Genomic DNA, 115,343 nt, shown 5'->3' on the forward strand with positions numbered 1-115,343 from the left:
CTCGGCGTTAGCCTGCTGCTGTTCCAGTTTACGCGCTTTGGCGCGGGCAATAGCGGCCTCGACGGCAGCCTTGCGCGGATCAGCAACGGTTGTTGCGTCGTTGATCTGTTGTAATTCTGCCTGCTTCGCTCTGGCTTGCGCTTTACGCGCTTCCCGTGCTGCAATAATTGCGCTGTTATCCGGACGTTCGCCAGCTTTGATCACAATAGGCTGCGTGGCCTGGGCCTGCTTCTCTTTCACACGTGCCAGTGCGGCAGCAATCGCGTCTTTGTCTTTGGCTGCAGGTTGTACCGCCGCGCTCTTATGTCGTTCAAGACGCGCGGCTTTTTCGCGCTCCAGACGTGCCTGACGGGCTTCAAAACGCGCTTTTGCTTCTGCGGCGCGTTTCTCTTCCTGACGAATGGCGGCAATTTCTGCTTTTTCCTGACGGAAATATTGCACCAGTGGAATGTTGCTCGGGCAAACCCAGGCGCAGGCCCCACATTCAATACAGTCGGCAATGTTGTGCGCGGTGGCTTTATCGTGCTGCTGACCTTTGCTGAACCAGTACAACTGTTGCGGCAGAAGATCGGCAGGGCAGGCGTCAGCACAGGCGCTACAGCGGATGCAGCTTTGTTCTTCCTGCGGTTCACCGAGTTCACTGGCCGACGGCGCCAGCAGGCAGTTAGTGATTTTGACGACCGGCACATCCAGCCACGGCAATGTAAAGCCCATTAGCGGGCCGCCCATAATCACCATTTGATCAGCAGAAGGACGGAATCCGGCATCATCCAATAAATGACGCACAGGTGTACCCAGTCGCGCCCAGACGTTGCCCGGACGTGCAATGGCTTCACCAGTCAGCGTCACCACGCGCTCGGTAATGGGCTCGCCATCGATAACAGCGCGTTTCACCGCGTAAGCGGTGCCGACGTTTTGCATTAACACACCGATATCTGATGAACGGCCGCCGTGTGGCACCTGCTTCCCGGTCAGGATGTACGTTAACTGTTTGGCACCGCCGGAAGGATATTTAGTTGGAATAACCCGTAGAGCGATATCGCGGGAGTCTGCCAGCACTGCGCGCAGCATGGAAATTGCCTGTGGTTTGTTATCTTCAATACCGATAAGAATTTCGCGCGGCTGTAGGATATGTGCAAGAATGCGAATGCCTTCTACCACCTGAGCGGCGCAATCCTGCATCAGACGGTCATCGGCGGTAATATATGGTTCGCACTCGGCAGCATTGATAATCAAGGTTTCGATTTTATCGCCGCCACCCTGCAATTTAACACCCGTAGGGAAGCCCGCCCCCCCCAGCCCGGCGACGCCAAACTGATGAATACGTTCAATTAACTCTTCCCGGCTACGTGAGCGGTAATCGCTCCAGCCATCACGTGGGATCCAGCAGTCTTCACCATCAGCATCAATAATCACGCTTAATTCAGCTAATGCTGAAGGATGAGCCGTAGAGTGGGGGGCAATAGCTGTAACGGTGCCGGAGGTTGGTGCGTGAACCGGCAGCATTTTGCCGCGACCGCGAGTGAGTGGCTGACCGCGCAGCACTTTATCCCCGACGCTAACACACAGCTCACCTTCAGCGCCAATATGTTGCTTCAGCGGAATGACAAATCGCTGCGCCAGTGGCACCTGGCGTAGAGGCGTACCGTTGGACTGGGTTTTCATTTCCGGTGGATGAATACCGCCGTTGAAGTCCCAGATTTTATTTTTTTTGAAAGCAGAAAATAACTTAAACATGGTGTTCCACGGGAATGATGCGCACGGGAATGGTGTTCAGATCCCATTTCCAGGAGTCAGGCGTTTCTGCGACCGGTTGTAAGGAGATGCAGTGTGTAGGGCATGGGTCAACGCAAAGATTGCAGCCCGTGCACAGATCGCTCATCACTGTATGCATTGCGCGGGTAGCGCCAACAATGGCGTCTACCGGACACGCCTGAATGCACTTAGTGCAGCCAATACAGTTATTTTCATCAATAACTGCCACCATGCGCGCAGGCGTCAACTCTTGCGCTTCGCCATCCAGCGGCTGTGGCTCGACATTAAGCAACTCGGCAATTTTCAACATCACAGCTTCGCCACCAGGTGCGCAGCGGTTGATTTTTTCGCCATTACAACTGATGGCTTCCGCATACGGACGACAGCCTGGATAACCGCACTGACCACACTGGCTTTGCGGTAAAATTTCGTCAATTTTCTCAACGACCGGATCGTCTTCCACCGCAAAACGGCGGGAGGCATAACCCAGAATGGCGCCAAACACCAGGCCCAGCAGGCTCACGGCGGCAACGGCAATCCAGATAGCATTCATTACAACTTCACCAAACCACTAAAGCCCATAAAGGCCAGAGACATAAGACCCGCAGTAATCAGCGCAATGGCATTACCACGAAAAGGGGCCGGAACATCGGCCACAGCAAGACGTTCGCGAATGGCGGCAAAAAGCACCATCACCAGCGAGAAGCCGACAGCAGCAGAAAAACCGTACAGCGCCGACTGCAAGAAATTGTGCCCGAGGTTGATATTCAGCAACGCTACGCCGAGCACCGCACAGTTGGTGGTGATAAGCGGCAGAAAAATCCCGAGTAGTCGATAAAGTACCGGGCTGGTTTTACGCACCACCATCTCGGTGAACTGCACGACTACGGCAATCACCAGAATAAACGCCAGGGTGCGCAGATAAATCAGATTGAGTGGGATTAAAATCCACGTGTCGATAAGCCAGGCGCAAATAGACGCCAGCGTCATCACAAATGTTGTTGCCAGCCCCATGCCCATCGCGGTTTCCAGCTTTTTGGAAACCCCCATAAACGGACAGAGCCCCAGAAACTTGACCAGTACAAAGTTATTGACCAGTACAGTTCCGACAAACAGTAACAGGTAGTCAGTCATTTTTCGGCCTGAAATAAAAAAGCCGCCTATTATCCGTTAATCCAGAGCAGGCGACAACAGGTTAACTGTAAGGTTATTACGGATTCACAAACGTCGCTTTCACCCGCGACGAGCGTTTGAAATAGGGGACGATCAATGCAGTTGCCAACAAAGTAAACAGCAACTGGCGAACGGCTACACCATCTTCAACCGGAGAAAACGCGAAGGCTTTAACTGCCAGTAATACGGAAATCAGTAGCCAGATAATATAATGTTTAGGAACACAACGCCGACGTTTAAAGAAAGCGATGGTTAACCACAGTGTGTAATACCACATAGCGATGGCGGTAATAAACGAAACGCCCCATGAGATTTGCGTTGTCAGGGATTGTTCGCTGAGCGTTTTAAATGTTTGAGGAGAAGATAACGCTGCGGAGTACAGCAACAGCGCCAGCGTCGTACTCAGTAAGGCAACTAACAGCCAGGCTAACGGGCCAAGCAACCAGCCTCCAATACGTTGTGGCGTTGTGGTGGTCATAAGTTCTCCAGAATAGCGACAGCAAACGGGCAAATCTAATTTTAGGGGCGTCATTATAAAGCTTTTATAACCGATCGCTACTTTCTTTATTGAACGTAGTGCCAGACCGATTTCGGAACCTGCCCGAGGTCAAACAAACGCCCGCCAGAAACCAGCTCTGCTCGGCGGTGATCGGCTGCACGATACATATTTATAATATCCTGATCGTCCGTCAGGGTGTAATTAAGATGATCGTAGAGTTTTTCCAGGCTTTCGAGTGAATTGATTTTACGAAATTTTAATAAGTATTCCTGAGCTGTCATAAAAGATCCATTAAATAACTAATACCAAAGTGGTAGGCATTATATGTAATGATAAAATCTCACCATAGGTGAACGTTAAAGCAATAATAAGAATGTGCTGATGGCAAATAATTCTGGGATGAAATACTGCTAATAAAAGAGTAACGCGCTTTACTATCCCTGACAATCGTCAACAACACCGTGCAAAATAATAAATTCCTGGTTTAAATACCCGACAAGTCAAAACATGCACCCGGACGGGCTGCATGTTGCCCTGCAAACGCAGAGATTACTTGTGTTGTACCGGGGTACTCTGTTCAGGCGGCTGGTAGTTGTCAATGTGACTCGCCACGCCAAGAAGAATGACTGAAACGATAAGAACGATCCAACCTGTTAATTCAATAAGACGATTCATTACTGCCCACATCTATGTTGATTGATCCATTAACTAAGGCCGTAAATGTTACTTAGCAATAATTGCTCCAGCAAGATTTTTACTGATGTTTTTGCGATATTTATCTTTTGCCTTCAGAAAATTCGCTCTTTTTTTGACTTAAGTTAAATAACCCCCCGTATTGCAGGCAGGTTATTAAACTGTTGAGAGAGGGTAAAGGATAGTGTCAAATAGCATCATACTTCAATGAGAGGCAATGACATGAGCGACAACATCCGTGTTGGGTTGATTGGGTACGGTTATGCGAGCAAAACCTTCCATGCTCCCCTGATTGCGGGCACGCCCGGGCTGGAGCTGGCGGTGATCTCCAGCAGTGACGAAACAAAAGTGAAGGCTGATTGGCCAACAGTTACGGTTGTCTCTGAACCGAAGCATCTCTTTAATGATCCTAATATTGACCTGATTGTCATTCCTACGCCCAACGATACCCATTTTCCGTTAGCAAAAGCGGCACTGGAAGCGGGTAAACATGTGGTTGTTGATAAGCCTTTCACCGTGACACTGTCACAAGCACGGGAGCTGGATGCTCTGGCAAAGAGTCTTGGGCGCGTGTTGTCAGTGTTTCATAACCGTCGCTGGGATAGCGATTTCCTGACGCTAAAAGGTTTGCTCGCGGAAGGCTTGCTGGGGGAAGTGGCTTACTTTGAGTCTCATTTCGACCGCTTCCGTCCACAGGTGCGCGATCGCTGGCGTGAACAGGGCGGCCCCGGTAGCGGTATCTGGTACGATTTAGCGCCGCATTTGCTCGATCAGGCTATTACGCTGTTTGGCTTACCCGTCAGCATGACCGTAGATTTAGCACAGTTACGCCCGGGAGCGCAGTCGACAGATTATTTCCACGCCATTTTGTCCTACCCACAGCGGCGGGTCATTTTACACGGCACTATGTTGGCGGCAGCAGAGTCGGCACGCTATATCGTTCATGGTTCTCGCGGCAGCTACGTTAAGTATGGACTCGATCCACAGGAAGAGCGGCTGAAAAATGGCGAACGTTTGCCGCAGGAAGATTGGGGCTATGATATGCGTGACGGCGTACTTACCCGTGTTGAAGGTGAGGAACGCGTCGAAGAAACACTGCTGACGGTGCCGGGAAATTATCCGGCTTACTACGCTGCTATTCGTGATGCGTTGAATGGTGACGGAGAAAATCCGGTGCCGGCAAGTCAGGCGATTCAGGTGATGGAACTCATTGAACTTGGTATCGAATCCGCCAAACATCGCGCGACGCTGTGCCTGGCGTGATAATCGATTTTTGGAGCCGGATAAAGCGACTACACTGCATCCGGCGATGAATTCAAATGCCTGATACGACGCTTACGCGCCTTATCAGGCATGTTCTTACTTCGCAGTCACTTTTTCTCTCAGAGCACGTTTCTCATCGGCGCTCAAAAACGCCATTTCCAGACCGTTAATCTGCGCCTGGCGAATTTGCTCGCGAGATAAACCCGCAGCGGGTGCGGCGACGGTATATTCGTGAATGATATCTACGCCCTGAACCCCCGGATCATCAGTGTTAATGCTGGCGCAAATACCATGCTCAAGGAACGTTTTCAGTGGATGTGCCACCAGAGAGGCTACGGTACTGGTCTGAATATTTGAGGTCAGACAGGATTCAATACCAATTTGCTGTTCGGCAAGAAAATCCATCAGCGCCCGATCTTCAATGGCTTTTACGCCATGTCCAATACGTTCCGCCCCCAGTTCACGAATAGCCTGCCAGATGCTTTCCGAGCCAGCAGCTTCACCTGCATGAACAGTAATATGCCAACCCGCATCACGTGCGCAATTGAAGTGAGAAAGGAACAGACTACCCGGGAAACCAAGTTCATCACCGGCTAAATCCAGCGCGGTAATCTGGTCACGGTGGGCTAAAAATGCCTCCAGTTCTTGCTGGCAGGCGGCTTCGCCAAAGGTTCGACTCATAATGCCGATAAGATTCGCCTGCACACCAAAAGTGCGGCAACCTTCACGCACGCCATCAATGACGGCTTCGACCACGCCCGCAACAGGCAACTGATGCGTCATCGCCATGTAGCCTGGCGAAAAACGTAGTTCGACATAGTGCAGGCCGTTTCGAGCGGCATCTTCAATATTTTCAAATGCCACGCGACGGCAGGCATCAAGAGAAGCGAGAACTTTAACGCCCCAGTCAAGTTTGCTCAGGAAGCTGACCAGATCGGGTTCGTTGGCGATGACCTGAACGTGGGGGATCAGCGTTTCCAGCGATTGTGCAGGAAGTGAAATATTATACTGGCGGCCAAGTTCAAGGATGGTCTGGGGACGAATGTTGCCATCAAGGTGGCGATGGATATCAGTTAATGGCAGGGTGGTATCAATCATGGTCGCACTCTTTTTCTGGATATAAAAGTGCGCACCATTATAAAAACAAAGCAGGGTAAAAATCTACGATTGCGCAACGATTATTTGCGTTGCGCAATCGCAATCAACGTACAGTGCGGATGGCGTTAATTAATCCGGCGACACCTTTTTCCAGTTTCGAACGAGGGCATCCGGCATTGAGACGAACAAAGCCACGGCCTTCTTCGCCGTAGGTATATCCCGGCATGATCGCCACTTTTTCTTGCTCAATCAGGACTTTTTGCAGTGCATTGTCATCAATGTTCAGAGGCCGTAAATCAAGCCAGGCGAGATAAGTGGATTGTGGGGGCTGCCAGTTGAGTTCCGGGAACGCGGCGTTCATTGTATTGGCGATATACCTCAGATTGTCTTTCAGATAGACACGTAAGGCATCCAGCCACGCTGCGCCTTGCTGATAGGCGGCGATATGTGCTGTTAATGCCAGTACAGAAGGGGAGGAAAGCCCATCACGACCTTTCAGTGCTGATAAATACGTCTCGCGGCTCTCGCTGTTTTCAATGATACCGTAAGCTCCGGTCAGGGCAGGAATATTGAAACTTTTCGAACCAGAAGTCAGCAGCGCCCAGTCTCCGCGCGCCACGTTGCTCCAGGGAATATGTGGTTGCTCATCCCATACCATATCCATATGGATTTCATCGGAGATAACGCGTACACCATAGCGTTCGCAAAGGTCTGCCATTATCTCCAGTTCATCGCAAGTCCAGACTTTACCCGTGGGGTTCTGCGGGCTACACAGGAGCATAATTTTACATTCTGGTTTCGCCAGTACAGCTTCCAGTTTTGCCATATTGCAAAACCAACCGTCCTCCCGCTTCTCTAAAGCAACGGGCATCACGGTGCGCTGATTACCTTCAATGGCTTTGTAAAATGCGTCGTAAGCGGGGGTATGGATCATCACGCCTTCACCGACGGCAGACCACTGGCGAATCAATTCCGACACCATATAGATAACAGAAGGGCCATAAACCACCGACTGCGTATCAATGGCGGTGTTATGTTGGGTGGAAAACCAGTGGGCAATTGCCGCGAGAAACTCATCGTTTTTCCAGCGGCTGTAGCCAAACACACCGTGCATCAGGCGCTGATTCAGCGCCTCGATAATGCAGGGTGCGGTGGCAAAATCCATGTCTGAAATCGTGAACGGCAGCAGATCCGCAGAGCCGAAACGGTCAGCGACATAGTCCCATTGTGTACACCATGTTCCATGACGATCCACGACCTTTGAAAAATCGAACATATTTTATCCTTATGCCTGAACAGTGCGCATCAAACCGGCCATTTCATCTTTTACCGATTGAACTTGCGGCCCAATAACAACCTGCAGGTTATGTTGATTCAATTGAACTACGCCAATTGCCCGATTGTCCTTCAGCGCCTGCACATTCACAAGCGACATATCTTTCACAGACAAACGCAGGCGAGTAATACAGTTATCAAGGCTGACAATATTGTCGGCACCACCCAGGGCTTCGAGGATTGCCGGAACGTTGTAACCTGATTTACCCGGCGTACCGACAACGGCTTTTTCGATTGAGCTGGCGATTTCACTGTCGCGCCCCGGTGTTTTCAGATTGAAGCGGGTGATAGCGAAACGGAAGATGACGTAGTAAACAACAAACCAAATTGCCGCCACCACTGGCACCATGTACCACTTAGTCGACAGACCATGCAAAATACCGAATACCACAAAGTCGATGATATTACCGTCGGTATTACCGATGGTGACACCGAGAACGGACATGACAGTGAAGCCGAGGCCGGTTAACAGTGCGTGGATGACATACAGGACTGGCGCAACGAACAGGAACAGGAACTCCAGCGGTTCTGTGGTGCCGCCAACGACACAGGCGATCAGGCCAGAAATCAGCAGGCCTTTAATTTTATGGCGATTTTCCGGGCGTGCGCAGTGATACATGGCTAATGCCGCACCAGGCAGGCCGCCGAGGAAGGCAGGCATTTTTCCCTGGGAGAGGAAACGCGTAGCGCTTTCAGAGAAACCGTGTGTGGTCGGGCAGCTTAATTGCGCCTGGAAGATAGTCAGCGCGCCGCTTACGGTTTGACCGCAGACTTCCTGCGTGCCGCCCGCATCAGTAAAGCGAATTAATGCCACCAGAATGTGATGCAGACCAAACGGCAACAGCAGACGTTCGCCAGTACCAAACAGCATCGGTCCGAAATCGCCTGCGCTATTGATCATATGACCTAATCCACTAATGCCCATAGCAAATATCGGCCAGACTAACGGAATTACCAGACCGACAAGTCCCATCACCAGTGAGGAGATAATGGGCACGAAGCGGGTGCCGCCGAAGAACGCCAGCGCATCTGGCAGGCGGATATTATGGAAACGCTCATGCAGCATCCAGACAATGATACCGGCGATCACTGCACCGAGGATCCCGGTGTCGATCGACTGGATCCCAAGAATACTCTGGATATTATTGGCTTTCAGAACGGCTGCATCGGTGGTTGGTAGAATGCCTTTATTGGTCAACCAGAAGTTAACCGCAAGGTTCATGACCGCGTAACCGACAAAACCCGCGAATGCTGCAACACCTTTGTTTTCACGCGCCAGCCCGAGTGGGATTGCAATACAGAACATCACTGGCAGAAAGCTAAAAGCAAACGAGCCAACCTTACTCATCCAGGTAAAGATGGCCTGCAACACGGGGTTACCCAATGCCGGGATTAGGGTGATGACATCGTGGCTGCTAAGGGAACTGCCAATTCCGAGCATAATGCCGCAGAACGACAATAACGCCACGGGTAACATAAAGGTTTTGCCTAACTGCTGGAAGAATTCCCACAGCGTGACTTTCGGTGCTGCTTTCGCCGTCATAAAACGACTCCTTGTTGAGAACAGTCTGGATTCAATAAATTGCGCGAGAAGATAAAACGTTTTATCAAATTTTAGTGAGGCATAAATCACATTACGCAACGATAATAGCGGGTATAAGATAAATTAAAGGTAAAACGTTTTATCTGTCACATAATCAGGGAGTAGGTCATCTGCATGGCTACCGCCAAAAAAATCACCATTCATGATGTTGCGCTGGCTGCGGGCGTGTCAGTCAGTACCGTTTCGCTGGTGCTTAGTGGCAAAGGGCGAATATCTGCCGCCACGGGAGAACGGGTTAACGCGGCCATTGAAGAGTTAGGCTTTGTGCGAAATCGCCAGGCATCTGCGCTGCGCGGCGGGCAGAGTGGCGTAATTGGCTTAATTGTGCGCGACTTATCTTCGCCGTTTTACGCTGAATTAACGGCCGGGCTGACAGAGGCGCTGGAAGCACAGGGGCGGATGGTTTTTTTGCTCCACGGCGGTAAAGATGGCGAGCAACTGGCCCAGCGATTTTCACTGCTACTGAATCAGGGTGTCGATGGTGTGGTGATTGCCGGTGCGGCAGGAAGCAGTGATGACCTGCGGCGCATGGCAGAAGAAAAAGACATCCCGGTGATTTTTGCATCCCGTGCCAGCTATCTTGAAGATGTGGATACTGTTCGCCCGGATAACATGCAGGCAGCGCAGTTATTGACGGAACACCTTATTCGCAATGGGCATCAGCGTATCGCCTGGCTGGGAGGGCAAAGTTCCTCTTTAACCCGCGCGGAACGAGTGGGTGGATATTGCGCAACACTATTAAAATTTGGTCTGCCGTTTCACAGCGATTGGGTACTGGAATGTTCTTCCAGCCAGAAGCTGGCTGCGGAAGCTATAACGGCGCTTTTGCGCCATAACCCGACCATCAGCGCGGTGGTGTGCTACAACGAAACCATTGCGATGGGCGCGTGGTTTGGTTTACTGAAAGCAGGGCGGCAAAGCGGCGAAAGCGGGGTCGATCGTTATTTTGAGCAACAGGTTTCATTAGCGGCATTTACTGATGTAACGCAAACTGCTCTTGATGATTTTCCGATTGTCTGGGCCTGCACACCTGCGCGGGAACTGGGCTTTACGCTTGCCGATCGCATGATGCAAAAAATCAGTCACGAAGAGAATCACTCTCGAAATCTGATTATCCCCGCGCGGCTCATTACGGCGAAATAATCTCTCTTTATCTGCTATACCTGGTAGTGTCTTTTCCCCGAGGTTAATGATAAAAAATGTGGCACACAGGCGGTGCCTTTTAATTTATTTACTGAAGTTCACAGGAGGTTTATGTGTTTAATTCTGACAACCTGAGACTCGACGGAAAATGCGCCATCATCACCGGTGCGGGTGCTGGTATTGGTAAAGAAATTGCCATTACATTCGCGACAGCAGGTGCATCTGTGGTGGTCAGTGATATTAATGCCGATGCAGCAAATCATGTTGTTGATGAGATTCAACAGCTTGGTGGACAGGCATTTGCCTGGCGTTGTGATATTACTTCCGAACAGGAATTATCTGCTCTGGCAGACTTTGCCATCAGTAAGTTGGGCAAAGTGGATATTCTGGTTAACAACGCGGGTGGCGGTGGTCCTAAACCGTTTGATATGCCAATGGCGGATTTCCGCCGCGCTTATGAACTGAATGTGTTTTCTTTTTTCCATCTGTCACAACTCATTGCGCCAGAAATGGAAAAAAATGGCGGAGGCGTTATTCTGACTATCACTTCTATGGCTGCAGAAAATAAAAATAAAAACATGACTTCCTATGCGTCATCTAAAGCTGCGGCCAGTCATCTGGTGAGAAATATGGCATTTGATCTGGGTGAAAAAAATATTCGGGTGAATGGCATTGCGCCGGGGGCAATATTAACTGATGCTCTAAAATCCGTTATTACGCCAGAAATTGAACAAAAAATGTTGCAGCACACGCCAATCAGACGTCTGGGTCAACCGCAAGATATTGCTAACGCGGCGCTGTTTCTGTGTTCACCTGCTGCCAGTTGGATAAGCGGGCAAATACTCACCGTATCCGGCGGTGGGGTACAGGAGCTTAATTAATCGCTAGCAGGCCGGTAAACAACTGAGTGAGTGTTGTTTACCGGTACAGCGAGTTCAGCAGTGAAAAAACGCCAGAAAACTGGTAACCAGGTTATGTTCATTGGTTGACCAATTATCGTGTGAATAGTAAACGAATCGGGTGTGCCTTCGCACTATTCAACAGCAATGATAGGCGCTCACCTGACAACGCGGTAAACTAGTTATTCATGCTAACTATATTGGTTTAACGATGGATAACATGCAGACTGAAGCACAACCGACACGGACCCGGATCCTCAATGCTGCCAGAGAGATTTTTTCAGAAAATGGATTTCACAGTGCCTCGATGAAAGCCATCTGTAAATCCTGCGGTATAAGTCCCGGGACGCTTTACCACCATTTCATTTCTAAAGAAGCCTTGATTCAGGCAATTATCCTCCAGGATCAGGAGAGGGCGCTGGCCCGCTTCCGGGACCCTATCGAAGGGATTCATTTTGTAGAATATATGGTCGAGTCGATAGTCTCCCTGACGCATGAAGCCTTTGCCCAGCGGGCGCTGGTGGTAGAGATTATGGCGGAAGGAATGCGCAATCCGCAGGTTGCCGCTATGCTCAGGAATAAGCATCTGACAATCACCGAATACATCGCCCAGCGTATGCGCGATGCCCAGCAAAAAGGTGAGATAAGTCCTGACATTAACACGGCGATGACCTCTCGTTTATTGCTGGATCTGACCTATGGCGTACTGGCCGACATCGAAGCCGAAGACCTGGCGGGTGACGCGTCATTTGCCCAGGGATTACGTGCGATGATTGGCGGTATTTTAACCGCATCCTGATATCTTCTTGCCGCGGGCCGGTGACCACTGCGCCCGCATTTAATGTCCTTAACAGCACCATACCAAAACGTTCTCGCCTGATCGCAAAATCCCGTTAACACATACACCACAACCATATGTCACGGAAATTTAGCGTTTTAAATCACTCGAACGAGCGTTCGGTTGCTTATTTTGCAGCTTCTGTCAACGTTGTTTTAGAGATTAATGCGATCCATGTCACGCTGTGGGTATTGCAGTTTTTGGTTTTTTGATCGCGGTGTCAGTTCTTTTTATTTCCATTTCTCTTCCGTGGGTTTCTCACAGATAACTGTTTGCATTGCTTAATTGGTTAACTAATCAAATTAAAGGTTGACCAGTATTTTTATCTTAATGAGGAGTCCCTTATGTTACGTCCTGTAGAAACCCCAACCCGTGAAATCAAAAAACTCGACGGTCTGTGGGCATTCAGCCTGGATCGCGAAAACTGTGGAAATGATCAGCGTTGGTGGGAAAGCACGTTGCAAGAGAGTCGGGCGATTGCCGTACCAGGCAGTTTTAACGATCAGTTTGCTGATGCGGATATTCGTAATTATGTGGGCAATGTCTGGTATCAGCGCGAAGTCTTTATACCCAAAGGTTGGGCGGGCCAGCGTATCGTGCTGCGTTTCGATGCGGTCACTCATTACGGCAAAGTGTGGGTTAATAATCAGGAAGTGATGGAGCATCAGGGCGGCTATACGCCGTTTGAAGCCGATGTTACTCCATATGTGATTGCCGGAAAAAGTGTGCGTATCACCGTTTGTGTGAACAATGAGCTGAACTGGCAGACTATCCCGCCGGGAATGGTGATTACCGACGAAAACGGCAAGAAAAAGCAGTCTTATTTCCATGATTTCTTTAACTACGCCGGGATCCACCGCAGCGTAATGCTCTATACCACGCCGAACACCTGGGTGGACGATATCACCGTGGTGACGCATGTAGCGCAAGACTGCAACCACGCTTCCATTGACTGGCAGGTGGTGGCCAATGGTGATATCAGCGTCGAACTGCGTGATGCTGATCAGCAGGTTGTCGCAGCCGGACAAGGTCACAGCGGAACCTTGCAAGTGGTGAACCCGAATCTCTGGCAACCCGGTGATGGGTATCTCTATGAACTGTGCGTCACCGCAAAAAGCCAGACAGAGTGCGACATCTATCCACTGCGCGTTGGTATCCGCTCGGTGGCAGTAAAGGGTGAACAGTTCCTGATCAACCACAAACCGTTCTACTTCACTGGCTTTGGTCGTCATGAAGATGCGGATTTGCGTGGCAAGGGATTCGATAACGTGCTGATGGTGCACGATCACGCATTGATGGACTGGATTGGTGCCAACTCTTACCGCACCTCGCATTACCCTTACGCTGAAGAGATGCTCGACTGGGCTGACGAACATGGCATTGTGGTGATTGATGAAACTGCCGCCGTCGGCTTTAACCTTTCTTTAGGAATTGGTTTCGAAGCGGGCAACAAACCGAAAGAACTGTACAGCGAAGAGGCGGTCAATGGGGAAACCCAGCAGGCGCACTTACAGGCGATTAAAGAACTGATTGCGCGTGACAAAAACCACCCAAGCGTGGTGATGTGGAGCATTGCCAATGAACCAGATACCCGCCCGCAAGGTGCCCGGGAATATTTCGCGCCACTGGCAGAAGCAACGCGTAAACTCGACCCGACACGACCGATCACCTGCGTCAATGTGATGTTCTGCGACGCTCACACCGATACCATCAGCGATCTCTTTGATGTGCTGTGTCTGAACCGTTATTACGGCTGGTATGTCCAAAGCGGCGATCTGGAGACGGCAGAAAAGGTACTGGAAAAAGAACTGCTTGCGTGGCAGGAGAAACTGCATCAGCCGATTATCATCACCGAATACGGGGTGGATACGTTAGCCGGTCTGCACTCGATGTACACCGATATGTGGAGTGAAGAGTATCAGTGCGCGTGGCTGGATATGTATCACCGCGTCTTTGACCGTGTTAGTGCTGTCGTTGGTGAACAGGTATGGAACTTCGCTGATTTTGCGACTTCGCAGGGCATTCTGCGCGTTGGCGGTAACAAGAAAGGGATTTTCACTCGTGACCGCAAACCAAAATCGGCGGCTTTCTCGCTGCAAAAACGCTGGACTGGCATGAATTTCGGTGAAAAACCGCAGCAGGGAGGCAAAAAATGAATCAACAACTCTCATGGCGCACCATCGTCGGCTACAGCCTCGGTGACGTTGCCAATAACTTCGCCTTCGCCATGGGGGCGCTCTTCCTGTTGAGTTACTACACCGACGTCGCTGGCGTCGGTGCCGCTGCGGCGGGCACCATGCTATTACTGGTGCGGGTATTCGATGCTTTTGCTGACGTCTTCGCCGGACGGGTGGTAGACAGCGTAAATACCCGTTGGGGTAAATTCCGCCCCTTCTTGCTGTTCGGCACTGCACCGTTAATGATCTTCAGCGTGCTGGTTTTCTGGGTGCCGACCGACTGGAGTCATAGCAGCAAAGTGGTGTATGCATATTTGACTTATATGGGGCTGGGGCTTTGTTACAGCCTGGTCAATATACCTTATGGCTCACTGGCAACTGCCATGACCCAACAACCACAGTCCCGCGCCCGTCTGGGCGCGGCTCGCGGGATTGCCGCTTCGCTGACCTTTGTCTGCCTGGCTTTTCTGATTGGCCCGAGCATTAAGCACTCCAGCCCGGAGGAGATGGTGTCGGTATACCATTTCTGGACGATTACCCTGGCGATTGCCGGGATGGTGCTTTACTTCATTTGCTTTAAATCGACGCGCGAGAATGTAGTGCGTATCGTGGCGCAGCCGTCATTGAAGATCAGCCTGCAAACGCTGAAACGGAATCGTCCGCTGTTTATGTTGTGCATCGGTGCGCTATGCGTGCTGATCTCGACCTTCGCGGTCAGTGCTTCGTCGTTGTTCTACGTGCGCTATGTACTGAATGATGCCGGGTTGTTTACTGTGCTGGTGTTGGTGCAAAACCTGGTCGGCACAGTGGCATCGGCACCGCTGGTGCCGGGAATGGTTGCCAGAATCGGTAAAAAGAATACCTTCCTGATTGGCGCTCTGCTGGGAACTTGTGGTTATTTGCTGTTCTTCTGGGTTTCAGTCTGGTCGCTGCCGGTGGCACTGATCGCGTTAGCCATCGCTTCAGTTGGTCAGGGCGTTACCATGACGGTGATGTGGGCGCTGGAGGCCGATACTGTAGAATATGGTGAATACCTGACCGGTGTACGCATTGAAGGGCTTACCTATTCATTATTCTCATTTACCCGAAAATGTGGACAGGCAATAGGGGGTTCAATTCCCGCCTTTATTTTGGGATTAAGCGGATATATTGCGAATCAGGCACAAACGACGGAAGTTATTATGGGGATCCGCACATCAATTGCCTTAGTCCCTTGCGGATTTATGCTACTGGCATTCGTTATAATTTGGTTTTATCCGCTGACTGATAAAAAATTCAAAGAAATTGTGGTCGAAATTGATAATCGTAAAAAAATGCAGCAGCAATTAATCAGCGATATCACTAATTAATATCTTATAAAAATAATCAGAACATCAAAGGTGCAACTATGAGAAAAATAGTGGCTATGGCCGTTATTTCCCTGACGGCTGCCTCTGGCCTTACCTCCGCTTACGCTGCACAACTGGCTGACGATGAAGCGGGACTACGAATCAGACTGAAAAATGAATTGCGCCGGGCTGACAAGCCCAGTGCTGGCGCGGGAAGAGATATTTACGCATGGGTGCAAGGAGGATTGCTCGATTTTAATAGCGGTTATTACGCTAATATTATTGGCGTCGAAGGTGGAGCCTATTATGTTTATAAATTAGGTGCTCGTGCTGATATGAGTACCCGATGGTATCTTGATGGCGATAAAAGTTTTGGCTATGCATTGGGTGCGGTAAAAATAAAACCGAGTGAAAAGAGTTTACTTAAATTAGGTCGTTTCGGGACAGATTATAGTTATGGTAGTTTACCTTATCGTATTCCGTTAATTGCTGGCAGTTCGCAACGTACATTACCGACCGTTTCTGAAGGAGCATTAGGTTATTGGGCTTTAACGCCCAATATTGAACTGTGGGGAATGTGGCGCTCCCGGGTATTTTTATGGACTGATTCAACAACCGGTATCCGTGATGAAGGTGTTTATAACAGCCAGACCGGAAAATACGATAAACATCGCGCTCGTTCTTTTTTAGCTGCCAGTTGGCATGATGATACCAGCCGTTATTCTTTGGGGGCATCGGCACAGAAAGATGTTTCTAATCAGCTACAAACTATTTTTGAGAAAAGCATTTCGCTCGCCCGGGATTATGCGCTGAAAGGGGAGTTGCTCGGCTTTTATGCGCAACTGGAAGGCTTAAGTCGTAACACCAACCAGCCCAATGAAACGGCGCTGGTTAGCGGCCAACTGACGTGGAGCGCGCCGTGGGGAAGCGTGTTTGGTAGCGGTGGTTATCTGCGTCATGCGATGAACGGAGCCGTGGTGGACACCGATATTGGTTATCCTTTCTCGTTAAGTCTTGATCGTAACCGGGAAGGTATGCAGTCCTGGCAATTGGGTGTCAATTATCGTTTAACCCCGCAATTTACGCTGACATTGGCACCGATTGTGACTCGCGGCTATGAATCCAGTAAACGAGATGTGCGGATTGAAGGCGCAGGTATCTTAGGCGGTATGAACTATCGGGTCAGCGAAGGGCCGCTACAAGGGATGAATTTCTTTCTTGCAGCCGATAAAGGACGGGAAAAGCGCGATGGTAGTACGCTGGGCAATCGCCTGAATTACTGGGATGTGAAAATGAGTATTCAGTATGACTTTATGTTGAAGTGAAAAAACGCCGGAGAGAAAACTCTCCGGCGTTTTGGCTGTGAATTACTGTTGCGGGATGGCCGGTACAGCCGGAACGGTAAGTGCTGGCATCGCAAACATACCGACAAAATCTTCCAGCGACATTTTCTGACCATTCAACGTGATCTGACCGTTAGCATATTGCAGGCTGGTGGTGATGGCATTGTCCTGCAAGGTGGTCAGACGGAACATCTGGCCCATTGCTGATGCACCTTCAACTTGCTGTTTCGCCAGCTTTTTAGCTTGATCTTCCTGATAGCCTTCCAGCTTCGCCACCTGAGTCATCAGTTCGGTTGCCATATCGACCGGAATGGTCAGTTTTGCATCCAGAGATTTAACCGAGCGATCAACTTCCTGCGCCAGTGTTTGCGGCGCTTCTTTAGTCGCTGCCGGATCTTTCAGGAACAGCGACAAATTCAGCGCGCTTTCACCCTGACTGTTTTTCCAGCTTAACGGCGCAATCGTAATTACCGGATCGCCTTTTAACATCAGCGGCAGGGCGCTAAAGAAGGCTTCCGTCACTTTCTCCTGATAAAGTTCGGCATTGTTGGCAATCTCTGGCTGTGCCAGTAACGCCTGTGTTTGCGCGTTATATTGCTGGCTAAACTGATGCCAGGCTTCACCGTCAATCTGACCGACTTTTAAAGTCAGCTTGCCGCTGCCCAGATCCTGATTCTGTACCTTCAGGCTGTTTAGCGAGTAATCCAGTTGGCTATTGATCGTTTTACCGTCATTAACCAGGTCTGATTTACCACTGATCTCCATGCCTTCCAACAGAGCCAGTTCTTTGCCTTCCACTGAAATGGTCATTTTTTCCAGCGACAGTTTTTGGTTACCCACGCGCTCACCGAAACTTGCCAGCGTGCTGGAACCATCGGTTTTCAGATTATTAAAGGTCAACTGCACTTTCTGGTTGTATTCGTTAACTGCATCGACCCGACCGCTTTGCGCCTCCCCGGAAAGGGAGATGGCTTTACCGTCTCGGTCAGCATTTAACTGGAACTCACCGCCGCTAAAGGCGACTTTTTCATCTTTTTGCTCGTAATTCAGTGGCTTGAGCGAGATATCTGAACTGGAATCGCCGCTGTAACCGATGCGAGAGTTAATCTCAAAAGGTGTATCTCCTTTTGCCATATCAAACAGTGGCTTGCTCACAGCGTTATTGACCAGCGTGGTTTGAATCGACGCCATCGACGGGATCAAATTCAGTTTTTTAAGCTGGGCCAGAGGGAAGGGACCGTGGTCAACAGATTCATTGAAGATGACGCTCTGGCCACTTTTAATCCACGGATTTTCTTTCCCGGCGATGGGCTTCACCACTAATTGCAACTGGCTGCTGAACACGCCGCGATGATAGTTTTGATAACTCACTTCCAGGTTGGATTCAGGAGCTGTCAGTTTGAGTTGCGCGTTCGCCTGTGCGACCATGTCTTCGAGATGGGTTTCAATCTTCTTGCCTGTGTACCATGCGCCGCCTGTCCAGACTACGCCGAGCGCAACAATGACGCCTACCGCTACCAGCGATTTATTCATAATGATTATCCATAAATGAAATCAGGCGGACTGGCCGCCTGAAGTGTTATAAGCCTTTAATAAGCTTAGCAAGAGATGTTAATTATTTCAGTAAGCTCTTACAGCTTGTTGTAAACACGCGCTAAACGTCCGTGGCCTTTCACCGTCACCGGCGACTCATTGGCGGCAATAAATGCGGACTCACCCGGTTTAAGCGCTAACTGTTGAGAACCTTTACCCAGTGTTGCTTCGCCTTCAACGCAGAACAAAATGGCGGCACTTTGCTGGCTGATGGTAGTTTCTTCATCGCTAAGGTCATGCAGCGAGAAAGCAAAATCATCAACCGGAATCGGGAAGTCCAGCTCTGCACCTTGTTTCACCGGCTGGGTCAGCAACTGGCTGGCCGGTTTGGCTTCAAACTTAACGTTGGCAACCAGCTCCGGAATATCAATATATTTTGGCGTCAGACCCGCACGCAGCACGTTATCGGAGTTCGCCATCACTTCCAGCGCCACGCCTTGCAGGTAGGCGTGTGGTGTTTCTGCGAACAGGAACATCGCTTCACCAGGGTTCAGTTTTACCACATTCAGTAACAGTGGGGAGAACAGGCCGCTGTCATCCGGGTAAAATTCAGCAATTAAACGAATCGTTTGCCACGGCTCACCCTGTTGGCTGTCGAGCGCCGATTTCAAAATCGCCAGCGCGCGGGATTTCTCTTCACCCTGCATATTCAACAGGCTGGCGAACAGTTCGCTTAAACGTTCGGCATTGGGCTGCTGTAAAAAATGAGCAATCGCCGGATGCGCGCCCGCGACGGGCTGGAGCAGGGAAACAATCTCGGAAAACTCACGAAACGCGTTCATCGCGAGGAAAGGGGTCAGGGCAAAAACCAGCTCTGGCTTGTGGTTAGGATCTTTATAGTTACGCTCGGCGGCATCCATTGGAATGCCGGCGGCATTTTCTTTGGCAAAACCGATTTCAGAATTGCGTTTATTTGGATGAACCTGAATGGAGAGCGGCTGGGCTGCGCATAACACTTTGAACAGGAAAGGCAGTTCGCCAAAGCGCCTGGCAACGGCATCTCCCAGCAGAGTTGATTTATCACCCTCAATCTCATCACGCAGTGAAACGATATCTCCGGCGGCATTGTGCACACGTGAACTGCTCTTCGGATGTGCGCCCATCCACAATTCAGCCATCGGCTGGTTGGATGGATTTTCCATGCCATAAAGTTCAGTCAGTGCCGTTTTGCTTCCCCAGGCATAGTTTTGCACTGAGTTAATAAGTTTTTGCATGATCAATCCCTGTTTGAATGTGGAAATTAATCCCGCTATTAAAGCAAGAATCCTACGGGAAGTAACCTGGAGCCGCAAAAAGTCGTACTAGTCTCAGTTTTTGTTAAAAAAGTGTGTAGGATAATGTAACTCGCTTTTAACAGGGCAATGGAACACCCGCCCAGAGCATAACCAAACCAGGCAGTAAGTGAGAGAACAATGTCAAACAAACCCTTTCATTATCAGGCTCCTTTCCCACTCAAAAAAGATGATACCGAGTACTACCTGCTGACCAGCGAACACGTTAGCGTATCTGAATTTGAAGGGCAGGAGATTTTGAAAGTCGCGCCAGAAGCGTTAACTTTGTTGGCGCGTCAGGCGTTTCATGATGCGTCATTTATGCTGCGTCCGGCTCACCAGCAGCAAGTGGCCGATATCCTGCGCGACCCGGAAGCCAGCGAAAACGACAAATATGTGGCGCTGCAATTCCTGCGCAACTCCGACATCGCCGCAAAAGGCGTTCTGCCAACCTGCCAGGATACCGGCACCGCGATAATCGTCGGTAAAAAAGGGCAGCGTGTATGGACCGGTGGTGGTGATGAAGCGGCGCTGGCGCGCGGTGTCTATAACACCTATATCGAAGATAACCTGCGCTACTCGCAAAACGCAGCGCTGGATATGTATAAAGAGGTGAATACTGGCACCAACCTGCCAGCGCAGATCGATCTTTATGCTGTTGATGGCGACGAGTATAAATTCCTCTGTATCGCCAAAGGTGGCGGTTCCGCAAACAAGACGTATCTCTATCAGGAAACCAAAGCGTTACTGACGCCAGGGAAACTGAAAAATTATCTGGTTGAGAAAATGCGTACGCTGGGCACGGCGGCGTGTCCTCCGTATCACATTGCCTTCGTGATCGGTGGTACATCTGCGGAAACTAACCTTAAAACAGTAAAACTGGCTTCCGCTAAATACTATGACGAGCTGCCAACGGAAGGGAATGAGCACGGTCAGGCGTTCCGTGATGTGGAGCTGGAAAAAGAGTTGCTGATTGAAGCGCAAAATCTTGGTCTGGGGGCGCAGTTTGGCGGTAAATATTTTGCCCATGATATCCGCGTGATTCGTCTGCCACGCCACGGCGCATCCTGTCCGGTTGGTATGGGCGTTTCCTGTTCTGCTGACCGTAATATCAAAGCGAAAATCAATCGTCAGGGGATCTGGATCGAAAAACTGGAACATAATCCAGGCAAATATATCCCGGAAGAATTGCGTAAAGCAGGGGAAGGCGAAGCGGTGCGCGTTGACCTTAATCGTCCGATGAAAGAGATCCTCGCACAGTTGTCGCAGTATCCCGTTTCTACCCGCTTGTCGCTGAACGGCACGATTATTGTCGGTCGTGATATTGCCCACGCCAAACTGAAAGAGCGCATGGACAACGGCGAAGGGTTACCGCAATACATCAAAGATCACCCGATTTACTATGCTGGTCCGGCAAAAACGCCAGAAGGTTATGCCTCCGGCTCTCTTGGCCCAACGACCGCCGGACGGATGGATTCTTACGTCGATCAACTGCAAGCGCAGGGCGGCAGTATGATCATGCTGGCGAAGGGTAATCGCAGTCAGCAGGTGACCGATGCTTGTAAAAAACATGGTGGCTTTTACCTTGGCAGTATCGGCGGCCCGGCAGCAGTGCTGGCGCAGGGCAGTATTAAGAGCCTGGAATGTGTTGAATATCCGGAACTGGGTATGGAAGCTATCTGGAAAATTGAAGTGGAAGATTTCCCGGCATTTATCCTTGTTGATGATAAAGGGAATGACTTCTTCCAGCAGATTCAACTCACGCAGTGTACCCGCTGCGTGAAATAAGCGGGCGGATAAGGCGTTCACGCCGTATCCGGCATGAACAAAGCGTACTTTGCAAACAATCTGAGCCGCCCTTTACTTCGGGGCGGCTTTTTTACATGGCACGAAAGACCAAACATTTGTTACCAAATAGTAAATAATGAGTGAGCTAAAAGTTGCTTAACGAAAGCAAAACAGAAAGAAAAAATTAATCAGGTGAGGAGCAGGCCATGAATACAGTACGCAGCGAAAAAGATTCGATGGGTGCGATCGATGTCCCGGCAGATAAGCTGTGGGGCGCACAAACTCAACGCTCGCTGGAGCATTTCCGTATTTCCACGGAGAAAATGCCCACCTCACTGATTCATGCGCTGGCGCTGACTAAGCGTGCAGCGGCAAAAGTTAACGAAGATTTAGGTTTACTCTCTGAAGAGAAAGCGAGTGCTATCCGTCAGGCAGCGGATGAAGTGCTGGCGGGACAGCATGACGATGAATTTCCGCTGGCTATCTGGCAGACGGGTTCCGGCACGCAAAGCAACATGAATATGAACGAAGTGCTGGCCAATCGGGCGAGCGAACTGCTCGGTGGCGTGCGCGGAATGGAACGTAAAATTCACCCTAACGACGACGTGAACAAAAGCCAAAGTTCAAATGATGTCTTTCCGACAGCAATGCACGTTGCGGCGCTGCTGGCGCTACGCAAGCAACTCATCCCGCAGCTTAAAACACTGACACAAACGCTGAATGAGAAATCGCGCGCATTTGCCGATATCGTCAAAATTGGTCGTACCCATTTGCAGGACGCCACGCCGCTGACACTGGGCCAGGAGATTTCCGGCTGGGTAGCGATGCTGGAGCATAATCTCAAACATATTGAATACAGCCTGCCGCATGTGGCGGAACTGGCGCTGGGCGGTACAGCGGTAGGGACGGGGCTGAATACCCATCCGGAATATGCCCGTCGCGTAGCGGATGAGCTTTCGGTAATTACCTGTGCGCCGTTTGTTACTGCTCCGAACAAATTTGAAGCACTGGCGACCTGCGATGCACTGGTTCAGGCTCATGGCGCGTTGAAAGGGCTGGCGGCGTCACTGATGAAAATTGCGAACGATGTCCGCTGGCTGGCTTCAGGCCCTCGCTGTGGCATTGGCGAAATCTCAATTCCGGAAAACGAGCCGGGCAGCTCAATCATGCCAGGGAAAGTGAACCCAACGCAGTGTGAAGCGTTAACCATGCTTTGCTGTCAGGTGATGGGAAACGACGTGGCGATCAACATCGGTGGCGCTTCCGGTAATTTCGAACTGAACGTCTTCCGCCCGATGGTGATCCACAATTTCCTGCAATCGGTGCGCTTACTGGCGGATGGCATGGAAAGTTTTAACAAACATTGTGCAGTGGGAATTGAGCCGAATCGTGAGCGAATCAATCAATTGCTCAATGAGTCGCTAATGCTGGTGACTGCGCTCAACACCCACATTGGCTATGACAAAGCCGCTGAGATCGCTAAAAAAGCACACAAAGAAGGGCTGACTTTAAAAGCCGCAGCCCTTGCGTTGGGGTATCTTAACGAAGCCGAGTTTGATAGTTGGGTACGACCAGAACAGATGGTCGGCAGTATGAAAGTCGGGCGTTAATCTGCAACATACAGGTGCAGCCGTGGAATGATTAAGCGAAGCGGCTGCGCCTGGGGTTTGTAACGGTGCTGCACATTGTCGGCATCATAATTTAGCAGCTCGCCAACGTCCGGCACACCAGCACCATTATCCCGATTAACCAACGCGATAAGCGGCGTAGGGCAGGCATGTTGTACCTGTTTTTGATCTCCCTTATACCAGACACGGGCAATTGGCTGCACCTTCACCGGACGTTTGATTTTTAATTTCGCATCCTGCGGCAGGGCGGCGATATCCTGATACTCACGCTCCAGTTTTCCTTGCCACTCCTCGCGCGTCCACGGCGCGACGCTGCGTGGTGATTTCAGGCTTTTTTCCAGTTGAGCCAGTACTTCATCACGATGCAAATTCTTAATGATATGCTTATTCGCCCAGCCAAAACGTAAAGTGGCAGGATCGTGAAGAACCGTGAGCGTGCGGTAAGCGTTAAGGGTAATCAGTCCCGGCAAATGACGATGTACCCATTCAAAACGCGCCGCCGTGGGGAGTTCTGACTCAACCGTGACGATATGTTCAAAAGTGGTTTTGAGTTGATTGATGCGCTGAATATGACTTGCCAGCGCCGCTTGTGAAAGATTATCGACCTGATAACACAGCACGCCAGGCAGACGAACAGCGGCCTTGCTGCTGCGGTTTTCGGACTGTTGCTGAATAAACAAATGGCGGAAATGACGTAGTGCCAGCGCCTGCGCCTCTTTGCCGAGATGTTGCTTAACTTCAATGCAATTCAGCGGATTATGCTCATCCGCTTTTTTGACTTCCGGTAAAGAGAACACGCGGGCAACCAGCAACTTGTGCTGCTCAAGCTCAGCGGCAAACGCGGCCAGTTCTTGCTCCATCTGACGAAAGGTAGTATTGAGTCGGTCAACGAGATCGTAACGAGCCATAAAATCACCACTTTAGTTACAACATACTTATTATATAACACAATGGCGGTAACTTGACCACCGTGCGCGTAGTGTCAGGCAGAGGTAAATTGCGGGATGTTATGCCATAACGGCCAGCTAAACGAGAAGCGGGCACCACCCAGTTCGCTGGAGTCACAGTTAACCGTGCCGCCCATTGCCAGTGCAATAGAGTGGACAATCGCCAGTCCCAACCCACAACCGCCGGTTGAACGGTCACGGCTAGGATCGAGACGCACAAAGGGTTCAAAGACATGCTCGCGATCCTGTGGGGCTATTCCTGACCCATCATCTTCGACAATTAATGTCGCTCTGTTTCCTGCCAGTAGCAGGCTGGTTTCTACGGTTGAATGGCAGTAGCGCAGGGCGTTATTGATCAAGTTATCCAACACGCGCGCCATTAAGCGCATATCCAGCGCCGCATAATGACCTTGCATGAGCGTTTTTATCCGTACCGTTTTGTCGGGGTTAACAGCCTGGATATCGGCCAGATGTGTTGACAGCCATAACGGTAGGTCTGGCTCGCTAAGATGCAACTCATTTTGCGGGCGGTCTAATCGGGCATAGGTCAGCAGTTCTTCGATCAAGGCTTCCAGTTGGCTGATATCACGATTCAGAGCCTGAGACTCTGTTTCACTCAGGTTATCGCTCATCTCCAGCCGATAACGCAGGCGCACTAACGGCGTTCGCAGTTCGTGAGCAATCCCGTCGATAAGCTGTTTTTTGCTGGCAATTAATGCATTGATATTGTCCGCCATCTGGTTAAATGCTACGCCCAGTCGTTCAAAGCTCGAACCATCATCAAAGTGAATGCGTTCATTGAGATGGCCATCGCCAAATCGTTGCGCCGCTGCTTCCAGTTTTAACATGTCCTGCCAGTGCGGACGCATCCAGATAAACACTGGAAAGGCGAGAGAGATGGCAATAAAGGCAATCAGCGCGATATCCAACAAACGCATTTGATGGAGGTAATAGAGATAAGGAACGGGACCGACGGCCAGCACGTAGTGGCTGCGTGGGATGCGTTGCAAAAAAGTGTACTGATCATCCAGAGCAACAATCTCACCGCCACGCAGTCGGTGCATGGAAATTTCATCGAGATGATACTTACTCAAGGGTTCGACGCGCAGATCGAAAGAGAGATTTAAATCCATCTCCTTCAGCGTTTTTCCCCAGTCGTGCGGGGGGATCTCCCGCAACTCGCTACGCATCAGGTACAGCGAACTGTTCATCAAATCATCCAGCGACTGTTTGCCCGCGCGTTCGGCGGTAAATTTGTACACCAGTCCAACCAGCAGGGACATCACCAGAAAGCAGACAAACAGTAAAAGATAAAACTGGATAAACAGTTTTTTCATCGCTTACTCCCATGCATGGGGCGCAAAAAGATAGCCTTTGTTACGCACAGTTTTAATACGATACGGTTCAGCAGCGTTATCGAGCAGTTTTTTTCTTAACCGCGAAATAGCCACGTCCACGCTACGATCCAGACCGTCATAACTGACGCCGCGTAAATTTCGCAACAACGCATCGCGATCCATAATTTGCCCCGCATGAGTGGCTAATTCCCAGAGCAGTTCGAAATCGGCGGTAGAGAGTGAAATCTCAGTGTTAGCAAGGGTGACTACGCGGTTAATAGGGTCGATGGTCAACGTGCCGAAATGCAATGCTTTGTAGGGCGTCAGAGGCGTTTCCTGAATGCCTTTGGTCAGCGTCGCTTGCTCATTCTGACGCAAATGTAAACGTAGCCGAGCCAGCAGAACTGCAGGAGGAGTCGTTTTGAGAATATAGTCGCAGGCACCCATTTCCAGCGCCAGAATGTGGTTCATATCACTGTCGAGGGAGGTCAGCAGAACGATTGGTCCGGACCACTTAGAACCTAAATCGCGACAGATAGTCATGCCGTCTTTGCCTGGTAGCATGATATCGAGTAGCACCAGATCCGGATTTTCCCGCAGGATCGTTTCTTCTGCATGGTCGCCGCGAGGTTCTATGGTTACCTGCATATCATGTTTCGCCAGGTATGCGGCAATCAGTGAACCAACTTCTGCGTCATCTTCCACAAATACGATAGTGTTCATATTATTCACGGTAGATATAAAAACGTCACAATACACTGCACCGTTTTTACTTACTATCAATCGTTTCTAAACAAGTTTGCATCAGGTATTCTACTAAGGACTTGTTATGGAAGTGTTAAGGTAAAAAGATGGGGCTGGTAATCAAAGCCGCGCTTGGTGCGCTGGTGGTGGTGTTGATTGGTGTATTAGCAAAAACGAAAAATTACTACATAGCCGGGCTGATCCCGCTTTTCCCAACCTTTGCGCTCATCGCGCATTATATTGTTGCCAGCGAACGCGGCATTGAAGCCTTACGCGCAACCATCATTTTCAGTATGTGGTCGATCATTCCTTATTTTATTTATCTGGCGTCGCTGTGGTATTTCACTGGAATCATGCGCTTGCCCGCGGCTTTTGTAGGTTCTGTGGTGTGCTGGGGACTAAGCGCATGGGTGCTGATTATTTGCTGGATGAAACTGCATTAACGCAGATGTCGACCTCCATCAAGCGGGAAACTGCGCCCGGTAACAAAGCAACTGGTGAGCAAGTAATCGACCAGATCGATCACCTCTTTCTCGCCAGGCGCGGTTTTCATCAGCGATTTATTCAGCGCCTGTTGGCGATATTCAGCATCATCATGTTCATTAAACAGGATCAGCGACGGTGCAATAGAATTCACTTTCACTTCCGGTGCCAGCTTGCGGGCAAATGAGCGGGTCATATTATCCAGGGCTGCTTTGCTTGCTGCATAGGCGATATGGTTGTCGCTGCCTCGTTCCACCACATAATCGGTGAAGTGAATAATATCGCTGGCGGCGTGCCCGTGACCACGCAGTAATCTTTCCAGAGCGTGGTTAAGAAGGTATGGGGTATTAACGTGGATTTGCATCATGCAGGCCAGCACGTCAGCCAGTGGCGTACCTGGTTTTTCTGCCATCCACGCGCTGGCATTGTGCAAAATGGCACGCAGGCCGTGGGTGCTTTTTAATACTTTATCGGCAAACGCCATCACGCCATCATTCGTCGAAAAATCAGCCTGAATACACTGTGCTCCCGCCTGAATCAGGCTATCAATGGCAGGATAGTGCGTCCGATAGCTGACAATCACCGGTTGCTTTTGATTAATAAAATGCCAGGCGAGGGCGAGGCCGATGCGACGGCCTCCGCCAGTGATTAATATTGGCAAGGGCTGGGTATTACCCATCGTTATCTCCTTTGCTATCCAACGATGGGACGAACGTTATCCCACCAGCATCCAGGTCGCCGGAACTGCGGCAATTAACAGCATGCCAATCAGAACCATTTCCTGACGATTCAGAACATTATCATGTGTATGCGTTTTACGCGCGTACAGGAATACCAGCAACCCCGGCGCATACAGAACGACGGACAACAACAGGTGCATTGGACCAGAGGCGTACAATAACCATAAGCCATAAATGCAGGCACCGACACCTACCGCTTTATGCAGCGGGCGGGTTGCGATTTTCAGCAAGAACGCGCCAACAAGGAAATAGGGCACCAGAATCATTTCTGAGGCAATGGTTAGCAACGTGTTGTAATCGGAACCGGTCAGCCAGATTAGCACCAGACAAATTTGCACGCAGATGTTGGTCAGCCACAGCGAGGCGGATGGCGCAGCCTGTGCGTTCTGGCGGGCAAAAATGCGCGGGAATGCTTTATGGGTCGCTGCCAGGAAGGGGACTTCTGCCGCCATAATGGTCCAACTTAAATATGCGCCACAAACGGAAACGATCAATCCGGCAGCGATGATAATCTCGCCCCACGGCCCCATCATTTTCACCATCAGGCCCGCCATAGACGGGTTACGAATTTCCGCCAGTTCAGGACGCGCAACCACGCCCAGCGAAAGCAGAGTGACCAGTAAATAAACGCCCAGCGCGGAAAGTACCGCCAGGAGTGTCGCTTTGCCGACATCATGTTTATTACGCGCACGCGCAGAAACCACCACCGCACCTTCCACACCAATGAATACCCACAGGGTGATCAGCATGGTGTTTTTCACCTGTTCCCACACCGGTACACCAAGTGCAAGGCCAGAGAAGTCGAGTCTGAAGGTGTCCAGTTTGAACATCATCAGCGCCAGTACAATAAACAGTCCCAATGGCAACAATTTTGCCAGCGTTGCCACCAGGTTAATGCTGGCAGCGGTCTGTACACCGCGCAGGATCAAAAAGTGAACAATCCACAAAAGTGCGGATGCACCGACGATCGATTGCCAGGTGTTGCCATCGCCAAACAGGCGCAGTTCCGGCGTATCGGTGAAGAAACTCAATGCAGAAAAGACGATCACCAGATAGGAGACGTTAGCGATAACCGCGCACAGCCAATATCCCCATGCGGAGCAGAAACCAATGAGTTCGCCAAAACCTTCACGAGCATAGGTAAAGATGCCGCCGTCAAGATCGGGACGAATGCGTGTCAGGATCAGCATGGCAAAGGCGAGTAATAAAATGCCAGCGCCAGTAATGCCCCAACCGATGAGCAGTGCTGCCGGGCTGGCAACCGCAGCCATATTTTGTGGCAGACTGAAAACACCTGCGCCCAGCATTGAGCTTAATACCAGCGCGGTGAGTGCGCTCAGTCCCAGTTTCTTTTCCATCGATATCCAGTGTTTAAAAGGTGTTCAAAAGAATAAATATTAGGGCAGGACGCATAAAAATGGTGTTTGCCACTGAAGCGCGGGATTTTACGAAGAGATGTGTCTGCATGCAATGGTCACGGGGAAATTTGTGACTAAAAATGCTAAAGGCGGCATAAAGCCGCCTCATTGGGATACTGAATAGTTATTTATACAGGTCTGCGCTGATGGTCAGATTATTACCACGTTCCTGCCACTGGCGGGTGATGTGGTAATACTTCGCACCTTTCTTCGCGGCACGTTTAGCAACCTGGTAGGAGACTTCGGTCATGTTACCGTAGTTACCTGAGAACTTAATGCTGTCGAACGGCACCATCATCGCTGCGGTTGCCTTGTTCAGTTCTTCGACTTTAGTGCCGTCAGGAAGCGTGACAGTGTAACGTCCGCCTTTTGAGGACTGAGTTTCGAAGAAACGACCAACTTCGGAACTTGGTGATGCGGTAGTGGCAACACCCGGGATTTCAACTTTCTTCGCGGCTTCGCCACCGGCAGCCAGGGCTGCACGTCCGGCTTCGGAGTCTGCCGGGATCACATCCGGGCTTTGGACTACACGTTTCTTAGCATCTTTTTTATAGATGAACGCTGTAATGCGTTGGTTACCGCCCTGGTTGGCATCGATTTGGCGAACGATGTAGAAAGAGTATGCGCCTTTTGCTTTCGCCGCTTTGGTGATGGCGTCATTCACTTCCGGTTGGCTACGGTAGAAGCCCTGGACGGTGACAGTGTCAAACGGCTCAATCAGAACGGCCTGGTCTTTTGGCAGTTCAACCACACCGTTAATCACGCGATTTTTTTCGGTTTCTGCTTTTTCAGCATCAGACTTATAGAGATCGGCAACCACTCGCCAGTTACCGCTGTTACCGAAATCTGACGTGTCGACAACATAAAAGGAGGCTGCACCTTCTTTATCAGCACGACGGGAAACGGCTTTCACCGCCTCGCCAATGGCATTGAAACGTCCGGTAACCACTACACGATCAAAAGGTTTAACCGCTGCCGCTTGCTCCGGTGTCAGTTCTGTTGCTGCGTTAACGGAGAATGCCGTAGCAGAAAGCAGTGCCGACGCCAGGAGGGTGTTCTTAAGCTTCATAAAAATAATCCTTCGCCTTGCGCAAACCAGGTACTGGTATTGTTATTAACGAGAAACGTGGCTGATTATTGCATTTAAACGGTGTAACTGTCTGCGTGATTTTTCATATCAGACTTCCTGATTTGATTTTAAACCTGATCGAATAACCATCTGTGATTAAAAAGTAACCGTAGCAACATACAACGGCTGAAACGGCTGAATTGTATAAGTTAATTTAATGTTAAGTGACAGTTTGCACCGGGGTGATCTCATGTTTTACCTGGCTATCGGAGACAATTATCGCCCTTTATCCGTTGTTCTATGGTGTTTATCTCACTATCAAGGCTGAATCGTTAATATTTTTCGAGTTAACGCCGAAATAGTGATTTTTGGCGCTAGATCGCAAGCATTATTTTCAGTACGTTATAGGGCGTTTGTTACTAATTTATTTTAACGGAGTAACATTTAGCTCGTATATGAGCGGCTTGTGTGGTTCCTGACACAGGCAAACCATCATCAATAAAACCGATGGAAGGGAATATCATGCGAATTGGAATACCAAGAGAACGGTTAACCAATGAAACCCGTGTTGCAGCAACGCCCAAAACAGTGGAGCAGTTGCTGAAACTGGGTTTTACCGTCGCGGTAGAGAGCGGCGCGGGTCAACTGGCAAGTTTTGACGATAAAGCGTTTGTGCAAGCGGGCGCTGAAATAGTAGAAGGGAATAACGTCTGGCAGTCAGATATCATTCTGAAGGTCAATGCGCCGTTAGATGATGAAATTGCGTTACTGAATCCAGGAACAACGCTGGTGAGTTTTATCTGGCCTGCGCTGAATCCGGAGCTAATGCAAAAGCTTGCGGAACGTAACGTCACCGTGATGGCGATGGACTCCGTACCGCGTATCTCACGCGCGCAATCACTGGACGCGTTAAGTTCGATGGCGAACATCGCTGGCTATCGCGCCATTGTTGAGGCGGCGCATGAGTTTGGGCGTTTCTTTACCGGGCAAATCACCGCGGCAGGTAAAGTGCCTCCGGCAAAAGTGATGGTGATTGGTGCGGGTGTTGCGGGTCTCGCGGCCATTGGTGCGGCAAACAGTCTCGGTGCGATTGTGCGTGCGTTTGATACCCGCCCGGAAGTGAAAGAACAAGTTCAAAGTATGGGCGCGGAATTCCTCGAACTGGATTTCAAAGAGGAAGCAGGCAGCGGCGATGGCTATGCCAAAGTGATGTCGGAAGCGTTCATCAAGGCAGAAATGGAACTCTTTGCTGCGCAGGCAAAAGAGGTCGATATCATTGTGACCACCGCGCTTATTCCAGGTAAACCGGCACCGAAACTGATTACCCGCGAAATGGTTGACTCCATGAAGTCGGGCAGTGTGATTGTCGATCTGGCCGCACAAAACGGCGGTAACTGTGAATACACCGTGCCGGGTGAAATCTTCACTACGGAAAATGGCGTCAAAGTGATTGGTTATACCGATCTTCCGGGGCGTCTGCCAACACAATCCTCACAGCTTTACGGCACCAACCTTGTCAATCTGCTGAAGCTGTTGTGCAAGGAGAAAGACGGCAACATTACTGTTGATTTTGATGATGTAGTGATTCGCGGCGTGACCGTGATTCGTGCTGGCGAAATTACCTGGCCGGCACCGCCGATTCAGGTTTCAGCCCAGCCACAGGCGACACAGAAAGCCGCACCGGAAGTCAAAGCTGAGGAAAAATGCACCTGTTCACCGTGGCGTAAATACGCCCTGATGGCGTTGGCAATCATCCTCTTCGGTTGGCTGGCAAATGTTGCACCAAAAGAGTTCCTCGGGCATTTCACCGTGTTCGCGCTGGCGTGCGTTGTGGGCTATTACGTGGTGTGGAATGTATCGCACGCGCTACATACGCCGCTGATGTCGGTCACCAACGCGATTTCAGGGATTATTGTTGTCGGAGCACTGTTGCAGATTGGCCAGGGCGGCTGGGTTAGCTTCCTTAGTTTTATCGCGGTGCTTATAGCCAGCATTAATATTTTCGGTGGCTTCACCGTGACTCAGCGTATGCTGAAAATGTTCCGCAAAAACTAAGGGGTAACATATGTCTGGAGGATTAGTTACAGCTGCATACATTGTTGCCGCGATCCTGTTTATCTTCAGCCTGGCCGGGCTTTCGAAACATGAAACCTCTCGCCAGGGTAACAACTTCGGTATCGCCGGGATGGCGATTGCGTTAATCGCTACTATTTTGGGGCCGGATACTGGCAATGTTGGTTGGATCTTGCTGGCGATGGTCATCGGTGGCGCAATTGGTATCCGCCTGGCGAAGAAGGTCGAAATGACTGAAATGCCGGAACTGGTGGCGATCCTGCATAGTTTTGTGGGGCTGGCGGCGGTGCTGGTTGGTTTTAATAGCTATCTGCATCACGATGCGGATATGGCTCCGATTCTGGCCAACATTCACCTGACGGAAGTATTCCTCGGTATCTTCATTGGTGCGGTGACCTTCACCGGCTCGGTCGTGGCATTCGGTAAGTTGTGCGGCAAAATTTCGTCTAAACCGCTGATGCTGCCAAACCGTCACAAAATGAATCTGGCTGCTCTGGTCGTTTCCTTCCTGCTGCTGATTGTGTTTGTCCGCACCGAAAGCGTTGGCCTGCAAGTTCTGGCATTGCTGATAATGACCGCCATTGCACTGGTCTTCGGCTGGCATTTAGTGGCTTCCATCGGTGGCGCAGATATGCCAGTGGTGGTGTCGATGCTGAACTCTTACTCTGGTTGGGCGGCAGCGGCCGCGGGCTTTATGCTCAGCAACGACTTGCTGATTGTGACCGGTGCGCTGGTCGGTTCTTCGGGGGCAATCCTTTCTTACATCATGTGTAAGGCGATGAACCGTTCCTTTATCAGCGTCATTGCGGGTGGTTTCGGCACCGACGGTTCCTCTACCGGCGACGATCAGGAAGTGGGTGAACATCGCGAAATTACGGCGGAAGAGACGGCGGAACTGCTGAAAAATTCGCATTCAGTGATCATCACCCCAGGTTACGGCATGGCAGTCGCGCAGGCGCAATATCCGGTGGCAGAAATCACCGAGAAACTGCGTGCCCGCGGTATCAACGTGCGTTTCGGTATTCACCCGGTTGCGGGGCGTTTGCCTGGGCATATGAACGTATTGCTGGCAGAAGCGAAAGTGCCGTATGACATCGTGCTGGAAATGGACGAGATCAACGATGACTTTGCTGATACCGATACCGTGCTGGTAATTGGTGCGAACGATACGGTTAACCCGGCGGCGCAGGACGATCCGAAAAGCCCAATTGCCGGAATGCCGGTACTGGAAGTGTGGAAAGCGCAGAACGTGATTGTCTTTAAACGTTCGATGAACACCGGCTATGCTGGTGTGCAAAACCCGCTGTTTTTCAAGGAAAACACCCACATGCTGTTTGGTGACGCCAAAGCCAGCGTGGATGCGATTCTGAAAGCACTGTAACCTCAACGGCCTCTGCGGAGGCCGTTACTCTTTCTTGAGATCGCTTAACAGCACGGCGATGCTTTGACCTCCCGCTGTTTGTTCAAGCGCAATTTTGACAATAATCGTCAACGGCACCGAAAGCAGCATCCCCACCGGTCCTAACAACCATCCCCAAAAAATTAACGACAAAAAGACCACCAGTGTGGAAAGCCCCAATCCGCGTCCCATAATGCGTGGTTCCAGAATATTACCGAAGACCAGATTAATCAGCAGATATCCCGCCAGCACCAACAACGCTTCGTAGAAACCATTAAACACCAGTACCTGGGCGATAGGGGGAATAGCCGCAAGGACCGAACCAATATTAGGAATGTAATTAAGCGCAAAGGCCAGCAATCCCCAGACAAAAGCAAAGCGAACGTCCAGTGCTGCGAGCATCGCCCAGGCGACCAGTCCGGTGATGATGCTGATGGCCGTTTTCAGCACCAGGTAATGCGACACACTGTCAATCGCGCGCTGAATCGCCGCCATTCCTTCGACCGGACGTGCCATCATTTGCTGGAGTTTGCCGGGCAGTTGCGGAACTTCGAGCAGCATAAACAGCACCGTCAACAGCAATAAAAATATTGATGACATGGCGTTAGATAACTGCGTCAGTAAGTTGGTCAGTAACGTCATCGCCGCGTTCGGGTCAATGTAATGCGCCAGTTGGTCAACTGAGACATCAATACCCACGCGCTGTAATAAAGGCTCCAGAGCTTGCAGAGGCTTTATGATTGAGCTGCGATACTGTGGCAAAGTGCGGGTCAGTTCATTGAGTGTTGAGCCGAGATAGGCCAGCATAAGCACCATCGCCATTACGATGATGGTCATTAAAATCGACACCGCCAGTACGCGCGGTACTCGCCAGCGAACCATGCGTTGTACCAGCGGGTTAAGAATGACTGCGATAAATAGGGCGAGGATAAAGGGGACGATGATATCGGCGGCAAACCGGATACCGCAGAGAATAATGACCAGCATTCCCAACATAATGACGATTTTTAGGCCATTGAGCGTGATGATCGGCTTTGCCATGTTTATCCCCGTTTTTTTCTTCGCTAATAATATTTTTTCTGCAGCATTATAACGAAAATCAAACTACTCAGGTAAAGATATGAAAATGTTTTGAGTTAATTCTTAAGCTATGATACAAATCAGGCGTGTACAACTACCGAGGACAATTATCATCCGCGATGACGAGAAGCAACACTGCGGATAATTGTAATATTATGGACAATTTGTTCAGGACGTTATTTTCTACATTTACCCATCTTCGTACCTCATCCAGCATCTTGCTCGCAGGCGAGCAACACTGGCGCAACGCGCTTTAGTCCTTTCTTCTGTCAAAGCTGGCGCTCTGCGCTGGACTGAATACTTTTCTTTGGTTTCGCTGAATTCAGCGAACATTAAAATAATTCTCTTGCAGGGGAAGGACGATGTATATTTATTGGGCTTTATTAGGTCTGGCTATTGCCACAGAAATTACCGGAACGCTGTCAATGAAATGGGCGAGCGTCAGTAACGGTAACGGTGGATTTATTTTAATGCTGGTGATGATTTCACTGTCATATATATTTCTTTCTTTCGCCGTGAAAAAAATAGCGCTTGGTGTGGCTTATGCTCTGTGGGAAGGCATCGGTATTTTATTTATTACGCTATTTAGCGTTCTGTTATTCGATGAAAGCTTATCGCTGCTAAAAATTGCCGGGTTAACAACCCTGGTTGTCGGGATTGTGTTGATTAAATCTGGTACACGCAAAGTACGTAAACCCTCGCTGGAGGTGACCCGTGGCGCAGTTTGAATGGGTTCATGCCGCCTGGTTGGCACTGGCAACTGTGCTGGAAATCATGGCTAACGTCTTTTTGAAATTTTCTGACGGCTTTCGCCGCAAAGTTTATGGCTTGCTCTCGCTGGCGGCGGTGCTTGCTGCCTTTAGCGCGCTTTCGCAGGCCGTTAAAGGGATCGACTTGTCTGTAGCCTATGCATTGTGGGGTGGGTTTGGTATTACCGCCACTTTAGCTGCGGGGTGGATCTTGTTTGGTCAGCGTTTAAATCGCAAAGGCTGGGTTGGCCTGATCTTGCTATTGGCCGGAATGATCATGGTGAAACTCGCCTGATGACCACGCTGCCCGACAATGCGGGCAGCGTTTGAACATTATTGCCGGGTCAGTTCTTCTAACTTGTCGCGAAAACCGGTGACAGAAATGGCCCGGTTATCGGCGCGCCAGCGATCTTTCGCTGCAGGAGCTGAACTTTGCACACCAATTAACTGCCAGCCGTCATCAGTATGCAGCATCAGTGGCGAACCGCTGTCACCCGGCAGGGTATCGCACTGATGCGACATCACCGAGGTTTGCGCCCAGCCAGTCACTTCGCAATTTTGATGGCTGTATAAGGTATCAAGATGATCTTCGGGATACCCCGCCTGAGTCACTTTACGACCAGCCGCTTTTAATGCGGCGGTAAGCGCGGCTTTATCTCCCTCAAATAATGGCAACGGCGTAATGCCAGAAGGGGGATTGCGCAGCACAATCAAACCGAAATCCCACGGCGCGGCTGCGGGCGGGACAATCCAGCCATCACCATCAGCCTTTAACCGTTTCCCTAGCGTCGGATCAACACGACCTTCAATATCGTGGATCTCATAGCGCCATAGCCCTTTATTCGAAACAAAACGCAGCGCAATTGCTTTGTCTGGTTTACCTTTTGGTGGCGTTAATAAACAGTGGCCCGCAGTTAATGCGAGATTAGGCGCAATCAGCGTCGCCGTACATAAATTGCCGCTGGCCGTTTCCAGTTGCCCAACCGCATCCCACGGCGATTGGGTCGTGTTATTTACCGGTACACGATCATCATGACCAAAAAATAGGGTGCTGACCTCATCATGAGCCGATTTAGGATCGTCCGGTTTATCCGCAAACACAAATGCAGATGTCAGACTAATTGCACCCAGTACTACAGCAATGGTTGTACGCATATCACACTCTGGCGAGTAATTATGATTATTAAAAGCAAACCCTCGTAAATACTATAGACGGGACGGGATGAAAGTGGGAGTAAAATCAGATAACTACGCTCAGGAAAGATAAAAACGGGCGGCAATCAGCGCACATAAAATAAGGATGATAAGAATGAACTCAAAGCGATAACGGCCCACCATAGTACCCTCCGCTAAAGGCGGTGCTAAACGTTACCCGCTTAGCACCGTAATTTTCAGGCGCGAGGGGGCGCGCCACTATTGCTGTCGAAAACTTATGCGGCTGGCTGTACTGCAGGTTTTGTCGGTTGTTGCTGGCTGTGTTTTTTGCTGTGCTTTTTGGCGGCCTGTGCTTTTTGCTCAGGTGCTTTCTGTTCAGTTTTTGCTTTTTTATGATGTTTTTTAGCCGCTTGCGCTTTCTGGGCGGGCGCTGCTTTATGCTGTTTTTTATGATGAATGGTTTTTGCAGGTGCTGCTTTGGTAGCAGCAGTCGGAGCAGGCGTGGTCGCAGTCTCTGCGGCAAAGGCAGCAGAAGAGAGACCCATAGCAGCGGCAACAACCAGAGCTAATACTTTTTTCATTGTCATACCCTCAATTTGGTTTTTTATGCAACCCCACTGCGGGGCCGATGTAATGACTATATCTCTGGAAATAGCAGGCTTCCGTGAGTGGTTGGTTTCGGCATGTAACGATATGTACAAAGCGAGTAGCGATGACGTGAGAAATAATAACGCATTGTGACTTAAGGAGATTTTCCCACCAATATCGGTAGTATTGATTGACTTAACTTTTTCATTACCTATAAATTGGTAGAATCACCGTGTATTAACAATAAATGACACACAGCAAAATGAATCCGTTTATTTGGGTGCTTATTATCCTGATGGCGTTAGATGCACTGCGGGAAATGGCCGGCACTTCGTCTATTTTGGGATGGTTATTAACGTTGAGTTGAGCAGACAATAAGCCCGGACAGGTTTTAACTCAGTCCGGGCTTATTTTTCAGGCGTGCAGGCGATGATGTAAACGTGTTCCGACCAGAATAGCGACCACCAACATCACGGCAATAAATGCACCGACGCCGTTCCAGCCATAGTTATGCCAGAAGACGCCACCTAATGTCCCTGCAATACTTGAACCCAGATAGTAACAAAATAGATACAGCGAGGAAGCCTGGCCTCTGGCGCGTTTAGCACGTGGGCCAATCCAGCTACTGGCGACAGAGTGAGCGGCAAAGAATCCTGTAGAGAAAAGCATCATACCGGCAAAAATCAACCACAGTGGGTTGAACAATGTCAGGAGAAGGCCAAAAAGCATGACACCTGTCGAAAATAACATCACCGGACCACGACCGAAGCGGGTAGTCATGGTGCCTGCTTTTGGCGAACTCCAGGTGCCAGTCAAATAGACTAGCGATAATAAGCCAACCACGGCCTGACTGACATGCCAGGGGGGAAGCATCAACCGATAACCAATGTAATTAAACAGAGTGACGAACGACCCCATCAGCAAAAAACCTTCGACGAATAATAAGGGTAATCCCTGATCACGGCAGTGCAGACGGAAGTTAATAAACAGCGTTTTTGGGCGCAACGAGGATGGGCGGAAATGGCGTGACTCCGGGAGGATTTTCCAGAACATTAACGCTGAGGTCAGAGCGAAACAGCCAATAACCGCCAGAGCAATTCGCCAGTTAAAGAAGTCAGTAAATACCCCGCTGATTAAGCGCCCACTCATACCGCCAATTGAGTTGCCGCTGATGTACAGCCCCATTGAAAATGCCACAAAACTGGGGTGGATCTCTTCGCTAAGGTAGGTCATGCCAACGGCAGCTACGCCGCTTAACGACAGACCAATCAAGGCGCGCATAATCAAAATACCGTGCCAGCTAGTCATCATCGTCGAAAGTAACGTGCAGATGGAGGCCAACAGTAGTGCCGTCACCATCACCGGCTTGCGACCTATGGCATCGGAAAGTGGGCCAGTAAATAGTAAACCAATGGCAAGCATGATCGTTGAAATTGACAGTGAAATACTACTGTTAGCAGGCGTTAAGCCAAATTCTTGCGAAAGCACCGGAAGAATAGGCTGCACACAATAAAGAAGCGCAAAGGTTGCCAGCCCGGCCGAGAATAGAGCCAGAGTGACACGCATAAATTGCGGCGTACCGCGTTTAATGAATTCGTTTGTCCGGGAAAGGTTTTTCTTGTCAGTGTCACTTGCCGGAGTGCCATCAACAGTTGTAGTACGACTCACTTGAAATCCTTGCTAAATATGCCCGTGATGTGGGATTAGGAATAGATTAGGAAAATCGAATTGTTATGTCTAATATATTAATAGTCTCAAATAAGATGTTTAAAATATGAATATTGAATTGCGCCACCTTCGTTACTTCATTGCTGTTGCGGAAGAGCTGCATTTTGGTCGCGCTGCTGCCCGACTGAATATTTCACAACCGCCGCTAAGCCAGCAGATTCAGATACTGGAGCAACAAATTGGCGCGCGACTGCTGGCACGAACCAATCGCAGCGTAATGCTGACGGCAGCAGGGAAGCAGTTCCTTGCTGATAGTCGGCAAATCCTGTCTATGGTGGATGACGCTGCCGCTCGCGCTGAACGCCTGCATCAGGGAGAGGCGGGAGAGTTACGCATTGGCTTTACCTCATCAGCGCCATTTATTCGCGCAGTATCTGATACCTTATCGCTGTTTCGTCGCGAATTTCCTGATGTTCATTTGCAGACACGCGAGATGAACACCCGCGAGCAAATAGCACCCCTTATCGAAGGGACGCTGGATATGGGGTTGCTACGAAATACTGTGTTGCCGGAGACGCTGGACCACGCGGTCATTGTGCATGAACCACTTATGGCGATGATCCCGCATGATCATCCTTTGGCCAATAAATCGAATGTAACGCTGGCGGAACTGGCAAAAGAACCCTTTGTTTTTTTTGATCCGCACGTAGGGACGGGGCTGTATGATGACATTCTCGGCCTGATGCGACGTTACAATCTCACCCCAGTCATCACCCAGGAAGTCGGCGAGGCGATGACTATCATCGGCCTGGTTTCCGCGGGTCTTGGCGTTTCGATTTTGCCCGCTTCTTTCAAACGCGTACAACTCAATGAAATGCGTTGGGTATCTATTGCGGAAGAGGATGCGGTTTCTGAGATGTGGCTGGTTTGGCCAAAACATCATGAACAAAGCCCGGCAGCACGTAACTTTCGTATTCAGCTACTGAATGCTCTCTGATGAGGAAAAATTCAGCAAAAAATCCCGAAAAATGTGCTGTCAATCACATGGCTAAGTAAAAATTTGACGTTACGCATTGAAGTGCTTCACCATAGCCTACAGATTATTTCGGAGCGCGAAAATATAGGGAGTATGAGGTGGTTGCTGAAAACCAGCCGGGGCACATTGATCAAATAAAGCAGACCAACGCAGGTGCTGTATATCGCCTGATTGATCAGCTTGGTCCCATTTCGCGTATCGACCTTTCTCGCATGGCGCAGCTCGCGCCAGCCAGTATTACCAAAATTGTCCGCGAAATGCTTGAAGCGCACCTGGTGCAAGAGCTGGAAATTAAAGAGGCTGGAAACCGTGGCCGTCCGGCGGTGGGGTTGGTAGTAGAAACGGAAGCCTGGCACTATCTTTCTTTGCGTATTAGTCGTGGCGAGATTTTTCTTGCACTGCGTGATTTAAGCAGCAAGTTGGTGGTGGAAGACTCGCTGGAGTTGGCGCTGCAGGATGAATTACCGCTGTTGGATCGCATCATTACTCATATTGATCAGTTTTTTATTCGCCATCAGAAAAAACTCGAGCGCCTGACTTCTATTGCCATTACCATGCCGGGAATTATTGATACGGAAAATGGTATTGTACATCGTATGCCGTTCTACGAGGACGTAAAAGAGATGCCGCTCGGTGAAGCGCTTGAGCAGCATACCGGTGTACCGGTTTATATTCAGCATGATATCAGCGCATGGACGATGGCCGAGGCCTTGTTCGGCGCATCCCGCGGAGCGCGCGATGTGATTCAGGTGGTTATCGATCACAATGTGGGAGCGGGTGTGATTACCGATGGTCATCTGTTACACGCAGGAAGCAGTAGCCTTGTGGAGATAGGCCACACTCAGGTCGACCCCTATGGAAAACGCTGTTATTGCGGTAACCACGGCTGCCTGGAAACCATCGCCAGTGTTGACAGCATTCTTGAACTGGCGCAATTACGTTTGAATCAATCCATGAGTTCGATGTTACACGGACAGCCGTTAACCGTGGACTCATTGTGCCAGGCGGCACTGCGGGGCGATCTGCTGGCAAAAGATATTATTACCGGTGTGGGGGCGCATGTTGGGCGCATTCTTGCCATCATGGTGAATTTATTTAACCCACAAAAAATACTGATTGGTTCACCGTTAAGCAAAGCGGCAGAGATCCTGTTCCCTGTCATTTCTGACAGCATCCGTCAGCAGGCGCTTCCTGCCTACAGCCAGCACATTAGCGTCGAAAGCACTCAGTTTTCTAATCAGGGGACGATGGCGGGAGCCGCATTGGTAAAAGACGCTATGTATAACGGTTCTTTGTTGATTCGTCTGTTGCAGGGTTAACATTTTTTAACTGTTCTACCAAAATTTGCGCTATCTCAAATTGGGGCAGGAAAGCATAACTTAGACTTCCAAAGTTGAATTATTTTCCTGGCTTATATTTGTGAAGCATAACGGTGGAGTTAGTGATGCTGAAGCGTTTCTTTATAACAGGTACAGACACTTCTGTAGGGAAAACGGTGGTTTCCCGCGCATTGCTACAAGCGTTAGCCTCCCAGGGAAAAACGGTTGCGGGGTATAAACCCGTAGCGAAGGGGAGCAAAGAGACACCCGATGGGCTACGTAATAAAGATGCCCTGGTGTTGCAGAGTGTTTCATCTATTGAACTGCCTTATGAAGCAGTCAATCCCATTGCGTTAAGCGAAGAAGAAAGTAGTGTGGCGCACAGTTGCCCGATCAATTACACCCTCATTTCAAATGGTCTGGCTAACCTGACGAATAAAGTCGACCATGTGGTGGTCGAAGGCACTGGCGGCTGGCGTAGTCTGATGAATGACCTGCGTCCGCTCTCTGAATGGGTGGTTCAGGAGCAGCTACCGGTGTTGATGGTGGTGGGCATTCAGGAAGGCTGTATTAACCATGCGCTTCTGACCGCACAGGCGATTGCGAACGATGGTCTTCCGCTCATTGGCTGGGTGGCTAACCGTATCAACCCAGGGTTAGCACATTACGCTGAAATCATAGATGTATTGGGTAAAAAACTCCCGGCACCGCTCATTGGCGAACTGCCTTATTTGCCGCGCGCAGAACAGCGTGAACTGGGGCAATACATCCGCTTACCCATGCTGCGCAGTGTGTTGGCGGTAGATAGAGTCACGGTGTAACGTCCGCGACGTTACTGACGCAATCACACAAGCAATTAATAAACCGGGGAGTAGCTGATACTCCCCGGTCATTTCGCATATCATCAATGTCGACATAATTGGCGCATGCGTGGTTGCAGCCAGTAGTGTTGCCATCCCGGTTAGCCCGAGTAACAGCGTAATTTCTTCTCCGCCAGGAAGCCATAACCCCAGGCTACGACCATACAGCATACCAATAGCCAGTCCGATAAATAGTGTTGGCGTAAACACACCGCCTGGCGCGCCGGAACCACTGCTGGCCAGCACGGCAAAAAGTTTGCAAAGAAAGATCCCTGCAATGACCGTAAGCAGTGGCGGGGCAGTTAAAAAGGATTGTACCGTACTATAGCCGTTGCCCCACACAGCCGGTGTGAGCAGGGAAAGCAGTCCCACGATCAAACCTCCCAATGCCAGTTGCCAGGGGGGCGCAAGTTTGAGATTAACAAAGCCCCGATGACTGGCGTTCATTAGCTTTAAAAACAGTGGACCGCACAGTCCCATCAGTACACCAGTACTAATAATCAGCGCATAGTCATGGGTCTTAACTATTACTGAGAGTTGCACGCTGTAGAGCAAAGCATCGCTATTATTAAGAAGATGGCTGACAAGCAGTGCCACTACGGCGGAAATTACCACCGGACCGAGAGAGGCCAGCATCATGGTGCCAAACAGCACTTCAGCAATAAACAAACTTCCGGCAAGCGGGGCGCGATAGGCCGCAGCCATCCCCGCAGCAGCGCCACAGGCAATCCACAATTTCCACTCTTCACGCGGTGTAAGACGTTGTGCAAACCAGGAGGCGGCAAGCGCTGCCAACAGGATCATCGCACCTTCACGTCCAATGGCACTGCCGCTCGTCACCACCAGCAAAGACGCGAAAGATTTGACCAGACTGGTGGCATAATCAAACTGCCCATCGGTTTGTAATGCCTCCATATAATCGGTAGGCGCGTGAGGGCGTTGTTGCGTGAATTTCTGCCATCCCATCAGCAATAGACCTGCTGCCAGTCCGCCAAGTGCCGGAGTTAGCAGGCGACGCCACGGCGAAAGGTTCATGGCAGCATTAACCAGACTTCCGGAATCATTGTTCAGGAACAACCACTCCAGCAACAGCATCGCATGATGAAACCCTGCGACGGCAAGAGCCGCGAGAATACCGATCACCGTCGCAATAAACAGACGGCGGAACATGGTGCGTAGATCCGGGTAGATGTGTAGATGATGCATGAGCAGAAATGGCAAATTAAACACAGGCATCTATTTTGCGGGAAAAGGGGTCTGGAGCAAAAGCTGTATGTGCTTTATGAGAAATTAATCGTGACGTTGTCACTTATTTTATCCGAAAGGCGTGCAGTTACCGCCTTTCGGTCATACTAACGATTATTCAACGAAACAGAGGCTTAACCGCGACAGGAATTAACAATTGTGACTGCCATTGTGCCAGTGTTAAACGGGCCAGCTCACCGAGTGAGCGATAAAAAGGGTGTTCTGCTTTTTCGATAAACACCTCAAGAAAACGTGTCGACCACGGTAAAAGGTGCCACGCCAGCAATTCTTCGCACTCGGTCTGGCGACCGTTCTCTGCCAGCCATGCTGCCATCAATAGCAGTGAACCAAAATGATCTTCCGGTTCGTTTTGTTTCATTTCAAACTGAATGCCTTTTTCGCGCATCCATTGACGGAGCGCCAATGTAGAATCGCCAAACAGCACCGATTCGCGATCCAGCCAGACAGATCCCCACGGCGGTGACGGTAGCGCATACGGGCCGACAAACAGCCGTTGCCAGGCCTGATTACGCGACTCTTCACACTCTTCCTTAAAAGTCGTTACCAGCGGTGCTAATGACGTTTGTGACAAGGGCCACTGGGTATCCCAGCCGTCGCCGGTTAACGCAGAAACCAGCGGAGAGGCTTCTGCACTCTCTGGAGCGTAATAAAACAGCGCGCCCAGCACGCGCGCCGCGACAGAAAAATTATCTTGTTGTGAAAAATGCGTCATTCTTATCATCCTGAAACGTGCGGGGTAACCCGCACTAATTTGTTAACCTGCGACGGCCATTCCGACGGTCATATGCAGGCCATAAAAGAGCGCACGCCCGATCATCTCGCCATCAGGTATGAGGATTCATTCCCGCACAAACCCGGCAAGGGTTATGGCGTGGATTAGTGAACACAGCCTGCATCTTAGACCAGTGCATAACAATACCACACGCGCCAGACCTGGACGTAGACCTGATAAGACGCGTAAGCGTCGTATCAGGCAGCCACAGGTTTATTGCTGCGGTTCGGCAGGGCCACTATCATGGGTTGGTTGAGAGTGGGCAGAAACATTACCGCTGGTGGTGCGGGTATAGAGAATTTTATGCGTGTCGTTGGCACAATGCCCGACGACCTGTGAATCAGGCTGATCAACCTGATCATTCGGCACAATACTTAAAGTGAAGCTGCTTTCCGGGACGCCGTTATTGATAATGCGCTGTGAAATATCGCTTTTTATACGCTCACAAGAATCCGACGCGGCGAGCACTGTGGATGAGGCCAGGGCGAGCAGAAGTGCGGCACTACAGGCGACGTTTTTCATCATTGGCTCCTTACATGAATATTACTACCTAAGCATAGCATTTCACGTGTAAATTACTGTATTTGCTACTATGATTGAGAATCATCTTTACTGTCAGGTGACTGATGTGAATGCCAAATTACTGCCATGTTTGCTCGCGATAACGCTTACAGGATGTGACCGCACAGAAGTAACGCTCTCTTTTACGCCAGAGATGGCCAGTTTCTCTAATGAATTCGATTTTGATCCGCTGCGTGGTCCGGTTAAGGATTTCACTCAGACATTAATAAATGAGCAAGGGGAAGTAACGAAGCGCGTTTCAGGTACTTTATCGGAAGAAGGCTGTTTTGATTCTCTCGAATTGCTGGATCTGGAGAATAATACTGTAGTTGCCCTGGTGTTAGACGCAAATTATTACCGTGATGCACAGACGCTGGAGAAGCGAGTACGTTTACAGGGGAAATGTCAGTTAGCGGAATTACCTTCCGCAGGGGTGAGTTGGGAAACCGATGATAATGGCTTCGTGGTTAAAGCCAGCAGTAAACAGATGAAGATGGAGTATCGGTATGATGGCCAGGGGTATCCGCTGGGTAAAACGACAATAAGCAACGACAAAACGTTATCTGTCACCGCGACACCGTCAAAGGATCCGATCAAAAAACTCGATTATACGGCCATTACTTTGCTGAATAATCAACAGGTTGGTAATATCAGGCAGACCTGTGAATATGACAGCCACGCCAATCCGGTGGACTGCCAATTAATCATTGTGGATGAGGGGGAAAAACCCGCTGTCGAACGGGTTTACACCATCAAAAATACCATTGATTATTATTAATGCTATTGCGCGGTCGGTTTCAGTAGAGTCTGCCCCTGCGTTTTATGTTCCGCCAGATACTGATGCTGGAATATGCACATGCGAATGGCATTGCGATATTGACCGTTAATAAAGAATTCATGCATCAGTTCACCTTCGACCGTAAAACCGAGCTTACGGTAAATATGAATCGCTTTTTCATTCTCTTTATCGACGATCAGATAAAGTTTATAGAGATTAAGAACAGTGAAGCCATAATCCATCGCTAATGTCGCGGCGCGGGTTGCCAGACCTTTACCCTGGTATTCCGGGGAGATGATTATCTGAAATTCAGCGCGGCGATGGACGTGGTTAATTTCCACCAGCTCTACCAGACCGGCTTTTTCGCCATCACATTCCACGACGAAACGGCGTTCACTCTGATCGTGAATATGTTTATCGTACAGATCAGAGAGTTCAACGAAGGCTTCGTAGGGTTCCTCAAACCAGTAACGCATTACGCTGGCGTTATTGTCGAGTTGATGCACATAGCGTAAATCTTCACGCTCCAGCGGACGTAGCTTAACACTGTGGGCGCTTGTCATAACGTGTCCTTACATTCCTTATATCAATAACAGGTTAGGGGATGATTACGCGGCCAGTACGACGGTCCAGACAGCGTAAAGTATTCGGCTCCCAGTAGGCATTAATGTTGGCACTCTGCTCACATTTATCGCGGTTATCGAATGCGGCGTCAGCTTTATCCCATTCTTTCTCGGTGCGTTTGTTGACTTTCTGACGCAGATTACGCGTGTCATTCCATTGCTCTTTTTCCATCGCCGCCTGCTGGCGACTCTGTGCGCTGTCGCCAGATTCAATCACCAGTTTGTTAGTTTCTGCATGAGTAGTTGCGCTAAATGCCAGTGCGCAAGGCAGCAGAAAAGCGAGCAGGCTGAGTTTTTTGCAGAGAGTGATATTCATGATTCATTCCTTGTATGAATGATTAAAGGCGATTTTACACGATCCACTGTGAACACGAAACGTAACAGAAGGATGTATATGTTGATGATATTATGTCGCCCTATAAATATACATGATGTCAATAAGTGACAAAGATGATTAAAACAACGTTACTGTTTTTTGTTACTGCCCTGTGTGAAATCATGGGTTGCTTTTTACCCTGGTTATGGCTGAAACGAAATGCCAGCGTCTGGCTGTTGGTTCCGGCGGGGATTTCCCTGGCGCTGTTTGTCTGGCTGTTAACGTTACATCCCGCAGCAAGTGGGCGAGTTTATGCGGCTTATGGTGGCGTTTATGTCTGTACGGCGTTGATTTGGCTGCGTGTGGTGGATGGGGTGAAGCTCAGTCTCTACGACTGGACAGGCGCGATAATTGCGCTTTGCGGTATGTTGATTATTGTTGCTGGCTGGGGACGTGCCTGATTTTTCTGGTCTATAAGATATTTTATTATCAATGACATACGCGTTTTCAGGGCACTGAAAAACAATAAGTTTTGACTATTTTTAGAACTATTCATGGCGCAAATATGCGCTTTTTTTTGTGATCGTTCTGGCTTTTTTTGATCTTCATACTTGTATGGTAGTAGCTCAGTTGCGTAGATTTCATGCATCACGATAAGCGATGCAAGGAATAGAACATGAAGATTGTAGGGGCTGAAGTTTTTGTTACCTGTCCGGGGCGTAATTTCGTCACCTTAAAAATCACCACCGAGGACGGTATTACCGGTCTTGGTGATGCCACTCTCAACGGACGCGAGCTTTCCGTTGCGTCCTATTTGCAGGATCACCTGTGTCCGCAACTTATAGGCCGCGATGCCCACCGTATCGAAGATATCTGGCAGTTTTTCTATAAAGGTGCTTACTGGCGTCGCGGCCCGGTGACTATGTCGGCCATTTCAGCCGTTGATATGGCGCTATGGGACATTAAAGCCAAAGCTGCCAACATGCCGCTTTACCAGTTACTCGGCGGCGCCTCTCGCGAAGGGGTGATGGTCTATTGCCATACCACCGGTCACAGTATTGATGAGGCACTGGATGATTATGCCCGTCATCAGGAACTGGGATTCAAGGCCATCCGCGTGCAGTGCGGTATTCCTGGCATGAAAACGACTTACGGTATGTCCAAAGGAAAAGGGCAGGCCTATGAACCTGCGACCAAAGGGCAGTGGCCAGAAGAGCAGTTGTGGTCAACGGAAAAATATCTCGACTTCATGCCAAAACTGTTCGACGCGGTACGTAACAAGTTTGGTTTTGATGAACATTTGCTGCATGACATGCATCATCGCTTAACACCTATTGAAGCGGCGCGCTTTGGTAAAAGCATTGAAGATTTTCGCATGTTCTGGATGGAAGATCCGACCCCCGCAGAAAACCAGGAGTGTTTCCGTCTGATTCGCCAACATACCGTCACGCCAATTGCGGTGGGTGAAGTATTCAATAGCATTTGGGACTGCAAACAGCTCATTGAAGAGCAACTTATCGACTATATCCGTACCACGCTGACCCATGCAGGCGGCATTACCGGTATGCGTCGGATTGCGGATTTTGCTTCGCTTTATCAGGTGCGCACAGGCTCACACGGCCCTTCCGATTTGTCACCAGTCTGCATGGCTGCGGCTTTGCACTTTGACCTGTGGGTGCCGAATTTTGGCGTACAAGAATACATGGGCTACTCAGAACAAATGCTCGAAGTGTTCCCGCACAACTGGAGCTTCGATAACGGCTATATGCATCCGGGTGACAAGCCAGGTATTGGCATCGAGTTCGATGAAAAGCTGGCGGCGAAATATCCCTACGAACCTGCTTATCTGCCAGTCGCACGTCTGGAAGATGGCACGTTATGGAACTGGTAAGGTAAAAAACTTGCGACATGGATGTTGATTATTCCTCAATCCTACAAAGGTATATTTTTATGGTTAGTTCCGTCGATATAAAAAATGAAATCAAAAATACACCTGTCGTTCGACGTGTTGCGTCGGCTTCAGCGATTGGTACTGCTGCTGAATACTACGATTTTTTTGCTTATGGCACAGCGGCAGTATTATTTTTCGGTCATTTATTTTTCCCCAGTGATGATCCTTTAATTAGTACACTGGCCGCGTTTGCCACATATGCTGTTGGCTTTCTTGCTCGACCTCTGGGAGGGATTGTATTTGGGCATATAGGTGATAAAGTCGGAAGAAAAAAAGCATTGGTTATTACGATCTTAATTGTTGGATTGGGCACTTTTTGCATTGGGTTACTACCAACCTATGAAGAGATCGGTATATGGGCTCCGGCATTATTAATATTTATACGAGTCTTACAAGGTTTTGGGGTTGGAGGCGAACAGGCTGGTGCTGTATTGATGACTGCTGAATATGCTGAGCCCAAACGACGTGGTTTTTTTGCCAGTTGGGTTCAGATTGGTGCTCCAGTAGGCTTTTTACTTCCGATGGCATTATTCGCAATACTCAATGCGACGTTAACTCCAGAAGCGATGATGGACTATGGTTGGCGTATTCCATTTTTATTGAGCCTGTTACTTGTAATCGTAGGATTATTTATTCGTTTAAAAATTGATGAGTCTCCTGTATTTGCTCAAATTAGGGAAACAAAAGCAGAGGAGTCTCGCCCTCTAATTGAAGTTATACGTGATTATCCAGGCATTGTAGCAAAAGGCGTTTGCGCAAAACTGATTGAAGCCTGTACATTCGCGATGTTTACTGTAATTGTATTGGCTTACGGGAAAGCTAACAATCTGGATGCTAATATTTTAATGGAGACGATGATTGTCGCCGTCATTATAGAAGTGTTCGCAATTCCTTTAATGGGGGCGCTTTGTGACAAGATTGGTCGTAAACCTGTTTATATTATGGGCGCTTTATTACAAGTTATCATGATTATTCCTTTTTTCCTGGCTATCAATCAAGATAACTTCTGGCTAACACAGTTGGTAATGATAATTGTCATTAGTTTTGGTCATAGCATGTGTTATGCACCGCAGGCATCTTTTTTCCCTGAGTTATTCCCAACCCATATTCGGTGCAGTGGTATTGCTCTAATTTGGCAATTAGGCTCATTAATAGGTAGCGGAGTATTGGGGTTGGTTGCAGTAAAAATCCTTCAGGTTACCGGTGGTCATTATTATGGCATGGCTATTTATGTGATTGTTCTTGGTGTTATTTCTATTGGTGGTTTGATTCTGATGCCAGAAACTGCGCCACGAAAATTAAAATCAGAATATCAGGAGTGGGCAAAGCATTAATATAAATTATTCAAGGTGACAAGTGTCACCTTGATTTTTATGAGGCATGTAAGCGTTTTATTGTTAAATGTGTAAAGCAGAATTACATATAGTCAAGAATATTATTGACAATTAGGATATGGGATCATGGGAAATAATTTGTTATCAGCGAAGGCTACGCTTCCTGTCTATGAGCGTAATAATTTGATACCTCGAATTGTTCATTTAGGTTTTGGCGCATTTCATCGCGCGCATCAAGGCGTGTATGCCGATATTCTTGCCGCTGAACATTTCAGTGACTGGGGATATTATGAGGTCAACTTAATCGGCGGGGAACAGCAAATCGTCGATCTAAAGCAACAAGATAATCTCTATACCGTTGCGGAGATGTCCGCAGATGCCTGGACTGCTCGTGTCATTGGCGTAGTGAAAAAAGCGCTGCATGTGCAAATCGACGGTTTGGAAGCGGTACTGGCTGCCATGTGTGAACCGCAAATTGCTATTGTCTCCCTGACAATTACGGAGAAAGGTTATTTCCACTCACCGGCGAGCGGCCAGTTAATGTTGGATCACCCAATGATCGTCGCTGATCTGAACAATCCTCACCAGCCCAAAACGGCACCAGGGGTTATCGTCGAGGCGTTGGCACGACGTAAAGCGGCAGGGTTACAGGCATTTACGGTGATGTCGTGCGATAACATGCCTGAGAATGGTCATGTTATGCGTGACGTTGTCACTTCTTATGCGCGTGCTGTCGACGAAAAACTGGCGCAATGGATTGTAGAAAACGTGACTTTCCCATCGACAATGGTGGATCGCATTGTACCCGCGGTCACGGCAGAAACACTGGATAAAATCGAACAACTCGCCGGTGTGCGTGATCCGGCAGGTGTTGCCTGTGAACCTTTCCGCCAGTGGGTGATTGAAGATAACTTTGTTGCCGGACGCCCGGAATGGGAAAAAGCGGGAGCCGAACTGGTTAGTGATGTACTGCCATATGAAGAGATGAAACTGCGTATGCTCAACGGCAGCCATTCCTTCCTGGCTTATCTGGGATATCTGGCGGGTTATCAGCATATTAATGATTGTATGGAAGATGATAATTATCGCCGTGCAGCGCTTACATTAATGTTGCAGGAACAGGCACCGACGCTGAAAGTGCAGGGGGTGGATCTGCAAGATTATGCTAACCGATTGATTGAGCGCTACAGTAACCCTGCTTTACGCCATCGGACCTGGCAGATTGCGATGGATGGTAGTCAGAAACTGCCGCAACGTATGCTGGATTCTGTGCGCTGGCATTTGGCGCATGGCAGTTCATTTAATCTCCTGGCGCTTGGTGTCGCGGGTTGGATGCGTTATGTCGGCGGTGTAGATGAGCTGGGTAATCCAATTGAGATCAGCGACCCGTTATTGTCTGTGATCCAGCAGACCGTACAAAATAGTGAGGAAGGGAAAGAACGCGTGCGGGCATTGATAGCGATTGAGGCGATCTTTGGTAACGATTTGCCGAACAATGCTTTATTCACAGATAAAGTAACAGAGGCGTATTTGTCTTTATTGACTGAAGGCGCGAAAGCAACCGTGGCAAAATATACCGTGGCATAAAAACAGCAATGCCGCCATCGGCGGCATTCACACGCTTAGTTCATGCCGAGACGAATCAGGTCCAGAGGCGCGAGTTTTTCATCACAACCTTCAACAACCACGGTTTTTCCGCGGCGGATTTGCTCTGCGGTCAGACCTTCAGTATCAATCGACAGGATCTTGCCAGTGTGACCGGTGCCGCTAACCATAACACGGCTGCCAGTGGTGATTGCGTTACGGTTACGATCGTAGGTCGTCATAGGTGTTTTCTCCTTTCTGATTTACAGTCGAAGCCCACGTAACGGGCGCAATATAAATACTCCTGTCGAGTGAATATTTTTTTGTTTATGATCAAGTTCACATCTTTTTTGATGCTTGCATGAACCAGAAGAAGGGAATGGAGTCTCATCCCGGGTGGGATGAGAGGACATGAATTACTCTTCGCTAAACCAGTCGCTGTTTTCCTGGCGGATTTGCTGCACGGATTCACTTATTTCCTGCAAATGCAGTGTCATTGCTTTTTCTACCGCAGTGACATCATGCTTTTGTAGCGCAGTAAAAATATCCATGTGTTGGCGTAGCAACATATCTGGTGGCGAGACGTGGTCAAAACTCATATAGCGTACCCGGTCAATGGTCGCTTTCAGGTTTTCAATGGTGTCCCACGCGAGCTGACAGTCGGCAATCTGCGTCAGGATTTGGTGGAAGTTATCATCAAGTTCAAAAAAATCATCCAGTTGTTTGCGTTCAATGGCTATACGTTGCTGGTGGAGATTTTGCTCAAGCAGGTAGCACTGGCTATCGGTAATCATGGTCGCCGCTCTGCGGACTACGGCGCACTCAATGGCCTGGCGGATAAAACTACCGTTGCGTACCTGAGTCATGGAGATTTTATTGACGTAGCTGCCACGTTGCGGGCGAATTTGAATCAGGCCATTTTCCGCCAGCTTAATGAAGGCTTCACGAACTGGCTGGCGCGACACATTGAAACGAACAGAAACTTCTTTTTCCGATAACGGCGTACCCGGTGCAATCAGACAATGCACAATGTCGCGACGGAGAATACGATAAATCTGTTGATTGACTGGTTGCGTGGGATTGAGTTGTGTTTCGACGGTCATTCGTTCTTGCTTTTGAGTGGGTTAACTGAGCAAGTCTACCACTTTTTTGTGACAAACAATAACCCGGCGGTTAGGCCGGGTATAAAAATTAATGGCGATGGATATTCAGTCCGGCATAGCTCTGGGTAACTGGCATCATTTCCAGAGTATTGATGTTAACGTGAGCCGGGAGAGTCGCCACCCACCAGACGGCTTCACAGACATCTTCTGGCGTCAGCGCAACGGTGTTTTGATAGGTTTTTTCCGCTTTACCGTCATCGCCTTTAAAGCGGACATTGGAAAATTCAGTACCGCCGACCAGACCTGGCTCGATGTCAGTGACACGAACCGCAGTGCCATGCAGGTCAGTACGCAGATTCAGGCTGAATTGACGAACGAATGCTTTTGTTGCGCCATAAACGTTGCCACCAGCATATGGCCAGCTACCTGCCGTTGAACCAATGTTAATAATATGACCTCGATTACGCTCAACCATGCCAGGCAGCACGGCACGCGTCATATACACCAGGCCTTTATTGTTGGTATCAATCATTGTTTCCCAGTCTTCGACACTGGCTTTATGTGCAGGTTCCATACCCAGCGCCAGCCCGGCGTTATTCACCAGAATATCAATGTCACGCCAATCGGCAGGAAGCGATTCCATCATCTCTTCAATAGCGGCGCGATTACGAACATCGAGCTGGGCGATATAAAGGTTATCGCCCAGCTCGTCTTTTAACTCCTGCAACCGCTCCTGGCGTCGACCCGTAGCGATAACTTTATGGCCTTGTTGAATAAAACGACGAGTAATGCATTCACCAAAACCTGCCGTTGCTCCAGTTACTAAAACGATCATCTCACTGTTCCTCAACGCTTTTGTGTGTCCCTTAACATAGCACGTGATGCTTAAGAGCAGGTAATACTGGTTTGCACTCCGTTACCAGTCAGCCTACGCTATGGGACACCTCGCGTTCAGGAGAAGAAAATGACAACAATGAACCCTTTCCTTGTGCAAAGCACACTGCCGTATCTGGCTCCCCGTTTTGATCAAATTGCAGATCATCACTATCGTCCGGCTTTCGACGAGGGGATGCGGCAAAAGCGGGCTGAGATTACCGCTATCGCGATCAACCCGCAGACACCTGATTTCACTAACACGATTTTGGCGCTGGAACAGAGCGGTGAATTGCTTACCCGCGTCACCAGCGTCTTTTTTGCCATGACAGCGGCGCATACCAACGATGAGTTACAGCGTCTTGATGAACAGTTTTCCGCCGAACTGGCGGAACTGGCTAATGATATCTATCTGAACGGCGAATTATTCGCGCGGGTGGATGCAGTCTGGCAGCGCCGCGGATCCCTGGGGCTTGATAGTGAATCCATTAGACTGGTTGACGTTATTCATCAGCGTTTTGTCCTTGCCGGAGCCCAACTTGAAGATGCGGATAAAGCAAAATTAAAAGTGCTGAACACCGAAGCCGCGACGCTGACCAGTCAGTTTAACCAGCGGTTATTAGCTGCGAACAAATCCGGTGGAGTGGTGGTTGACGATATTCAGCAACTGGCAGGCATGAGTGAGCAAGAGATTGCCCTGGCGGCCGGGGCGGCTCGCGAGAAAGGTCTGGATAACAAATGGCTTATCCCGCTGCTGAACACTACGCAACAACCGGCGCTTGCGGAACTCCGCGATCGTTCCACACGTGAAAAACTGTTCACTGCAGCCTGGACGCGTGCGGAAAAAAACGATGCCAACGATACCCGCGCTATCATTCAACGGCTGGTGGAGATCCGCGCGCAACAGGCAACATTACTTGGCTTCCCTCATTATGCCGCATGGAAAATAGCCGACCAGATGGCAAAAACGCCAGAAGCGGCACTCAACTTTATGCGGGAAATTGTTCCGGCGGCGCGTCAGCGTGCGAGCGATGAATTAGCGTCTATTCAGGCGGTTATCGGAAAACAGCAAGACGGTTTTAGCGCACAGCCGTGGGACTGGGCGTTTTACGCCGAACAGGTACGTCGTGAGAAATTCGATCTTGATGAGGCGCAACTCAAACCTTATTTTGAATTAAACACGGTACTGAATGAAGGGGTATTCTGGACCGCCAATCAGCTTTTCGGCATTAAGTTTGTCGAACGGTTTGATATACCGGTATATCACCCGGATGTGCGGGTCTGGGAAATCTTTGATCATAACGGTGTTGGACTGGCGCTATTTTACGGTGACTTCTTCGCCCGTGATTCAAAAAGTGGCGGCGCGTGGATGGGTAATTTTGTCGAGCAATCTACGCTCAATGAAACGCGCCCGGTAATTTATAACGTTTGCAATTATCAAAAACCCGCCGCTGGTGAGCCTGCCTTGTTGCTGTGGGATGACGTTATTACCTTATTCCATGAGTTTGGACATACATTGCATGGTCTGTTTGCCTGCCAGCGTTATGCCACGCTTTCCGGCACCAATACGCCGCGTGATTTTGTTGAATTTCCGTCGCAAATCAACGAACACTGGGCAACGCATCCGCAGGTGTTCGCCCGCTATGCCCGACATTATCAAACCAGAGAAGCCATGCCGGAAACTCTGCAACAGAAAATGCGCAATGCCAGCCTGTTCAATAAAGGCTATGAGATGAGCGAACTGCTTAGTGCTGCGCTTCTCGATATGCGTTGGCACTGTTTGCAAGAGAATGAGGCGATGCAGGATGTGGACGATTTCGAACAGCGGGCGCTGGTGGCGGAAAATATGGATCTTCCTGCTGTACCGCCACGTTATCGCAGCAGTTATTTCGCCCACATTTTTGGCGGAGGATATGCGGCGGGTTACTACGCGTATCTGTGGACGCAAATGCTGGCAGACGATGGTTATCAGTGGTTTGTTGAGCAGGGCGGATTAACGCGTGAAAATGGGCAATATTTTCGCGAGGCAATCCTCTCCAAAGGCAACAGCGAAGATTTAGAACGTCTGTATCGTCAATGGCGCGGTAAGGCACCACAGATTGCACCAATGTTGCAACATCGCGGGCTGGATGTTTAACTCTCCCATATTGCCCCGGACTGATTCCTGCCCGGGGCAATATATACTATGTTATTCATTTCTGTTTTTAGTTTCCCACTGCTATGCCTGGAATTGTTATTCGGTATCTCCGTACATTTGTAGAATTATAATACTGCCAGATGCTCTAATCCATCTGGCCATTGTTTTCCCCCCTTCGGCATAATCAGTATTATATCTTCTGGCTTAAATTGAACCTGTTTTGCCAGATTTAATTATTTTTTTCTGCGTATTTTGTTTTAAATCACGCGGTTATGTTTTTATCCATTAGTAAATATTTTTCTATGGAATTGTTGACATAAGTTTTCTTTTCTCCCGTTACAATAGAACGCACAAGGAACTGTGAAAAAGGAGTGGCAATGATCAAGAAGACAACGGAAATCGATGCCATCTTGTTAGATCTCAATAAGGCTATTGATGCCCATTACCAGTGGCTGGTGAGTATGTTTCACAGCGTGGTAGCGAAAGATGCCAGTAAGCCAGAAATTACAGATAACCATTCTTATGGGCTGTGCCAGTTTGGTCAGTGGATTGATCATCTGGGGCCACTCGATAACGATGAATTACCTTACGTTCGGCTAATGGATTCTGCGCATCAGCATATGCATATCTGCGGACGGGAGTTAATGCTGGCTATTGTCGAAAATCGCTGGCAGGAAGCGCATTTTGACGCATTTCAGGACGGGTTACTTTCTTTTACCGCGGCATTAACCGATTACAAAATTTACCTTTTAACTATTCGTAGCAATATGGATGTTCTGACTGGCTTACCCGGTCGTCGGGTTCTTGATGAGTCCTTTGATCATCAATTACGCAATGCTGAGCCGTTGAATCTCTATTTAATATTGCTGGATATAGACCGATTTAAATTGGTTAATGATACCTACGGGCATTTAATAGGCGATGTGGTATTACGCACGCTGGCAACTTACTTAGCTACCTGGACGCGTGATTACGAAACGGTTTATCGCTATGGCGGCGAAGAATTTATCATCATCGTCAAAGCTGCTAATGATGAAGAGGCATGCCGTGCCGGAGTTCGTATTTGCCAGTTAGTCGATAACCACGCAATTGCACATTCTGACGGGCATATCAACATAACCGTGACCGCTGGAGTCAGCCGGGCATTTCCTGAAGAGTCGCTGGATGCGGTAATCGGAAGAGCAGACAGAGCAATGTATGAAGGTAAGCAGACCGGAAGAAACCGCTGCATGTTTATTGATGAACAGAGCGTGATTACTCGAGTTTAAACATCGTTTAACATTCATTGAGAAACGTGATGCTACTGTGTCAGCGATCCGCTACCAGTGCAGGAAAATGCCTGTTAGCGTAAAAGCAAAACACAAATCAATCCATGCAAGCATTCACCGCCGGTTTACTGGCGGTTTTTTTTCGCCGTCAGAAAAATCAGGCCCCTTGTACACAACTGTAACAAGGGGCCGGTTAGGTGAGGGATTATCTCCGTTCATTAGTCATCCCATTTGTGGCTGAAATACGCGGCCAGAAAACCAGAAAATAAAATTATTCCCAGTACGGCGATAAAAACATTCATATTACCCAGCATTATTTGCCTCCGTTTATGGTGTGGTGTATTTCCTCGCTTACCTTAATTTTCATCTCAATGAGGAAGATATTAGCAGAGGTAACCTAAACGAAGGCTGAATTAGGTGGTTAATGTGATGGTGGTCGGTTGTTTTTCCGATATTGTGAAGGGGATAATAAAAAACGCTGGTGAAAATGATGACGCAGTAACGCTGAATTACCAAACCCCGTCAGCTCGGCAATTTTATCGATGTTAAAAGCCGAATTTTGCAGATAATCCTGTACGCGTATTAATCGCCGTTGTCGCAGGAAAATAATCCGCAGCGCCGTACCACACTGGCACGGCTCGTCCGTCAACAAAGCACCGGCTGCCCCCACGTTCTGGTGCGAATACCTTTTAACATCAGCATCCACGCCGCAATGATCACCAACGCTAAGATGACAAACAGCGAGGAAGGCGGCATGGTAGTGAGCACGATACCACTCACCAGTGGATTTATCGCTGCGCCAAGCCAGCCTAATGACTGGGCGGAAAAATAACTGGCTTTCATCCCCGGCGGCGCAATATGGTCAATCAACATGTACTCACCAGGGGCATAAATGATCTCACCGAGGGTAAATACCGCGGCTGAAATTCCCCAAAGTAGCAGGCTGTTGCCGGAAAAGATAAACCCGATCAGACCGACGACAAAACAGAGGGTGCCCACCGTCATTAATGCGCGAATGTTGGTCGGATTAATGCGACGACCCACGGAATATTGCAACGTAACCACCATCGCAGCATTAACCGGAAGAACAACCGCGACCACCTTTTCGGCAAAATCGCCATCAGCAATCACCATCACATATTGTGAAATGCACGAGGCAAAAGCACCGCTCACGAAAGAAGCAAGAAAGGCAGAGCAGGTGAACCACAGCAGAGCTTTATCCTGTAACAAAACTTTTGGCGACCAGACGCTACCCGCCTCTGTGGCGATGATTTTCTCGCTGCGCTTTACCCAAATTTGAATGAAAAGCATGGGGAACGCGGAACAGATGGCGGCCAGCCAAAAGGGCAGATTGATGCTTTGCATCACCAATAGCGTGCCGAGCGGTGGGCCGATGGTCCAGCCAATGTTGAGCATGGTGTAGTTGATCGAGAAGATCTTCGTTTTGCTGGTGGATGAAAGATTATCGGCAAACCAGGCTTTCAACACGGTAGCAAAAACGGAATAGGCGCAGTTGATGAGAGCAAAGAACAGCACCACCAGCGTTACGCTGTCCACCAGGGGAATGGCGATAAAACCGCTGGCGAAGGCGGTAATTGCCAGTAACATATAACGTTTCTTGTCGAACTTATCCGCCAGAATGCCAAATCCAAGGCTAAAAACCACGCCGATGGTTAGTGCAATTGTCATCGCATAACCGATCAGATCGACTCCCAGACCGTACTGGCGACTCAAATAAATGGTCATAAACGGTAGCGTGGCGCCCCGTCCGATGGTTAATAACAACGATGAGGCGAGAAGGGCGCAGGTAGAGCGTCTCAGGGATAAGTTCATTTGGCTGTCCGGCGGTGCGTTTTGTTATGTTTTGTTTTCGAGATGTAAAGAAATAGCATGGCAAAAATCCGAAGTATAGCGACTTATTTGCCATTAATGCCGTCGGAAACGATGGCTAACGAATCAACTGTTAAAGAAAAGTAAATTCAGCTAAGTTGATTGTTTACAAAAGATGAAAATTCAGAGGCGGTAGAATGTCGCGAAAAGATGGGTTATTGGCGCTACTGGTTGTGGTGGTGTGGGGGCTTAATTTTGTGGTCATCAAAGTGGGACTTCACAACATGCCACCGCTGATGCTGGCCGGTATGCGCTTTATGCTGGTCGCTTTCCCGGCTATCTTTTTTGTCGCACGGCCGAAAGTACCGCTGAATTTACTGCTGGGGTATGGTTTAACCATCAGTTTTGCGCAGTTTGCCTTTCTCTTCTGCGCCATTAACTTCGGTATGCCGGCTGGACTGGCCTCGCTGGTATTACAGGCTCAGGCGTTTTTTACTATCGTGCTTGGCGCGTTTACTTTCGGTGAGCGACTGCATGGCAAACAACTGGCGGGGATCGCCTTAGCGATTTTTGGTGTACTGGTGTTAATCGAAGATAGCCTGAACGGTCAGCATGTAGCGATGCTCGGCTTTATGTTGACCCTGGCGGCAGCATTTAGCTGGGCGTGTGGCAACATCTTCAATAAAAAGATCATGTCGCATTCATCGCGTCCGGCGGTGATGTCGCTGGTGATATGGAGTGCATTAATTCCCATTATTCCGTTCTTTGTCGCTTCACTCATTCTCGATGGTTCTGCAACCATGATTCACAGCCTGGTCACTATCGACATGATCACCATTTTGTCTCTGATGTATCTGGCGTTTGTGGCGACAATTGTCGGTTATGGGATCTGGGGGACGCTGCTGGGTCGCTATGAAACCTGGCGTGTTGCACCGTTATCGTTACTGGTGCCGGTAGTTGGTCTGGCAAGTGCGGCATTATTGCTGGATGAACGATTAACGGGTCTGCAATTTTTCGGTGCGGTGCTGATAATGGGTGGGCTGTATATCAATGTGTTTGGTTTGCGCTGGCGTAAAGCGGTGAAGGTGAGAGGCTAATAAGCCCCGATATCCCGGGGCCAGAATTAATTACATGGTGTGTTGATTATAATAAGGCACGCCCAGCGCATCCGACTTATCACTGCCTGTCCCCATGTGATTTAAATCGAAAGGGGGTTGTTCCTGCGATGGAGGAACAATCACTTCATCGCCGCAGGGAGTAACGACCGGCTGCGTAGTTTGTTCCGCAAATCCCTGCGCGGAAAAGAGAATAAGCGCGGTTGCTATTGCGGATAAAAGTGGTTTCATGATTGCCTCAAGTGACGTTGTCACGTTTTAACTAACTATTGTAATGATTCAATGGATGTAAAAAGCGCGATTCGCCCTGTATATTCGCCATCCGATATTTATGCGGCGGAACATCAAAATAGTTTTTGAAGGTGCGGGTCAGGGTTTGCTGGGACTCGAAACCATAACGTTCTGCCAGATAGAGTATTGGCTCGTTACTTTCTTTCAGCTTTTGCGCGATTTCCGTCATTTTACGGCTGCGGATGTATTGACCTAATGAATGGCCAGTTTCTTTTTTAAACATCCGTTGCAGGTGCCATTTGGAGTAACCTGAACGCTCTGACACTTTTTCCAGTGACAGTGGTGATTCCAGGTTGTCCTCGATCCAGTCCAAAATGCTATGAATAGTAATAGCGTCAGTATTGCGTCTGGACATCGTCATACCTCTTTTTTTGTTTACGGCAGGACTTTCTTAAGCAAATGCTCAAGCGTTGCCACTTCGTCCGCCGTCAGGTTTTTTGTTAATTCTTGATGCAGGTCCTGGCCAACTAATTGATGGCATTGTTCACATATTGCCGCGCCGCTGGCGGTGAGCTTTACCAGCACGCCGCGCTTGTCATTCGGGTTAGGCAACCGTTCCACCCAACCTTTACAGACCAGGCGATCCAGCATACGGGTCAGTGCTCCCAGGTCGACCGACAACACTTTTTTCAGCTCGACCGGTGTAATGCACGCTGCGCAGCGGATAGAGCAGAGCACCTTAAACTGTGCCGCAGTGATATCCAGCGGTGACAGATAATCGTTAAGCAGACGGTCTTTCTTCTGATTAACCATATAGATTAAGCGACCCAATGGGATGATTTCATTGAACAGGTCGCTGGTACTTTTCACATTAGTTGCCCTGGCAAGTAATTAGTTGCGGGGGATAATATTGCCCAGGCAAGTATAAGTCAAATGAATGGGTTGGCAGATGCCACGTTTTGCTAAATCGGTTCAAGTTTTGGTCAGCGCAATGCAAGGAAAGTTAAAGAGTGAAACTTTCTCCTTGTTTACCCTTTATACTTTTCGCTGATAACTAAGAGACACAGGATAACAATCACCAATGTTAGATTTGTTTAAAGCGATTGGTCTGGGGCTGGTGGTGTTACTGCCGTTAGCTAACCCGCTTACTACCGTAGCGTTGTTTCTCGGTCTGGCGGGCAACATGAACAGTGCTGAACGTAATCGCCAGTCGTTGATGGCCTCAGTGTATGTATTTGCCATCATGATGGTGGCGTATTACGCCGGGCAACTGGTGATGGATACCTTCGGCATTTCGATTCCCGGTCTGCGGATTGCAGGCGGACTAATCGTTGCGTTTATCGGTTTTCGTATGCTCTTTCCACAGCAAAAGGCAACGGACTCTCCGGAGGCAAAAAGTAAATCGGAAGAACTGGAAGATGAACCCAGCACCAATATTGCTTTTGTGCCGCTGGCAATGCCAAGTACCGCCGGGCCGGGAACCATTGCGATGATCATTAGCTCGGCGTCCACTGTGCGTCAGAGCTCAACTTTCGCGGACTGGGTACTGATGGTTGCGCCGCCGCTGATCTTTTTCCTGGTGGCGGTCATTTTATGGGGAAGTCTGCGTAGCTCTGGTGCCATTATGCGGCTGGTGGGCAAGGGAGGAATTGAAGCGATCTCCCGCCTGATGGGGTTCTTACTGGTTTGTATGGGTGTGCAGTTTATTATTAACGGCATCCTGGAAATTATTAAAACTTACCATTAAAAAAGGCCCGAATGGGCCTTTGAGACTGATAACAAAAGCAAAATTGCCTGATGCGCTACGCTTATCAGGCCTGATCTCTGCAATGTATTGAATTTGCGTGGTTTTGTAGGCCGGATAAGGCGTTCCCGCCGAATCCGGCACCGCGTTCGGGCCTTCCAATTATCGTGTCTGTTCTTCGAGTGCCACAGGCCAGCGGCGGAATATTATGATCGACCATATCAATGCGGCGAGTGCCGGAACTGCGCCCACATAACCAATCATCGACATTGACCAGTGCAGACTGACCTGATTACCCACCAGCGCCCCGGCACCAATGCCAATATTAAATATCCCGGAGAATAGCGCCATCGCAACGTCGGTGGCATCCGGTGCCAGCGCCAGCACTTTAACCTGCATCCCAAGCCCGATGATCATCATCGCGATCCCCCAGAAAATGCTCAGTACGCCGAGGTGTATCTCGCTACTTGCCGAAGGTAACAGTAACGCCAGGCACACCAGCAACAGCGCAATCGCAGCACTGACCAGAATAGATGCATACTGGTTACCAAGCTTACCGAAAATCAGGCTACCAATAATGCCCGCGCCACCGAGCATCAACAGCAATGCCGTGGCAAAGTTGGCGCTGAATCCCGCAACGTTTTGCACAAAAGGTTCGATATAGCTGTATGCCGTGTAATGGGCGGTAACGACCACCACAGTCAGCAAATAAATGCTTATCAATGCCGGGCGGCGGAACAGTTGCGGAAGGCTTTTTAATGAGCCGGAATGTTCGCTGGGCAGTAATGGCAGTAGCTTGATGAGGCACAGAAGGGTAAGAAGCGCCCCGATACCGATCGCGAGGAATGTCGTTCGCCAGCCGAAATATTGCCCCACAATGCGCCCGATAGGTAAACCTAATACCATTGCCAGTGCTGTGCCGGTGGCAATTAAACTCAATGCCTGCGCTCGCTTTCCGGCGGGTGCCATACGGATCGCCAGTGACGCCGTAATCGACCAGAAAATAGCATGAGCGAAAGCTACGCCAATACGGCTGATCACCAGAACAGTAAAACTCCACGATAAAAACGACAGGATGTGGCTGGCGATAAACACCACAAACAGGCAGATCAGCAGCTTGCGGCGTTCGACCTGACTGGTCATTAGCATAAAAGGCAGTGACATTAGCGCCACTACCCACGCATAAATGGTCAACATGATACCGACTTGTGCGGTTTGCATATGGAAGCTTTGCGCAATGTCAGAAAGCAGACCAACAGGAACAAATTCAGTGGTATTGAAGATAAAGGCGGCGACTGCCAGCGTAACTACCCGTAGCCACGCCACTTTGCGGGAAACAATATTCGTTGTCATAACAGATTATCGGGTGAGTTGCGAAAAGGTAATGAAATGATCTTAAAACGGTTAATGATCTGAATACAATGACTTTGTGACCTGTGTCGCGTTTTGCCGCTTCATGTTGTGCCAACTACTGCGTGAGTGGCAGGTACAACATACAGAGCAGAAAATTTTTTCATCATGCTTAGTCTGGCACATCCAGCAGCTCAATAAATGCCTCAAGCGGACGTGTTTTCGCACCGCGACGCCAGACCAGCCAGGTTGTTAACCAACGCCATTGCTCACCTAACGGCCAGGCTTCAACCTGATGATGCCCTGGCATACTTTCCAGCATAGAGCGAGGGATAAGCGCAATGCCTGCACCCGCGATAACACAAGCCAGCATGCCGTGATATGACTCCATCTCATGAATAGTCCCCGGCGCTGCGCCGTCAGCATGAAACCAACGCTCAAAATGGCGGCGATACGAGCAATTGGCACGGAAGGCATAAATGTTACAGCCATTAACCTGACTGGCGTGGGTTACTGGCATATGCCCTTGTGGCGTGACGATCATCAACTCCTCGCGGTAAACCGGTATCCCGTCGATGGCAGTATGGCTGATTGGCCCATCGATAAATGCCGCATTCAGTTTCCCCTCCAGTACACCGTCCAGCATGGTGCCGGATGGGCCGGTAGAGAGTGAAAACTGAATTTTAGGGTAGCGACGGTTAAATTCAGCCAGCGTTGCCGGAATACGCACAGCGGCGGTGCTTTCCAGCGACCCGAGAGAAAACAGACCTTGCGGCTCATCGCCAGCTACAACGTTCCGCGCCTCATCCACCAGCGCGAGAATTTGTTGGCTATAGCGTAAAAAATTATGCCCGGCGGGAGAAAGCCGTAACCGCTGATTCTCGCGAATAAACAGTTCAACGCCGAGTTCTGTTTCCAGTTGGCGTATACGGGTCGTGAGATTAGAAGGTACACGATGCACTTTTGCCGCAGCCTGGGTAATGCTGCCTGCCTCAGCAACGGCGTTAAACATCTCCAGTTGGGTTAGATCCATAGTATTCTCAATTCGTGAATAAGTGGCTTAATATTATTCATTTTAAAGTAAGAGTAAATCTGCGTATCTTTTTACCCTGACTCATGAAGGAGATACCCCAATGACCATCACTCCGGCGACCCATGCCATTTCGATAAATCCAGCCAATGGTGAACAACTTTCTTCACTGCCGTGGGCTGGTGCTGACGATATTGAAAACGCTCTTCAGCTTGCGGCGACAGGCTATCGCGACTGGCGCGAGACGAGCATAGATTACCGGGCGAAGAAACTGCGTGATATCGCTAAGGCTCTGCGTACGCGTAGCGAAGAGATGGCGCAAATGATCACCCGTGAAATGGGTAAGCCCATCAAACAGGCGCGTGCCGAAGTGGTGAAATCAGCGAATTTGTGCGACTGGTATGCAGAGCATGGCCCGGCAATGCTGAAAGCTGAACCTACACTGGTTGAGAACCAGCAAGCGGTCATTGAATATCGTCCAATGGGGACAATCCTTGCGGTTATGCCGTGGAACTTCCCGTTATGGCAGGTCATGCGCGGTGCTGTTCCTATCATTCTTGCGGGTAACAGTTACTTACTTAAACATGCGCCGAATGTGTCAGGTTGTGCACAGTTAATTGCCCAGGTATTTCAAGATGCCGGTATCCCACAAGGCGTATATGGTTGGCTGAATGCTGACAACGATGGTGTCAGCCGGATGATTAAAGACCCGCGTATTGCAGCGGTCACGGTGACCGGCAGTGTCCGTGCGGGAGCGGCTATTGGCGCACAGGCCGGCGCAGCGCTAAAAAAATGCGTACTGGAACTGGGTGGTTCGGATCCGTTTATTGTGCTTAACGATGCCGATCTGGAGCTGGCCGTGAAAGCTGCGGTTATCGGACGTTATCAGAATACCGGGCAGGTATGTGCGGCGGCAAAACGCTTTATCATCGAAGAGGGAATTGCTTCGGCATTTACCGAACGTTTCGTAGCGGCTGCAGCGGCGTTAAAAATGGGCGATCCACGTGACGAAGAGAACGATCTCGGCCCGATGGCACGTTTTGATTTGCGTGATGAGCTACATCATCAGGTGGAAAAAACACTGGCACAGGGGGCGCGTTTGTTACTGGGCGGAGAAAAGATGGCAGGGGAAGGTAACTACTATCCGCCAACGGTTCTGGCTAATGTCACCCCCGAAATGACGGCGTTTCGTGAAGAGCTTTTTGGCCCCGTTGCCGCAATCACCATAGCAAAAAATGCGGAACATGCGCTGAAACTGGCTAATGACAGCGAGTTCGGTCTTTCTGCGACGATCTTTACCGCTGACGAAACACGAGCCAGACAGATGGCAGCACGTCTGGAATGCGGTGGCGTGTTTATCAATGGTTTTTGCGCCAGCGATGCGCGAGTCGCCTTTGGTGGTGTGAAGAAGAGTGGTTTTGGTCGTGAGCTTTCCCATTTCGGTTTACATGAGTTCTGTAATATCCAGACGGTGTGGAAAGACCGGATCTGACGTCACATATTTAGCTCTGTTATACTCGCAGGTCTTTTCAGACCTGCGAGCAAGGAGCAGAGTGTGGCTGTCGCCATGGATAATGTAATTTTAGAAAACATCTTGCGGCAAGTGCGGCCGCTAATTGGTCAGGGTAAAGTCGCAGATTATATTCCGGCACTGGCAACCGTCGATGGCTCCCGCCTGGGGATTGCCATTTGTACCGTTGATGGGCAGCTTTTTCAGGCCGGAGACGCGCAAGAACGTTTTTCCATTCAATCTATTTCCAAAGTGCTCAGTCTCGTTGTCGCTATGCGTCATTACTCCGAAGAGGAGATCTGGCAACGCGTCGGCAAAGATCCGTCTGGATCGCCGTTCAATTCCCTGGTGCAACTGGAAATGGAGCAGGGCATTCCACGCAATCCGTTTATTAATGCCGGTGCGTTGGTCGTCTGCGATATGCTGCAAGGGCGGTTAAGCGCCCCGCGGCAGCGTATGCTGGAAGTGGTGCGCGGCTTAAGCGGCGTGTCTGATATTGCCTACGATACGGTGGTGGCGCGTTCCGAGTTTGAACATTCTGCGAGAAATGCGGCGATCGCCTGGCTGATGAAGTCGTTTGGTAATTTCCATCATGATGTAACTACCGTTCTGCAAAACTACTTTCATTACTGCGCACTGAAAATGAGTTGTGTTGAGCTGGCGCGGACGTTTGTCTTTCTGGCGAATCAGGGGAAGGCTTTTCATATCGATGAGCCAGTAGTAACGCCGATGCAGGCACGGCAAATTAATGCGCTGATGGCAACGAGCGGAATGTACCAGAACGCGGGTGAATTCGCCTGGCGAGTGGGGCTTCCGGCGAAATCTGGCGTTGGCGGCGGTATTGTTGCGATCGTCCCGCATGAAATGGCTATCGCGGTATGGAGCCCGGAACTGGATGATGCGGGCAACTCTCTTGCCGGTATCGCAGTACTTGAACAATTGACGAAACAATTAGGACGCTCGGTTTATTAATGCAGTCACTTGATCCACTCTTCGCGCGTTTATCCCGTTCAAAATTTCGCTCCCGCTTTCGTTTGGGCGTGAAAGAGCGTCAGTATTGTCTGGAGAAGGGCGCGCCGGTTATAGAACAACATGCGGCGGATTTTGTCGCTAAGCGTCTTGCTCCGGCATTACCGGCGAACGATGGTAAGCAAACCCCCATGCGTGGGCATCCGGTGTTTATCGCTCAGCACGCCACCGCGACCTGTTGCCGTGGTTGTCTGGCTAAGTGGCATGACATTCCGCAGGGTGTTTCGTTAAGTGAGGAACAACAACGTTATATCGTGACGGTTATCTACCACTGGCTGGTTATACAGATGAATCAGCCATAAGAATGGTGGTAAAAGCCAAAAGATCATCTGACTGATATCTTTCCTTGTCGCCGCTGTCAGCGAACATGCTATCCTTTATGAGAATTTACTTATTGCGTTGAGATAATTGCCATCCGCAATTGTATGGACAGATAATTAATGTATGTACACCCCATATCCACTTTCCGTTTGTTCCAGGAAGGTCATCTGCTACGTAATAGCATTGCAATTTTTGCGCTAACGACGCTGTTCTATTTTATTGGTGCAGAGCTACGCCTGGTTCATGAACTCTCTCTTTTCTGGCCGCTCAATGGTGTAATGGCAGGGGTATTTGCCCGCTATGTCTGGCTTAATCGTCTGCATTACTATGCTATCTGTTACGTGGCAATGCTGGCTTATGATGCCATGACCACCGAATGGGGGCTGGTCTCGCTGGTTATTAATTTATCCAATATGATGTTTATTGTGACCGTTGCTCTGTTGGTGGTACGGGATAAGCGTCTGGGGAAAAATAAATATGAACCAGTAAGTGCCTTACGGTTATTTAATTACTGTCTGATTGCCGCTTTATTATGTGCCATCGTCGGCGCGATTGGTTCGGTCAGTATTGATAGTCTTGATTTCTGGCCTTTGCTTGCTGACTGGTTTAGTGAACAATTCTCAACAGGCGTGTTGATTGTTCCTTGTATGCTGACGCTGGCAATTCCGGGAGTATTACCGCGTTTTAAAGCAGAGCAGATGATGCCTGTCATTGCGCTGATCGTGTCGGTCATTGCCTCAGTGGCGATTGGCGGTGCAGGGAGTCTGGCATTTCCGCTGCCGGCATTAATCTGGTGTGCGGTGCGCTATACGCCACAGGCTACGTGTCTGTTGACCTTTATCACCGGAGCGGTAGAAATCGTGCTGGTGGCTAATTCGGTGATTGATATCGCTGTTGGTTCGCCGTTCTCGATTCCGCAAATGTTTTCCGCTCGTCTGGGCATTGCCACGATGGCCATTTGCCCAATTATGGTTTCCTTTAGCGTGGCGGCGATTAATTCACTGATGAAGCAAGTTTCTCTGCGTGCCGATTTTGATTTTCTGACACAGGTGTACTCACGATCCGGTCTTTATGAGGCGCTGAAAAGTCCATCGCTGCAACAGACACAACATCTGACCGTCATGCTGCTTGATATCGACTATTTCAAAAGCATTAACGACAACTATGGTCATGAATGTGGCGATAAAGTCTTAAGCGTATTTGCTCAGCATATTCAGAAAATTGTGGGCGATAAAGGGCTGGTGGCGCGGATGGGGGGAGAAGAGTTTGCCGTTGCTGTACCTTCAGTGAATCCTGTCGATGGTCTATTGATGGCGGAGAAAATCCGCAAAGCTGTCGAACTTCAACCTTTTACCTGGCAACAAAAGACGCTCTATCTTACGGTCAGCATCGGTGTCGGTAGTGGATGTGCTTCATACAGTACACTAACTGATGACTTCAATAAATTGATGGTTGAAGCTGATACGTGTCTCTATCGCTCGAAAAAAGATGGGCGTAACCGCACCAGCACCATGCGTTATGGTGAGGAAGTTGTCTGACAGCTTTATTATTTTTCCGCTGTTTCAGAATAATGTGTTCTACCACTCTGGCGGTTGAATAAATACCGTCAGAACCATGATCTGCGCCACATTTTTCTCTTAAACCTGCTAATTAATCACCACGAGTTGATCAAAACAGGGGTTCAGCGTATTAAAGTTTGCTAATCTGTTATACCAATTCAAGCAGGTTGTATGACTAATCAAAAGGGAACCCATTGTGAAAACACTAAATCGTCGCGATTTTCCCGGTGCACAGTATCCAGAACGTATCATTCAGTTTGGTGAAGGTAACTTTCTGCGCGCCTTTGTTGACTGGCAAATTGATCTCCTGAATGAGCACACCGATCTGAATTCTGGTGTGGTCGTTGTTCGTCCGATTGAAACTTCATTCCCGCCGTCACTTAGCACTCAGGATGGTTTGTACACCACCATTATTCGTGGCCTGAATGAGAAGGGCGAAGCAGTCAGCGATGCGCGTTTGATTCGTTCTGTAAACCGTGAAATTAGCGTCTACGGTGACTACGATGAATTCCTGAAGCTGGCGCACAATCCGGAAATGCGTTTCGTCTTCTCTAACACCACCGAAGCGGGCATCAGCTATCATGCAGGCGACAAATTTGATGATGCGCCAGCGGTAAGCTATCCGGCAAAACTGACGCGTTTGCTGTTCGAACGTTTTAGCCATTTCAACGGTGCGCTGGATAAAGGTTGGATCATCATTCCGTGTGAACTGATTGATTATAATGGTGATGCGCTGCGTGAACTGGTGCTGCGTTATGCGCAAGAGTGGCAGCTACCGGAAGCGTTTGTTCAATGGCTGGATAAAGCTAACAGCTTCTGTTCTACGCTGGTGGACCGTATCGTTACCGGTTATCCGCGTGATGAAGTAGCGAAACTGGAAGAAGAACTCGGTTATCACGATGGTTTCCTCGACACCGCTGAACACTTTTACCTGTTTGTGATTCAGGGACCGAAATCCTTAGCGTCTGAATTGCGTCTGGATAAATATCCGCTCAACGTACTGATTGTTGACGATATTAAACCGTATAAAGAGCGCAAAGTAGCAATCCTTAATGGCGCTCACACCGCGCTGGTGCCGGTGGCGTTTCAGGCTGGGTTGGATACTGTAGGCGAAGCGATGAACGATGCAGAAATCTGTGCATTCGTTGAAAAAGCCATTTATGAAGAGATTATTCCGGTACTGGATCTGCCGCGAGATGAGCTGGAATCTTTCGCCAGTGCAGTCACCGGGCGTTTCCGTAACCCGTACATTAAGCATCAGTTGCTGTCCATTGCGCTCAACGGTATGACCAAGTTCCGTACCCGCATCCTGCCGCAGTTGCTGGCAGGGCAGAAGGCGAATGGTAAACTCCCGGCTCGTCTCACTTTCGCGTTAGCGGCACTGATTGCATTCTATCGCGGTGAGCGTAACGGTGAAACCTATCCGGTGCAGGATGATGCTCACTGGCTGGAGTGTTATCAGCAATTGTGGAGTCAGCATCGTGATCGTGTCATCGACACCCAGGCGCTGGTTGCTATTGTGTTGGCAGAAAAAGACCACTGGGAGCAGGATCTGACGCAAGTGCCTGGTCTGGTAGAGCAGGTGGCCAATGACCTGGATGCGATTCTGGAAAAAGGGATGCGCGAAGCTGTACGTCCGTTGTGCTAATAATTGCATTATTTTGTAAGCCGGATAAGGCATTTATGCTGCATCCAGCCGCACTTTTCCAACTAACTGAAATCACATAGCTAGTTGGAGGCGCTGATAAGCGCAGCGCATCAGGCAATTAACGGCGCAATCTCTGAACCCGGTTTCGGCCGGGTTTGTTATTATGCATTATTAGTTACAACATCCTATATACCCTTATCATAACCAGGTGCCACATGTCGCATCTGTGATTGTTGTAGTCTTGTAGGTAATTTGTAAATTGACACTTGAGAACGTGATCGCAATCACGTTTAATAGGGCGACTTTTCCATGTTTGAAGATAATCATGATTGTTCGCCCACAACAACACTGGTTGCGCCGTATTTTTGTCTGGCACGGTTCAGTATTATCCAAAATATCCTCGCGCTTGCTACTCAACTTTCTTTTTTCTATCGCGGTTATTTTCATGCTGCCCTGGTATACGCATCTGGGCATCAAATTTACCCTCGCGCCGTTCAGCATTCTCGGTGTTGCTATCGCCATTTTTCTGGGGTTTCGTAATAACGCGGGGTACGCTCGTTATGTTGAAGCGCGCAAACTGTGGGGACAGTTGATGATTGCCTCACGGTCATTATTGCGTGAAGTAAAAACGACGTTGCCCGATTCAGCAAGCGTAAAGGAGTTTGTCCGGCTACAAATTGCCTTTGCTCACTGTTTACGCATGACATTACGCAAACTGCCACAGGCAAAAGTGCTGGCACATTACCTCAATGAAGAAGATCTTCAGCGGGTGCAGGCTACAAACTCCCCAGCTAATCATATTTTGCTGATGATGGGGAAGTGGTTAGCTGTTCAGCGCCGGAATGGGCAACTTTCTGACATTCTATTTATTAGTCTGAACGATCGGCTCAATGATATTTCTGCGGTGCTGGCAGGATGTGAGCGCATCGCATATACACCAATTCCTTTTGCTTACACACTCATTTTGCATCGTACCGTTTACCTGTTTTGCATCATGCTACCGTTCGCGCTGGTCGTGGATCTGCATTACATGACGCCTTTTATCTCAGTACTGATTTCCTACACCTTCATTTCGCTTGATTGTCTGGCGGAAGAGTTAGAAGACCCGTTCGGTACAGAAAACAATGATTTACCGCTGGATGCCATCTGCAACGCTATTGAAATTGACCTGTTGCAGATGAACGATGAAACGGAGATCCCGCCGAAGATTCTTCCCGACCGCCATTACCAGTTGACGTAACAATTACTCTGTTCGCCGGGCAACAATGAACAAGCGCGGAAATGCCAGCAGTATTTGACCATTCTCCTGCAGTGGATACTGCTCTTCCAGCATCTGATGGTAGCGCGTAAGAAAATGCTGCTGTTCACTCTCAGTCAGATCCTGCAACCACGGGCGTAATCCGGTGGCGGTCACCCAGTCAATAATCGCCTGGTGAGATGGCATCTGGTGATAGTAGGTGGTTCGCCAGATATCAACCTCACATGCGGTTTCACTCAGAATATCGTAGTAAGCATGAACGCCTGCCAGTGGTTCGCGTCCACGATCCGGATAATGCTGCTCCCAGGCGACTTCGCGCATTAATACATGTGTCGGCTCCAGCCAGTTGTCCGGCATTTGTACCGCCAGTACGCCATGCGGATTGAGTAACGACACAAGATGTGGAAACAGTTCGTAATGATCAGGCAACCATTGCAACGAGGCGTTGGCGAAAATCAGATCGAATGCGTGATCCGGTTGCCAATTGCGGATATCTGCTTCAACAAACTGACATTCTGGCAACACTGCACGCGCTTCAGCAATCATCGCCGGAGACGAATCAATGCCAGTAATTTTTACCATTGGCCAACGTTGATGTAGCAGGGCGGTGCTGTTGCCTGGGCCGCAGCCGAGATCGGCTATTTGCCGGACGTTTTCCAGAGGAACTCTGGCAAGCAGTTCTACCGCTGGTCGCGACCGTTCGGCGGTGAAGTGCAAATATAAAGAGGGGTTCCAGTCAGCCATTTTTTTACTCCCGTCAGCGCGTTAACCCAAGTGTAGATAAAATTGATGAATTCGCCTCACGTCATCAATCCACCGAGCACGCGCATTAAATCAAGGATACCTAAAAGTGATTGACTACGTGCTGCTCAAGATTCATCAGAGATATTTATTAATCAATAAAATATTAGAGCCTAACGGGGTAGGGAAGAGTAAATTTCGCATAAAATCAATTTAAAACAAATAAATCCTCCTTCTTGTTGTTTTTATTCATTTCATATAAATATATTAACATGCAATATATTCAAAATTAATATCTATCTGTGGATAGTGAATAATCACAAAGTGACTTTTTTTTGATATCCTTAGGACAGGAACCAGGTTTGAAGTTTTTTGTGTGAAACTCCTGGCATTTGGACGCTAACTCTATTGGATATAGCGATATAAAATATGACGAGAAAATTTGCATTCAACATTATATATATCATCGATGTTTTAGGTGATGAAGATCTTGACTCCTCGAGTGACATCAAAATTAACACCAATAGACCAGATGATATAACACTTAAAAGCAATACCGCTTCAAAACTATTTAAATCGATCTCAAGCTTGAAAGTCCCCATCCCCATTGTGTTTGTTAAGATCCATAATATCCCCATGCTAATATCTTTCTTTAAGGAGCTGGAAAAAGGAGTCATAAAAAAAGGTTTAATCCCGATAGTGCATTTTGAGTGTCATGGCTCACCCGATGATGGAATGTTTTTCCCTGGCATTAAAAAGTATATATCCTGGAGTGAGATGAATGATCTGTTTTTAATGATAAACAAACATACAATGAATAATCTACTCGCCATAGTCGCTGGATGTGATAGTTTCAAATCAACAGAAAACATTGACTTTGCAAAAGGAAGTCCTTATGGCTGCTATATTGGCGCAAATAAAGTTACCGACGCAAGCATAATTAGTAGGTTTAAGGATTTTTACCGTTATATCTTTATATATAACGATTTCGATGGGGCTTGTGATCTTTTAGGTTCCGATTTTTCTATGGTTTTTTCATATGATATCTGTATGCAAAGATTCTTACTTCCGTTAGTTTTAAGTTATTTCGGAGAAGATAAAAAAGAGTTTGTTGAGTATACAATCAACCGCCTAATAGACAATGGGCAGCAGGGGTCTATAGGTGAAATAAGAAAATTAGCAAAATACAGGTTAAAGCATATTGATAAGTATTATGAACGTTCTGGCGTTCAATTTTTACATGGGCAAAGACCGCTTGCATTTACGGAATTAAAACGCATTGCGCTTGATCTTAAGGACAACCTCAGTGACGAGGCTAAATTCAATATCGAACTGAGGAATGCCATTAAATTGAAAAGAAATATAATCATGGGAAAAGGTGCCTGATCCCGAAGTACCAGACTTGCCGCGAGTGTACATCAAGAATGGTGAGATCGCTGTGATGAGGCTTGTAATGCAGCTTAAATCAGCAACCTCAAATGGCACGTCAGCGCCGTTTTTTAAATCCTCCATTTTATCCGCGATCGGGGATATCGCAGTGTTTATCCCGTAGAGCGGATAAAATGCGTTTACAGATTGACTTTATCCTCACTAAAGGATAAAACTGAAAATATCCCCTAAAGCGGATAAAATTCTTGTGGATGTATGGCATGATGAGCTTTCCGATGATCTATAGCCCAACGCAATTAGCAAATGCAATGAAACTGGTTCGTCAGCAAAATGGCTGGACGCAGAGCGAGCTGGCGAAAAAAATCGGCATAAAACAGGCGACTATTTCCAATTTCGAAAATAACCCTGACAACACCACACTAACGACATTTTTTAAGATATTACAGTCACTTAATCTCTCGATGACGCTATGCGACACGAAAAATGACTCGCCAGAATCAACCGATCAGCAAGATCTGGAGTGGTAATGCCAAAACTTGTCACGTGGATGAACAACCAGCGGGTAGGCGAGTTGACGAAGCTGACCAACGGTGCCCATACCTTTAAGTATGCGCCGGAGTGGTTGGCCAACCGTTATGCCAGGCCATTGTCGCTTTCGCTGCCATTGCAGAGGGGGAATATCACCTCTGATGCCGTATTTAACTTCTTCGATAACCTGTTACCCGATAGCCCGATTGTACGCGACCGCATCGTTAAACGTTATCATGCTAAATCCAGGCAACCGTTTGATTTATTATCAGAAATAGGGCGAGATAGCGTTGGCGCCGTGACGTTATTACCAGAAGACGAAACCGTGACGCGCCCAATAATGGTATGGGAAAAGCTTACTGAAGCCAGACTTGAAGAAGTATTAACGGCTTATAAAGCAGATATCCCGCTAGGCATGATTAGGGAGGAAAATGACTTTCGCATCTCGGTTGCTGGCGCGCAGGAGAAGACTGCGCTGCTCAGAATGGGCAATGACTGGTGCATTCCGAAAGGAATAACGCCGACGACGCATATTATTAAATTGCCGATTGGTGAAATCAGACAGCCCAATGCGACGCTCGATCTCAGTCAGAGTGTTGATAATGAGTATTACTGTCTGCTGCTGGCAAAAGAATTCGGGTTGAATGTTCCCGACGCAGAAATCATTAAAGCGGGAAGGGTGCGCGCGTTAGCGGTCGAACGCTTTGACAGACGCTGGAATACTGAACGAACGGTTTTACTTCGCTTGCCGCAGGAGGATATGTGTCAGACGTTCGGTTTACCTTCATCGGTGAAATATGAATCTGACGGAGGCCCTGGCATCGCGCGGATCATGGCTTTTTTGATGGGGTCCAGCGAGGCGCTTCGCGATCGTTATGATTTTATGAAATTCCAGGTATTCCAGTGGTTGATTGGCTCGACAGACGGCCATGCGAAAAATTTCTCAGTGTTTATCCAGGCCGGTGGCAGTTATCGACTCACGCCATTTTACGACATCATTTCAGCATTTCCGGTATTGGGTGGCGCGGGAATACATATCAGCGATCTCAAACTGGCAATGGGGCTTAACGCATCCAAAGGCAGAAAAACGGAAATCGATAAAATATATCCGCGACATTTTTTGGCGACAGCAAAGGCACTGAAATTTCCGGAAGTGCAGATGCATGAAATCCTGAGTGACTTTGCCAGAATGATTCCCGCAGCATTGGATAACGTGAAGGCTTCATTACCGGCAGATTTTCCGGAGAACGTGTTGACGGCAATTGAAACCAATGTGTTGAGGTTGCACGGTCGGTTAAGCAGAGAATATGGAATTAAGTGAGATATGGGGTTTGGCCGGTTTTAGCGAGCAAGACAATCTCGACCGCGAAAAATGAGTCCGGTGAAGTACCGGCAGCATCCTGGGATCACAACATAACAGCCCAGGGAAACCTAGCCGCGCAACATTAGAATATTGCAGTTATAACCTTGGTGCGCATAATGTATATTATGTTAAATGAATAGTATCAGAATGCACTCAGCCACTGTGGCCACCTCATAGCGTGATGTTCATGACACCTCCCCCATGTTATTGGCCAAAACCACTTTTATGGCATTCACGATTACCCGGCAAAATGAAGATGCACTATCAATCGTTTGTTTAGCCTCGGGCATTTCTGTTTTTGATATACTCAAAGTCATTGTCGCAAGGAAAATGTGCAAAGTGACTAAAGATAAATGGAGAATGTTATGATCCGGCAGAAGATTTTACAGCAGCTCCTGGAGTGGATTGAGTGCAATCTCGATCACCCTATCTCAATCGAAGATATCGCACAGAAATCTGGCTACAGTAGACGCAATATTCAACTTCTGTTCAGAAACTTCATGCACATGCCCCTGGGCTCATACATCCGCAAACGAAGACTTTGTCGGGCAGCCATTCTTGTCAGACTTACAGCTAAATCAATGCTTGATATTGCACTATCTTTGCATTTTGATTCACAGCAGTCATTCAGCCGCGAATTTAAAAAGTTGTTTGGATGTTCTCCCAGAGAATATCGGCTCCGTGACTTTTGGGATCTCACCAACATCTTGCCTCCTTTATTAACGCGTCAGTACCAAAAGACTGATTGCAGATTAATCAATTTACCTGAGACACGTATTTGGGGTAATTCATTTAAATATGACATTGAAATCTCTAACAAACCACCAGATGAAGAAGTAAAACTGCGGCGTAATCATTTATCCAGATGTCTTCAGAATTTGAAGACGGATATCTATTACGTCTCAACATATACACCATCTACAAAATCGGTAGATTTGCTCACAGTTGAAACCTTCGCCGGTACAGTATGCGACCATGCGGATACGGAGATGCCAAAGGAATGGATAACGGCTGGAGGGCTTTATGCCTCTTTCCGCTATGAAGGAGATTGGGAGTATTATGCGAACTGGGTGCGGAACCTCTATCTGATAGAACTGCCTGCCAGGGGGTTAGTCAGAGTAAACGGTTGTGATATCGAACGTTTTTACTGCAATGAAACTTTTGTAGAAAAGAATAACAACTATGTTGTTTGCGAAATTTTTATCCCCGTTCGCCCGGCTTAGCCTGCATCTATATCTCATTGAGGATTACCCTACCCTGCTACTGTCTAATCAGTATCAGGGTAGGTGTTCAGTAAATAATGGCGTTGTGTGTGTCAACGCCATTATTCTTTATTACAGCGAATTTTTCATTCCTGGAGAAATTATTTTATTGCCTCCTCACCTTCTTCAGTAGCAGCCTCCACTGCGTTAATTGTCACCGTCACTGGCTGCATTTCGTACCCACCATACGTCAGAGTGTTGAATGTGAATGTATATACCCCTGGCTTAGTAGTACTGAATGCTTGCCTGGCCAGTTTTGGCATCCGCTTTGAACTTCACCGTGGCAGTCTTCTGGGAGTTTTTCACCGAAGCCGTGATTTTGTGTTCCCCGGCAACGGTTGATATCAGCTCAATATCGGCTTTACCTGCAGCATTCGTTGTTACCTTATTCCCCGTCTTACTGCTCACTCCCTCCGGCAGAGCCAGCGTTACAGTTTGATCCTGCAACGGGTTACCATAGGAATCCGTTACGGTCAGAGTAACCTTGTTGGCAGACTGTCCATCAGCCAGTTGGTTATCAACATTCACTGAAATATCGTGAATGTTAGCCTCAGATGCGTTACCCACAACGTTCAGCAATAGCGGTTGCGAAGCAGCATCTTTGCCATTCACCCGCGGCCAGATAACCAGTTGGCCGGCTGCAGAGCCTATAGTTAACGTCGTAACATAAGTGCCATCACTTTGTTCCGTCCAGGCTCCTGCCGAAGGTTGCTCCGTCCCTGTGCTGGCTGCGCCACTAATTTCTGGAGCATCAGGTTTCAGACCTCTGACTGGGTTACCGTTCGCATCCTTCGCCGTGAAGATCAGTTGTGTCGTTGTTTTGATCATCGGGGCATCGTTATCAGCTACGAACGTGGAGTTCACTAATGACATCTCCCCGGCGGCAATGGTGACAGAAACCGCCTGTTTCAGAGCGTCAGAGCCATCAACTCGCGGCATGATAGTCAGCTCACCAACTCCCGTTGCGCCAGCAGTCAGCACCGCCGTATAGGTTCCATTGCCCTTATCCGTCCACTGACTGACGGATGGACGCTGCTGGTTGATGTTGTATGCATCACCACCAAATTGTGGTGTTTCAGGCGTAATGCCGGTGATTGCGTTGCCGTATTTATCCGTCATCGTCAGCGTCAGTGTGACGCTTTCACCAACGGTAATCGACGTTTTCGATACCGTCATTTCCGCGTGGTCAACCGAAACAGTACCCGCTTTAACATTAATCGGAGTTGCCTTTGCTGTAGCGTTTTTGCCATCAATCTGCGGCATAATGTTCAACGCGCCTGCCCGTGTTCCCGAACGCAGAATAGCCGTGTATTCGCCGTTGCCTTTATGGCTCCAGCCTGTAACCGAACTACCAGACGCGGCATCACCGGAAAGCGATACGCCAAGTTTAGCAGTGTCGATATCGGTAAGCGCATTTCCAAACTGATCTCTGGCGGAGAAAGTCAGTTCCGTTGCGCTTTCAACAGCAAGAACGCTATCTTTTACCGTCAACGTTGAGTTAGAAACCGCCTGATCCCCCGCAACAACGGTCAACTGCGCAGCGTCGGTGGCTGCTGGCTGGCCGTTGAATAGCGGCATGATGTGAAGATCACCCGTCTTTCCGCCGGTAGTCAGCGTAGCAACATAGGAACCGTCGCCTTTCTCAGTCCAACTGGAAACGGTCGCTCCTTCAGACGCGGCACCCGTCAGACTTGCTGACAGGGAAAGACCGCTGATAGCGTTACCATGCGCATCTTTTGCCACAAGCGTCACTGTCGTGCTTTCCCCTGCTTTAATGCGATCCGCTGCAACGGATACTTTCGACTGGCCTGAAGATAAAGCATCAGCTACCACAGTCACTTTAGCCGCATTAGCTGCTGCATCCTGACCGTTGATCTTCGGCATAACAATTAATTCACCCGCCGTAGTACCCAGAGAAATTTGCGCGATCCACGTCCCGTCGCCATTATCCGTCCAGCCTGAGACTGAAGAACCCGCAGCGGCTGCACCCGTTAATGACGGTGTATCTGGAGTAAGGCCGGTCACTGGGTTGTCATAGGCATCTTTTGCCGCCCAGGTTACCGCAAGCGTGCCGCCAACCACCGGTTTATCCGGGTTCAGAGTGATGGTTGAGCGCGCTGCATCAAGCGGTCCGGCAACAAACTTCAGCGTTTGTTGTAACGTGCCCAACTGATACTGCTCGCTAAAGGCACGCACAACAATGTTTCCGGCACGGGTCGAAGAAACCGTGGCGCTGTAGACCCCCGGCTTTATCTCCGAAATGGTGCCAATGGTAACACCGCTGTTGTCCTGTGGAACAAAGCGCAAACGGCTGGCTTCTCCCTCCACCGGGTTGCCATCGGTATCCACCGCAGTAAGCGTCAACGTGTAAGATTTCTGACCATCGGCAATCACATCACCTGACGTCTCATTCACACTCAGAGTCGATTTTGTCACATCCATCATAGTGGCACGCAGTTCAGCCGTGACGGTTTTGCTCATGCCATCAACGCTCACAGTAATGGTTGCTTCACCTGATTGCGTACCGGTGGTGAAGACAGACTTGTACACCCCGGCTTCTGTTTCGGTGATCTCACCCAGTGTTGGCTGTGCCTGTGATTTAGCGGACTTAAGGGCCCGCGTTACGATGTTTCCGGCAGGTTTAAACGTCAGTTCAGTTTTGATCTGATCTTTCATGCCCGTGATTGGCTGTCCCTCGGCGTCTCGCAGAGACAGAACCAGCGGCTTTTGCGCACTCCCGTTAGCAAGCATTTGGATACGGCTCTGGCCATCAAGCGTTAACGTAGTACGATCGGCGCTCATACCCGCTCCGGTAATGACCACCGCTGTCTGCACGCGTTTCGAGGCATTGCCTTTGTTATCGTATGCGACCGCAGAGATCGCGTAATAATTGTCTTTGCCTGCACGATAAGCCGGGAGCGTCACTTGCCACTGGTTACCCTGACCGGTAATTTTACCGCCTGCGGCCAGCAAAGACGGCGCTTCCCATTGCACATTTTTCAGGCCGTGAGTTGCTTTGCTGACCACGAGGCCAAGAGACACCGTCTGCCCGCCCTTACCTTCAATACGGTCTGGCAAGGCAATACGGATCACCTCAGCTTTGCGATACTCAAGAACGATATTGTTATTACGTTCAACCAGATCATAGCGGCTGCCTGCCAGTACCCGACGCTCGCGAATGCTATCCGTATCGAGTTGTTTCTCCAGAGGTTCGCCAATCCGGTAGTTAACTTCCAGGCCAAAGCGAGTGTCATTCTGACCGCTCTTGCCCTGTTTGTGCTCTGCACTCAGTGTCAGAAGAGGCACTGGCGTATAGTTCACCTCGGCAGAAATGGCATGTGGATCTTTCTGGCGTTTATCTTTACCAAACAGACCTACCTCATCGCCATAATACTGTTCATACATCAGGCTTGCGCCAAGCTGCGGCCAGGCCGGTAAATAGCCCTCGGCGCGGATATCCCAACCATTAGCCGGACGCTCCTGATAATCCTCAATATCCGGCGATTTTTTCCAGCCAGATGCCCGGATATAACCGTTGGCGCTCAGTTTCAGATAATCGCGCCAGTATTCCGCACCAACACCAATGCGGGTATGGCTACGGGATAAATCATGATCGATAAATGTGTTCAGCCCCGCCATCCAGTCATTGCCTGAAAAATGACGCCAGCCGAAACCAATATTTGACTGAGTACGATCGTCGGTACGATGTATTGCCCCCTGAGTGAACAGCATATCTGTCGGGGTATCATAAATTGGATAAAGCATTTCCAGCGAAGAGTCCTTCAGCGAGAAATCTTTATCGGCATTCAATTTGACTCGAGCCGTACCATATTTGCCAAGCCACTCCTGGATTTCCTGAGTAGCCTTCGCTGTGGCCATTCCGGTAACAAAATTGCGTGTCGCATCGCTATCCGGCTGACTGCTTAAAAATTTACCGGCATTCGCGGCAAACGACGCGATGTTTTTGTCTGCATTATTGTCAGTAGCAACCGCAGTATTTTCCGTACTTAGACGTGGCAGAGCCGCATTATGCGCTCGCGCCGTCATTGTCGGTGTAAAGGTAACAGCCAGTGGGAAAAGAACCTGAATAGAGATGTTTGCCCACGCCACGCAGTGGGCCAGGGCTGAATAACGAAAACGTGGTTGTTTATAAGCCTTTTTTAAACGTGACATTGAGATAATTTCCTGATGAACGAATTAACGAACATAAGCAAACGCAAATAAAACGTTTGCTTGTCAGAAAAACCGGGTATTTTCCGGTTTCCTTTTCCGCAGAAAAGGAAATACCTTTATGAAAGAAAGCGCATCGTCACCCTGAATATTCAGTGGTTGCGACTACTCGCCGGATGACAGGGCCGGGATTATATTTTTGTTTGTGAGTGCAAATTTAGCTTTTTGTGCAAGCCGTAAAATAGATTCTTACGTTCTATTTTTTGCTAAAAAATCAAAGCAACTTCATTATTTAAACAGCGTGAGATGAAATATTTTTTGTGGTAGAGCTAATTTGGCTTTTATTGATAGAAATATATTTCACAGTGATAAGGAGATAAAATAGCAAGAACATTTAAATTATAAAATAAAAGCATGCATTAGAACGCTTAATTAATAAAGTATCTATAAGCGCCCCTCTTTTTATCTTCCCGACGCATCAGTTTATATTGTGATGAACATCACAACTTTATGCACCGGAGTGGAAAGTTGCAATAAAAAATATGAAGCAATAATGTTTGTATTGCGCCCAACACCAAAAAATATCTAATCTTTTCAAGATGATAGTTATTTGGTGATCAGAATTTACTTAGTTAACATCTTTCATTTGTCAACCAATTATGGCCTTTAGTTTGCTTATTTTTAGTCAAATCTACTGTCCCTTAATGTGACTTACTTCACTTACATTCACTTATTTTTCTTCGTAAAATTACTTTGGAATTAAGTACAATAAAAAGAGGAAATTTTATGACGTCTGCACTAAAAAAAAGTGTTGTGAGCACATCCATATCCTTAATACTGGCATCAGGTATGGCCGGATTCGCGGCTCATGCAGCAGAAGATGTAAAACTGAAAGCAACAAAAACTAACGTGGCTTTTTCGGATTTTACGCCGACTGAATACAGTACCGAAGGAAAGCCGAATATTATCGTACTGACCATGGATGATCTTGGGTATGGACAACTACCGTTTGATAAAGGGTCTTTTGATCCAAAAACAATGGAAAACAGGGAAGTTGTCAATACCTACAAAATAGGTATTGATAAAGCCATTGAAGCGGCTCAAAAATCAACGCCAACTCTTCTTTCTTTAATGGATGAAGGTGTACGTTTTACTAATGGTTATGTCGCTCACGGTGTTTCTGGTCCATCCCGTGCTGCAATTATGACGGGCCGAGCGCCTGCCCGTTTTGGTGTTTACTCCAATACCGATGCTCAGGATGGTATTCCCCTGACAGAAACTTTCCTGCCCGAATTATTCCAGAATCATGGCTATTACACCGCGGCTGTGGGTAAATGGCATCTGTCTAAAATCAGTAATGTCCCGGTTCCGGAAGATAAACAAACCCGTGACTATCATGACAACTTCACCACATTCTCCGCGGAAGAATGGCAACCACAAAACCGCGGCTTCGATTACTTTATGGGGTTCCATGCAGCGGGAACAGCCTATTACAACTCACCTTCGCTGTTCAAAAATCGTGAACGCGTACCTGCAAAGGGTTATATCAGCGATCAGTTAACGGACGAAGCAATTGGTGTTGTTGACCGGGCTAAAGCACTCGACCAACCATTTATGCTTTATCTGGCTTATAACGCGCCGCATCTGCCGAATGACAATCCAGCACCGGAGCAATATCAGAAGCAATTCAATACCGGTAGCCAAACTGCAGATAATTACTACGCATCGGTTTACTCCGTCGATCAAGGTGTAAAACGGATTCTCGAACAGTTGAAGAAAAATGGTCAGTACGACAACACCATTATTCTCTTTACGTCTGATAATGGTGCGGTCATCGATGGCCCACTACCGCTAAATGGTGCGCAAAAAGGCTATAAGAGTCAGACTTATCCTGGCGGAACGCATACGCCGATGTTCATGTGGTGGAAAGGAAAACTTCAGCCAGGAAATTATGACAAGTTAATTTCTGCTATGGATTTCTACCCTACTGCTCTGGATGCTGCCGATATCAACATTCCAAAAGATCTTAAACTGGACGGCGTTTCATTACTCCCGTGGTTGCAAGATAAGAAGCAAGGCGAACCCCATAAAAACCTGACCTGGGTAACGTCCTACTCTCACTGGTTTGATGAGGAAAATATTCCATTCTGGGATAATTACCATAAATTTGTCCGCCATGAGTCAGATGATTATCCTCACAATCCGAATACCGAGGACTTAAGCCAGTTCTCTTATACGGTGAGAAATAATGATTACTCTCTTGTCTATACCGTGGAAAATAACCAGTTAGGTTTGTACAAACTCACCGATCTACAACAAAAAGAGAATCTCGCTGCTGCTAAACCACAAGTTGTTAAAGAGATGCAAGGTGTGGTAAGCGAGTTTATCAACAGCAGCCAACCGCCGCTTAGTCAGGTGAATCAGGAGAAGTTTAACAATATTAAGAAAGCACTTAGCGATGCCAAATAACTAACCCCTTATGCGGCGGAGATTTTCCGCCGCCTTATTGAGTGAGATAGCAATGCACGTTACAGCCAAGCCCTCCAGTTTTCAATGTAATCTCAAATGTGATTACTGTTTTTATCTTGAAAAAGAGTCGCAATTTAGTCATGAAAAATGGATGGATGACAGCACTCTGAAAGAGTTCATTAAACAATACATTGCTGCCTCAGGTGAACAGGTCTATTTTACCTGGCAAGGCGGCGAACCTACTCTCGCGGGTCTTGATTTTTTTCGTAAGGTTATTCACTACCAACAACGCTATGCTGGGGGAAAAGGCATTCATAATGCGTTACAAACCAATGGTATTTTATTGAATAATGAATGGTGCGCCTTTCTCAAAGAGCATAAGTTTCTGGTCGGTATTTCAATTGATGGCCCGCAAGAATTACATGATCGTTACAGACGCAGTAATTCGGGTAATGGGACATTTGAAAAAGTCATGACGGCAATTGATCGTCTGAAGAAGTATAAGGTTGAGTTTAATACGCTAACTGTCATTAACAATATTAACGTCCAACATCCTCTTGAGGTTTATAACTTTTTAAAATCTATCGGTAGTAAGCATATGCAGTTTATAGAACTACTGGAGACGGGGACACCGAATGTAGATTTTACGGGCAATGGTGAGAATACGTTCAGTATCATCGATTTTTCTGTTCCACCCACCGCCTATGGCAAGTTTATGTCAGCTATTTTTATGCAGTGGGTTAAAAATGATGTTGGTGAAATATTCATCCGCCAGTTTGAAAGTTTTGTCAGCCGTTTTCTGGGAAATGGGCATACTAGCTGTATTTTCCAGGAGTCATGTAAAGACAATCTGGTAGTGGAAAGTAATGGTGATATTTATGAATGCGATCATTTTGTCTACCCGCAATATAAAATTGGCAACATCAAAAACGCTGCACTAAAAACGATGAAAAGCGTGCAGTTGACTGCACAAAAAAAGTTGATATCAAAAAAATGCCAGCAATGTGTTTACAAGCCAATTTGTAATGGTGGTTGTCCTAAACATCGCATCACAAAAGTGAATAATGAGGTAGTATCGTACTTCTGTGAAGGTTATAAAATCCTATTTACAACTATGGTGCCATATATGAATGCAATGGTTGAACTCGCTAAAAATAAAGTCCCCCTTTATCACATTATGGATGTCGCAAAACGAATGGAGAGTAATAAATAATACTCCTGCATTCACTCCGGTCATATCATCCTTCTTACGACTTCAGCAGAACACCCGGCACAGACTCAGGCCGGGGGTTTCAGCCATCATTATCTGTTGTTCTGGAGGAGCGTCTTCAGACATGCTTTTGCAATACTCTTGATAATCAAGGGCATGAAAGTAACCAGCACAACAATAATTATCAATATATATCATATAGTTACAGACACTTAAGTAAATTTCATCAGTAAATCATTGCTATAGCCAATCATTGGGTGGCACAATCAAATTTCGTTAATGATAATTGTTCCCATTACCATTTGTATGCTAATTGCAAAGTACCTCTGCTTGCTGAAGCCTTTTTGGCTACGTAAGAATAATAAAACTTCAGTATTATTAATCATTATTATCCTCGCCATGATCCTTGGCGTGGTTAAAATTCAGGTCTGGTTGAATGACTGGAACAATGATTTTTTCAATGCGCTAAGCCAGAAAGAAACCGATAAACTTTGGCAGCTTGTCCTGTGGTTTCCTGCTCTGCTGGGGATCTTCGTATTAATATCCGTTAACAAAACATGGTTAATTAAACTACTGACTATTCGCTGGCGCGAATGGTTAACAGATTACTACCTCAATCGTTGGTTTACAGATAAAAACTACTACTTCACACAGATCTACGGCGAGGATAAGAATACCGATAATCCTGACCAACGTATCGCTGAAGATATCCTTCTATTGATCAGCAAAACACTTAGCCTTTCATTCGGATTCATTCAGTCACTGAGTATGCTGATTACCTTCACCGTTATTCTGTGGCAAAGCGCGGGGACACTCTCATTCACGGTTGGTGGAACGGAGTGGAATATCCAGGGTTATATGGTTTATACCGTCGTGCTCATTGTTATTGGTGGCACGTTGTTTACCCATAAAGTGGGTAAACGTATCCGCCCGCTTAATGTGGAGAAGCAACGTAGCGAAGCGACTTTTCGAACTAACCTTGTGCAGCATAATAAGCAAGCGGAGTTAATTGCATTAAGCAATGCTGAAACGCTGCAACGTCAGGAGTTGAGCGACAACTTTCATACAATAAAAGACAACTGGCACCGTTTAATGAATCGTCAGCGTTGGCTTGACTATTGGCAGAATGTTTATTCACGCTCGCTTAGTGTTCTCCCCTACTTTCTATTGCTACCGCAGTTTATCAGCGGGCAGATCAATTTAGGTGGGCTGATGAAATCACGTCAGGCATTTATGTTGGTATCCAACAATCTGAGTTGGTTTATTTATAAATACGATGAACTTGCAGAGCTGGCAGCGGTTATCGATCGGTTGTATGAATTTCATCAACTTACTGAACAGCGCCCGACAAATAAACCCCAAAATTGCGATCATGCCGTTCTGGTTGCTGATGCCAGTATCCGTACCCCCGATAATAAAGTCATATTAGAAAACCTGAACTTTCATGTTTCTCCAGGTAAATGGCTACTGCTGAAAGGATACTCTGGTGCGGGAAAAACAACGCTGCTTAAAACATTATCCCACTGCTGGCCGTGGTTTAAAGGTGATATTTCTTCTCCTGCAGACAGTTGGTATGTGTCACAAACGCCGTTAATCAAAACCGGCTTACTGAAAGAGAACATTTGTAAAGCACTTCCGCACCCTATAGACGATGAGCCGTTGAGCGAGGTGTTGCATCAGGTTGGGCTGGGTAAATTGGCTACGCGCATTAATAACCACGATCGTTGGGGAGATATTCTTTCCAGCGGCGAAAAACAACGTATTGCGCTGGCTCGGTTAATTTTACGACGTCCGAAATGGATATTTCTCGACGAAACAACGTCACATCTGGAGGAGCAAGAGGCTATCCGTTTACTGCGTTTAGTGCGCGAAAAATTACCTGAAAGCGGTGTGATTATGGTGACCCATCAGCCTGGTGTTTGGGATCTGGCGGATGATATTTGTGACATTAGCGCGGTTTTATAAAAACGATAAATGCCCTGCTATACGGAGATAAAAATAAATGAAGCGAGTTCTTATTTCTGGCGTCATTTTATGTGGCGCTGGCGCTGATATGGCGCAGGCCGTCGACGACAAAGACAAGTATATGCCTGTTTTTGAAGAGATGACAGTCTATGCCCCTGTCCCTGTGCCCGTAAACGGTAACACGCATTACACCAGTGAAAGCATCGAGCGTTTACCGACAGGTAATGGCAATATCAGCGATTTATTAAAAACAAACCCAGCGGTGCGTATGGATTCAACGCAAAGCACCTCGTTGAATCAGGGGGAGATCCGCCCGGAGAAAATATCCATTCACGGTGCATCGCCCTACCAGAATGCCTATTTGATTGATGGTATTAGCGCCACCAATAACCTGAACCCGGCGAATGAATCGGATGCCAGCAGTGCAACCAATATTAGCGGGATGTCACAGGGTTATTATCTTGATGTCAGCTTACTGGACAATGTCACGCTTTATGACAGTTTTGTTCCGGTTGAATTTGGTCACTTTAATGGTGGGGTGATAGATGCAAAGATCAAACGTTTTAATGCTGATGATGACAGCGTAAAGCTGAGTTATCGCACAACGCGTTCGGACTGGTTAACGTCTCATATCGATGAGAATAACAAGAATGCATTTAACCAGGGGGCTTCAGGAAGTACTTATTATTCTCCCGACTTTAAAAAGAACTTTTACACCTTGTCATTTAATCAAGAACTCACTGATAACTTTGGCGTGACTGCTGGTTTCTCTCGCCGCCAGTCTGACATTATCCGCGCAGATTATGTTTCGAATGACGGTATTGTTGCAGGTCGGGCGCAGTATAAAAACGTTATCGATACAGCATTAAGTAAATTTACCTGGTTTGCCAGTGAGCGTTTTACCCACGATTTAACCTTTAAATATACCGGTTCTCGCCGGGATTATAATACCAGCACCTTCCCCGAGTCTGACCGCGAAATGGGCAACAAATCTTATGGCCTGGCATGGGATATGGACACACAACTCGTATGGGCCAAACTGCATACCACTGTCGGCTGGGATCATATCAGTGACTATACCCGTCACGACCATGACATTTGGTACACCGAACTCTCATGCACATATGGTGATATTACAGGACGTTGCACCCGTGGCGGGCTGGGGCATATTTCGCAGGCTGTTGATAATTACACCTTCAAAACACGACTTGACTGGCAAAAAGTTGAAGTGGGCAATTTCTCGCATCAGCCTTACTTCGGTGCGGAATACATCTATTCCGATGCATGGACGGAACGTCATAATCAGTCTGAATCTTATGTAATTAATGCCGCAGGAAAGAAAACTAACCATACCATTTACCATAAAGGTAAAGGTAGCCTTGGAATTGACAACTACACGCTGTACATCGCGGACCGTATTAGCTGGCGCAATGTGTCGCTGATGCCTGGCGTGCGTTATGACTATGACAACTACCTGTCAAACCACAATATCTCTCCCCGCTTTATGACGGAATGGGATATTTTCGCTGATCAAACCTCAATAATTACCGCCGGATATAACCGCTATTATGGCGGAAATATTCTCGATATGGGGTTACGAGACATCCGTAATAGTTGGACAGAATCAATTTCAGGCAATAAAACGCTCACCCGTTATCAGGATTTGAAAACACCCTATAATGACGAACTGGCAATAGGTTTGCAGCAAAAGATCGGTAATAACGTTATTGCGCGGGCAAACTATGTTTACCGTGAGGCGCATGATCAAATCAGTAAAAGTAGTCGTACCGACAGCACAACGAAAACAACGATTACTGAGTATAACAATGACGGTAAAACTAAAACCCATTCGTTCAACGTGAGTTTTGAACTGACAGAACCTCTGCATGTCAGCCAGGTGGCTATTAATCCGCAAATTGTCTTCAGCTATATCAAGAGCAAAGGCAATTTGTCATTGAATAATGGTTATGAAGAGAGCAATACCGATGATAACAAGGTAGTTTACAACGGTAAACTTGTCTCTTATGACAGCGTCCCGGTGGCGGATTTTAATAACCCGTTAAAGATTTCCTTAAATATGGATTTCACTCATCAACCAAGCGGACTGGTGTGGGCGAATACACTGGCCTGGCAAGAAGCACGCAAAGCTCGCATCATTCTGAGTAAGACGAACGCGCAATACATCAGCGAATATTCAGATTACAAGCAGTACGTTGACGAGAAACTGGATAACAGCCTGACCTGGGATACCCGTTTATCCTGGACACCCCAATTTCTTAAGCAGCAAAACCTGACGATTAGCGCCGACATTCTGAATGTGCTGGATAGCAAAACCGCTGTTGATACAACAACCGCCGGTGTGGCGACTTACGCCAGCGGTCGTACTTTCTGGCTTGATGTCAGCATGAAATTTTAAAACTTCGGATTTTACTTTACCGGGTAAATTCACCTGGTTTTCGCATGGAGATGATTATGAGAAACCTCTGTTTCTTACTGACTTTAGTGGCAACACTGTTGTTGCTTCCTGGACGACTTATTGCCGCGGCATTACCACAGGATGACAAGTTAATTACCGGGCAACTGGAAAATGGCTTGCGATATATGATCTATCCACATTCACACCCTAAGGATCAAGTGAATTTGTGGCTGCAAATTCATACCGGTTCATTGCAGGAAGAGGACAACGAGCGCGGCGTGGCGCATTTTGTTGAGCATATGATGTTTAACGGTACAAAAAGCTGGCCTGGTAATAAAGTCATCGAAACTTTTGAATCGATGGGGCTGCGTTTTGGCCGCGATGTTAATGCCTATACCAGCTATGACGAAACGGTGTATCAGGTAAGTTTGCCAACAACGCAGAAACAAAATTTGCAAAAAGTGATGGCAATCTTCAGTGAATGGAGCAATGCCGCCACCTTTGAAAAACACGAAGTAGACGCTGAACGTGGCGTAATTACCGAGGAATGGCGCGCGCATCAGGATGTTAAATGGCGCACATCTCAGGCGCGTCGCCCTTTCCTGTTGGCAAATACACGCAATTTAGACCGTGAACCGATCGGTTTGATGGATATTGTCGCAACGGTCGCGCCGGAACAACTGCGCCAATTTTATCAACGCTGGTATCAGCCGAATAATATGACCTTTATCGTCGTTGGTGATATCGACAGTAAAGAAGCGCTGGCGTTGATAAAGGAAAATTTAGGTAAACTTCCGGCAAACAAAGCGGCTGAAAATCGCGTATGGCCAACGGAAGCAGAAAACCGCCGGCGCTTTAATATCATTAATGATAAAGAAAATCGGGTGAACGGTATCGCACTCTATTATCGCATGCCAATGGTTCAGGTGACCGATGAACAAAGCTTTGTCGAACAGGCAGAATGGAGCATGTTGGTTCAGTTGTTTAATCAGCGATTACTGGAACGGATCCAGTCCGGTGAGTTGAAGACTATTTCCGGTGGCACCGCGCGCAGTATTAAAATTGCGCCTGATTATCAGTCGCTGTTTTTCCGTGTAAATGCGCGGGACGATAATATGCAGGATGCTGCGAATGCATTAATGGCAGAACTGGCAACTATCGACCAACATGGTTTTTCCGTTGCAGAGCTTGATGATGTAAAAGCCACCCGTCTGACCTGGCTGAAAAATGCGGCTGAGCAACAGGCTGAACGCGATCTGCGGATGCTGACCAGCCGCCTGGCATCCAGCTCGTTAAATAATACGCCATTCCTTTCACCGGAAGAGACATACCAGCTTTCTAAACGCCTGTGGCCACAAATTACCGTGCAAAGCCTGGCGAAAAAATGGCAGCAATTAAGAAAGAACCAGGACACATTTTGGGAACAAATGGTCAACAATGATACTGCAGCCCAAAATGCATTATCTCCTGCAGCCATTACGGCGCTGGAAAATGAATATGCCAACAAAAAACTGGCGGCTTATGTCTTCCCTGGCAGAAATTTATCTTTAACGGTAAACGCTGATCCGCAAGCAAAAATAACCAGCCAAAAAAGACTGGCTGAAAATCTGACGTCACTGACCCTTTCTAATGGCGCAAACGTCATTCTGGCAAAATCTACGGGCGAAGAAGAAAAGCTGCAAATTATTGCCGTCTCTGATAAAGGCGATTTGAGTTTCCCTGCGGGACAAAAATCACTTATTGCGCTGGCAAATAAAGCCGTTAGCGGTAGCGGAGTTGGCGATCTCTCCTCTTCCAGCCTGAAACGCTGGAGCGCAGAAAACTCAGTGACCATGAGCAGTAAAGTCAGTGGCTTGAATACACTACTGTCTGTTAGCGCACGGGCTAATAATCCTGAACCCGGTTTTCAGTTAATTAACCAGCGGATCACCCGCAGCACAATTAACGACAACATTTGGTCATCGTTACAAAATGCTCAAATTCAAGCGTTGAGAACGCTCGATCAACGCCCGGCAGAGAAATTCGCTCAGCAGATGTACGAAACACGCTATGCCGATGAGCGCACGAAATTACTGCAAGAAAAACAGATTGCACAGTTTTCTGCCGCAGACGCATTGGCTGCCGATCGTCAGTTGTTTTCTTCCCCAGCAGATATCACTTTTGTGATTGTCGGTAATGTGGCAGAAGACAAACTCCTGCCGTTAATTACGCGTTACTTAGGATCAATCAAACGTTCTGATTCAGCATTGGCAGCAGGTAAACCATTAACCCGCGCGACGGATAACGCGGCTGTTACTGTAAAAGAACAAAATGAACCTGTAGCACAAGTTTCACAGTGGACGCGGTATGATCCCCGGACACCTATTAACCTGGCGACACGCATGGCACTGGATGCATTCAACGTCGCATTGGCAAAAGATCTGCGGATAAATATTCGTGAACAGGCATCCGGAGCATACAGCGTTTCTTCTCGTCTCTCGGTTGATCCTAAGGCCAAAGATATCAGCCATTTGCTGGCTTTCACCTGTCAACCTGAACGTCATAGCGAACTGTTAACATTGGCGAATGAGGTAATGACTAAACGTCTGACTAAAGGGATCAGTCAGCAAGAGCTGGACGAATATCAGCAAAATATTCAACGCAGCCTCGATATTCAGCAAAATAGCGTTCAGCAATTAGCGAACACTATTGTGAATAGTATTATTCAATATGATGATCCTGCTGTGTGGATGACGCAGGAGAAAGTGTTAAAGAATATGACTGTGGAAAATGTTAATGCTACAGTTAAAGAATATCTGAGTAAACCCGCGAATACCCACACTGGAGTATTGCTGCCAAAATAATAACTTACCCCCGCCAACTTTGTTGGCGGGGTATTCTGTATAATTAACGTGTTTGTTTGACAACCTTTGAAAGTTTTTCAAAAAATTAACCGCGAACTAATAATGATATTTTAAAGGCCAATTTTTATGTGATAATTTCGGAGGGTAATAGAACGGACTAAAATAACAATAAAAAGAGTGATATTATCATTGATTATCTTCCTATCTTATTGTTTTTACTTGTCAAAATAAAAGATCCATTTTCAAACAACAAAATAAAATTAGGATTTTGTTATTTGAAACCGAGGCCTTTACGCTTGCTTACTTTATCAATAAATCCTACTTTTTTTAATGCGTTCCAATCATTTTAAGGAGTTTGAAATGGATAAGAAGCAAGTAACGGATTTAAGGTCTGAACTACTCGATTCACGTTTTGGCGCAAAGGCAATTTCCACTATCGCGGAATCGAAACGTTTTCCGCTGCATGAAATGCGCGATGATATCGCCTTCCAGATTATCAATGATGAATTATACCTGGATGGCAATGCCCGACAAAACCTCGCCACATTTTGTCAGACCTGGGACGATGAAAATGTTCATAAGCTGATGGATCTGTCGATCAATAAAAACTGGATCGATAAAGAAGAATATCCGCAGTCCGCAGCAATTGATCTGCGTTGCGTAAACATGGTTGCTGATCTGTGGCACGCGCCTGCGCCGAAAAACGGTCAGGCCGTTGGCACCAACACCATTGGTTCTTCCGAGGCCTGTATGCTCGGCGGGATGGCGATGAAATGGCGTTGGCGCAAGCGTATGGAAGCCGCAGGTAAACCGACCGATAAACCAAACCTGGTGTGCGGCCCTGTGCAAATCTGCTGGCATAAATTCGCCCGTTACTGGGATGTGGAATTGCGTGAGATCCCTATGCGCCCCGGTCAGTTGTTTATGGATCCGAAACGGATGATTGAGGCCTGCGACGAAAACACCATCGGCGTGGTGCCGACTTTCGGCGTGACCTACACCGGTAACTATGAGTTCCCGCAACCGCTGCACGATGCGCTGGATAAGTTCCAGGCCGACACCGGTATCGACATCGATATGCATATCGACGCTGCCAGCGGTGGCTTCCTGGCACCGTTCGTCGCCCCGGATATCGTCTGGGACTTCCGCCTGCCACGCGTGAAATCGATCAGTGCTTCTGGTCATAAATTTGGTCTGGCTCCGCTGGGCTGCGGCTGGGTTATCTGGCGTGACGAAGAAGCACTGCCGAAAGAGCTGGTGTTTAACGTTGACTATCTCGGCGGGCAAATCGGGACTTTTGCCATCAACTTCTCGCGTCCGGCGGGTCAGGTGATTGCCCAGTACTATGAATTCCTGCGCCTCGGTCGTGAAGGCTACACCAAAGTGCAGAACGCCTCTTATCAGGTCGCCACTTACCTGGCGGATGAAATCGCTAAACTGGGACCGTATGAGTTCATCTGCACCGGTCGCCCGGACGAAGGTATCCCGGCGGTTTGCTTCAAACTGAAAGACGGGGAAGATCCGGGATACACCCTGTATGACCTCTCTGAACGTCTGCGCCTGCGCGGCTGGCAGGTTCCAGCCTTCACCCTTGGCGGTGAAGCCACTGACATCGTGGTGATGCGTATTATGTGTCGTCGTGGCTTCGAAATGGACTTCGCTGAACTGTTGCTGGAAGACTACAAAGCCTCCCTGAAATACCTCAGCGATCACCCGAAACTGCAGGGTATTGCCCAGCAGAACAGCTTTAAACATACCTGATAACGTTTAAGTGGTAATGCTGTCCCGGAACGCTCCTGTTTCGGGACAAATTCCAAAGTCTGTTCACTGGCATTAGCAACGGAAAATATTGCTCTGAACACGCTTCAGAACAAGACAGGTGCGGTTCCGACAGGAATACCGTTTTAGGGGGATAATATGGCTACATCGGTACAGACAGGTAAAGCTAAGCAGCTAACATTACTTGGATTCTTCGCCATTACGGCGTCGATGGTAATGGCTGTTTATGAATACCCGACATTCGCAACATCTGGTTTTTCATTAGTCTTCTTCCTGCTATTAGGCGGGATTTTATGGTTTATTCCCGTGGGCCTCTGTGCTGCGGAAATGGCTACCGTGGACGGCTGGGAGGAAGGTGGTGTTTTCGCCTGGGTATCGAATACCCTGGGGTTGAAATGGGGATTTGCAGCTATCTCATTTGGCTATCTGCAAATCGCTATCGGCTTTATTCCAATGCTCTATTTCGTGTTAGGAGCGCTCTCCTACATCCTTAAATGGCCTGCACTGAATGAAGACCCGGTAACAAAAACCATTGCAGCACTCATCATTCTTTGGGCACTGGCATTAACGCAGTTCGGCGGCACGAAATATACGGCGCGAATTGCTAAAGTCGGCTTCTTCGCCGGGATCCTGCTGCCTGCATTTATTTTGATCGCATTAGCGGCTATTTACCTGCACTCCGGTGCGCCGGTTGCTATCGAAATGGATGCAAAAACCTTCTTTCCTGATTTCTCAAAAATTGGCACGCTGGTTGTGTTTGTTGCCTTCATCCTGAGTTATATGGGGGTGGAAGCATCCGCAACGCACGTCAATGAAATGAGTAACCCAGGGCGCGATTATCCATTAGCCATGCTGCTATTGATGGTGGCGGCAATCTGCTTAAGCTCGGTTGGTGGTTTGTCCATTGCGATGGTCATTCCGGGTAATGAAATCAACCTCTCCGCAGGGGTGATGCAAACCTTTACCGTTCTGATGTCCCATGTGGCACCGGAAATTGAGTGGACGGTACGCGTGATCTCCGCCCTGCTGCTGTTGGGGGTACTGGCAGAAATAGCATCCTGGATTGTCGGCCCTTCTCGCGGTATGTATGTCACTGCACAGAAAAACCTGCTGCCCGCCAGCTTCGCCAAAATGAACAAAAATGGCGTGCCGGTAACACTGGTTATTTCCCAATTGGTGATCACTTCAATTGCGTTGATTATCCTCACCAATACCGGTGGTGGTAACAACATGTCCTTCCTGATTGCACTGGCACTGACAGTGGTGATTTATCTGTGTGCTTATTTCATGCTGTTTATTGGCTACATTGTATTAGTCCTTAAACACCCTGATTTAAAACGCACATTTAATATCCCAGGAGGTAAAGGCGTAAAACTGGTGGTAGCTATTGTCGGTCTGCTGACCTCAATTATGGCGTTTATCGTCTCCTTCCTGCCGCCGGATAATATCCAGGGTGACTCTACCGATATGTATGTTGAATTACTGGTGGTGAGTTTCCTGGTAGTACTCGCCCTGCCCTTTATTCTCTATGCCATCCATGATCGTAGAGGCAAAGCGAATACCGGTGTAACACTGGAGCCAATTAACAGCCAGAACGCGCCGAAAGGCCACTTCTTCCTGCATCCACGTGCACGTTCACCGCACTATATTGTGATAAACGACAAGAAACACTAACCCTATCTGAGTGGTGACAGTATAAGGGAGCGATAGTTAATCGCTCCCTTTTTCGTACCAGTTATCGTATTGACTTGCCCCAGATAAGTACGAGAATGAGCAACACATCTGTTTACCGGAAACCAGCATATATGGATATCTGCTCCCGAAACGTGAAATTCGCGCTCAAAAGACCAGCGGCGCTCGTTGCACTGGCTCTTTTACTGTGTAGTTGTAAGACAACACCGCCAACCACAATAGTTACACCACCAGCAGGCTTAAAACCACCAGCAACAGCGCAACAATCGTCGCAACCCATGCGTGGTATCTGGCTGGCCACTGTGTCTCGCCTCGACTGGCCCCCGGTTTCCTCGGTTAACATTAGTAACCCCACCACCCGAGCCAGCGTGCAACAACAGGCGATGATCGACAAGCTGGATCATCTGCAACGTCTCGGCATAAATACGGTCTTTTTCCAGGTAAAGCCCGATGGCACTGCCCTTTGGCCATCAAAAATTTTGCCGTGGTCAGATCTTATGACCGGCAAGATGGGTGAAGACCCCGGTTACGATCCGCTGCAATTTATACTCGATGAAGCCCACAAGCGTGGGATGAAAGTACACGCCTGGTTTAACCCCTATCGCGTGTCGGTTAATACTAAACCCGGAACAATCAGGGAATTGAATAACACCCTGTCGCAGCAACCTGCCAGCGTCTATGTGCAGCATCGCGACTGGATCAGGACATCGGGCGACCGTTTTGTTCTCGACCCGGGCATCCCTGAAGTTCAGGACTGGATCACATCGATAGTTGCAGAAGTCGTTTCCCGTTATCCGGTTGATGGTGTGCAGTTCGACGACTATTTCTACACCGAATCACCAGGTTCACTGCTTAACGATAACGAGACGTACCGCAAATATGGGGGCGCTTTTGCCTCGAAGGCAGACTGGCGACGCAACAATACCCAGCAGTTAATCGCGAAAGTATCGCATACCATAAAAAGCCTGAAGCCTGAGGTCGAATTTGGTGTTAGCCCGGCAGGCGTCTGGCGTAATCGCTCACATGATCCACTCGGTTCAGATACCCGTGGAGCTGCTGCCTATGATGAATCCTATGCGGATACCCGCCGTTGGGTCGAACAAGGTTTACTGGATTATATTGCTCCACAAATTTACTGGCCTTTCTCTCGTAGCGCCGCACGCTATGACGTATTGGCTAAATGGTGGGCAGATGTCGTCAAACCGACCAAAACCCGTCTCTATATCGGTGTCGCCTTCTATAAAGTTGGAGAACCCTCGAAGATAGAACCTGACTGGACAGTTAACGGCGGCGTGCCAGAACTGAAAAAGCAGCTCGATCTTAACGACGCTGTTCCAGAAATTAGCGGTACTATTTTGTTCCGCGAAGATTACCTGAATAAACCACAGACCCAGCAAGCCGTTAGTTATCTGCAAAGTCGCTGGGGAAGCTAATCCCCTTTTTTACTGTGCCATCGCCGGTGATTAAAGCACCGGCCTGTTACCTTTCAAAAAAGTCACATTCTCTTAATGTTAAATTATTTGCGTATAAGCAAATGGCCATAATCTCCTGATTAATTAGTATTAATATGAAAAACAAAGTGATGTTCGTCGCCACCGAAAAATAATCACGATGGGCTATACTCTTCAGAAGAACAGTAGCGTAGATTAAAACTGTCTAACTCGTTTATTTCTCTTCATTACATCTTCATATTTCAGGAGAATATGGTGCAATAAGCCTGTCCAGTGTGTTGCGTTTCGTTTTTTCGATCTCATTTGCCTTTCCAGTCGTATAAGGGGCTGAATTATGGAGATGTACTTTAAAAGAATGAAAGATGAGTGGACCGGATTAGTTGCCCAGGCCGCTCCCATCATTCGCACAAAAGCCGCAGAAATTGCCGTTACCCATGCCCATTACCTGAGCAATGAGTTTTATCGTATTGTACGCACTGACCCGCACGCCGAAGAGTTTTTGAGTAACGAACAGGTTGAAAGACAGCTCAAAAGTGCTATGGAAAAGTGGATTATCAACGTACTCTCTGCGCAAACGGACGATGTTGAAAGACTGATACAAATCCAACATACCGTGGCTGAAGTCCATGCTCGTATTGGCATTCCCGTGGAAATTGTCGAGATGGGTTTTCGCGTGCTGAAAAAAATCCTCTATCCAGTGATATTTTCCTCTGATTATTCGCCTGCGGAAAAACTTCAGGTTTATCATTTTTCGATTAACAGTATCGATATAGCCATGGAAGTTATGACCAGGGCGTTTACCTTTAGCGACAGTAGCGCCGCTAAAGAAGATGAGAACTATCGTATATTCTCATTACTGGAAAATGCTGAAGAAGAAAAAGAACGGCAAATAGCCTCATTACTTTCATGGGAAATAGATATTATTTATAAAGTTCTGTTGGATTCTGATTTAGGCAGTAGCCTACCGTTAAGCCAGGCTGATTTTGGCCTGTGGTTTAACCATAAAGGCCGCCATTATTTTAGTGGTATTGCTGAAGTAGGCCATATCTCCCGCCTGGTTCAGGATTTCGACGGAATTTTCAATCAGACAATACTCCATGCCAAAAATCTGAGTAACAAAAGCCTGCGAGTGAAATTTTTATTACAGATACGAAATACCGTATCGCAAATTATCACTTTACTACGAGAACTGTTTGAAGAAGTTTCTCGCCATGAAGTGGGAATGGATGTGTTAACCAAGCTACTCAACCGCCGTTTCCTGCCGACTATCTTCAAACGTGAAATTGCCCATGCCAATAGAACCGGCACGCCGTTGTCTGTGCTAATCATCGATGTTGATAAATTCAAAGAGATCAACGACACATGGGGACATAACACCGGTGACGAGATCTTACGTAAAGTCTCGCAGGCGTTTTACGACAATGTTCGCAGCAGTGATTATGTTTTCCGCTACGGTGGCGATGAATTTATCATTGTACTGACTGAAGCCTCAGAAACTGACACTTTACGTACCGCAGAACGTATACGCAGTCGGGTAGAAAAAACCAAACTAAAAGCTGCAAACGGCGAAGATATTGTCCTCTCTCTGTCCATTGGTGCCGCCATGTTTAATGGGCATCCTGATTATGAACGTTTAATTCAAATAGCCGACGAAGCTCTGTATATCGCTAAAAGACGAGGTAGAAACCGTGTTGAACTCTGGAAAGCCAGTCTTTAAATGCGCCCGGATGCAGAGGTAATCATGAAGCTAACCGATGCAGAAAATGCCGCTGACGGCATTTTTTTTCCCGCCCTTGAACAAAATATGATGGGGGCGGTGTTAATTAACGAAAATGATGAAGTGATGTTTTTCAACCCAGCCGCAGAGAAGCTCTGGGGATATAAGCGCGAAGAGGTCATTGGCAATAACATCGATATGCTCATCCCCCATAATTTGCGCCCTGCACATCCTGAATATATCCGGCATAACCGTGAAGGTGGTAAAGCGCGTGTCGAAGGAATGAGCCGGGAATTGCAACTGGAGAAAAAAGACGGCAGTAAAATATGGACACGATTTGCCCTGTCAAAAGTGACTGCCGAAGGGAAAATTTATTATCTGGCGCTGGTTCGGGATGCCAGCGTTGAAATGGCGCAGAAAGAACAGACCCGGCAGTTGCTCATTGCCGTAGACCACCTCGACCGACCTGTGATTGTGCTCGATCCTGAGCGTCATATCGTGCAGTGCAATCGCGCATTTACCGAAATGTTTGGCTACTGCATCAGCGAAGCCAGCGGTATGCAACCCGATACGCTACTTAACATTCCTGATTACCCGACAGATAACCGCATTCGCTTACAGCAACTATTGTGGAAAACCTCCCGCGATCAGGATGAATTTCTGTTATTGACGCGTACGGGTGAAAATATCTGGATTAAAGCGTCTATCAGTCCGGTCTATGACGTGCTTGCTCATCTACAAAACCTGGTGATGACCTTCTCAGATATCACCGAAGAACGGCAAATCCGCCAACTGGAAGGCAACATCCTCGCCGCCATGTGCAGTAGCCCACCGTTTCATGAAATGGGTGAAATCATTTGCCGTAATATTGAATCCATTCTTCATGAATCACACGTATCGCTGTATGCATTGCGTAATGGGATGCCAGTGCATTGGGCATCGTCCTCTCATGAGGCAGATGTAAAGAATGCACAAAGCTGGGCTGTCACCATTCGCCAGCGTGATGGTGCGCCTGCGGGGATACTGCAAATCAAGACCGCGGCAGGAACAGAAACCAGTGCATTTGTCGAACGTGTGGCAGATATCAGCCAGCATATGGCCGCACTGGCGCTGGAACAGGAGAAAAGCCGCCAGCACATCGAACAGCTAATTCAGTTTGATCCGATGACCGGTCTGCCAAATCGCAATAATCTGCACAATTACCTTGACGACCTGGTCGATAGAGCCGTCTCTCCGGTGGTGTATCTTATTGGCGTCGACCATATTCAGGATGTGATCGACAGCCTCGGCTACGCGTGGGCCGATCAGGCATTGTTAGAGGTCGTTAATCGTTTTCGCGAAAAACTCAAACCCGATCAGTATCTCTGCCGCGTTGAAGGTGCACAGTTTGTCCTCATTAGCCTGGAGGATGAAGTAAGCAACATTACCCAAATCGCTGATGAGCTACGCAACATCATTAGAAAGCCGGTCATCATTGACGATCAACCTTTTCCTTTAACCTTAAGCATTGGTATCAGTTACGACGTTGGCAAAAACCGTGACTACCTGCTTTCTACCGCCCACAATGCGATGGATTTCATTCGCAAAAATGGCGGCAACGGCTGGCAGTTCTTTAGTCCGACAATGAACGAAATGGTTAAAGAGCGGCTGGTATTAGGTGCGGCGCTGAAAGAAGCGATCAGCAACAACCAGTTGAAACTGGTTTACCAGCCGCAGATCTTCGCGGAAACGGGTGAACTGTACGGTCTTGAAGCTCTTGCTCGCTGGTACGATCCGCAGCATGGTCATGTTCCCCCTTCCCGGTTTATTCCCCTCGCGGAAGAGATTGGTGAAATTGAAAACATTGGTCGCTGGGTCATCGCTGAAGCCTGTCGCCAGTTAGCAGAATGGCATAGCCAGAATATTCACATCCCGGCGTTATCCGTTAACTTGTCTGCGCTGCATTTTCGCAGTAATCAACTACCCAATCAGGTTTCCGACGCGATGGAAGCCTGGGCGATTGACGGCCACCAGCTAACAGTGGAAATCACCGAAAGCATGATGATGGAACACGATACGGAGATCTTTAAACGCATCCAGATCCTGCGGGATATGGGTGTAGGTTTATCCGTCGATGATTTCGGCACCGGCTTTTCTGGTTTATCACGCTTAGTCAGCCTGCCGGTAACAGAAATCAAAATTGATAAAAGTTTTGTCGATCGTTGTCTGACTGAAAAACGCATTCGCGCCTTGTTAGAAGCTATTACCGGCATTGGACAAAGCCTGAACTTAACCGTAGTGGCTGAAGGTGTAGAAACAAAAGAACAGTTTGAGATGTTACGCAAGATCCACTGCCCCGTTATTCAGGGCTATTTCTTCTCACGCCCTTTACCCGCCGAAGAGATCTCTGTCTGGATGTCTACTGCGCTACCGCTTCAAATCGACGTTTAGTAAATCTTGCCCGCACTGGCGGGCAAGATTTCATGTATTCGTATTAAGCTATTTGCGCGCCGCTATATTAAAATCTGTACATAATACCCGCACCAATAATGTAATTATAATTCTGCATCCCAGGTGAATCTTTATCTTTTACACGTTCACCATTTTCTTTATGATAAATTGTTGTGTTACCAACATCATTAGAGAATCTACTCCATGATATTTCTGTAAAAATACGCGCCTGTGGATTAATGTTATACCCCACGTTAATAAGACCTGAGTAATATTTTTGGTTAGATACTTTATCTTTAAATGTAATGTTGCTCAAGTAATGCTGATCTGTGCCTTTCCCTTCTCCCCAGGCGCTATATTTAAATTGCGTTATAATATCAAAATCATGGTAGATATATTTACCAGAAAGACCTAAATAGGGAGCGCTGAATTTTTGTTGGTAACCAATAACTTTTTGGCCATGAGGAATATCACCAATGTCGGCACCGTTGTCATAACTATAGTAACCGCCTTTCGCCAACCAACTGAAACGCGTCTCCTGATAGCCTAACACAGCGCCTAATTGGTAGTTTTGTTCCTTTAAAAACCAACCTGTCATATTGAGATCAAACTGATTTGCAAAATTTAACCGTGTTGCAGGATGATGTGACCAATCGCTCCAGTGTTGTTGCCCCGGTTCCAGCCAGTCATAATCATCCATTAGCGCACCGGCAGAAGCAAGCGTCGTCCAGCCGTTGGCATTAAGAGTCAGCCATGAGACTGCATCCCAGGTTACGCCCATTTTAACAATGGGCGTATTTTGAATTTTCCAGTCCAGTTGGCTAAGTGTGCCACTATTACTATAGACAAACTCACCTGACTCACCATTCAGAAATGAAAGAGAAGCATCAACAAAAACACTGTCAGGTGAGAAATTAAATTCTGAAGATGCACTTGCATACTGGCTTAGATAAATTAACACAATAAAAAAAGAGACCTTTTTCACCGACATGGCTTCATCCTTATTGAACAATATCAATTAGCAAATTAATTGAAATGAATTAATTTAAATAGATTTGAATTGGTTAAAATTAACTAAGTCTTACAATGGCACATATGATTCGCACCATCAAACAGAAAACATAAATAACCCAATATTTACTGATATTCTGAACGAAGTATAAATTCATAACCTGATGCAATAATGATTTTTTATGCGCAGAGGGGATAATGAGCAGAATAAAGATGCGGTTTAAATACGAGATCTCATTGAGATAAGGACAAAGTATCTGTGTAGATAACTTGCCGGATGACGCATCATCCGGCGAGAATTTATGCTTTCAACTGGTAATCCAGCGTAATTTCCGCTTTCAGTACCTGAGAAACCGGACATCCTGCTTTTGCTTTCTGGATAATACCGTCAAAGGTGGAAGCATCAATGCCCGGAACGGCGACTTCGCTTTTCAGTGCAATTTTAGTAATCGCAAAACCGGCATCCACTTTATCCAGTGATACATCGGCAGTGGTATCAATCGATGTTGGTGTGAATCCCGCTTCCCCCAGCATTAATGAAAGCGCCATCGAGAAACAAGCGGCATGTGCTGCACCAATCAGCTCTTCCGGGTTGGTTCCTTTTGCGCCTTCAAAACGCGTGTTAAACCCATACGGTTGTTGGTTCAGCACACCGCTCTCGGTAGATACTGTTCCCTTCCCGCGTTTGATATCGCCTTCCCAGTGTGCCTGACCTTTCTTATGGATTGTCATTGTTGCTCTCCTGTGGGCTTAAAAAGGAAATTATAGACTACGGGAGAAACAGCAAGAGGATAAGCAGGATATTCCGAATTAAACCGGCTAAAAAAATCACCTGCGCATTTAAATGGAATGACCGCACCGGATGTCTGGAAATATAGGATTAAAACGATACCCCAACAAATAAAAACCAATAACATCATGCATTTAAAATATAAAAATCACCAACCAGGATTATTCCTGGTAACGAGACAATAAATATTTGCCATGCTGAATGTGCTTTATAAATCTGCGAGGCGTAGCAGACACCATAAATACACAGACAAGGAGGATCACTATGTTTACTTATTATCAGGCAGCAAATTCCACCGCAGAACCCGCTCTGGTTAACGCCATTGAGCAAGGCCTTCGGGCAGAGCACGGTGTTGTCACTGAAGATGATATTCTCATGGAGCTGACCAAATGGCTGGAAGCTTCTGATAACGACATCCTCAGTGATATCTACCAGCAAACTATTAATTATGTGGTCAGTGGCCAGCACCCTACACTTTAAGCTGCTATGCTTGATCCGCAACCTTAGGGGTTACGTTTCTTCGCTTTGGCGAATTGTCCTTAAAACTAGTAACAGGATTGAGGAGTTAAAATGAAATCGAACCGTCAGGCCCGTCATATTCTTGGACTGGATCATAAAATATCTAACCAGCGCAAAATAGTTACCGAAGGTGACAAATCCAGCGTGGTAAATAACCCAACAGGCAGAAAACGCCCCGCTGAAAAGTAAGTTTTAACAATCCGTCCTCAATGACGATTAAACACCATTGCCAGCGCAATGGTGTTTTTGTTTTTATCTGCTTTATACTTGGGCCGACGCCCTGGCGGTAAAGCAAAGACGATAAAAGCGCCCCAGGGATGGATATTCAAAAAAGAGTGAGTGACATGGAACCAAAAACAAAAAAACAGCGTTCGCTTTATATTCCTTACGCTGGCCCTGTACTGCTGGAATTTCCGTTGTTGAATAAAGGCAGTGCCTTCAGCATGGAAGAACGCCGTAACTTCAACCTGCTGGGGTTACTGCCGGAAGTGGTCGAAACCATCGAAGAACAAGCGGAACGTGCGTGGATCCAGTATCAGGGATTCAAAACCGAAATCGACAAACACATCTACCTGCGTAACATCCAGGACACCAACGAAACCCTCTTCTACCGCCTGGTGAACAATCATCTTGATGAGATGATGCCCGTCATTTATACCCCAACCGTCGGCGCGGCCTGTGAACGTTTCTCCGAGATCTACCGTCGTTCGCGCGGCGTGTTTATCTCTTACCAGAACCGCCACAATATGGACGACATCCTGCAAAACGTGCCGAATCACAACATTAAAGTGATTGTGGTGACGGATGGCGAACGTATCCTGGGCCTGGGTGATCAGGGTATCGGCGGGATGGGCATTCCAATCGGTAAACTGTCGCTCTATACCGCCTGTGGCGGCATCAGCCCGGCGTATACGCTGCCGGTAGTATTGGACGTTGGCACCAACAATCAGCAACTGCTTAACGACCCGCTGTATATGGGCTGGCGGAACCCGCGTATCACCGACGACGAATACTATGAATTTGTTGATGAATTTATCCAGGCCGTGAAGCAACGCTGGCCTGACGTGTTGCTGCAGTTTGAAGATTTCGCACAGAAAAACGCGATGCCGCTGCTGAACCGTTATCGCAATGAAATATGTTCCTTTAATGATGACATTCAGGGGACCGCCGCGGTAACGGTCGGAACGCTGATAGCAGCCAGTCGCGCGGCGGGTGGTCAGTTAAGCGAGAAAAAAATCGTCTTCCTCGGCGCTGGCTCTGCGGGATGCGGTATTGCGGAGATGATCATCGCCCAGACCCAGCGCGAAGGATTAAGCGAGGAAGCGGCGCGGCAGAAAGTGTTTATGGTCGATCGCTTTGGCCTGCTGACCGACAAGATGCCAAATCTGCTGCCTTTCCAGACCAAACTGGTGCAGAAGCGGGACAATCTCAGCGGCTGGGATACCGACAGCGATGTGCTGTCACTGCTCGATGTGGTGCGCAATGTCAAACCGGATATTCTGATTGGCGTCTCCGGACAGGCCGGGCTGTTTACGGAAGAGATCATCCGCGAAATGCACAAGCATTGCCCACGCCCAATCGTGATGCCTCTCTCTAACCCGACATCACGCGTCGAAGCCACGCCGCAGGACATTATTGCCTGGACCGAAGGTAATGCGCTGGTCGCCACTGGCAGCCCGTTTAATCCCGTGGTATGGAAAGATAAAATCTACCCTATCGCCCAGTGTAACAACGCCTTTATCTTCCCGGGGATCGGGCTGGGCGTTATTGCTTCCGGCGCGTCACGCATCACCGATGAGATGTTGATGTCGGCAAGTGAAACCCTGGCGCAGTATTCTCCTCTGGTGCTGAACGGCGAAGGTCTGGTATTGCCGGAACTGAAAGATATTCAGAAAGTCTCCCGGGCTATAGCTTTTGCGGTCGGCAAAATGGCTCAGCAACAAGGCGTGGCGGTGAAAACCTCCGCTGAAGCTTTACAACAAGCCATTGACGATAATTTCTGGCAAGCCGAATACCGCGACTACCGTCGTACTTCCATCTAAGTCTCTGCCCGGTAGTGAACACTGCCGGGCAATTTTTCTCTCCCTTTTTCAGATCTCATCCATACTGGGTAGTGGCGAATAAATCTCATTTGCCTCACCTGCTATGCAGAACATCATCCGAAAAGGAGGAACTATGAAGGCTGCGGTTGTTACGAAGGATCATCATGTTGACGTTACGGATAAAACGCTGCGCTCACTGAAACACGGTGAAGCTCTGTTAAAAATGGAGTGTTGTGGTGTATGTCATACCGATCTTCATGTTAAGAATGGCGATTTTGGTGATAAGACCGGCGTAATTCTGGGGCACGAAGGCATTGGTGTGGTGGCGGAAGTTGGCCCTGGAGTAACTTCATTGAAACCAGGCGATCGCGCAAGCGTAGCATGGTTCTTTGAAGGATGCGGTCATTGCGAATACTGTAACAGCGGCAACGAAACCCTCTGCCGTTCAGTTAAAAATGCCGGATACAGCGTTGATGGCGGGATGGCTGAAGAGTGCATCGTGGTCGCTGATTACGCGGTCAAAGTGCCGGATGGCCTGGACTCGGCTGCCGCCAGCAGCATTACCTGCGCGGGCGTCACCACCTATAAAGCGGTGAAACTGTCAAAAATTCGCCCCGGGCAGTGGATTGCTATCTACGGTCTTGGCGGTCTGGGCAACCTCGCCCTGCAATATGCGAAGAATGTCTTTAACGCCAAAGTGATCGCCATTGATGTCAATGATGAGCAACTGAAACTGGCGACCGAGATGGGCGCTGATTTAGCAATTAACTCACGCTCTGAAGATGCTGCCAAAATTGTGCAAGAGAAAACCGGTGGCGCTCATGCCGCGGTGGTGACGGCGGTAGCAAAAGCCGCATTTAACTCGGCAGTCGACGCCGTTCGCGCAGGTGGGCGTGTCGTGGCTGTAGGTCTACCGCCGGAATCTATGAGTCTTGATATTCCACGGCTGGTGCTGGATGGCATTGAAGTCGTAGGTTCGCTGGTCGGCACGCGCCAGGATTTAACCGAAGCCTTCCAGTTTGCCGCCGAAGGTAAAGTGGTGCCAAAAGTCGCCCTGCGTCCGTTAGCGGACATCAACACCATCTTTACCGAGATGGAAGAAGGTAAAATCCGTGGCCGTATGGTGATTGATTTCCGTCGCTAAGAGTCCTTTGCTGCGACTGCCATGTTCGGGTCGCAGCCTGTTTTGCGAGACGCTTTCCGCAATTTCACTCTTCTTCTTTTCCTCCCCGATCTTTCCCCTCACAATTCGCGAAAACGTAGCGAAATTTGTTGCGCTGCACGGAACAATAGTGATAGTGTTCCTTTCGAAGGAACAAGGATGAAGAGATGATAATGAATTTCAGACACAAGGGATTGCGTGACTTGTTTCTTCTCGGCAAAACCTCCGGCGTTATACCGACGCAAGTCAAACGATTACGCCACCGACTCGCTGTGATTGATGCAGCAAGCTGTCTTGCTGATATCGATATGCCCGGTTACCGACTACACCCGTTAAGCGGCGATCGCGATGAAATTTGGACGATATCTGTCTCGGGCAACTGGCGAATCACATTTGAATTCGTCAATGGCGATGCATACATACTGGATTACGAGGACTATCACTGATGAAAATGGCCAATCATCCCCGCCCGGGGGACATTATTCAGGAATCACTGGACGAACTTAATGTCAGCCTGCGCGAGTTTGCCAGAGCAATGGAAATTGCGCCCTCAACGGCAAGCCGATTGCTGACCGGAAAAGCAGCTTTGACACCAGAAATGGCGATTAAACTTTCCGTGGTGATCGGCAGTTCGCCGCAAATGTGGCTGAATCTGCAAAACGCCTGGAGCCTGGCAGAGGCTGAAAAAACGGTGGATGTGTCGCGACTGCGCCGTCTGGTTACGCAATAAAAAAATGGCACCTTATAAAGCGCCATTTGAAACTGATGACAAACGCAACATTGCCCGATGCGCTACGCTTATCAGGCCTACACTTTCACTGCAATCTATTGGATTTGAACGGTTTGTTGGCCGGATAAGGCGTTCACGCCGCATCCGGCATGAACAAAGTGCACGTTATCTACAATAAAAAATGGCGCCTTTTACAGCGCCATTTTCAGCTTAAAGCTCAAAAGAGATTATATCCCTTCTTCACTCTCTTTTTTCGCTTCGGCCTTCTCGATTTCACGATACCAGCGCGGATGGTGTTTCTTCGCCCAACGACGGCTCACCTTTCCTTCGACCATCCCTTTAATCGACCCTTTCACCCAGAATGCCATATACATATGGATCAGGATGGCGTGGATCAGGATGATACCCGCGGCTGCGTGGATCAGCAGACTGTAGCGGACAACCTGAATCGGGAAGTACTGCGCAAAGTACGGACGCCAGATAATCACCCCGGTCACCAGCAGCACGAAAATCATGCTCATGATCGACCAGAACATCATCTTCTGCCCGGCGTTGTACTTACCGACATCCGCCACTTTGTGCTCATTACCTTTCAATACTTCGACAATGTTCAACAGCCACGGAATATCTTTCTTATCCGGGATGTTGTGATGCACAAAGCGGAAGAACATAAACATCAGCGCGACAAAAATCGCAATGCCGAAGAATGGGTGCAAAATGCGTCCCATCTGCGGCGTACCGAAGGTTTGCGTCAGCCATTGCAGCGTCGGGAAGAAGAACGAAATCCCGGAAAGTGCCACCAGGAAGAAGCAAATCACCACGGTCCAGTGACAGGCGCGATCAATAAACTTGGTGCGCACAATCATTTTCGACTTACTCATGATTTCCCTCCTCGTCATCGTCCACTTCCTTATTCGGGCCAATACCGATGTAGTGGAAAATCAACCCGGCAAAGGTGGCGATAAAGCCAGCCGCTGCCAGCGGTTTCAACGCGCCTTTCCACAAGTTCACCGAAGTATCAATCTTCGGCTCCTTCGGCAGACCGTGATACAGCTCCGGCTGATCGGCGTGATGCAACACATACATAACGTGCGTGCCACCAACCCCTTCCGGGTTGTAGACGCCAGCATGTTCGTAGCCACGCGCTTTCAGTTTCGCCACCCGCTGTTCCGCCAGCTCCAGCATCTCCTTCTTGGTGCCGAAGTGGATCGCCCCGGTCGGACAGGTTTTCACACAAGCCGGTTCCTGGCCGACGCTGACGCGATCGACGCAGAGGGTGCATTTATATACCCGGTTATCCTCTTTGTTGAGGCGCGGAATATTAAACGGACACCCGGCAATGCAGTAACCACAGCCGATGCAGTTTTCCGACTGAAAATCGACAATGCCGTTAGCGTACTGAATGATTGCACCGGCAGACGGACACGCCTTCAGGCAGCCCGGATCTTCACAGTGCATACAGCCGTCTTTACGGATCAGCCACTCCAGCTTACCGTTCTGTTCGGTTTCGCTAAAGCGCATCACCGTCCAGGATTTGGCGCTCAGATCGGCGGGGTTATCGTAGACCCCGACGCAGTGCCCCACTTCATCACGGATGTCGTTCCACTCCGAACATGCCACCTGGCAGGCTTTACAGCCGATACAGGTGGAAACGTCGATAAGTTTCGCGACTTCTGCTTTGTAATCACGCACCTGCGAAGGCGGCGTGATGGAGTTAGTTGCGGACCTTTTGATAATGTCCTGCGTTTCCATAGCCATCTGTTCGCCCCCTTACGCCTTCTCGATGTTGACTAAGAACGCTTTATATTCCGGCGTTTGCGAGTTTGCATCACCGACATTCGGCGTCAGAGTGTTAGCGATATAGCCTTTACGCGCGACACCCTCAAAGCCCCAGTGGATTGGAATACCCACCGTTTCTACCTGTTGACCGTTAACGTTCAGCGGCTTCAGACGGCGCGTTACCACGGCCACCGCGCGGATAAAGCCACGCTTACTGGAGACAGTGACACGATCGCCATTGGCAATGCCTTTCGCCGCCGCCAGCGTTTCGCTGATTTCCACAAACTGTTCCGGCTGGGCGATTGCGTTGAGCAATGCGTGCTTGGTCCAGGTGTGGAAGTGCTCGGTCAGACGGTAGGTCGTACCCACGTAAGGGAACTGCTCTTTTTTACCCATCCGCAGCGCATCTTGTTCATACAGACGCACGACCGGGTTAGACACCACGTTTGGATGCAGCGGGTTCGTACCCAGCGGCGTTTCAATCGGCTCGTAGTGTTCCGGGAATGGACCTTCTGCCATTTTGTTGATGGCAAACAAGCGTCCCATCCCTTCCGGCTGCATGATAAACGGCCCGGTTGGCGTACCCGGTGCGGCATTGCCGAAGTCCGGAATATCATTGCCCGTCCACTTGCTGCCGTTCCACTGGATCAGCATCCGTTTCGGATCCCACGGTTTACCGTTGATATCCGCTGAAGCACGGTTGTACAGCACGCGACGGTTGAGCGGCCACGCCCATGCCCATCCCAGCGTATTCCCCAGACCTGACGGGTCGGAGTTATCGCGGTTGGCCATCTGGTTGCCCTGCTCGGTCCAGCTACCGGTGTAGATCCAGCAAGAAGATGCAGTCGTACCGTCATCACGCAGATGCGCAAAGCTGCTCAGCAACTGACCTTTCTTCGCAATCAGCACGCCATTGGCATCATAGAGATCTTCCAGCGCATAGCCGTTGTTCTCTTTTGCCACTTCGTCAGATTGCGGCTCGTGCGGCTGCTTGTAGTTCCAGCTCATCTTCATCAGCGGTTCTACGCCTTTACCACCTTCGGCTTTATACAGCTCGCGCAGATGGTGGTAGATACCCGCCAGAATTTCACCGTCGTTACGCGCTTCGCCCGGAGCGTCCTGACCTTTCCAGTGCCACTGCAACCAGCGACCGGAGTTGGCGATAGAGCCATCTTCTTCAGCAAAGCAGGTCGAAGGCAGACGGAATACCTCGGTCTGGATAGACGCCGGATCGACATCGTTCGACTCGCCGTGGTTCTGCCAGAAGGTGGAGGTTTCAGTCACCAGCGGATCGATAACCACCATGTATTTCAGCTTACTCAGGCAGCTAACTACTTTGTTTTTGTCCGGGAAGGACGCAACCGGGTTAAAGCCCTGGCAGAAATAACCGCTGACCTTGCCTTCGTCCATCATGTTGAAATACTTGATGACGTCGTAGGTCTGATCCCACTTCGGCAGCCAGTCGTAACCCCAGTTGTTTTCTTTCTGTGCGGCATCGCCGTAGAAAGATTTCATCAGGCTAACGAAGAACTTCGGATAATTGCTCCAGTAGTTCACCTGATCAGCCAGCGTCGCTTTCGGCGTATTCGCTTCCAGATACGACTGCAGATCAACCTGTTTTTCTGACGGCAGCGTCAGATAACCCGGTAAGCTGGTAGAGAGCAGACCTAAGTCGGTCAGACCCTGAATGTTGGAGTGGCCGCGCAGCGCGTTCACGCCACCACCAGCCATACCCATGTTGCCGAGCAGCAACTGGATCATCGCCATAGTACGAATGTTCTGCGCACCGACAGTGTGCTGCGTCCAGCCCAGGGCGTACAGGAAGGTGGTTGTGCGATCCGGCGCGCTGGTGGAGGCCAGCACTTCACACACTTTCAGGAAGTCGGCTTTTGGCGTACCACAGATGTTTTCTACAACATCCGGCGTGTAGCGGGAAACGTGCTCTTTCAGCAGGTTCCACACGCAGCGCGGATGAGTCAGCGTATCATCGCGTTTCGCATAGCCATTTTCATCGAACTGATAGTTCCAGGACGACTTATCGTACTGGCGTTTTTCAGCGTCATAGCCGCTGAACAGGCCGTCTTCGAAAGCAAAATCATCACGCACCAGCAGGCTGGCGTTGGTGTAATGCTTAACGTATTCAGCGTTGATTTTGTTGTTTTCGATCAGGTAGCGCAAAACGCCAGACAGGAACGTAATGTCCGTACCGGAACGAATAGGCGCGTAGATATCCGCGACAGAAGCGGTACGCGTAAAACGGGGATCGACAACGATCAAGGTTGCATCGTTGTTGTTTTTCGCTTCCATCGCCCAGCGGAAACCGACGGGATGCGCTTCAGCAGCGTTACCGCCCATCACCATCACGACGTTAGCGTTTTTGATATCCACCCAGTGGTTGGTCATCGCACCGCGACCAAATGTTGGAGCAAGACTTGCTACCGTTGGTCCGTGTCAGACGCGTGCCTGGTTGTCTACCGCCAGCATCCCGAGGGAGCGAGCAAATTTTTGGGTCAGCATCCCGGTTTCGTTGCTGGCACCGGAAGCACACAGCATACCGGTAGAAAGCCAACGGTTAACCGTTACGCCCTGCTCGTTCTTCTCAATAAAGTTGGCATCACGGTCAGCTTTCATCAGCTTCGCAATACGGGAAAATGCTTCATCCCAGCTAATACGCTGCCATTTATCTGAACCTGGAGCGCGATATTCCGGGTAACGCAGACGGTTTTCACTGTTCACGTAGTCCAGCAAACCGGCCCCTTTCGGGCACAGCGCACCGCGGCTTACCGGATGATCCGGATCACCCTCAATGTGATAAATCGCTTCTCTGGCGTTTTTAGCTCCATCACCCAGGCTATACATCAATAGCCCGCAACCTACGGAACAGTATGTGCAGGTGTTACGGATCTCTTTTGCGCGTAATAATTTATAGTTTCGCGCCTGAGCCAGTGCTTGCTTCGGGGCAAAGCCCAATGCTGCTACTGTTGTTCCAGCCATACCGCCCGCGCAGATTTTAAAAAATTGTCTGCGACTGACGTCCATTGCTTTCCTCTTTTTACACGGGTGTAACTGCGCGAGGAAACTAACAGTAAAATTCCGAATCTTTTTGCGCCAAATCAAAAAGAACGCCTGTTTGCCACAAAATAGTTCGCCTTTACAAATTGACCTACCTCAATAGCGGTAGAAAAAGTCACCACGTCCTGACAGGCAGGTTAAAAAAATGCTATAAATTTCAGCGCGATTTTTAATGGCAAGAGAGAAAAAAGAGCAAATATGACAAAACAAAAAGCAACACTCATTGGCCTGATTGCGATCATCTTGTGGAGCACGATGGTTGGGTTGATTCGTGGGGTCAGTGAGGGGCTCGGTCCGGTAGGAGGAGCGGCGGCGATCTATTCATTAAGCGGACTACTATTAATATTCACTGTTGGATTCCCACGTCTTCGGCAGATCCCGAAAGGCTATTTACTTGCTGGCAGCGTATTGTTTGTCAGCTATGAAATTTGCCTCGCGCTTTCTTTGGGATACGCGGCCACCCGCCATCAGGCCATTGAAGTCGGTATGGTGAACTATCTATGGCCCAGCCTGACGATTCTTTTTGCCATTCTTTTTAACGGACAAAAAACAAATTGGCTGATTATTCCAGGATTGCTTTTCGCGTTGATGGGTGTTTGTTGGGTGCTGGGCGGTGAGAATGGCCTGAAATATAATGAAATAATCAATAATATCACTACCAGCCCATTAAGTTATTTTCTGGCGTTTATTGGTGCCTTTATCTGGGCGGCTTATTGCACGGTAACCAATAAATATGCCCGTGGATTTAACGGCATTACCGTTTTCGTTCTTCTGACGGGTGCAAGCCTATGGGTTTACTATTTTCTGTCGCCACAACCAGAGATGGTTTTTAGCACCCCTGTCATCGTCAAACTCATTTCTGCGGCTTTTACTTTAGGATTTGCTTATGCCGCCTGGAATGTCGGTATTTTACATGGCAATGTCACTATTATGGCAGTAGGGTCTTATTTTACCCCCGTACTTTCGTCAGCGCTTGCTGCCGTGCTGCTCAGCGCACCGCTGTCGCTCTCATTCTGGCAAGGCGCACTGATGGTCTGTGGCGGTTCTCTGCTCTGCTGGCTGGCGACACGTCACCGATAAATAAAGATGACAAGATGAGGCCAACGCTTTATACAGCAACAAAACACGTTCAGGGATATGCGGATTTAAAAATTAGTGAAGGCAATGATATATTTTTGTTACATTCAGTAACACATAAGCCTTCAGATAATCCGCTTTCTCACCGCGAGGCTGTGCTTTCTTATCTATTCTTTCATTCAGCACTTCACTCTATTCATCCTTAATTCTAAAAACGGGCGGTTGCGCCCAACGTCCTGTCTTTTCTTTTTTTCATTAACAATGTGTGCATGCGAGGAAGAATATGGCACTGCAAAATGAGAAAAACAATCGTTATCTTTTGCGCGACTGGAAGCCAGAAAATCCGGCATTCTGGGAAAATAAAGGAAAGCATATAGCACGAAGAAATCTCTGGATATCAGTCAGTTGTTTACTTCTTGCGTTCTGTGTCTGGATGTTATTTAGCGCTGTCGCCGTTAATCTCAACAAAATCGGCTTTAATTTTACTACCGATCAACTTTTTTTATTAACAGCATTACCCTCCGTTTCGGGCGCATTATTACGTGTTCCCTACTCCTTTATGGTGCCAATATTTGGTGGACGTCGCTGGACCGTTTTTAGTACCGCTATCCTGATTATTCCCTGCATCTGGCTCGGTTTTGCCGTGCAAAATACAGCTACTCCCTTCGGTGTATTTATTGTAATTGCTCTGCTGTGCGGTTTTGCGGGCGCAAACTTTGCTTCAAGTATGGGAAATATCAGTTTTTTCTTCCCGAAAGCCAAACAAGGTAGCGCACTTGGCATTAATGGCGGACTGGGTAATTTAGGCGTCAGCGTGATGCAACTGGTTGCGCCGCTGGTGATTTTTGTTCCGGTATTTGCCTTTCTTGGTGTTAATGGCGTACCGCAGGCCGATGGCTCTGTGATGTCACTGGCTAATGCTGCCTGGATTTGGGTGCCATTGTTGGTCATTGCCACCATTGCTGCCTGGTCAGGGATGAATGATATTGCCAGTTCACGTGCATCAATTGCCGACCAGTTACCTGTGTTACAACGCCTGCATCTCTGGCTGTTGAGTCTGCTCTACCTCGCCACTTTTGGCTCGTTCATCGGCTTTTCCGCGGGTTTTGCCATGCTGGCAAAAACGCAGTTCCCGGATGTGAATATTCTGCAACTGGCGTTTTTTGGCCCGTTTATCGGTGCCATTGCGCGATCGGTTGGCGGCGCTATCTCCGATAAGTTCGGCGGCGTTCGCGTTACGCTTATCAACTTTATTTTTATGGCTCTGTTCAGTGCGTTGCTGTTTCTGACGTTACCCGGCACGGGTTCAGGTAATTTCATTGCGTTTTACGCCGTATTTATGGGGTTGTTCCTGACGGCGGGTCTGGGAAGTGGCTCTACTTTCCAGATGATTGCCGTCATCTTCCGCCAGATAACCATTTATCGGGTGAAGATGAAAGGCGGTAGCGATGAAGAAGCACAGCGAGAAGCAATCACCGAAACCGCCGCCGCACTTGGCTTTATCTCGGCAATTGGTGCAGTTGGCGGCTTTTTTATTCCACAGGCGTTTGGCATGTCGCTGAATATGACCGGCTCGCCGGTTGGCGCGATGAAAGTGTTTTTAATCTTTTACATCATCTGTGTGCTGCTGACCTGGCTGGTCTATGGTCGGCGGCAGTTTAGCCAAAAATAAGAGATCGATGCCTGATGCGACGCTGATGCGTCTTATCAGTCCTACAACCGTGTCGCACCCGTAGGTCGGGGTCGGATAAGACGTTTACGCCGCATCCGACAAGGCATCAGATCCCAAATCATTCCTGGAGCAGGAGTCATGTCATGAGTAAACTTTTGGATCGCTTTCGCTACTTCAAACAAAAGGGCGAAACCTTTGCCGATGGCCACGGACAGGTGATGCATAGCAACCGCGACTGGGAGGACAGCTATCGACAACGTTGGCAATTCGACAAAATCGTGCGCTCCACCCACGGCGTTAACTGTACTGGCTCCTGTAGCTGGAAAATCTATGTCAAAAACGGCCTGGTAACGTGGGAAATCCAGCAGACCGACTACCCGCGTACCCGCCCTGACCTGCCCAATCATGAACCCCGCGGCTGCCCACGCGGCGCAAGCTACTCATGGTATCTCTACAGCGCCAACCGCCTGAAATACCCACTAATTCGTAAGCGGTTAATCGAATTGTGGCGCGAAGCACTTAAACAGCACAGCGATCCGGTGCTGGCGTGGGAATCGATTATGCATGACCCGCAAAAGTGCTTAAGCTACAAACAGGTGCGCGGACGCGGCGGGTTTATCCGCTCTAACTGGCAGGAGCTGAATCAACTGATTGCCGCTGCTAACGTCTGGACTATCAAAACTTACGGGCCGGATCGTGTTGCCGGATTCTCTCCGATTCCGGCAATGTCGATGGTCTCTTACGCCGCAGGAACACGCTATCTGTCACTACTCGGCGGCAC

The 115,343-nt window shown here is 48.5% G+C and carries 100 protein-coding genes and 3 pseudogenes (1 of these 103 cut by a window edge); 56 read left to right on the plus strand and 47 right to left on the minus strand.

The window, feature by feature from the left end; genetic code table 11:
- From rsxC to blr, 6 genes are all read right to left on the minus strand, one after another.
- A partial coding sequence (gene rsxC / locus A31E_RS15380) for an electron transport complex subunit RsxC (protein WP_016248678.1) occupies window positions 1-1,737 on the minus strand: 1,737 nt, incomplete at its 3' end.
- Complete coding sequence (rsxB, locus tag A31E_RS15375; protein ID WP_000991825.1) at window positions 1,730-2,308, minus strand: electron transport complex subunit RsxB; 579 nt, start codon at window positions 2,306-2,308, stop codon at window positions 1,730-1,732. The genes rsxC and rsxB, both read right to left, overlap by 8 nt.
- Window positions 2,308-2,889 carry an electron transport complex subunit RsxA gene (gene rsxA / locus A31E_RS15370; protein ID WP_000133193.1) on the minus strand — a complete coding sequence of 194 codons (582 nt, stop codon included), beginning with the start codon at window positions 2,887-2,889 and terminating at the stop codon, window positions 2,308-2,310. Before rsxA ends, rsxB begins: the two co-directional genes overlap by 1 nt.
- Before the next feature lie 76 nt (window positions 2,890-2,965).
- Window positions 2,966-3,406: a DUF2569 domain-containing protein gene (locus A31E_RS15365; protein WP_001516338.1), complete on the minus strand. Its 441-nt coding sequence runs from the start codon at window positions 3,404-3,406 to the stop codon at window positions 2,966-2,968.
- An 86-nt stretch (window positions 3,407-3,492) separates the two neighbouring features.
- Complete coding sequence (gene ydgT, locus A31E_RS15360; protein ID WP_000126621.1) at window positions 3,493-3,708, minus strand: transcription modulator YdgT; 216 nt, start codon at window positions 3,706-3,708, stop codon at window positions 3,493-3,495.
- A 268-nt stretch (window positions 3,709-3,976) separates the two neighbouring features.
- Window positions 3,977-4,102: a division septum protein Blr gene (blr, locus tag A31E_RS0122505; protein WP_032141301.1), complete on the minus strand. Its 126-nt coding sequence runs from the start codon at window positions 4,100-4,102 to the stop codon at window positions 3,977-3,979.
- Between the two features lie 240 nt (window positions 4,103-4,342).
- Between blr and A31E_RS15355 the strand changes: the two genes are divergently transcribed.
- The gene (locus A31E_RS15355; RefSeq protein ID WP_001282501.1) at window positions 4,343-5,383 is read left to right on the plus strand and encodes an oxidoreductase; all 1,041 of its coding nucleotides are present in this window, start codon (window positions 4,343-4,345) and stop codon (window positions 5,381-5,383) included.
- Between the two features lie 96 nt (window positions 5,384-5,479).
- Here the strand turns inward: A31E_RS15355 and add are convergent, their stop codons facing one another.
- The 3 genes from add to malX form a co-directional block, all read right to left on the minus strand.
- Window positions 5,480-6,481 (minus strand): adenosine deaminase, encoded by a 1,002-nt coding sequence (add, locus tag A31E_RS15350; protein ID WP_016248679.1) that lies wholly within the window; start codon window positions 6,479-6,481, stop codon window positions 5,480-5,482.
- Window positions 6,482-6,584: 103 nt separating this feature from the next.
- The gene (locus A31E_RS15345) at window positions 6,585-7,757 is read right to left on the minus strand and encodes a MalY/PatB family protein (RefSeq protein ID WP_001516339.1); all 1,173 of its coding nucleotides are present in this window, start codon (window positions 7,755-7,757) and stop codon (window positions 6,585-6,587) included.
- Window positions 7,758-7,766: 9 nt separating this feature from the next.
- Window positions 7,767-9,359, minus strand: coding sequence for a PTS maltose transporter subunit IICB (malX, locus tag A31E_RS15340; protein WP_001516340.1), 1,593 nt, complete (start codon window positions 9,357-9,359; stop codon window positions 7,767-7,769).
- 174 nt (window positions 9,360-9,533) lie between these two features.
- Here malX and malI point away from each other — a divergent pair, with 174 nt between their 5' ends.
- The 6 genes from malI to uidC all read left to right on the plus strand — a co-directional run bounded on the left by malI (window position 9,534) and on the right by uidC (window position 17,129).
- Window positions 9,534-10,562 (plus strand): mal regulon transcriptional regulator MalI, encoded by a 1,029-nt coding sequence (gene malI, locus A31E_RS15335; RefSeq protein WP_001516341.1) that lies wholly within the window; start codon window positions 9,534-9,536, stop codon window positions 10,560-10,562.
- Window positions 10,563-10,675: 113 nt separating this feature from the next.
- Window positions 10,676-11,443, plus strand: coding sequence for a 7-alpha-hydroxysteroid dehydrogenase (gene hdhA, locus A31E_RS15330; protein WP_000483368.1), 768 nt, complete (start codon window positions 10,676-10,678; stop codon window positions 11,441-11,443).
- Window positions 11,444-11,672: 229 nt separating this feature from the next.
- Window positions 11,673-12,260 (plus strand): DNA-binding transcriptional regulator UidR, encoded by a 588-nt coding sequence (gene uidR / locus A31E_RS15325; RefSeq protein ID WP_000369704.1) that lies wholly within the window; start codon window positions 11,673-11,675, stop codon window positions 12,258-12,260.
- A gap of 383 nt (window positions 12,261-12,643) precedes the next feature.
- Window positions 12,644-14,455: a beta-glucuronidase gene (gene uidA / locus A31E_RS15320; RefSeq protein ID WP_001516343.1), complete on the plus strand. Its 1,812-nt coding sequence runs from the start codon at window positions 12,644-12,646 to the stop codon at window positions 14,453-14,455.
- Window positions 14,452-15,825, plus strand: a complete 1,374-nt coding sequence (uidB, locus tag A31E_RS15315; RefSeq protein ID WP_016248680.1) for a glucuronide transporter — start codon at window positions 14,452-14,454, stop codon at window positions 15,823-15,825. Before uidA ends, uidB begins: the two co-directional genes overlap by 4 nt.
- Window positions 15,826-15,863: 38 nt before the next feature.
- Window positions 15,864-17,129 carry a glucuronide uptake porin UidC gene (uidC, locus tag A31E_RS15310; RefSeq protein ID WP_016248681.1) on the plus strand — a complete coding sequence of 422 codons (1,266 nt, stop codon included), beginning with the start codon at window positions 15,864-15,866 and terminating at the stop codon, window positions 17,127-17,129.
- A 42-nt stretch (window positions 17,130-17,171) separates the two neighbouring features.
- Here uidC and A31E_RS15305 read toward each other — a convergent pair whose 3' ends face one another.
- Window positions 17,172-18,680, minus strand: coding sequence for a YdgA family protein (locus A31E_RS15305; protein WP_016248682.1), 1,509 nt, complete (start codon window positions 18,678-18,680; stop codon window positions 17,172-17,174).
- Window positions 18,681-18,778: 98 nt separating this feature from the next.
- On the minus strand, window positions 18,779-19,954 hold the full coding sequence (manA, locus tag A31E_RS15300) for a mannose-6-phosphate isomerase (RefSeq protein WP_001516346.1): 1,176 nt from the start codon (window positions 19,952-19,954) through the stop codon (window positions 18,779-18,781).
- 198 nt (window positions 19,955-20,152) lie between these two features.
- Here manA and fumB point away from each other — a divergent pair, with 198 nt between their 5' ends.
- Window positions 20,153-21,799 carry a class I fumarate hydratase gene (gene fumB / locus A31E_RS15295; protein ID WP_001516347.1) on the plus strand — a complete coding sequence of 549 codons (1,647 nt, stop codon included), beginning with the start codon at window positions 20,153-20,155 and terminating at the stop codon, window positions 21,797-21,799.
- Window positions 21,800-22,005: 206 nt separating this feature from the next.
- Window positions 22,006-23,409: a class II fumarate hydratase gene (gene fumC, locus A31E_RS15290; protein WP_001516348.1), complete on the plus strand. Its 1,404-nt coding sequence runs from the start codon at window positions 22,006-22,008 to the stop codon at window positions 23,407-23,409.
- On the opposite strand, the gene tus is transcribed toward fumC, so the two are convergent.
- From tus to rstA, 3 genes are all read right to left on the minus strand, one after another.
- Window positions 23,406-24,335, minus strand: coding sequence for a DNA replication terminus site-binding protein (tus, locus tag A31E_RS15285; RefSeq protein WP_000135173.1), 930 nt, complete (start codon window positions 24,333-24,335; stop codon window positions 23,406-23,408). The genes fumC and tus overlap by 4 nt on opposite strands.
- A 74-nt stretch (window positions 24,336-24,409) precedes the next feature.
- On the minus strand, window positions 24,410-25,711 hold the full coding sequence (gene rstB / locus A31E_RS15280; protein ID WP_016248683.1) for a two-component system sensor histidine kinase RstB: 1,302 nt from the start codon (window positions 25,709-25,711) through the stop codon (window positions 24,410-24,412).
- A gap of 3 nt (window positions 25,712-25,714) precedes the next feature.
- Entirely contained in the window at window positions 25,715-26,434 is a 720-nt protein-coding gene (gene rstA, locus A31E_RS15275; protein WP_001092496.1) for a two-component system response regulator RstA, read from the minus strand.
- A 128-nt stretch (window positions 26,435-26,562) separates the two neighbouring features.
- Between rstA and A31E_RS15270 the strand changes: the two genes are divergently transcribed.
- A complete protein-coding gene (locus tag A31E_RS15270) occupies window positions 26,563-26,898 on the plus strand; it encodes a GlpM family protein (RefSeq protein WP_000524883.1) in 336 nt (111 codons plus the stop codon).
- Here A31E_RS15270 and folM read toward each other — a convergent pair.
- The 3 genes from folM to ydgH all read right to left on the minus strand — a co-directional run bounded on the left by folM (window position 26,895) and on the right by ydgH (window position 30,165).
- Window positions 26,895-27,617 carry a dihydromonapterin reductase gene (gene folM, locus A31E_RS15265; RefSeq protein ID WP_000528572.1) on the minus strand — a complete coding sequence of 241 codons (723 nt, stop codon included), beginning with the start codon at window positions 27,615-27,617 and terminating at the stop codon, window positions 26,895-26,897. The two genes, A31E_RS15270 and folM, sit on opposite strands and share 4 nt — an antisense overlap.
- Before the next feature lie 36 nt (window positions 27,618-27,653).
- On the minus strand, window positions 27,654-29,036 hold the full coding sequence (locus tag A31E_RS15260; RefSeq protein WP_000412361.1) for an amino acid permease: 1,383 nt from the start codon (window positions 29,034-29,036) through the stop codon (window positions 27,654-27,656).
- Window positions 29,037-29,220: 184 nt separating this feature from the next.
- On the minus strand, window positions 29,221-30,165 hold the full coding sequence (gene ydgH, locus A31E_RS15255; protein ID WP_001516349.1) for a DUF1471 family protein YdgH: 945 nt from the start codon (window positions 30,163-30,165) through the stop codon (window positions 29,221-29,223).
- A gap of 522 nt (window positions 30,166-30,687) precedes the next feature.
- Here ydgH and pntA point away from each other — a divergent pair.
- Window positions 30,688-32,220 carry a Re/Si-specific NAD(P)(+) transhydrogenase subunit alpha gene (gene pntA, locus A31E_RS15250; RefSeq protein WP_001516350.1) on the plus strand — a complete coding sequence of 511 codons (1,533 nt, stop codon included), beginning with the start codon at window positions 30,688-30,690 and terminating at the stop codon, window positions 32,218-32,220.
- A gap of 10 nt (window positions 32,221-32,230) precedes the next feature.
- Window positions 32,231-33,619: a Re/Si-specific NAD(P)(+) transhydrogenase subunit beta gene (gene pntB / locus A31E_RS15245; protein WP_000014047.1), complete on the plus strand. Its 1,389-nt coding sequence runs from the start codon at window positions 32,231-32,233 to the stop codon at window positions 33,617-33,619.
- A gap of 24 nt (window positions 33,620-33,643) precedes the next feature.
- On the opposite strand, the gene tqsA is transcribed toward pntB, so the two are convergent.
- Window positions 33,644-34,678, minus strand: a complete 1,035-nt coding sequence (tqsA, locus tag A31E_RS15240) for an AI-2 transporter TqsA (RefSeq protein ID WP_001516351.1) — start codon at window positions 34,676-34,678, stop codon at window positions 33,644-33,646.
- Window positions 34,679-35,079: 401 nt separating this feature from the next.
- Here tqsA and mdtJ point away from each other — a divergent pair, with 401 nt between their 5' ends.
- Complete coding sequence (gene mdtJ, locus A31E_RS15235) at window positions 35,080-35,445, plus strand: multidrug/spermidine efflux SMR transporter subunit MdtJ (protein ID WP_016248684.1); 366 nt, start codon at window positions 35,080-35,082, stop codon at window positions 35,443-35,445.
- Window positions 35,432-35,761, plus strand: coding sequence for a multidrug/spermidine efflux SMR transporter subunit MdtI (mdtI, locus tag A31E_RS15230; RefSeq protein ID WP_000046672.1), 330 nt, complete (start codon window positions 35,432-35,434; stop codon window positions 35,759-35,761). Before mdtJ ends, mdtI begins: the two co-directional genes overlap by 14 nt.
- 38 nt (window positions 35,762-35,799) lie before the next feature.
- Here mdtI and A31E_RS15225 read toward each other — a convergent pair whose 3' ends face one another.
- The 3 genes from A31E_RS15225 to asr form a co-directional block, all read right to left on the minus strand.
- Window positions 35,800-36,621: a trypsin-like serine peptidase gene (locus A31E_RS15225; RefSeq protein ID WP_001260827.1), complete on the minus strand. Its 822-nt coding sequence runs from the start codon at window positions 36,619-36,621 to the stop codon at window positions 35,800-35,802.
- A 99-nt stretch (window positions 36,622-36,720) separates the two neighbouring features.
- Window positions 36,721-36,804 carry a small membrane protein YdgU gene (locus tag A31E_RS0122510; protein WP_000233090.1) on the minus strand — a complete coding sequence of 28 codons (84 nt, stop codon included), beginning with the start codon at window positions 36,802-36,804 and terminating at the stop codon, window positions 36,721-36,723.
- Window positions 36,805-36,896: 92 nt separating this feature from the next.
- Complete coding sequence (gene asr, locus A31E_RS15220; protein WP_016248685.1) at window positions 36,897-37,202, minus strand: acid resistance repetitive basic protein Asr; 306 nt, start codon at window positions 37,200-37,202, stop codon at window positions 36,897-36,899.
- A 269-nt stretch (window positions 37,203-37,471) separates the two neighbouring features.
- On the opposite strand from asr, the gene A31E_RS26745 reads away from it, so the two are divergent.
- On the plus strand, window positions 37,472-37,576 hold the full coding sequence (locus A31E_RS26745) for a KPN_01571 family protein (RefSeq protein ID WP_212632918.1): 105 nt from the start codon (window positions 37,472-37,474) through the stop codon (window positions 37,574-37,576).
- Between the two features lie 47 nt (window positions 37,577-37,623).
- Here the strand turns inward: A31E_RS26745 and A31E_RS15215 are convergent, their stop codons facing one another.
- Window positions 37,624-38,877: an MFS transporter gene (locus tag A31E_RS15215; RefSeq protein WP_000091861.1), complete on the minus strand. Its 1,254-nt coding sequence runs from the start codon at window positions 38,875-38,877 to the stop codon at window positions 37,624-37,626.
- Between the two features lie 106 nt (window positions 38,878-38,983).
- Between A31E_RS15215 and A31E_RS15210 the strand changes: the two genes are divergently transcribed.
- The 3 genes from A31E_RS15210 to bioD all read left to right on the plus strand — a co-directional run bounded on the left by A31E_RS15210 (window position 38,984) and on the right by bioD (window position 42,053).
- On the plus strand, window positions 38,984-39,874 hold the full coding sequence (locus A31E_RS15210) for a LysR family transcriptional regulator (protein ID WP_001516353.1): 891 nt from the start codon (window positions 38,984-38,986) through the stop codon (window positions 39,872-39,874).
- Between the two features lie 137 nt (window positions 39,875-40,011).
- The gene (mlc, locus tag A31E_RS15205; protein WP_000225254.1) at window positions 40,012-41,232 is read left to right on the plus strand and encodes a sugar metabolism global transcriptional regulator Mlc; all 1,221 of its coding nucleotides are present in this window, start codon (window positions 40,012-40,014) and stop codon (window positions 41,230-41,232) included.
- Window positions 41,233-41,357: 125 nt separating this feature from the next.
- Window positions 41,358-42,053: a dethiobiotin synthase gene (gene bioD / locus A31E_RS15200; RefSeq protein WP_000919218.1), complete on the plus strand. Its 696-nt coding sequence runs from the start codon at window positions 41,358-41,360 to the stop codon at window positions 42,051-42,053.
- Here the strand turns inward: bioD and clcB are convergent.
- The 4 genes and pseudogenes from clcB to A31E_RS15185 form a co-directional block, all read right to left on the minus strand.
- The gene (gene clcB, locus A31E_RS15195; protein ID WP_071990846.1) at window positions 42,006-43,298 is read right to left on the minus strand and encodes a voltage-gated ClC-type chloride channel ClcB; all 1,293 of its coding nucleotides are present in this window, start codon (window positions 43,296-43,298) and stop codon (window positions 42,006-42,008) included. The genes bioD and clcB overlap by 48 nt on opposite strands.
- 157 nt (window positions 43,299-43,455) lie before the next feature.
- Window positions 43,456-44,070: a Tat proofreading chaperone DmsD gene (gene dmsD / locus A31E_RS15190; RefSeq protein ID WP_000148720.1), complete on the minus strand. Its 615-nt coding sequence runs from the start codon at window positions 44,068-44,070 to the stop codon at window positions 43,456-43,458.
- A 42-nt stretch (window positions 44,071-44,112) separates the two neighbouring features.
- A pseudogene (locus A31E_RS26405) lies at window positions 44,113-44,196 on the minus strand (hypothetical protein); the annotation flags it as partial.
- 147 nt (window positions 44,197-44,343) lie between these two features.
- A complete protein-coding gene (locus tag A31E_RS15185) occupies window positions 44,344-44,652 on the minus strand; it encodes a DUF1161 domain-containing protein (RefSeq protein ID WP_000799836.1) in 309 nt (102 codons plus the stop codon).
- 106 nt (window positions 44,653-44,758) lie between these two features.
- On the opposite strand from A31E_RS15185, the gene A31E_RS15180 reads away from it, so the two are divergent.
- A complete protein-coding gene (locus A31E_RS15180; protein ID WP_085947941.1) occupies window positions 44,759-45,469 on the plus strand; it encodes a YnfC family lipoprotein in 711 nt (236 codons plus the stop codon).
- 2 nt (window positions 45,470-45,471) lie between these two features.
- Here A31E_RS15180 and speG read toward each other — a convergent pair whose 3' ends face one another.
- On the minus strand, window positions 45,472-46,032 hold the full coding sequence (gene speG, locus A31E_RS15175; protein WP_000199502.1) for a spermidine N1-acetyltransferase: 561 nt from the start codon (window positions 46,030-46,032) through the stop codon (window positions 45,472-45,474).
- A gap of 34 nt (window positions 46,033-46,066) precedes the next feature.
- Complete coding sequence (locus A31E_RS15170) at window positions 46,067-46,408, minus strand: DUF1283 family protein (RefSeq protein ID WP_001027860.1); 342 nt, start codon at window positions 46,406-46,408, stop codon at window positions 46,067-46,069.
- Between the two features lie 134 nt (window positions 46,409-46,542).
- On the opposite strand from A31E_RS15170, the gene A31E_RS15165 reads away from it, so the two are divergent.
- The 4 genes from A31E_RS15165 (at window position 46,543) to A31E_RS15150 (ending at window position 51,280) form a co-directional block, all read left to right on the plus strand.
- Window positions 46,543-46,869 carry a YnfA family protein gene (locus tag A31E_RS15165; RefSeq protein ID WP_001516354.1) on the plus strand — a complete coding sequence of 109 codons (327 nt, stop codon included), beginning with the start codon at window positions 46,543-46,545 and terminating at the stop codon, window positions 46,867-46,869.
- Between the two features lie 215 nt (window positions 46,870-47,084).
- Window positions 47,085-48,299, plus strand: a complete 1,215-nt coding sequence (gene rspA / locus A31E_RS15160; RefSeq protein WP_000706280.1) for a starvation-sensing protein RspA — start codon at window positions 47,085-47,087, stop codon at window positions 48,297-48,299.
- 59 nt (window positions 48,300-48,358) lie between these two features.
- Complete coding sequence (locus tag A31E_RS15155) at window positions 48,359-49,693, plus strand: MFS transporter (protein WP_000255059.1); 1,335 nt, start codon at window positions 48,359-48,361, stop codon at window positions 49,691-49,693.
- Window positions 49,694-49,819: 126 nt separating this feature from the next.
- Window positions 49,820-51,280: a mannitol dehydrogenase family protein gene (locus tag A31E_RS15150; RefSeq protein ID WP_000527834.1), complete on the plus strand. Its 1,461-nt coding sequence runs from the start codon at window positions 49,820-49,822 to the stop codon at window positions 51,278-51,280.
- Between the two features lie 35 nt (window positions 51,281-51,315).
- Here the strand turns inward: A31E_RS15150 and ydfZ are convergent, their stop codons facing one another.
- From ydfZ to ydfG, 3 genes are all read right to left on the minus strand, one after another.
- A complete protein-coding gene (gene ydfZ / locus A31E_RS15145; RefSeq protein WP_000214710.1) occupies window positions 51,316-51,519 on the minus strand; it encodes a putative selenium delivery protein YdfZ in 204 nt (67 codons plus the stop codon).
- Window positions 51,520-51,693: 174 nt separating this feature from the next.
- Window positions 51,694-52,380: a GntR family transcriptional regulator gene (locus tag A31E_RS15140; protein ID WP_000215557.1), complete on the minus strand. Its 687-nt coding sequence runs from the start codon at window positions 52,378-52,380 to the stop codon at window positions 51,694-51,696.
- An 88-nt stretch (window positions 52,381-52,468) separates the two neighbouring features.
- Entirely contained in the window at window positions 52,469-53,215 is a 747-nt protein-coding gene (gene ydfG / locus A31E_RS15135; protein ID WP_000636576.1) for a bifunctional NADP-dependent 3-hydroxy acid dehydrogenase/3-hydroxypropionate dehydrogenase YdfG, read from the minus strand.
- Between the two features lie 129 nt (window positions 53,216-53,344).
- Between ydfG and dcp the strand changes: the two genes are divergently transcribed.
- Window positions 53,345-55,390, plus strand: a complete 2,046-nt coding sequence (gene dcp / locus A31E_RS15130) for a peptidyl-dipeptidase Dcp (protein WP_000210381.1) — start codon at window positions 53,345-53,347, stop codon at window positions 55,388-55,390.
- Between the two features lie 377 nt (window positions 55,391-55,767).
- Window positions 55,768-56,658, plus strand: coding sequence for a diguanylate cyclase DgcZ (gene dgcZ / locus A31E_RS15125; RefSeq protein WP_000592792.1), 891 nt, complete (start codon window positions 55,768-55,770; stop codon window positions 56,656-56,658).
- Between the two features lie 114 nt (window positions 56,659-56,772).
- Here the strand turns inward: dgcZ and mgtT are convergent, their stop codons facing one another.
- The 4 genes and pseudogenes from mgtT to ydeE form a co-directional block, all read right to left on the minus strand.
- The gene (gene mgtT / locus A31E_RS26210; RefSeq protein WP_214678605.1) at window positions 56,773-56,877 is read right to left on the minus strand and encodes a protein MgtT; all 105 of its coding nucleotides are present in this window, start codon (window positions 56,875-56,877) and stop codon (window positions 56,773-56,775) included.
- On the minus strand, window positions 56,877-56,972 hold the full coding sequence (mgtS, locus tag A31E_RS15120; RefSeq protein WP_000901364.1) for a protein MgtS: 96 nt from the start codon (window positions 56,970-56,972) through the stop codon (window positions 56,877-56,879). The genes mgtT and mgtS overlap by 1 nt, the downstream gene beginning before the upstream one ends.
- A gap of 107 nt (window positions 56,973-57,079) precedes the next feature.
- Window positions 57,080-57,262 (minus strand): annotated as a pseudogene (locus A31E_RS26750) (helix-turn-helix domain-containing protein); the annotation flags it as partial.
- Window positions 57,263-57,303: 41 nt separating this feature from the next.
- Window positions 57,304-58,491: an efflux MFS transporter YdeE gene (ydeE, locus tag A31E_RS15115; RefSeq protein WP_001054142.1), complete on the minus strand. Its 1,188-nt coding sequence runs from the start codon at window positions 58,489-58,491 to the stop codon at window positions 57,304-57,306.
- A gap of 194 nt (window positions 58,492-58,685) precedes the next feature.
- Here ydeE and eamA point away from each other — a divergent pair, with 194 nt between their 5' ends.
- Window positions 58,686-59,585, plus strand: coding sequence for an O-acetylserine/cysteine exporter (eamA, locus tag A31E_RS15110; protein WP_000087186.1), 900 nt, complete (start codon window positions 58,686-58,688; stop codon window positions 59,583-59,585).
- A 30-nt stretch (window positions 59,586-59,615) separates the two neighbouring features.
- On the opposite strand, the gene marB is transcribed toward eamA, so the two are convergent.
- From marB to marR, 3 genes are read right to left on the minus strand one after another with little or no spacing between them, the layout of a single operon-like run.
- Window positions 59,616-59,834 carry a multiple antibiotic resistance protein MarB gene (gene marB / locus A31E_RS15105; protein WP_000803534.1) on the minus strand — a complete coding sequence of 73 codons (219 nt, stop codon included), beginning with the start codon at window positions 59,832-59,834 and terminating at the stop codon, window positions 59,616-59,618.
- 31 nt (window positions 59,835-59,865) lie between these two features.
- Window positions 59,866-60,249 (minus strand): MDR efflux pump AcrAB transcriptional activator MarA, encoded by a 384-nt coding sequence (gene marA / locus A31E_RS15100; RefSeq protein ID WP_000091195.1) that lies wholly within the window; start codon window positions 60,247-60,249, stop codon window positions 59,866-59,868.
- A gap of 20 nt (window positions 60,250-60,269) precedes the next feature.
- Window positions 60,270-60,704, minus strand: a complete 435-nt coding sequence (gene marR, locus A31E_RS15095) for a multiple antibiotic resistance transcriptional regulator MarR (RefSeq protein ID WP_000843428.1) — start codon at window positions 60,702-60,704, stop codon at window positions 60,270-60,272.
- A gap of 211 nt (window positions 60,705-60,915) precedes the next feature.
- On the opposite strand from marR, the gene marC reads away from it, so the two are divergent.
- Window positions 60,916-61,581 carry an NAAT family transporter MarC gene (gene marC / locus A31E_RS15090; protein WP_000885037.1) on the plus strand — a complete coding sequence of 222 codons (666 nt, stop codon included), beginning with the start codon at window positions 60,916-60,918 and terminating at the stop codon, window positions 61,579-61,581.
- 159 nt (window positions 61,582-61,740) lie between these two features.
- Here the strand turns inward: marC and ydeA are convergent, their stop codons facing one another.
- Both ydeA and ptrR read right to left on the minus strand, forming a co-directional pair.
- Entirely contained in the window at window positions 61,741-62,931 is a 1,191-nt protein-coding gene (gene ydeA, locus A31E_RS15085) for an L-arabinose MFS transporter (RefSeq protein ID WP_000210461.1), read from the minus strand.
- Window positions 62,932-63,100: 169 nt separating this feature from the next.
- Window positions 63,101-63,961 (minus strand): putrescine utilization regulator PtrR, encoded by an 861-nt coding sequence (gene ptrR, locus A31E_RS15080; protein WP_016248687.1) that lies wholly within the window; start codon window positions 63,959-63,961, stop codon window positions 63,101-63,103.
- A 100-nt stretch (window positions 63,962-64,061) separates the two neighbouring features.
- On the opposite strand from ptrR, the gene sad reads away from it, so the two are divergent.
- From sad to A31E_RS15050, 6 genes are all read left to right on the plus strand, one after another.
- Window positions 64,062-65,450, plus strand: coding sequence for a succinate-semialdehyde dehydrogenase (gene sad, locus A31E_RS15075; protein ID WP_001516363.1), 1,389 nt, complete (start codon window positions 64,062-64,064; stop codon window positions 65,448-65,450).
- 63 nt (window positions 65,451-65,513) lie between these two features.
- Window positions 65,514-66,440 carry a glutaminase B gene (glsB, locus tag A31E_RS15070; protein WP_000257432.1) on the plus strand — a complete coding sequence of 309 codons (927 nt, stop codon included), beginning with the start codon at window positions 65,514-65,516 and terminating at the stop codon, window positions 66,438-66,440.
- Entirely contained in the window at window positions 66,440-66,799 is a 360-nt protein-coding gene (locus A31E_RS15065; RefSeq protein WP_016248688.1) for a DUF4186 domain-containing protein, read from the plus strand. The genes glsB and A31E_RS15065 overlap by 1 nt, the downstream gene beginning before the upstream one ends.
- A 138-nt stretch (window positions 66,800-66,937) precedes the next feature.
- The gene (locus A31E_RS15060) at window positions 66,938-68,356 is read left to right on the plus strand and encodes a sensor domain-containing diguanylate cyclase (RefSeq protein ID WP_001516364.1); all 1,419 of its coding nucleotides are present in this window, start codon (window positions 66,938-66,940) and stop codon (window positions 68,354-68,356) included.
- A 217-nt stretch (window positions 68,357-68,573) separates the two neighbouring features.
- Entirely contained in the window at window positions 68,574-70,025 is a 1,452-nt protein-coding gene (gene uxaB / locus A31E_RS15055) for a tagaturonate reductase (protein WP_016248689.1), read from the plus strand.
- Window positions 70,026-70,350: 325 nt separating this feature from the next.
- Window positions 70,351-71,265, plus strand: a complete 915-nt coding sequence (locus A31E_RS15050; RefSeq protein ID WP_001516366.1) for a bestrophin family protein — start codon at window positions 70,351-70,353, stop codon at window positions 71,263-71,265.
- A 3-nt stretch (window positions 71,266-71,268) separates the two neighbouring features.
- On the opposite strand, the gene tam is transcribed toward A31E_RS15050, so the two are convergent.
- A complete protein-coding gene (gene tam / locus A31E_RS15045; RefSeq protein ID WP_016248690.1) occupies window positions 71,269-72,027 on the minus strand; it encodes a trans-aconitate 2-methyltransferase in 759 nt (252 codons plus the stop codon).
- Window positions 72,028-72,453: 426 nt separating this feature from the next.
- Between tam and A31E_RS15040 the strand changes: the two genes are divergently transcribed.
- From A31E_RS15040 to A31E_RS15025, 4 genes are all read left to right on the plus strand, one after another.
- Window positions 72,454-73,410, plus strand: coding sequence for a hypothetical protein (locus A31E_RS15040; RefSeq protein ID WP_016248691.1), 957 nt, complete (start codon window positions 72,454-72,456; stop codon window positions 73,408-73,410).
- A 263-nt stretch (window positions 73,411-73,673) separates the two neighbouring features.
- A complete protein-coding gene (gene hipB, locus A31E_RS15035; protein WP_001516368.1) occupies window positions 73,674-73,940 on the plus strand; it encodes a type II toxin-antitoxin system antitoxin HipB in 267 nt (88 codons plus the stop codon).
- On the plus strand, window positions 73,940-75,262 hold the full coding sequence (gene hipA, locus A31E_RS15030; protein ID WP_001125477.1) for a type II toxin-antitoxin system serine/threonine protein kinase toxin HipA: 1,323 nt from the start codon (window positions 73,940-73,942) through the stop codon (window positions 75,260-75,262). The genes hipB and hipA overlap by 1 nt, the downstream gene beginning before the upstream one ends.
- 407 nt (window positions 75,263-75,669) lie before the next feature.
- Window positions 75,670-76,527 (plus strand): helix-turn-helix domain-containing protein, encoded by an 858-nt coding sequence (locus A31E_RS15025; protein ID WP_001516370.1) that lies wholly within the window; start codon window positions 75,670-75,672, stop codon window positions 76,525-76,527.
- A 285-nt stretch (window positions 76,528-76,812) separates the two neighbouring features.
- Here the strand turns inward: A31E_RS15025 and A31E_RS15020 are convergent.
- Window positions 76,813-80,739, minus strand: a pseudogene (locus tag A31E_RS15020) (inverse autotransporter beta domain-containing protein); the annotation flags it as partial.
- Window positions 80,740-81,522: 783 nt separating this feature from the next.
- On the opposite strand from A31E_RS15020, the gene A31E_RS15015 reads away from it, so the two are divergent.
- From A31E_RS15015 to dosP, 10 genes are all read left to right on the plus strand, one after another.
- Window positions 81,523-83,205 carry a sulfatase-like hydrolase/transferase gene (locus tag A31E_RS15015; protein ID WP_001516373.1) on the plus strand — a complete coding sequence of 561 codons (1,683 nt, stop codon included), beginning with the start codon at window positions 81,523-81,525 and terminating at the stop codon, window positions 83,203-83,205.
- 52 nt (window positions 83,206-83,257) lie between these two features.
- Window positions 83,258-84,418: an anaerobic sulfatase maturase gene (locus A31E_RS15010; RefSeq protein ID WP_016248693.1), complete on the plus strand. Its 1,161-nt coding sequence runs from the start codon at window positions 83,258-83,260 to the stop codon at window positions 84,416-84,418.
- A 276-nt stretch (window positions 84,419-84,694) separates the two neighbouring features.
- Entirely contained in the window at window positions 84,695-86,380 is a 1,686-nt protein-coding gene (locus A31E_RS15005; protein WP_024193575.1) for an ABC transporter ATP-binding protein/permease, read from the plus strand.
- A 37-nt stretch (window positions 86,381-86,417) separates the two neighbouring features.
- On the plus strand, window positions 86,418-88,796 hold the full coding sequence (locus A31E_RS15000; RefSeq protein WP_016248695.1) for a TonB-dependent receptor plug domain-containing protein: 2,379 nt from the start codon (window positions 86,418-86,420) through the stop codon (window positions 88,794-88,796).
- 56 nt (window positions 88,797-88,852) lie between these two features.
- On the plus strand, window positions 88,853-91,639 hold the full coding sequence (locus A31E_RS14995) for a M16 family metallopeptidase (protein ID WP_016248696.1): 2,787 nt from the start codon (window positions 88,853-88,855) through the stop codon (window positions 91,637-91,639).
- 360 nt (window positions 91,640-91,999) lie between these two features.
- The gene (locus tag A31E_RS14990; RefSeq protein WP_016248697.1) at window positions 92,000-93,400 is read left to right on the plus strand and encodes a glutamate decarboxylase; all 1,401 of its coding nucleotides are present in this window, start codon (window positions 92,000-92,002) and stop codon (window positions 93,398-93,400) included.
- Between the two features lie 156 nt (window positions 93,401-93,556).
- Window positions 93,557-95,092 (plus strand): acid resistance gamma-aminobutyrate antiporter GadC, encoded by a 1,536-nt coding sequence (gene gadC, locus A31E_RS14985; RefSeq protein WP_001516379.1) that lies wholly within the window; start codon window positions 93,557-93,559, stop codon window positions 95,090-95,092.
- 131 nt (window positions 95,093-95,223) lie between these two features.
- Window positions 95,224-96,543, plus strand: coding sequence for a family 10 glycosylhydrolase (locus A31E_RS14980; RefSeq protein WP_016248698.1), 1,320 nt, complete (start codon window positions 95,224-95,226; stop codon window positions 96,541-96,543).
- 352 nt (window positions 96,544-96,895) lie between these two features.
- On the plus strand, window positions 96,896-98,278 hold the full coding sequence (dosC, locus tag A31E_RS14975; protein WP_000426259.1) for a diguanylate cyclase DosC: 1,383 nt from the start codon (window positions 96,896-96,898) through the stop codon (window positions 98,276-98,278).
- Window positions 98,279-98,302: 24 nt separating this feature from the next.
- Complete coding sequence (dosP, locus tag A31E_RS14970) at window positions 98,303-100,708, plus strand: oxygen-sensing cyclic-di-GMP phosphodiesterase DosP (RefSeq protein WP_001516382.1); 2,406 nt, start codon at window positions 98,303-98,305, stop codon at window positions 100,706-100,708.
- 67 nt (window positions 100,709-100,775) lie between these two features.
- Here dosP and A31E_RS14965 read toward each other — a convergent pair whose 3' ends face one another.
- A complete protein-coding gene (locus tag A31E_RS14965; protein ID WP_016248699.1) occupies window positions 100,776-101,699 on the minus strand; it encodes an omptin family outer membrane protease in 924 nt (307 codons plus the stop codon).
- 320 nt (window positions 101,700-102,019) lie between these two features.
- Window positions 102,020-102,451: a peroxiredoxin OsmC gene (osmC, locus tag A31E_RS14960; RefSeq protein ID WP_000152293.1), complete on the minus strand. Its 432-nt coding sequence runs from the start codon at window positions 102,449-102,451 to the stop codon at window positions 102,020-102,022.
- A 322-nt stretch (window positions 102,452-102,773) separates the two neighbouring features.
- Here osmC and bdm point away from each other — a divergent pair, with 322 nt between their 5' ends.
- The 6 genes from bdm to A31E_RS14930 all read left to right on the plus strand — a co-directional run bounded on the left by bdm (window position 102,774) and on the right by A31E_RS14930 (window position 106,962).
- Window positions 102,774-102,989 (plus strand): biofilm-dependent modulation protein, encoded by a 216-nt coding sequence (gene bdm / locus A31E_RS14955; protein ID WP_000495761.1) that lies wholly within the window; start codon window positions 102,774-102,776, stop codon window positions 102,987-102,989.
- Between the two features lie 90 nt (window positions 102,990-103,079).
- A complete protein-coding gene (sra, locus tag A31E_RS14950) occupies window positions 103,080-103,217 on the plus strand; it encodes a stationary-phase-induced ribosome-associated protein (RefSeq protein ID WP_000841554.1) in 138 nt (45 codons plus the stop codon).
- 155 nt (window positions 103,218-103,372) lie between these two features.
- A complete protein-coding gene (maeA, locus tag A31E_RS14945; protein ID WP_001516384.1) occupies window positions 103,373-105,070 on the plus strand; it encodes a malate dehydrogenase in 1,698 nt (565 codons plus the stop codon).
- 133 nt (window positions 105,071-105,203) lie between these two features.
- The gene (adhP, locus tag A31E_RS14940; protein ID WP_000642389.1) at window positions 105,204-106,214 is read left to right on the plus strand and encodes an alcohol dehydrogenase AdhP; all 1,011 of its coding nucleotides are present in this window, start codon (window positions 105,204-105,206) and stop codon (window positions 106,212-106,214) included.
- A 185-nt stretch (window positions 106,215-106,399) separates the two neighbouring features.
- Entirely contained in the window at window positions 106,400-106,678 is a 279-nt protein-coding gene (locus A31E_RS14935; RefSeq protein ID WP_016248700.1) for a type II toxin-antitoxin system RelE/ParE family toxin, read from the plus strand.
- Complete coding sequence (locus A31E_RS14930) at window positions 106,678-106,962, plus strand: HigA family addiction module antitoxin (protein WP_000781370.1); 285 nt, start codon at window positions 106,678-106,680, stop codon at window positions 106,960-106,962. Before A31E_RS14935 ends, A31E_RS14930 begins: the two co-directional genes overlap by 1 nt.
- Window positions 106,963-107,189: 227 nt before the next feature.
- Here the strand turns inward: A31E_RS14930 and fdnI are convergent, their stop codons facing one another.
- The 3 genes from fdnI to fdnG are packed head-to-tail and all read right to left on the minus strand — an operon-like array spanning window position 107,190 to window position 111,780.
- Complete coding sequence (fdnI, locus tag A31E_RS14925) at window positions 107,190-107,843, minus strand: formate dehydrogenase-N subunit gamma (RefSeq protein ID WP_000045637.1); 654 nt, start codon at window positions 107,841-107,843, stop codon at window positions 107,190-107,192.
- Entirely contained in the window at window positions 107,836-108,720 is an 885-nt protein-coding gene (fdnH, locus tag A31E_RS14920) for a formate dehydrogenase N subunit beta (protein WP_001240589.1), read from the minus strand. The genes fdnI and fdnH overlap by 8 nt, the downstream gene beginning before the upstream one ends.
- Window positions 108,721-108,732: 12 nt before the next feature.
- Window positions 108,733-111,780, minus strand: coding sequence for a formate dehydrogenase-N subunit alpha (fdnG, locus tag A31E_RS14915; protein WP_077633351.1), 3,048 nt, complete (start codon window positions 111,778-111,780; stop codon window positions 108,733-108,735).
- A gap of 231 nt (window positions 111,781-112,011) precedes the next feature.
- Here fdnG and yddG point away from each other — a divergent pair, with 231 nt between their 5' ends.
- From yddG to narZ, 3 genes are all read left to right on the plus strand, one after another.
- Window positions 112,012-112,893, plus strand: a complete 882-nt coding sequence (yddG, locus tag A31E_RS14905) for an aromatic amino acid efflux DMT transporter YddG (protein WP_000166096.1) — start codon at window positions 112,012-112,014, stop codon at window positions 112,891-112,893.
- A 280-nt stretch (window positions 112,894-113,173) separates the two neighbouring features.
- A complete protein-coding gene (gene narU, locus A31E_RS14900; RefSeq protein WP_001207879.1) occupies window positions 113,174-114,562 on the plus strand; it encodes a nitrate/nitrite transporter NarU in 1,389 nt (462 codons plus the stop codon).
- Window positions 114,563-114,705: 143 nt separating this feature from the next.
- Window positions 114,706-115,343, plus strand: partial view of a nitrate reductase Z subunit alpha gene (gene narZ / locus A31E_RS14895; protein WP_016248701.1) — the 5' portion only. The gene runs 3,103 nt beyond the window's last position; the window shows 638 of its 3,741 coding nt (coding positions 1-638); it begins with the start codon at window positions 114,706-114,708; its stop codon lies beyond the right edge, outside the window.

The sequence above is a fragment of the Escherichia sp. KTE159 genome (assembly GCF_000408805.1).
GTDB lineage: Bacteria > Pseudomonadota > Gammaproteobacteria > Enterobacterales > Enterobacteriaceae > Escherichia > Escherichia marmotae.

Bases quoted from the DNA above. Each gene is read 5' to 3' on its own strand.
- gadC (WP_001516379.1), top strand. From the start codon at position 93,557: ATGGCTACATCGGTACAGACAGGTAAAGCTAAGCAGCTAACATTACTT.
- A31E_RS15005 (WP_024193575.1), top strand. From the start codon at position 84,695: ATGATAATTGTTCCCATTACCATTTGTATGCTAATTGCAAAGTACCTC.
- uidR (WP_000369704.1), top strand. From the start codon at position 11,673: ATGGATAACATGCAGACTGAAGCACAACCGACACGGACCCGGATCCTC.
- adhP (WP_000642389.1), top strand. From the start codon at position 105,204: ATGAAGGCTGCGGTTGTTACGAAGGATCATCATGTTGACGTTACGGAT.
- tqsA (WP_001516351.1), bottom strand. From the start codon at position 34,678: ATGGCAAAGCCGATCATCACGCTCAATGGCCTAAAAATCGTCATTATG.
- rspA (WP_000706280.1), top strand. From the start codon at position 47,085: ATGAAGATTGTAGGGGCTGAAGTTTTTGTTACCTGTCCGGGGCGTAAT.
- bdm (WP_000495761.1), top strand. From the start codon at position 102,774: ATGTTTACTTATTATCAGGCAGCAAATTCCACCGCAGAACCCGCTCTG.
- fdnH (WP_001240589.1), bottom strand. From the start codon at position 108,720: ATGGCTATGGAAACGCAGGACATTATCAAAAGGTCCGCAACTAACTCC.
- marA (WP_000091195.1), bottom strand. From the start codon at position 60,249: ATGTCCAGACGCAATACTGACGCTATTACTATTCATAGCATTTTGGAC.
- A31E_RS15000 (WP_016248695.1), top strand. From the start codon at position 86,418: ATGAAGCGAGTTCTTATTTCTGGCGTCATTTTATGTGGCGCTGGCGCT.
- A31E_RS15065 (WP_016248688.1), top strand. From the start codon at position 66,440: ATGCAGTCACTTGATCCACTCTTCGCGCGTTTATCCCGTTCAAAATTT.
- A31E_RS14935 (WP_016248700.1), top strand. From the start codon at position 106,400: ATGATAATGAATTTCAGACACAAGGGATTGCGTGACTTGTTTCTTCTC.
- dgcZ (WP_000592792.1), top strand. From the start codon at position 55,768: ATGATCAAGAAGACAACGGAAATCGATGCCATCTTGTTAGATCTCAAT.
- mgtS (WP_000901364.1), bottom strand. From the start codon at position 56,972: ATGCTGGGTAATATGAATGTTTTTATCGCCGTACTGGGAATAATTTTA.
- asr (WP_016248685.1), bottom strand. From the start codon at position 37,202: ATGAAAAAAGTATTAGCTCTGGTTGTTGCCGCTGCTATGGGTCTCTCT.
- A31E_RS15060 (WP_001516364.1), top strand. From the start codon at position 66,938: ATGTATGTACACCCCATATCCACTTTCCGTTTGTTCCAGGAAGGTCAT.
- A31E_RS15155 (WP_000255059.1), top strand. From the start codon at position 48,359: ATGGTTAGTTCCGTCGATATAAAAAATGAAATCAAAAATACACCTGTC.
- A31E_RS14980 (WP_016248698.1), top strand. From the start codon at position 95,224: ATGGATATCTGCTCCCGAAACGTGAAATTCGCGCTCAAAAGACCAGCG.
- marC (WP_000885037.1), top strand. From the start codon at position 60,916: ATGTTAGATTTGTTTAAAGCGATTGGTCTGGGGCTGGTGGTGTTACTG.
- tam (WP_016248690.1), bottom strand. From the start codon at position 72,027: ATGGCTGACTGGAACCCCTCTTTATATTTGCACTTCACCGCCGAACGG.
- A31E_RS14965 (WP_016248699.1), bottom strand. From the start codon at position 101,699: ATGTCGGTGAAAAAGGTCTCTTTTTTTATTGTGTTAATTTATCTAAGC.
- ptrR (WP_016248687.1), bottom strand. From the start codon at position 63,961: ATGGATCTAACCCAACTGGAGATGTTTAACGCCGTTGCTGAGGCAGGC.
- tus (WP_000135173.1), bottom strand. From the start codon at position 24,335: ATGGCTCGTTACGATCTCGTTGACCGACTCAATACTACCTTTCGTCAG.
- marB (WP_000803534.1), bottom strand. From the start codon at position 59,834: ATGAAACCACTTTTATCCGCAATAGCAACCGCGCTTATTCTCTTTTCC.
- mgtT (WP_214678605.1), bottom strand. From the start codon at position 56,877: ATGAACGGAGATAATCCCTCACCTAACCGGCCCCTTGTTACAGTTGTG.
- A31E_RS15225 (WP_001260827.1), bottom strand. From the start codon at position 36,621: ATGCGTACAACCATTGCTGTAGTACTGGGTGCAATTAGTCTGACATCT.
- osmC (WP_000152293.1), bottom strand. From the start codon at position 102,451: ATGACAATCCATAAGAAAGGTCAGGCACACTGGGAAGGCGATATCAAA.
- A31E_RS15025 (WP_001516370.1), top strand. From the start codon at position 75,670: ATGATCCGGCAGAAGATTTTACAGCAGCTCCTGGAGTGGATTGAGTGC.
- A31E_RS15260 (WP_000412361.1), bottom strand. From the start codon at position 29,036: ATGGAAAAGAAACTGGGACTGAGCGCACTCACCGCGCTGGTATTAAGC.
- A31E_RS14990 (WP_016248697.1), top strand. From the start codon at position 92,000: ATGGATAAGAAGCAAGTAACGGATTTAAGGTCTGAACTACTCGATTCA.
- yddG (WP_000166096.1), top strand. From the start codon at position 112,012: ATGACAAAACAAAAAGCAACACTCATTGGCCTGATTGCGATCATCTTG.
- rstB (WP_016248683.1), bottom strand. From the start codon at position 25,711: ATGAAAAAACTGTTTATCCAGTTTTATCTTTTACTGTTTGTCTGCTTT.
- A31E_RS15270 (WP_000524883.1), top strand. From the start codon at position 26,563: ATGGGGCTGGTAATCAAAGCCGCGCTTGGTGCGCTGGTGGTGGTGTTG.
- fumC (WP_001516348.1), top strand. From the start codon at position 22,006: ATGAATACAGTACGCAGCGAAAAAGATTCGATGGGTGCGATCGATGTC.
- A31E_RS15040 (WP_016248691.1), top strand. From the start codon at position 72,454: ATGACGAGAAAATTTGCATTCAACATTATATATATCATCGATGTTTTA.
- A31E_RS15165 (WP_001516354.1), top strand. From the start codon at position 46,543: ATGATTAAAACAACGTTACTGTTTTTTGTTACTGCCCTGTGTGAAATC.
- narU (WP_001207879.1), top strand. From the start codon at position 113,174: ATGGCACTGCAAAATGAGAAAAACAATCGTTATCTTTTGCGCGACTGG.
- rsxB (WP_000991825.1), bottom strand. From the start codon at position 2,308: ATGAATGCTATCTGGATTGCCGTTGCCGCCGTGAGCCTGCTGGGCCTG.
- folM (WP_000528572.1), bottom strand. From the start codon at position 27,617: ATGGGTAATACCCAGCCCTTGCCAATATTAATCACTGGCGGAGGCCGT.
- eamA (WP_000087186.1), top strand. From the start codon at position 58,686: ATGTCGCGAAAAGATGGGTTATTGGCGCTACTGGTTGTGGTGGTGTGG.
- hipB (WP_001516368.1), top strand. From the start codon at position 73,674: ATGATGAGCTTTCCGATGATCTATAGCCCAACGCAATTAGCAAATGCA.
- A31E_RS15050 (WP_001516366.1), top strand. From the start codon at position 70,351: ATGATTGTTCGCCCACAACAACACTGGTTGCGCCGTATTTTTGTCTGG.
- A31E_RS15355 (WP_001282501.1), top strand. From the start codon at position 4,343: ATGAGCGACAACATCCGTGTTGGGTTGATTGGGTACGGTTATGCGAGC.
- rsxA (WP_000133193.1), bottom strand. From the start codon at position 2,889: ATGACTGACTACCTGTTACTGTTTGTCGGAACTGTACTGGTCAATAAC.
- malI (WP_001516341.1), top strand. From the start codon at position 9,534: ATGGCTACCGCCAAAAAAATCACCATTCATGATGTTGCGCTGGCTGCG.
- fdnI (WP_000045637.1), bottom strand. From the start codon at position 107,843: ATGAGTAAGTCGAAAATGATTGTGCGCACCAAGTTTATTGATCGCGCC.
- A31E_RS14930 (WP_000781370.1), top strand. From the start codon at position 106,678: ATGAAAATGGCCAATCATCCCCGCCCGGGGGACATTATTCAGGAATCA.
- A31E_RS15010 (WP_016248693.1), top strand. From the start codon at position 83,258: ATGCACGTTACAGCCAAGCCCTCCAGTTTTCAATGTAATCTCAAATGT.
- hipA (WP_001125477.1), top strand. From the start codon at position 73,940: ATGCCAAAACTTGTCACGTGGATGAACAACCAGCGGGTAGGCGAGTTG.
- clcB (WP_071990846.1), bottom strand. From the start codon at position 43,298: ATGCATCATCTACACATCTACCCGGATCTACGCACCATGTTCCGCCGT.
- pntA (WP_001516350.1), top strand. From the start codon at position 30,688: ATGCGAATTGGAATACCAAGAGAACGGTTAACCAATGAAACCCGTGTT.
- blr (WP_032141301.1), bottom strand. From the start codon at position 4,102: ATGAATCGTCTTATTGAATTAACAGGTTGGATCGTTCTTATCGTTTCA.
- sad (WP_001516363.1), top strand. From the start codon at position 64,062: ATGACCATCACTCCGGCGACCCATGCCATTTCGATAAATCCAGCCAAT.
- dosC (WP_000426259.1), top strand. From the start codon at position 96,896: ATGGAGATGTACTTTAAAAGAATGAAAGATGAGTGGACCGGATTAGTT.
- ydfZ (WP_000214710.1), bottom strand. From the start codon at position 51,519: ATGACGACCTACGATCGTAACCGTAACGCAATCACCACTGGCAGCCGT.
- A31E_RS15150 (WP_000527834.1), top strand. From the start codon at position 49,820: ATGGGAAATAATTTGTTATCAGCGAAGGCTACGCTTCCTGTCTATGAG.
- ydgH (WP_001516349.1), bottom strand. From the start codon at position 30,165: ATGAAGCTTAAGAACACCCTCCTGGCGTCGGCACTGCTTTCTGCTACG.
- A31E_RS15305 (WP_016248682.1), bottom strand. From the start codon at position 18,680: ATGAATAAATCGCTGGTAGCGGTAGGCGTCATTGTTGCGCTCGGCGTA.
- malX (WP_001516340.1), bottom strand. From the start codon at position 9,359: ATGACGGCGAAAGCAGCACCGAAAGTCACGCTGTGGGAATTCTTCCAG.
- A31E_RS15140 (WP_000215557.1), bottom strand. From the start codon at position 52,380: ATGACCGTCGAAACACAACTCAATCCCACGCAACCAGTCAATCAACAG.
- fumB (WP_001516347.1), top strand. From the start codon at position 20,153: ATGTCAAACAAACCCTTTCATTATCAGGCTCCTTTCCCACTCAAAAAA.
- ydfG (WP_000636576.1), bottom strand. From the start codon at position 53,215: ATGATCGTTTTAGTAACTGGAGCAACGGCAGGTTTTGGTGAATGCATT.
- A31E_RS15170 (WP_001027860.1), bottom strand. From the start codon at position 46,408: ATGAATATCACTCTCTGCAAAAAACTCAGCCTGCTCGCTTTTCTGCTG.
- rstA (WP_001092496.1), bottom strand. From the start codon at position 26,434: ATGAACACTATCGTATTTGTGGAAGATGACGCAGAAGTTGGTTCACTG.
- dosP (WP_001516382.1), top strand. From the start codon at position 98,303: ATGAAGCTAACCGATGCAGAAAATGCCGCTGACGGCATTTTTTTTCCC.
- mdtJ (WP_016248684.1), top strand. From the start codon at position 35,080: ATGTATATTTATTGGGCTTTATTAGGTCTGGCTATTGCCACAGAAATT.
- A31E_RS26745 (WP_212632918.1), top strand. From the start codon at position 37,472: ATGAATCCGTTTATTTGGGTGCTTATTATCCTGATGGCGTTAGATGCA.
- speG (WP_000199502.1), bottom strand. From the start codon at position 46,032: ATGACAAGCGCCCACAGTGTTAAGCTACGTCCGCTGGAGCGTGAAGAT.
- ydgT (WP_000126621.1), bottom strand. From the start codon at position 3,708: ATGACAGCTCAGGAATACTTATTAAAATTTCGTAAAATCAATTCACTC.
- A31E_RS14995 (WP_016248696.1), top strand. From the start codon at position 88,853: ATGAGAAACCTCTGTTTCTTACTGACTTTAGTGGCAACACTGTTGTTG.
- uidA (WP_001516343.1), top strand. From the start codon at position 12,644: ATGTTACGTCCTGTAGAAACCCCAACCCGTGAAATCAAAAAACTCGAC.
- bioD (WP_000919218.1), top strand. From the start codon at position 41,358: ATGCTGAAGCGTTTCTTTATAACAGGTACAGACACTTCTGTAGGGAAA.
- uidB (WP_016248680.1), top strand. From the start codon at position 14,452: ATGAATCAACAACTCTCATGGCGCACCATCGTCGGCTACAGCCTCGGT.
- manA (WP_001516346.1), bottom strand. From the start codon at position 19,954: ATGCAAAAACTTATTAACTCAGTGCAAAACTATGCCTGGGGAAGCAAA.
- sra (WP_000841554.1), top strand. From the start codon at position 103,080: ATGAAATCGAACCGTCAGGCCCGTCATATTCTTGGACTGGATCATAAA.
- A31E_RS15210 (WP_001516353.1), top strand. From the start codon at position 38,984: ATGAATATTGAATTGCGCCACCTTCGTTACTTCATTGCTGTTGCGGAA.
- add (WP_016248679.1), bottom strand. From the start codon at position 6,481: ATGATTGATACCACCCTGCCATTAACTGATATCCATCGCCACCTTGAT.
- dmsD (WP_000148720.1), bottom strand. From the start codon at position 44,070: ATGACGCATTTTTCACAACAAGATAATTTTTCTGTCGCGGCGCGCGTG.
- uidC (WP_016248681.1), top strand. From the start codon at position 15,864: ATGAGAAAAATAGTGGCTATGGCCGTTATTTCCCTGACGGCTGCCTCT.
- A31E_RS15185 (WP_000799836.1), bottom strand. From the start codon at position 44,652: ATGAAAAACGTCGCCTGTAGTGCCGCACTTCTGCTCGCCCTGGCCTCA.
- ydeA (WP_000210461.1), bottom strand. From the start codon at position 62,931: ATGACAACGAATATTGTTTCCCGCAAAGTGGCGTGGCTACGGGTAGTT.
- A31E_RS15345 (WP_001516339.1), bottom strand. From the start codon at position 7,757: ATGTTCGATTTTTCAAAGGTCGTGGATCGTCATGGAACATGGTGTACA.
- pntB (WP_000014047.1), top strand. From the start codon at position 32,231: ATGTCTGGAGGATTAGTTACAGCTGCATACATTGTTGCCGCGATCCTG.
- A31E_RS15365 (WP_001516338.1), bottom strand. From the start codon at position 3,406: ATGACCACCACAACGCCACAACGTATTGGAGGCTGGTTGCTTGGCCCG.
- maeA (WP_001516384.1), top strand. From the start codon at position 103,373: ATGGAACCAAAAACAAAAAAACAGCGTTCGCTTTATATTCCTTACGCT.
- ydeE (WP_001054142.1), bottom strand. From the start codon at position 58,491: ATGAACTTATCCCTGAGACGCTCTACCTGCGCCCTTCTCGCCTCATCG.
- A31E_RS0122510 (WP_000233090.1), bottom strand. From the start codon at position 36,804: ATGGTGGGCCGTTATCGCTTTGAGTTCATTCTTATCATCCTTATTTTA.
- A31E_RS15015 (WP_001516373.1), top strand. From the start codon at position 81,523: ATGACGTCTGCACTAAAAAAAAGTGTTGTGAGCACATCCATATCCTTA.
- dcp (WP_000210381.1), top strand. From the start codon at position 53,345: ATGACAACAATGAACCCTTTCCTTGTGCAAAGCACACTGCCGTATCTG.